At 53.0% G+C, this 115,343-nt stretch carries 80 protein-coding genes (2 of these 80 only partly in view); 51 read left to right on the forward strand and 29 right to left on the reverse strand.

The features are described 5' to 3' along the window. From ACO064_RS18495 to ACO064_RS18540, 10 genes are all read left to right on the forward strand, one after another. Nucleotides 1-238: the 3' portion of a hypothetical protein gene (locus tag ACO064_RS18495; protein WP_421828711.1), read on the forward strand. The gene continues 137 nt to the left of window position 1, outside the view; only the last 238 of its 375 coding nucleotides appear in the window; its start codon lies off the left edge, out of view; it ends in the stop codon at nt 236-238. A 143-nt stretch (nt 239-381) separates the two neighbouring features. Then, a complete protein-coding gene (gene secDF / locus ACO064_RS18500) occupies nt 382-3,381 on the forward strand; it encodes a protein translocase subunit SecDF (protein WP_421828712.1) in 3,000 nt (999 codons plus the stop codon). Nucleotides 3,382-3,518: 137 nt separating this feature from the next. Further along, nucleotides 3,519-4,118: an amino acid permease gene (locus ACO064_RS18505; protein WP_421828713.1), complete on the forward strand. Its 600-nt coding sequence runs from the start codon at nt 3,519-3,521 to the stop codon at nt 4,116-4,118. Continuing rightward, nucleotides 4,118-5,089 carry an APC family permease gene (locus ACO064_RS18510; RefSeq protein ID WP_421828714.1) on the forward strand — a complete coding sequence of 324 codons (972 nt, stop codon included), beginning with the start codon at nt 4,118-4,120 and terminating at the stop codon, nt 5,087-5,089. The genes ACO064_RS18505 and ACO064_RS18510 overlap by 1 nt, the downstream gene beginning before the upstream one ends. A gap of 214 nt (nt 5,090-5,303) precedes the next feature. Next, nucleotides 5,304-6,677 carry an MBL fold metallo-hydrolase gene (locus ACO064_RS18515; protein ID WP_421828715.1) on the forward strand — a complete coding sequence of 458 codons (1,374 nt, stop codon included), beginning with the start codon at nt 5,304-5,306 and terminating at the stop codon, nt 6,675-6,677. 497 nt (nt 6,678-7,174) lie between these two features. After that, on the forward strand, nt 7,175-7,321 hold the full coding sequence (locus ACO064_RS18520) for a WD40 repeat domain-containing protein (RefSeq protein WP_421831038.1): 147 nt from the start codon (nt 7,175-7,177) through the stop codon (nt 7,319-7,321). Then, complete coding sequence (locus ACO064_RS18525; RefSeq protein WP_421828716.1) at nt 7,290-7,862, forward strand: hypothetical protein; 573 nt, start codon at nt 7,290-7,292, stop codon at nt 7,860-7,862. The genes ACO064_RS18520 and ACO064_RS18525 overlap by 32 nt, the downstream gene beginning before the upstream one ends. 23 nt (nt 7,863-7,885) lie before the next feature. After that, nucleotides 7,886-8,494 carry a hypothetical protein gene (locus ACO064_RS18530; RefSeq protein ID WP_421828717.1) on the forward strand — a complete coding sequence of 203 codons (609 nt, stop codon included), beginning with the start codon at nt 7,886-7,888 and terminating at the stop codon, nt 8,492-8,494. Nucleotides 8,495-8,578: 84 nt separating this feature from the next. Continuing rightward, nucleotides 8,579-9,070 carry a hypothetical protein gene (locus ACO064_RS18535; protein WP_421828718.1) on the forward strand — a complete coding sequence of 164 codons (492 nt, stop codon included), beginning with the start codon at nt 8,579-8,581 and terminating at the stop codon, nt 9,068-9,070. A 35-nt stretch (nt 9,071-9,105) separates the two neighbouring features. Then, the gene (locus ACO064_RS18540) at nt 9,106-9,240 is read left to right on the forward strand and encodes a rhodanese-like domain-containing protein (protein ID WP_421828719.1); all 135 of its coding nucleotides are present in this window, start codon (nt 9,106-9,108) and stop codon (nt 9,238-9,240) included. Nucleotides 9,241-9,357: 117 nt separating this feature from the next. Here the strand turns inward: ACO064_RS18540 and ACO064_RS18545 are convergent, their stop codons facing one another. The 6 genes from ACO064_RS18545 to ACO064_RS18570 all read right to left on the reverse strand — a co-directional run bounded on the left by ACO064_RS18545 (nt 9,358) and on the right by ACO064_RS18570 (nt 18,270). Then, complete coding sequence (locus tag ACO064_RS18545; protein WP_421828720.1) at nt 9,358-12,618, reverse strand: M4 family metallopeptidase; 3,261 nt, start codon at nt 12,616-12,618, stop codon at nt 9,358-9,360. 46 nt (nt 12,619-12,664) lie between these two features. Beyond that, nucleotides 12,665-13,102 carry a hypothetical protein gene (locus ACO064_RS18550; RefSeq protein ID WP_421828721.1) on the reverse strand — a complete coding sequence of 146 codons (438 nt, stop codon included), beginning with the start codon at nt 13,100-13,102 and terminating at the stop codon, nt 12,665-12,667. 392 nt (nt 13,103-13,494) lie between these two features. Further along, nucleotides 13,495-13,803 (reverse strand): NADH-quinone oxidoreductase subunit NuoK, encoded by a 309-nt coding sequence (gene nuoK / locus ACO064_RS18555; protein ID WP_114408283.1) that lies wholly within the window; start codon nt 13,801-13,803, stop codon nt 13,495-13,497. Between the two features lie 7 nt (nt 13,804-13,810). After that, on the reverse strand, nt 13,811-14,335 hold the full coding sequence (locus ACO064_RS18560) for an NADH-quinone oxidoreductase subunit J (RefSeq protein WP_421828722.1): 525 nt from the start codon (nt 14,333-14,335) through the stop codon (nt 13,811-13,813). 24 nt (nt 14,336-14,359) lie between these two features. Then, nucleotides 14,360-15,778: a 4Fe-4S binding protein gene (locus tag ACO064_RS18565; protein WP_421828723.1), complete on the reverse strand. Its 1,419-nt coding sequence runs from the start codon at nt 15,776-15,778 to the stop codon at nt 14,360-14,362. Nucleotides 15,779-15,861: 83 nt separating this feature from the next. Beyond that, the gene (locus ACO064_RS18570) at nt 15,862-18,270 is read right to left on the reverse strand and encodes an alpha-ketoacid dehydrogenase subunit alpha/beta (protein WP_421828724.1); all 2,409 of its coding nucleotides are present in this window, start codon (nt 18,268-18,270) and stop codon (nt 15,862-15,864) included. A gap of 305 nt (nt 18,271-18,575) precedes the next feature. On the opposite strand from ACO064_RS18570, the gene ACO064_RS18575 reads away from it, so the two are divergent. Beyond that, nucleotides 18,576-19,034 (forward strand): DUF1573 domain-containing protein, encoded by a 459-nt coding sequence (locus ACO064_RS18575; protein WP_421828725.1) that lies wholly within the window; start codon nt 18,576-18,578, stop codon nt 19,032-19,034. Between the two features lie 85 nt (nt 19,035-19,119). Here ACO064_RS18575 and ACO064_RS18580 read toward each other — a convergent pair whose 3' ends face one another. Beyond that, nucleotides 19,120-22,026, reverse strand: a complete 2,907-nt coding sequence (locus ACO064_RS18580; RefSeq protein WP_421828726.1) for a putative LPS assembly protein LptD — start codon at nt 22,024-22,026, stop codon at nt 19,120-19,122. Nucleotides 22,027-22,277: 251 nt separating this feature from the next. Between ACO064_RS18580 and ACO064_RS18585 the strand changes: the two genes are divergently transcribed. From ACO064_RS18585 to ACO064_RS18600, 4 genes are all read left to right on the forward strand, one after another. Further along, entirely contained in the window at nt 22,278-23,042 is a 765-nt protein-coding gene (locus ACO064_RS18585) for an N-acetylmuramoyl-L-alanine amidase family protein (protein WP_421831039.1), read from the forward strand. A 138-nt stretch (nt 23,043-23,180) separates the two neighbouring features. Further along, nucleotides 23,181-24,170, forward strand: a complete 990-nt coding sequence (locus tag ACO064_RS18590) for an MlaD family protein (protein WP_421828727.1) — start codon at nt 23,181-23,183, stop codon at nt 24,168-24,170. Between the two features lie 142 nt (nt 24,171-24,312). Continuing rightward, on the forward strand, nt 24,313-25,938 hold the full coding sequence (locus ACO064_RS18595; protein WP_421828729.1) for an acyl-CoA carboxylase subunit beta: 1,626 nt from the start codon (nt 24,313-24,315) through the stop codon (nt 25,936-25,938). A gap of 190 nt (nt 25,939-26,128) precedes the next feature. Next, nucleotides 26,129-26,962: a hypothetical protein gene (locus ACO064_RS18600; protein ID WP_421828730.1), complete on the forward strand. Its 834-nt coding sequence runs from the start codon at nt 26,129-26,131 to the stop codon at nt 26,960-26,962. 11 nt (nt 26,963-26,973) lie between these two features. Here the strand turns inward: ACO064_RS18600 and ACO064_RS18605 are convergent, their stop codons facing one another. The 8 genes from ACO064_RS18605 to ACO064_RS18640 all read right to left on the reverse strand — a co-directional run bounded on the left by ACO064_RS18605 (nt 26,974) and on the right by ACO064_RS18640 (nt 37,561). Further along, the gene (locus ACO064_RS18605) at nt 26,974-28,137 is read right to left on the reverse strand and encodes a sensor histidine kinase (protein ID WP_421828731.1); all 1,164 of its coding nucleotides are present in this window, start codon (nt 28,135-28,137) and stop codon (nt 26,974-26,976) included. A gap of 178 nt (nt 28,138-28,315) precedes the next feature. Next, nucleotides 28,316-28,750, reverse strand: coding sequence for an ester cyclase (locus ACO064_RS18610; RefSeq protein ID WP_421828732.1), 435 nt, complete (start codon nt 28,748-28,750; stop codon nt 28,316-28,318). A 90-nt stretch (nt 28,751-28,840) separates the two neighbouring features. Beyond that, complete coding sequence (locus ACO064_RS18615) at nt 28,841-29,407, reverse strand: Crp/Fnr family transcriptional regulator (RefSeq protein WP_421828733.1); 567 nt, start codon at nt 29,405-29,407, stop codon at nt 28,841-28,843. Between the two features lie 21 nt (nt 29,408-29,428). After that, a complete protein-coding gene (locus tag ACO064_RS18620; RefSeq protein WP_421828734.1) occupies nt 29,429-30,892 on the reverse strand; it encodes a sulfatase in 1,464 nt (487 codons plus the stop codon). A gap of 44 nt (nt 30,893-30,936) precedes the next feature. Beyond that, nucleotides 30,937-31,446, reverse strand: coding sequence for a GNAT family N-acetyltransferase (locus ACO064_RS18625; protein ID WP_421828735.1), 510 nt, complete (start codon nt 31,444-31,446; stop codon nt 30,937-30,939). Nucleotides 31,447-31,522: 76 nt separating this feature from the next. Next, on the reverse strand, nt 31,523-32,809 hold the full coding sequence (locus ACO064_RS18630) for an O-antigen ligase family protein (protein ID WP_421828736.1): 1,287 nt from the start codon (nt 32,807-32,809) through the stop codon (nt 31,523-31,525). Nucleotides 32,810-33,143: 334 nt separating this feature from the next. After that, nucleotides 33,144-36,677 (reverse strand): M1 family aminopeptidase, encoded by a 3,534-nt coding sequence (locus ACO064_RS18635; RefSeq protein WP_421828737.1) that lies wholly within the window; start codon nt 36,675-36,677, stop codon nt 33,144-33,146. Beyond that, nucleotides 36,671-37,561, reverse strand: a complete 891-nt coding sequence (locus ACO064_RS18640; RefSeq protein ID WP_421828739.1) for an ABC transporter ATP-binding protein — start codon at nt 37,559-37,561, stop codon at nt 36,671-36,673. Before ACO064_RS18640 ends, ACO064_RS18635 begins: the two co-directional genes overlap by 7 nt. 204 nt (nt 37,562-37,765) lie before the next feature. Between ACO064_RS18640 and ACO064_RS18645 the strand changes: the two genes are divergently transcribed. Both ACO064_RS18645 and ACO064_RS18650 read left to right on the forward strand, forming a co-directional pair. Continuing rightward, nucleotides 37,766-39,265 carry a sensor histidine kinase gene (locus ACO064_RS18645; protein ID WP_421828740.1) on the forward strand — a complete coding sequence of 500 codons (1,500 nt, stop codon included), beginning with the start codon at nt 37,766-37,768 and terminating at the stop codon, nt 39,263-39,265. Continuing rightward, nucleotides 39,262-39,978 carry a LytR/AlgR family response regulator transcription factor gene (locus ACO064_RS18650; RefSeq protein ID WP_421828741.1) on the forward strand — a complete coding sequence of 239 codons (717 nt, stop codon included), beginning with the start codon at nt 39,262-39,264 and terminating at the stop codon, nt 39,976-39,978. The genes ACO064_RS18645 and ACO064_RS18650 overlap by 4 nt, the downstream gene beginning before the upstream one ends. A 194-nt stretch (nt 39,979-40,172) precedes the next feature. Here ACO064_RS18650 and ACO064_RS18655 read toward each other — a convergent pair whose 3' ends face one another. Continuing rightward, complete coding sequence (locus tag ACO064_RS18655) at nt 40,173-41,702, reverse strand: PKD domain-containing protein (RefSeq protein ID WP_421828742.1); 1,530 nt, start codon at nt 41,700-41,702, stop codon at nt 40,173-40,175. A gap of 464 nt (nt 41,703-42,166) precedes the next feature. Here ACO064_RS18655 and ACO064_RS18660 point away from each other — a divergent pair, with 464 nt between their 5' ends. The 7 genes from ACO064_RS18660 (at nt 42,167) to ACO064_RS18690 (ending at nt 52,339) form a co-directional block, all read left to right on the forward strand. Continuing rightward, nucleotides 42,167-43,171 carry an NAD(P)/FAD-dependent oxidoreductase gene (locus ACO064_RS18660; RefSeq protein WP_421828743.1) on the forward strand — a complete coding sequence of 335 codons (1,005 nt, stop codon included), beginning with the start codon at nt 42,167-42,169 and terminating at the stop codon, nt 43,169-43,171. Nucleotides 43,172-43,178: 7 nt separating this feature from the next. Continuing rightward, nucleotides 43,179-43,493 carry a 2Fe-2S iron-sulfur cluster-binding protein gene (locus tag ACO064_RS18665; protein WP_421828744.1) on the forward strand — a complete coding sequence of 105 codons (315 nt, stop codon included), beginning with the start codon at nt 43,179-43,181 and terminating at the stop codon, nt 43,491-43,493. Between the two features lie 113 nt (nt 43,494-43,606). Continuing rightward, nucleotides 43,607-46,768 carry a two-component regulator propeller domain-containing protein gene (locus tag ACO064_RS18670; protein ID WP_421828745.1) on the forward strand — a complete coding sequence of 1,054 codons (3,162 nt, stop codon included), beginning with the start codon at nt 43,607-43,609 and terminating at the stop codon, nt 46,766-46,768. Nucleotides 46,769-46,845: 77 nt separating this feature from the next. Further along, a complete protein-coding gene (locus ACO064_RS18675; protein ID WP_421828746.1) occupies nt 46,846-49,161 on the forward strand; it encodes a family 20 glycosylhydrolase in 2,316 nt (771 codons plus the stop codon). Between the two features lie 122 nt (nt 49,162-49,283). Continuing rightward, on the forward strand, nt 49,284-50,195 hold the full coding sequence (locus ACO064_RS18680) for a DUF1338 domain-containing protein (protein ID WP_421828747.1): 912 nt from the start codon (nt 49,284-49,286) through the stop codon (nt 50,193-50,195). Between the two features lie 94 nt (nt 50,196-50,289). Further along, entirely contained in the window at nt 50,290-51,297 is a 1,008-nt protein-coding gene (locus ACO064_RS18685) for an alkaline phosphatase D family protein (RefSeq protein ID WP_421828748.1), read from the forward strand. Nucleotides 51,298-51,322: 25 nt separating this feature from the next. After that, nucleotides 51,323-52,339, forward strand: a complete 1,017-nt coding sequence (locus ACO064_RS18690) for an alkaline phosphatase D family protein (protein WP_421828749.1) — start codon at nt 51,323-51,325, stop codon at nt 52,337-52,339. 21 nt (nt 52,340-52,360) lie between these two features. Here ACO064_RS18690 and ACO064_RS18695 read toward each other — a convergent pair whose 3' ends face one another. Continuing rightward, nucleotides 52,361-53,617, reverse strand: a complete 1,257-nt coding sequence (locus ACO064_RS18695) for a ComEC/Rec2 family competence protein (RefSeq protein ID WP_421828750.1) — start codon at nt 53,615-53,617, stop codon at nt 52,361-52,363. Between the two features lie 378 nt (nt 53,618-53,995). Between ACO064_RS18695 and ACO064_RS18700 the strand changes: the two genes are divergently transcribed. Genes ACO064_RS18700 through ACO064_RS18715 form a run of 4 tightly spaced genes read left to right on the forward strand, consistent with a single transcriptional unit; the run spans nt 53,996 to nt 56,739 of the window. Then, nucleotides 53,996-54,589 (forward strand): hypothetical protein, encoded by a 594-nt coding sequence (locus ACO064_RS18700; protein ID WP_421828751.1) that lies wholly within the window; start codon nt 53,996-53,998, stop codon nt 54,587-54,589. Continuing rightward, nucleotides 54,586-55,011, forward strand: coding sequence for a DUF2846 domain-containing protein (locus ACO064_RS18705; RefSeq protein WP_421828752.1), 426 nt, complete (start codon nt 54,586-54,588; stop codon nt 55,009-55,011). The genes ACO064_RS18700 and ACO064_RS18705 overlap by 4 nt, the downstream gene beginning before the upstream one ends. A 12-nt stretch (nt 55,012-55,023) precedes the next feature. Further along, on the forward strand, nt 55,024-56,049 hold the full coding sequence (locus ACO064_RS18710) for a sensor histidine kinase (protein WP_421828753.1): 1,026 nt from the start codon (nt 55,024-55,026) through the stop codon (nt 56,047-56,049). A 6-nt stretch (nt 56,050-56,055) separates the two neighbouring features. Further along, a complete protein-coding gene (locus ACO064_RS18715) occupies nt 56,056-56,739 on the forward strand; it encodes a LytR/AlgR family response regulator transcription factor (RefSeq protein ID WP_421828754.1) in 684 nt (227 codons plus the stop codon). A 99-nt stretch (nt 56,740-56,838) separates the two neighbouring features. Here the strand turns inward: ACO064_RS18715 and ACO064_RS18720 are convergent, their stop codons facing one another. Next, entirely contained in the window at nt 56,839-57,657 is an 819-nt protein-coding gene (locus tag ACO064_RS18720; protein ID WP_421828755.1) for a glycoside hydrolase family 16 protein, read from the reverse strand. A gap of 304 nt (nt 57,658-57,961) precedes the next feature. Between ACO064_RS18720 and ACO064_RS18725 the strand changes: the two genes are divergently transcribed. From ACO064_RS18725 to ACO064_RS18735, 3 genes are read left to right on the forward strand one after another with little or no spacing between them, the layout of a single operon-like run. Further along, nucleotides 57,962-60,235 carry an ATP-binding protein gene (locus ACO064_RS18725; RefSeq protein ID WP_421828756.1) on the forward strand — a complete coding sequence of 758 codons (2,274 nt, stop codon included), beginning with the start codon at nt 57,962-57,964 and terminating at the stop codon, nt 60,233-60,235. A gap of 12 nt (nt 60,236-60,247) precedes the next feature. Then, entirely contained in the window at nt 60,248-60,676 is a 429-nt protein-coding gene (locus tag ACO064_RS18730; protein WP_421828757.1) for a response regulator, read from the forward strand. After that, nucleotides 60,673-61,263 carry a biliverdin-producing heme oxygenase gene (locus ACO064_RS18735; protein WP_421828758.1) on the forward strand — a complete coding sequence of 197 codons (591 nt, stop codon included), beginning with the start codon at nt 60,673-60,675 and terminating at the stop codon, nt 61,261-61,263. The genes ACO064_RS18730 and ACO064_RS18735 overlap by 4 nt, the downstream gene beginning before the upstream one ends. On the opposite strand, the gene ACO064_RS18740 is transcribed toward ACO064_RS18735, so the two are convergent. Then, nucleotides 61,260-62,399 (reverse strand): sensor histidine kinase, encoded by a 1,140-nt coding sequence (locus ACO064_RS18740; RefSeq protein WP_421828759.1) that lies wholly within the window; start codon nt 62,397-62,399, stop codon nt 61,260-61,262. The genes ACO064_RS18735 and ACO064_RS18740 overlap by 4 nt on opposite strands. A 260-nt stretch (nt 62,400-62,659) precedes the next feature. Here ACO064_RS18740 and ACO064_RS18745 point away from each other — a divergent pair, with 260 nt between their 5' ends. Beyond that, nucleotides 62,660-62,998, forward strand: a complete 339-nt coding sequence (locus ACO064_RS18745) for a cupin domain-containing protein (protein ID WP_421828760.1) — start codon at nt 62,660-62,662, stop codon at nt 62,996-62,998. A gap of 58 nt (nt 62,999-63,056) precedes the next feature. On the opposite strand, the gene ACO064_RS18750 is transcribed toward ACO064_RS18745, so the two are convergent. Then, on the reverse strand, nt 63,057-64,070 hold the full coding sequence (locus ACO064_RS18750; RefSeq protein WP_421828761.1) for a PDDEXK nuclease domain-containing protein: 1,014 nt from the start codon (nt 64,068-64,070) through the stop codon (nt 63,057-63,059). A gap of 209 nt (nt 64,071-64,279) precedes the next feature. Here ACO064_RS18750 and ACO064_RS18755 point away from each other — a divergent pair, with 209 nt between their 5' ends. Beyond that, nucleotides 64,280-65,521 (forward strand): MFS transporter, encoded by a 1,242-nt coding sequence (locus ACO064_RS18755; protein WP_421828762.1) that lies wholly within the window; start codon nt 64,280-64,282, stop codon nt 65,519-65,521. Between the two features lie 140 nt (nt 65,522-65,661). Here the strand turns inward: ACO064_RS18755 and ACO064_RS18760 are convergent, their stop codons facing one another. The 8 genes from ACO064_RS18760 to ACO064_RS18795 all read right to left on the reverse strand — a co-directional run bounded on the left by ACO064_RS18760 (nt 65,662) and on the right by ACO064_RS18795 (nt 80,730). Continuing rightward, a complete protein-coding gene (locus tag ACO064_RS18760) occupies nt 65,662-70,557 on the reverse strand; it encodes a right-handed parallel beta-helix repeat-containing protein (RefSeq protein WP_421828763.1) in 4,896 nt (1,631 codons plus the stop codon). A gap of 81 nt (nt 70,558-70,638) precedes the next feature. Further along, nucleotides 70,639-71,184, reverse strand: coding sequence for a cupin domain-containing protein (locus ACO064_RS18765; protein ID WP_421828764.1), 546 nt, complete (start codon nt 71,182-71,184; stop codon nt 70,639-70,641). Nucleotides 71,185-71,344: 160 nt separating this feature from the next. Next, nucleotides 71,345-71,500: a helix-turn-helix transcriptional regulator gene (locus ACO064_RS18770; protein WP_421828765.1), complete on the reverse strand. Its 156-nt coding sequence runs from the start codon at nt 71,498-71,500 to the stop codon at nt 71,345-71,347. A 349-nt stretch (nt 71,501-71,849) separates the two neighbouring features. After that, on the reverse strand, nt 71,850-73,865 hold the full coding sequence (locus tag ACO064_RS18775; protein WP_421828766.1) for a tetratricopeptide repeat-containing sensor histidine kinase: 2,016 nt from the start codon (nt 73,863-73,865) through the stop codon (nt 71,850-71,852). Nucleotides 73,866-74,190: 325 nt separating this feature from the next. Next, on the reverse strand, nt 74,191-74,382 hold the full coding sequence (locus ACO064_RS18780; RefSeq protein WP_421828767.1) for a hypothetical protein: 192 nt from the start codon (nt 74,380-74,382) through the stop codon (nt 74,191-74,193). 81 nt (nt 74,383-74,463) lie between these two features. Further along, a complete protein-coding gene (locus tag ACO064_RS18785) occupies nt 74,464-75,009 on the reverse strand; it encodes a cupin domain-containing protein (RefSeq protein WP_421828768.1) in 546 nt (181 codons plus the stop codon). Between the two features lie 291 nt (nt 75,010-75,300). Continuing rightward, nucleotides 75,301-79,458: a two-component regulator propeller domain-containing protein gene (locus ACO064_RS18790; RefSeq protein WP_421828769.1), complete on the reverse strand. Its 4,158-nt coding sequence runs from the start codon at nt 79,456-79,458 to the stop codon at nt 75,301-75,303. 135 nt (nt 79,459-79,593) lie between these two features. After that, a complete protein-coding gene (locus tag ACO064_RS18795) occupies nt 79,594-80,730 on the reverse strand; it encodes a redoxin family protein (RefSeq protein ID WP_421828770.1) in 1,137 nt (378 codons plus the stop codon). 217 nt (nt 80,731-80,947) lie between these two features. Between ACO064_RS18795 and ACO064_RS18800 the strand changes: the two genes are divergently transcribed. The 9 genes from ACO064_RS18800 to ACO064_RS18840 all read left to right on the forward strand — a co-directional run bounded on the left by ACO064_RS18800 (nt 80,948) and on the right by ACO064_RS18840 (nt 91,936). After that, entirely contained in the window at nt 80,948-82,012 is a 1,065-nt protein-coding gene (locus ACO064_RS18800) for a sensor histidine kinase (protein WP_421828771.1), read from the forward strand. A 147-nt stretch (nt 82,013-82,159) separates the two neighbouring features. After that, on the forward strand, nt 82,160-82,831 hold the full coding sequence (locus ACO064_RS18805; protein ID WP_421828772.1) for a hypothetical protein: 672 nt from the start codon (nt 82,160-82,162) through the stop codon (nt 82,829-82,831). Between the two features lie 87 nt (nt 82,832-82,918). Beyond that, nucleotides 82,919-83,449, forward strand: a complete 531-nt coding sequence (locus tag ACO064_RS18810) for a hypothetical protein (RefSeq protein WP_421828773.1) — start codon at nt 82,919-82,921, stop codon at nt 83,447-83,449. A gap of 70 nt (nt 83,450-83,519) precedes the next feature. Further along, on the forward strand, nt 83,520-84,095 hold the full coding sequence (locus ACO064_RS18815) for an RNA polymerase sigma factor (RefSeq protein WP_421828774.1): 576 nt from the start codon (nt 83,520-83,522) through the stop codon (nt 84,093-84,095). After that, nucleotides 84,076-85,407 (forward strand): outer membrane beta-barrel protein, encoded by a 1,332-nt coding sequence (locus ACO064_RS18820; RefSeq protein WP_421828775.1) that lies wholly within the window; start codon nt 84,076-84,078, stop codon nt 85,405-85,407. The genes ACO064_RS18815 and ACO064_RS18820 overlap by 20 nt, the downstream gene beginning before the upstream one ends. A 186-nt stretch (nt 85,408-85,593) precedes the next feature. Then, the gene (locus ACO064_RS18825; protein WP_421828776.1) at nt 85,594-86,775 is read left to right on the forward strand and encodes a DUF4856 domain-containing protein; all 1,182 of its coding nucleotides are present in this window, start codon (nt 85,594-85,596) and stop codon (nt 86,773-86,775) included. Nucleotides 86,776-86,881: 106 nt separating this feature from the next. Next, on the forward strand, nt 86,882-88,042 hold the full coding sequence (locus tag ACO064_RS18830) for an imelysin family protein (protein WP_421828777.1): 1,161 nt from the start codon (nt 86,882-86,884) through the stop codon (nt 88,040-88,042). After that, on the forward strand, nt 88,042-89,391 hold the full coding sequence (locus ACO064_RS18835; protein WP_421828778.1) for an HTTM domain-containing protein: 1,350 nt from the start codon (nt 88,042-88,044) through the stop codon (nt 89,389-89,391). The genes ACO064_RS18830 and ACO064_RS18835 overlap by 1 nt, the downstream gene beginning before the upstream one ends. Continuing rightward, nucleotides 89,372-91,936 (forward strand): TonB-dependent receptor domain-containing protein, encoded by a 2,565-nt coding sequence (locus ACO064_RS18840; protein WP_421828779.1) that lies wholly within the window; start codon nt 89,372-89,374, stop codon nt 91,934-91,936. The genes ACO064_RS18835 and ACO064_RS18840 overlap by 20 nt, the downstream gene beginning before the upstream one ends. Before the next feature lie 103 nt (nt 91,937-92,039). On the opposite strand, the gene ACO064_RS18845 is transcribed toward ACO064_RS18840, so the two are convergent. Further along, complete coding sequence (locus ACO064_RS18845) at nt 92,040-93,470, reverse strand: glycoside hydrolase family 125 protein (RefSeq protein ID WP_421828781.1); 1,431 nt, start codon at nt 93,468-93,470, stop codon at nt 92,040-92,042. Nucleotides 93,471-93,800: 330 nt separating this feature from the next. On the opposite strand from ACO064_RS18845, the gene ACO064_RS18850 reads away from it, so the two are divergent. The 9 genes from ACO064_RS18850 to ACO064_RS18890 form a co-directional block, all read left to right on the forward strand. Beyond that, complete coding sequence (locus ACO064_RS18850) at nt 93,801-94,136, forward strand: PadR family transcriptional regulator (protein WP_138994623.1); 336 nt, start codon at nt 93,801-93,803, stop codon at nt 94,134-94,136. Between the two features lie 118 nt (nt 94,137-94,254). Further along, nucleotides 94,255-96,945 (forward strand): ABC transporter permease, encoded by a 2,691-nt coding sequence (locus ACO064_RS18855; RefSeq protein WP_421828782.1) that lies wholly within the window; start codon nt 94,255-94,257, stop codon nt 96,943-96,945. Between the two features lie 145 nt (nt 96,946-97,090). After that, nucleotides 97,091-99,697 (forward strand): ABC transporter permease, encoded by a 2,607-nt coding sequence (locus ACO064_RS18860; protein ID WP_421828783.1) that lies wholly within the window; start codon nt 97,091-97,093, stop codon nt 99,695-99,697. 145 nt (nt 99,698-99,842) lie between these two features. Then, nucleotides 99,843-102,515: an ABC transporter permease gene (locus tag ACO064_RS18865; protein WP_421828784.1), complete on the forward strand. Its 2,673-nt coding sequence runs from the start codon at nt 99,843-99,845 to the stop codon at nt 102,513-102,515. Between the two features lie 139 nt (nt 102,516-102,654). Continuing rightward, on the forward strand, nt 102,655-105,270 hold the full coding sequence (locus ACO064_RS18870; RefSeq protein WP_421828785.1) for an ABC transporter permease: 2,616 nt from the start codon (nt 102,655-102,657) through the stop codon (nt 105,268-105,270). A gap of 203 nt (nt 105,271-105,473) precedes the next feature. Further along, a complete protein-coding gene (locus ACO064_RS18875; RefSeq protein ID WP_421828786.1) occupies nt 105,474-109,559 on the forward strand; it encodes an ATP-binding protein in 4,086 nt (1,361 codons plus the stop codon). Nucleotides 109,560-109,755: 196 nt separating this feature from the next. Next, entirely contained in the window at nt 109,756-112,203 is a 2,448-nt protein-coding gene (locus ACO064_RS18880; protein ID WP_421828787.1) for an outer membrane beta-barrel protein, read from the forward strand. A 43-nt stretch (nt 112,204-112,246) separates the two neighbouring features. Continuing rightward, a complete protein-coding gene (locus tag ACO064_RS18885; RefSeq protein ID WP_421828788.1) occupies nt 112,247-114,076 on the forward strand; it encodes a DUF885 domain-containing protein in 1,830 nt (609 codons plus the stop codon). A gap of 116 nt (nt 114,077-114,192) precedes the next feature. Further along, nucleotides 114,193-115,343, forward strand: the 5' portion of a protein-coding gene (locus tag ACO064_RS18890; RefSeq protein ID WP_421828789.1) for a CHAT domain-containing protein. The gene runs 109 nt beyond the window's last position; 1,151 of the gene's 1,260 nt are visible here — the first part of the coding sequence; it begins with the start codon at nt 114,193-114,195; its stop codon lies off the right edge, out of view.

A 115,343-nucleotide genomic window follows, 5' to 3' on the forward strand; every position in this document is an offset into this window, starting at 1 on the left:
GAAGGAAAAGAAAGCCGCCGATGCCCAGCAGGTTGTCGTTCAGGCTACCTCGTTTGATGCCGTTGTGACGCCCGCGCTGACGTTTGGCTTCGCGCAGGCGGTTTATCTGCTGCCACCGCCCGTCTTGTTTTTTGTGCTGAAACAAACGGTTACTCCCCGGTATTCGGAGGTTCCTTATTTTTATTTCTCGTTTTTTCGCTACGTTTTCGGGCATCACATCGCCATCAATGCACCCTGATTTTTTTCAGAAGTGAGAAGTTAGACCAGAGAATAAAGACAAAAACCGCCTTTCGCCAGGTTGCCATGTCATTTCTTCCTCTTTCTCACACAGTTATTTTTTTTCTATTGTCTCATATCTTTTCTCTTTATTCTTAATTTCTAATGCAAAACCGAGTCGGAATACTCATTCTGACGGGTGTGATTGCGCTATTGTGCATTTACTATCTGTCGTTTACGTTCGTGTCGAACAGCATCAAAAATGACGCGACCACCTATGCTACCAACGCGAAGGGTGATGTGGATATCACCAAAAAACAGCATTATATCGATTCACTCTGGAAAGAACCGGTTTATCTGGGCAACACTTTAGAAGAAGTAACCACCCGCGAATTGGGTCTGGGTCTTGACTTACAGGGTGGTATGCACGTCGTTCTGGAAGTGTCTCCCTCCGAAATCCTGCGCGGTCTGGCCGGTGGGACACGTGATCCCAAATTCGAACAGGCGCTGAAAAAAGCGACCGAAGCCCAGAAATCAGGCCAGTCGAAATTTGTGGATAATTTCATCAGTGCCTATAAAGAGGTGGCACCCAACACCAAACTGGCGACGATTTTTGCCAACAGCACCAACCGGGGTAAAATCAACTTTCAGTCGTCGGATGCCGAAGTTCGCAAACTGATCAACGACGAAGTCGACGGTTCCATCAGCCGGGCGTTCCAGATCATTCAGGCGCGGGTCGATAAGTTTGGGGTGGCTAACCCGAACATTCAGCGGTTGCCCGGTTCGGGCCGGATTCTGATCGAACTACCGGGTGTCGATAATCCTGAGCGTGTTCGTCGTCTGTTGTCGGGGGCGGCCAAACTGGAATTTGCCGAAGTCTATACCCTGAACGATGTGGCCGGTGGACTGGATCAACTGGGCGCATATCTCGTGCAGATGGAAGCCGAACGGAAGATCGCGGCTACCCAAAAACCGGCTCCAACGACCGCAACGACGGATACGACGAAAAAAGATAACTCGCTGGCGGCTCAGCTAGCGCAGAAAAACCAGGCGGCAAAAGGCGATAGCGCCAAGTCGGATACGTCGGCAACGGCGGCCCAGAACGCGGCTTTGACGAGCCTCTTCGTGCCGATGTCGCAGAACCAACTGGGGGTTTACCTGAAAGATACGGCTCGCGCCAACGACATTTTGGGCCGCGCCAACGTGAAAGCATTGTTCCCGGCGGATGCCGTTCTGATGTGGGACCGGAAAGCCATCGTCACCAACGATAACAAGGAGATTCTTCCTTTGTATTTCATCCGGAAACCGGCGGGCCGAGCACCGCTGGAAGGTGATGTGATCGTTGATGCCACCAACGACTACGACGACCGGGGTCGTCCGGAAGTCACCATGCGGATGAACGCGGAAGGTGCCCGCAAATGGCGTGCGCTGACGGCGGCCAACATCAACCGCCCGGTTGCCATTATTCTGGATAACCTGGTGTATACCGCACCAACGGTGCAGAACGAAATTCCGAACGGTAGCTCCAGCATTTCAGGGAACTTCACCGTGGACGAAACCAAGGATATGTCGAACATCCTGAAAGCCGGTAAGTTACCTGCGCCTACCAACATTGTGGAAGAAGCGGTTGTCGGTGCTACGCTGGGATCAGAAGCGGTTTCGGCGGGGGTTCTTTCGTCGGTAGTGGGGTTGATCATTGTCCTTATTTTCGTAGTCGCCTACTATGGCAGCGCCGGTTTCATTGCTGACCTTGCCCTGTTTGTCAACCTGTTCTTCCTGCTGGGCATTATGGCTTCGCTGGGGGCGGTTTTGACCATGCCCGGTATTGCCGGTATCGTGTTGACGATCGGTATGGCCGTCGATGCCAACGTACTGATTTTCGAGCGGATCAAGGAGGAACTGGCCCTGGGAAAACCGTTCAAACAGGCTCTTTCTGATGGTTTTACGAATGCCTATTCGTCCATCATCGACTCGAACGTAACGACGCTCTTAACCGGTGTGATCCTGTTTATCTTCGGAACGGGTCTGATTCTGGGTTTTGCCACCACGCTTGTCATCGGTATTCTGACGTCGCTGTTTGCGGCCATCTTTATCACCCGGATTATTCTGGAACAATACGTGAAGAACGGTAAAACACTGGCTTTCGGAACGAACTGGTCGAAAAACCTCTTCAAAGATTCGGCGTTCGACTTTGTTTCGCGCCGGAAATTATACTACACGATTTCGTCGGTCATCATCGGTTTGGGGATCATTTCGGTGATTTTCAAAGGTTTTGGTCTGGGTGTCGATTTCAAGGGCGGACGGTCTTATGTCGTTCGTTTCGAAAACAACGTCAGCACCGACGACGTACGGAATGCACTGGAAAATGAATTGCCCGGTTCGCTCGAAGTAAAAACCTACGGCGGAACCGGTGTTGGCGGGGCCAACCAGGTTCGGGTTACGACCAGCTATCTGGCCGATGCCACCACACCGGAAGCCGACAAACAGACGGAATCGAAATTACTCGCCGGTCTGACTAAAATTCAGGGTAATAAAGGAAGCATTGAAAGTTCGCAGAAAGTGGGTCCGGCCATTGCCAATGACTTGATCTATTCGGCCCTCTGGTCCATTTTGATGGCCGTTGCGGTGGTGTTCTGTTACATTCTGATCCGGTTTAAAAAGCTGGCTTTTGGCTATGGTGCCGTGGTGGCCTTGTTCCACGACGTGTTGATCATTCTGGCTATTTTCTCGATTGGGAACGGCTGGTTGCCGTTCTCACTGGATGTCGATCAGGCCTTTATCGGGGCCTTGCTGACGATCATGGGGTATTCGATGAACGATACCGTCGTCGTCTTTGACCGCGTTCGGGAATACCTGAACGATACGAAAGGCCGCAAGGAAAGCATTCCGGTGATTATCAACAACGCCTTGAACAGCACCCTGAGCCGCACCGCCGTAACGGGTCTTTCCACCATGCTGGTGTTGATCGTGCTGTTCTTCTTTGGTGGCGAAACCATCCGCGGTTTCTCGTTCGCGATGCTGATCGGGGTCATCGTCGGAACCTATTCGTCGCTGTTTGTCGCGACGCCGATTGTGGTCGATGCCCTGAGCCGCGACCAGCTCAACGAAGTAGCCGCCACGCCGGAACCGCCGGCAACCGGCAAAGCAGCCCGCGCCAAAGCTTAAGGATGCTAAACGAAAAAGGGATAAGGACAGTGATCGTCTTTATCCCTTTTTTATATTTCGGTTTTCTTGTATTGACTACAACCACAAAAGCCTTATTTTGCAAAACATTTAATCCGTAAAATTTTATTCGGTTCTATATGGAGTCTACCAAAGCATCAACCCAAACTAAAAGTCAACTCTGGGCCAAGAAGTCGATCAGCAAGCTCATGGAAGAGACGACTGCCGAGCCCAACAGTCTGGATCCAATTAGTCAGGAGGGAACTTTAAAACGCACCTTAAGCTCAACGAACCTGATTGCCCTCGGGATTGGGGCCATCATCGGTGCCGGGTTATTTGTCCGAACCGCAGCCGCGGCTGGCGGTCATGCCGGGCCGGGGGTTACCATCTCGTTTGCCATTGCGGCCTTTGCCTGTGCGCTCGCCGGGTTGTGCTATGCGGAGTTTGCGTCGATGATTCCCATTGCTGGTAGTGCCTACACCTATAGTTATACCACGATGGGCGAATTTATTGCCTGGATTATTGGCTGGGATTTGGTGCTGGAATATGCGTTGGGTGCGGCCACGGTTTCGATTGGCTGGTCGCAATACCTCAACGCACTTTTTTACGACTTCTTCAAGTTTCACATACCCTATCAATGGTGTCACTCTCCCTTTCAAATCAGCGACGGGCTGGGCATGTATGCCGGTGAAGCGGGTGTACACGGGATTATCAACCTGCCGCGGTCTTTATTTTGCTGATGTTGAGTCTGTTATTGATCAGGGGGACGCAGGAGTCGGCGACGTTCAACAACATCATCGTGATTGTGAAAGTGAGCATTGTGCTGTTGATCATCGCTCTCGCCTGGAAATTCATCAACCCTGCCAACCATGTGCCGTATCTGATTCCGGCCGATGCGGGAACGGCTACGCTGAGCACCGGCCAGATTCACAACTATGCCGATCCGCTCAACCACGGCTGGCTGGGTGTGCTGCGGGGCGCTGGTATCGTGTTCTTTGCGTTCATCGGTTTCGATGCGGTTTCAACAGCCGCGCAGGAAGCCAAGAATCCGCAGAAAGATATGCCCGTCGGTATTCTGGTGTCGCTGGCGATCTGTACATTCCTGTACATTCTGTTTTCGCACGTTCTGACCGGTTTGGCACCTTATAAAGAATTTATGGGCCACGGGGGAGAAGCGTCGGTTGTTTACGCCATTACGCATTACATGCCCGGTTATGAATGGCTGGCTTCGATGGTAACGGTAGCGATTCTGGCCGGTTTTTCTTCGGTAATTCTGGTGATGCTGTTGGGACAAACCCGCGTTTTCTACACCATGAGCAAGGATGGGCTGGTGCCGGCGATTTTCTCAAAACTGCATCCGAAATACAAAACGCCGTACCGTTCGCAGTGGGTATTTTTTGTTTTCGTTTCCATTTTTGCCGCCTTCATTCCCGATAGCGTCGTGGGTGACATGACCAGCATCGGAACGCTGTTTGCCTTCGTGCTGGTGTGTCTGGGCATCATGATTCTGCGCAAAACCGACCCGAATCTGGTTCGTCCGTTCAAAACGCCTTTTTACCTCATTGTTTGTCCGTTGGGCGCGCTCATCTGTCTGGCCATGATCCTGAGTCTGGGCTGGGAAAACTGGACCCGCCTGATCGTCTGGATGGGCATCGGCTTGTTGATCTACTTCGTCTACGGACGGTATCATAGCAAGCTGAGGGCGAAATAATTATAAATGTAAAATGCTGAACATCAAATGTAAAAGGACAACACAAGACCGCACTTTTACATTTGATATTCAGTATTTTACATTTATAATTCCTTTTCGTGATCTATAAAAACGCCTGAAACTCGACTGAGTTTCAGGCGTTTTTATTAAATGATCCCTGGCTTTGCCAAAGTTTCCCCAATTTTGGGGATGAGTACAATTGAACTGAATCGTGATGATCATCGAACAACTTTATACCGGATGTCTGGCTCAGGGAGCCTATTATATCGAAAGTGAGGGCGAAGCCGCCGTGATCGACCCTTTGCGCGAAACCGCTCCTTACCAGAAAAAAGCCGGACACAATGGTGCCCGGATCAAATACGTGTTTGAGACGCATTTTCACGCTGATTTTGTTTCTGGTCATCTTGATCTGGCCAAAAAGACGGGCGCGACGATTGTATACGGCCCAACCGCACAAACCCGGTTTGAGTCCCACCGTGCGCAGGATGGCGAAGTGTTTAAGCTCGGAAAGCTAACCATCATCGCCTTACATACACCCGGGCACACGCCGGAATCGACTACGTATCTGCTGGTGGATGAAAACGGCAAAAACCACGCGATTTTTACCGGTGATACGCTGTTCATCGGCGATGTGGGCCGTCCGGATCTGGCCATCAAAGGCAATCTGACCGAGCAGGATCTGGCCGGAATGCTCTATGACAGCCTGCATTCGAAGATTATGCCACTGGAAGATGACGTCATCGTTTATCCGGCGCACGGAGCCGGATCGGCCTGCGGGAAGAACATGAGCAAGGAAACGACGGATACGCTCGGCAACCAGAAGCGGTTTAATTACGCACTGCGGGCGCAAACGAAAGAGGAGTTTATCAAGGCCGTGCTCGACGGGCTAACCAAAGCACCGGCGTATTTTGCGGAAAACGCCCGGCTGAACAAGGAAGGCTACGAAGCCATCGACGACGTCATGGAGCGCGGTCATCAGGCTCTGTCACCGGAGGCTTTTGAAGCGGCTGTCAACGAAACCGGTGCGCTGGTGCTCGACGTCCGCGACGCGCCGGACTTTGCGAAAGGCTTTATTCCCAACGCCATCAACATTGGGTTGCACGGCCAGTTTGCTCCCTGGGTGGGCGCGTTGATTCTGGATTTGAAGCAACCCATTGCGCTCGTCACCGCCGTTGGTGAAGAAGAAGAAACCGTTCGGCGACTGGCCCGCGTGGGCTACGATCACAGCATTGGCTACCTGGAAGGCGGGTTTTCGTCGTGGCAAAAAGCCGGAAAAGAAGTGGATGCCATCGACTCGGTTTCAGCCGATGCGTTTGCCCGACAGCATGGCAAAGGAACCGTCGTGGATGTTCGCCGACCCGACGAGTTTGCCGTTGAACACGTTCGGGATGCCAGGAACTGGCCACTGGATACGCTGAATGAGCATTTGTCCGCAGTGGATAAAACCGAGCGGTTATACATCCACTGCGCGGGCGGTTATCGCTCGATGGTGGCGGCTTCGATCCTGAAAGCCAGAGGGTTCGACAACCTGATGAATGTGGAAGGCGGGATCGCTGCGATTAAGAAGACTACGGTACCGACGGATTAACGGGAACGTTTGTCCGTGGTATGAGTTTGGCGTGCTCGCTGAACTTCCGGTTTTCTTCCATTCACCTGTGAAGCCGTTCAGCGAGCACGCCCAGATCTGCCTCCTTCTAAAATCTCTCATTTTTTTCAATGGAGCTGTTACAATTCCTTATTCTACGCGAATAACCAACTGTAACAGGCTTTGGCCAAGCTTTCCGGTCCATCCATGCCATTCAATTTGTGTCTGGCTCTATGCTAATTGGAGCCAGGTTTTTTAAATCATTTAATCTGATTTTCGACTACTTGTATTGCTTACTTTTAATTAGTACTGTACGAAGGATTGTTCTTCGTGCTTCAAGTTTGGGACGTTGGCGTAAAATTTTCTGTGTCGTATCCATTGAAGCGAACGGGAAGAGACTGGGCCGCGTAGCGGACGGATGTTTGTAGCAAGGCGTGTGTCTTCCTGAGCGCCAGCGTGCTGTCAGGCCTTTTGCCTATGCCCAGAAGCCGGAGTTGGTGGTGCCGGTTGGGCATACGAGCGGCATTAACGATGTAGCCATTGCGCCAAATGGGAAATACGCGATATCAGGATCGGAAGATAAAACGGTGCGTTTATGGGAAGTTGAGACGGGCCGTGAAATACAAAGGCGCAGCGCTACGGCGTGACGGAGAGGAGTTTTTAGATGTAGCCACCTGGTTTACGCATGTGGAAAACCAGGTTCCCATTCTGGCTAAAGGCGTTGGTGGTATTCAAAAACCGTTTTATCGAAGGGGCAGCCATTTGGCAGGCTCCGTTCCGGGTCAAGCTACAGAAGGGAGTTTCGACATTGGCAAAGTCACCGAATCAGTGAAAGCCAGGATTCATATTGCTGAACCCAGGCCCGTGTTACTGGTCAAAAATTTTCAGGAAGTTACCGAAATCGACGATGTACTTGATCTGAAAAGCAAGGTCGAAAGTGCTTTAAATGACTTCATAGCCTCACGGGGAAGCGATGCGCCCATGCTGACGATGGAAGCGAAAGATTATCCGGGGGCCTATACCCTGAATGGCCTTTATACGCTACAGGGCAAAGCCTTATCCGTATCGTGTAAAGTAAAAAAGGGTTCAGTGTCGGTAGGAGATTTTGTCGTAACAGGGGCAAAAAGCAAGCTGCCCGAGCTGGTGCAGGCAGTGTTGGCTAAAGCGAAGGAGTTGGTGAAACCGTAAGATCGTCGGCTATCGTATACCCGTTGAAACGGATTGCACAGGCGTGCAATCCGTTTCTATTTTTAATGGAAAAGGGAAGTAAAAGGAAATCAAAAAAAAATCCGGAAAAGGTGTTACATCCTGCCTCATTCCCGGAATATCCTTTTGAAACAACTAATATCTCATCAAGTCCCATGCAAAAACAAGTCATTTTCGCGCTAATGTTCTCCATGCATTCAGTCCGCAATCTGCTGGTGGTTTTCACCACCATCCTGCTGTTTTCATCTTGTAGTAAAGACGAGCCTGACCCACTTGACCAGTATGTGGGTACCTGGACAGAGACCAATGTGCAGGCCGGTAATGGTCTGAAAGTTACCATTAGTAAGTCAGGAAATACCTTAACGCTGGCCGATTTCGCGCCCAATGGCAGTCTCACTGCGACGGTTAGTGGTTCAGGATTTCAGGCTGATAACAAAAATATTGCGACTGGCATACCGCAAACGTTCCCTGATAACAGCCAGGGGCAATTTTATCTGCAGAATCTGGGTGGCAGCCTATCGGGTGGCAATCTGACGCTCACCTATACCCTCTTCAGCCAATCTCCTACGATGTTTTATAAAGAGGACATTACGAAGGTTTTTACAAAAAAATAAACCGTTGGTCTGGGGGTAGAGACAAGTGTTTCTGCCTTCAGAAAACCATTCAAATCAAGTAAAAAGACAAACTCATTATTTCCAATGAAATCAGTTGTATTTACCATCGGTTGCCTGCTTATGGCCCTGGCCAGTCTGGCCCAGACCCGAGAGATTTACACAAATGCCAATTTCGGGAATATTGCCCGGAATCATAAGGTTCTGGCCATTTTGCCCTTCAAAACGAAACTACAACTGCGGCCCAAAGAAGTCGAAAAAAACGGTGGCGCAACCGGGGTGGCTGTGCTGGAAAAACGTGAAGGGCTGGCGGTGCAGAGTGCCATGCACTCGTACTTTCTGAAACGCCAGGAATCAAGAGACCTGTTTATTAATGTGCAGGACCCGAACCGCACCAATTCACTACTTCAACGCAACGGCGTTACTGACGAAACGCAAAGCGGCTTTACCCCCGAAGAATTAGCCAAAATACTGGGCGTCGATGGCATTATTTCCGGCACCTTTGAAAGCACCCAGCCTATGTCAAACGGTGCAGCCCTGGCCCTTGGGATGCCAGGAACTGGCCGCTCGATACGTTGAATGAACACCTGACCGAAGTGGACAAAACCTAGCGGTTGTACATCCACTGCGCGGGCGGTTACCGCTCGATGGTGGCGGCTTCGATCCTGAAAGCCAGAGGGTTCGATAACCTGGTGAATGTGGAAGGGGGAATCACTGCGATTAAGAAGACTACGGTACCGACGGATTAACGGGAACGTTTGTCCGTGGTATGAGTTTTCACCTGGATCGTTTCGGGTAAATACCCATTAAGAACCGTACTGAAACCACCAATTGATGTTTCAGTACGGTTCTTGATGGATATATGATTAGTGCTGCAGGAGCAGCTTGACGGTCTGATTCATCTTATTGTTCGATAGACGGATCAGATACATGCCATCGGCTTGCTGTCTTAAATCGATACTTACCTCCTGTTCGCCATCGGTTCCGACGACCGGTTTTGTATAAACCGTTCTTCCATCGATTGCTGCAATGGAAAGAGTAGCCTTTTTGCCCTTACCCAAATAAAAACGCACTTGTGCCAATCCATCGGTTGGGTTCGGATTAACCCGCAAACGCTCAGTGGATTCTGAGCTTGGAATAGCAGAAAGTCGACCACCACCACACGTAGTTAGGTACGAATACGAATTGGCTTGAACCCCTGATTGGCGCACCTGAAGTGTAAAGGTCGTACCATTTAGTTGCCAGGATGGTACGGTAAACGTAGAATTAGTAGTCCAGACACCCAAGCCCGGAACCTGATATTCAATCGTAGTCCCGTTACCTCCCGTTGTATTAATCGTCAGACTACCCGTGGTACAATTATACGTTGGGGCGATTATCGTTAGGGTGCCACCCGTTGGAGGATTCGTAGGTGGGGTCCCTCCATCACACGTAGTCACATAAGTATACGAATTGGCTTGAACCCCCGATTGGCGCACCTGTAGTGTGAAGCTCGTACCATTCAATTGCCAAGATGGTACGGTAAACGTGGGATTCGTAGTCCAGGTGGCCAAACCTGGAACCTGATATTCAATCGTAGATCCGTTGCCTCCTGTTGTATTAATGGTCAGACTACCTGTTGTACAATTATAGGTAGGGGCTACTATTGTCAAGGTTCCACCGGTTGGCGGGTTCGTTGGCGGGTTCGTGCCAGTTGGACAGCCCGTCGACTCGAAACGAAACAATCGTTGATTTTGGAAGCTCTCACTGGTATTGCCCCATAATTGCAATTGGGGGTCATTACCGTAATTTTTCATATCCCAAGTCGCAGAATTGCTTCCATGAACTCGGTAATCTCCACTGCCATTGTTCTGAATAGTCCAAATTTGCCGATTATCATTTGCCGTTGAACTCAAACGCATTAGCTCGCCATTGTTAAGAGCATTTACACTCATGACAAGACCGCTCCCGTTTTGGCTAACAAAGCGGTATTGATCGGTACCAGCCGATTCGGCTTTCCATTTCTGGCTGTCTGTACTGTTGGCACCTCGTTGTTCAACTAAATTTCCAGAGATTGCTTCCAGAAGTTGGTTAGTCTGAACCGATTTAATTGTATAGCATCCGCTGAGTGTGGCGGCAGGGCTTCCACAGTTTACATTTACAGTAAATGAAGTACTAATAAAATTACAGCCCACTTTTGTTTGTAATAGTTGATATGAATAAGTTCCATTTGTCGATGGTGCCGTGACTGTTACTGTTTGACCACGTACAGTATTATTAATATTAGGTCCGACCCAATCATATGTAATATTATTACAACTGGAACCAGAACCGGAACAATTTGCGGTCAAAGTAAGGGTTGCTCCGCAAACAACGTTGATGGCAACCGGTGTAACCGTAAAATTACATTCTGCATTACAGGGAGGGTATTGAGCCACTAAGTTGGCTGTACGCCAGGCTTCCTGTACCTGCCGATGTTCTAAGGAACAATTCCCATATAAATCACGAGCAGCGGCCATTGTTGCATCCCGGGCATCGGCAAATCCAGATGAACTGTGCAAATAAAAACGCAAAGCACGGTACACAATATTGATCGCATTGTCAAAACTGATGGGGGTTAATTGTTCTCCATTCGGAGCCTGCCCCGTATACAGAGTATGAAACCATTTGTTCATTACCCCACTATTGGTATGAGGTTCGTTGCCAGGATCCCAACGTGGCCCTAAATAAGTATCTGGTTGTCCCGCCATAGGGACAAAGGGAGGGAATGCACGGCTCGGATTAGCCATATCGCGTATTTGATAAGAATCTTCTCCTATATCCCAATTCCAGTTATTAGGAAATAAGTATCGTTCGAAAGCAGTTCCCATAATGTCGGAAAAAGATTCATTGAGCGGCCCGGATTCGCCACCTGTATACGATAAATTCGCTGTAAATTGGGTAACAGCGTGAGTATATTCATGTGCTACAACATCAGCAATAACCAAGGTCCGATTTTGGTCAGGAACTACAGCAGTTTGTGAAATAGGACCGAACCCAAAGCGAATTTGATCCACTAGATTCCAATGGGCATCCACAGTATTCATATCGACTACTACTCTTGGAAACGCACCTGATCCGTTTATTCCATTTCTTTGGTGCTTATCCTGGTAGTACTGTTGGACACGTTGAACGAACCAGTGCGCAGTTGTCGCATTGTTAGCGTTGCTACCCCAGGACGTTGTAGGGTTGGGTACATCGGGATTATTTGCCCATTCAATATTATTATTAGTGACAATCCGAGTATTAAGTGCATTATTATACGCACTTAATCGATATGCAGATTGTCCTTGCGGTGTAGTGAATTGCTCTGTTTCAAAAGTTAGATTACTTTGACCATTAAGATATCGGTTACGGTTGGGAATAAACGTAGAAGCTACCAGCGGTGCTATTTTTACATCAGCCGATGAGTGTTTGCTCAAGGTAGATGGCTGCGCGTGAGAATGATGCGGACTAAAACAGTGGTGAATTAAAGGTACACGTTTTACAATTTCACCTGATACGGCATCAATGTAAATTCGATAGGGTTCATTTGGTTCTTTACCGGTTATATCAAAATGATAGGAAAGTCGATAACTTTCCTTTATAAAGTTATCCTGAATTCTAGCAATCAGCAGCTTTCCTTTTGGAATTTTAGCCGCATCTTTGATATCATTTATGGTTATTTTTTGATCAGTAAGGGCGATCTCGAGCGCTTTTCGTTCATCCATCGGCTTCGAGATATCCATATCAATTCCCTCAACAATGCGGCCGAAAGCCGTCTTAAGCCGACCTTTTTGTGTTGACAATGAATATTCAACTCCCTCAACTTCTAAATTTTTATAGTAGAGTTGAAAACGTTGAACGCGAAGCCCTCTATCATCGCTTTCATCTTTGATTTTTTTAAAATGGTAATTTGGTCCAATGCCTAGTGCATTTCCTTGTTGTTCAAAAAAAGAATCAACCTCTAAGCTAATGGTGTCATCACGAAATTCGAGCCATCCGTTATCCGAAGCGTAATACACCGTTTTAAGAAATGCTTTGTTATTATCTCGTAAATACTTGGGCTTTTGTCGATCTTGAGCCTGAGCCATTGTCGAAATAAAAAAAATAATTGCTACGACAAGCAATTACTGAACAAATAATAATATTTTCATAGAACTGTTTTTTAGGTTATTAATTATTTTCGATTCGATCGATATAAATAGAAAGTATAGGAAGGCCTGTCAAAGAGGTTGAAAGTTTATCTTCGACTATTTTACCCCATACTCGGTAGGAATATGGTGGATTGAGGGCAGTTTCCTTGGTAAATGTTGGCGATAATTGCTTAACCTTCTCAATACAATTATCGCAAATGAGAATGGCAGATACAGTTGGTTTTTGACCTATCTTGACTCCTTCTTTTAGGACCAATCCCCATCCAGAAAATTCTGGGGGGCCGCTTAAATCTGCTGAAGCATTATCAAGATATTTAATGTATTGATATCGACTTTTATCCTGATCACAGCAAGAGCCATCCCAACAGTCGGGTTTGGGTTCTTTTTTGCAACTAGTATTGTTGCTAAGTAGCATGAAAATCACTACTACATACCATGGAATTTTAAGAAGCCTCATATTGTCAATTGATTAAGTGTTAATAGGATGAAATGCAATAATATGAAATTAAAATACAATGTCTGAGAAATACTCAAAAATATTTCTTAGGTAGTAATTAAGGTAGTTGTACTTATTTTCCCAACGTCTGATTTTTGAATACATTTCCCTTAAACGGAGTCCTGTCTCAATGTACCGCACTTACAGAACCGCTAAACGTCAGTGATTAGAATGCCCCTATACAACCGGAATAGCTTCCTAATCAAAATTGGAGGATAGTCGTATAAATGGTTGTGCAAAAAAACAAAACATGCATGATAGTACCAGCATTTTTTCAAATTTTTTCAGACCAAAGCGGATTTGTTGGGTGTCAAAAAAGCGATACGTTGACGTAGGTGCCGAAATACGACCGGTTATTTCTTCAACTCATTCATCTCATCGAGCTGAACCGTGTTGAAATGGCGGTAGACCTGCAGGATAATTGCCAGGGCAATGGCGGCTTCGGCGGCTGCGACAATCATCACAAACAGACTGAACAATTGCCCCTGCAACCGAACCGGGTCGTGCTGACTGAACGCAATCAGGTTCAGGTTTACCGCATTCAGCATCAGTTCGATGCCCATCAGAACCATAATCGCGTGGCGTTTCAGGATCACAATCGCCAGTCCAATGCTGAACAAGGCGGCTCCCACGAGCAGAAACAGGCCGGAATTGATTTCCATCGGTTCGTTATTTAGTTCGGGATGAAGCCGCAATCGTCGTGGCACCAATCAGGGCCACCAGTAGCAGGACGCCCGCTATTTCGAAGGGGATGAGGTATTCGGTCATCAACTGCCGCCCAATCGTATCGACCGTCGATCGGTAGGCAGGTTCGCCCTGATTCAGCAAGACGAAATTCCCCCGCACCAGCGCCCGGTACAACACGCTGAAAATACCACCCGCCACCAGCAAGGCCCACAGCCAGCTCCGGTGTTTGGTCAGAATGAAATTCGGTTCGGTATAATCAGTTTTGGCGGTATCGGTTTTGTGCGTCAGCATGACCCCGAAAATGATCAGCACCAGCACACCGCCCACGTAAATCATGATTTGCGAAACGGCCAGAAAATCGGCCCCGGCCAGGACGAACAGCCCCGCAACGCCCAGTAACGTCAGCAGCAGAAAAAAGGCGGCATACAACACATTTTTGGTCAGCAAAACCGCCAGGGCCGATCCGAGCGTGAAGAGGACGAATAAATAGAAAATGATCTGAACCACTGATTTAGCTGATTTTCTTGATGACTAGGACTCGTCTTTTGGCGGCAGTTTCGGCTTCAGCGTCGGTCGAAAAACCGGTCGGGGCTTCGGCGCTTCGTCCGGTTTTTGTGCGTCCACGGGCGGTTCTGACTCTTCCGGTTGTGGTCGTAGTTCGGCAACAGGTTCTACCGGTTTGGGGTCTTCTAAAGGCGGAGTCGGCGCGGTTTTTGGCCGCATGGTTGGCCGGAACGCCGGTTTGGCGGCAACGGGTTTTTGTTCTTCCGCAACCGGTTGGTCAATCTTCGCGGGTTCCGTTGGTTTGGGTTCTTCAACGGGTTTTGATTCCGCAGCCGCTGGGGCAGGTTTCGGTTTTAAAGTCGGTCGAAAAACCGGCTTGGCGACAACGGGTTTCGTTTCTTCAACGACAGGTTGTTCCGACGAAACCGCTTCCGCCGGTTTGACTTCTTCGCCTGGTGGGGCGGTTTTCGGTTTTAAAGTCGGTCGAAAAACCGGCTTGGCCGCGACGGGTTTGGCTTCTTCTACTGGTTTTTCCAGACCTTCCATCGCAATCTTCTCCGCTTCGTCCGGCGTTACATCCGTGAGCGGGTGTTCAGCCACCGAACCCGCCGAATTTTGTTCCGTCAACGGTTTTTCTTCCTCTTTCGGCGGTTGCGCGGGCGTTTTCAGCGTCGGCCGGAAAACCGGTCGCGGTCTTGGCGTTGGTGGTTCTGCCACCGGCGTGGTTTCAGCCGCTTCACTAGATGGTTCCGGTGCGACGGCTGGCTCAACGGGTGGTTCGGCTGGCTTGGGAGCGGGCTTCATACCGGGCCGGAAGACCGGTTTTTTCGGCGTGTCCAACGTCGGCGAAGGGGCCGGAGCGGCTTTGGCAGCGGCTTGCTGCGCCTTCATGGCTTCTTTCTCCAGGACAAACTGTTCGTACAACCGCCGTTTCTCATCCGCCTGTTCGGGCGTCAGGTTGGCATAATGGTAGGTCATGTTGCCCAGCTCAAACTCGCTGAAGTCGTAGGTCTTCGTCATCGTCAGGCATTCCGTCGGGCAAACCGTCGTGCAAAGGCCGCAGTAGCAACACTTGGCCATGTCGATGTCAAACTTGCCCGCATACAACCGAATCGGCGAGCCATCCGACGCTTTTCCGACTTCCTCCGTGGCCTTGATGGCGTCGATGGTGATGCAATCTACGGGGCACACTTTGACGCACTTGTCGCAGACGATGCAGTCGTCCATTTCGTTGTGGAGCCGGTAGCGGCCATTGTCAGGCACCGGTAGCGTCTCAAACGGATATTGCAGCGTGACGATGCCCGTGTTCTGCCCAAAATAATCCGTTTGCTGGACGTTGATCGGTTTTCGGCTCTGGCGGGCATCCAGCAAATGCCGGAACGTGAGCTTTAGCCCCGTCAGCGTCGTTTGGATGCCTTCCTGTATATCTTTAAAATACTGGCTCATTTCTTGATTTAAATGCCCCCAACCCCCTGAAGGGGGCTTTAAGAAAAATGGATGCAAAAGCCCCCTTCAGGGGATTGGGGGCATCAATATAATTTCGGAAAACGGGCCGGTTCGGCTTCGTTCATCAATTCATACACCACATCAAAAACGTCTTCGGCGCTGGGTTTGGAGAAATAGTCGCCGTCGGAACCGTAGGCCGGGCGGTGTGCTTTGGCCGACAGCGTTCGGGGAGCAGAATCGAGGTAGCGGTAGGCGTTTTGGTTTTCAACCACCTGCTGCATCATGTAGGCCGAACCGCCACCCGGAAAATCTTCGTCGGCAAACAGCACCCGGCTGGTTTTTTTGATAGACTCCACAATGGCATTTGACCGGTCGAACGGCAGCAAGGTCTGCACGTCGATGACCTCGGCCTCAATGTCGAACTGGCGAAGTTGCTCGGCGGCTTCCAGCACAATCCGGCACATCGACCCGTAGGTCACAATGGTAATGTCGGAGCCTTCGCGCAGGATGTCGGGAACGCCGAGCGGCAGGCAAAACTCGTCCAGGTTCTCCGGCAGCCGTTCTTTTAACCGGTAGCCATTCAGGCATTCGACCACCAGGGCCGGATCGTCGCCTTTGATGAGGGTATTGTAAAAACCGGCGGCCTGGGTCATGTTGCGGGGTACCAGAATGTGCAAACCGCGCAAACTGTTGACCATCGCGCTCATGGGCGAGCCCGAGTGCCAGATGCCTTCCAGCCGGTGGCCGCGCGTCCGAATGATCAATGGCGCTTTCTGACCGCCTTTGGTGCGGTAATGCAGCGTGGCCAGGTCGTCGGTGAGCGTGGCGAGGGCGTAAAATATATAATCGAAATACTGAATCTCGACGATGGGTTTCAGGCCCCGCATGGCCATGCCGATGCCCTGCCCGATGATGCTGGTTTCGCGAATCCCGGTGTCGGTGATGCGCAGTTCGCCGTATTTTTCCTGCAAACCGGCAAAGCCCTGGTTCACATCGCCGATCAGCCCGACATCTTCGCCCAGCGCCACCACACGCGGGTCGCGACCGAAGAGGCTGTCGAAATACCGTTGCATCAACTGGTAGCCGTCGATCAGCGGACTTTCATCCGTATAGCGGGCTTCTACCGGGGTCACGTTCAGCGGTGAATCCGGCGACTGGCTGTATAAATGCGAACTATAGCGTTCTTCGTTTTCGGCGGTGGTGCGCTCCAGCCAGGCCAGCAGACCCTGTTTGGCTTCTGAATCGTCGGTTCGCAAATACCGCAATGCCCGTTTTACAGCCGTCGTCGCATCCCGCCGGACCGGCACGTGGGTGGTGCGCAACTGGTCGCGGATCTGGGCAATCGGCTCACCTTGCCGGGCGGTTTCGGCAGCCTGTTGCAGCAGCAGCATAGCCTCGTCAAAATCACCTTTTAAGGAGGCCAAATAAGCACTCCAGGCTTCCTGGCGGGCGGCTTTGGTGACCCGGGCGGCTTCGCGCTCGATGGTATCCAGTTCGTCGTGACTGGCGTATCCGTTTTCAAGAATCCACAGGCGAAACTGCCGGTTGCAATCGTGCTGGCGTTCCCATTCCAGTCGTTCGGCGGATTTGTAGCGTTCGTGCGAACCGGACGTTGAGTGGCCCTGTGGCTGGGTAACTTCCTGAACATGAACCAGTACCGGGACATGTTCTTCCCGGCAAATGCGGGCGGCTTTCTGGTAGGTTTCCACCAGGGCCGGATAGTCCCAGCCTTTCACGGTCAGAATTTCGATGCCTTTCTCGGTATCCGTTCGCTGAAAACCGGCCAGGGCTTTGGAGATGCTGGCTTTGGTGGTCTGGTATTCCACCGGAACGGAAATTCCGTAGCCATCGTCCCAAACCGACATCAGCAGGGGAACCTGCAAAACCCCGGCGGCATTCATCGTTTCGAAGAACATGCCCTGCGAAGTTGACGCATCCCCGATGGTTCCGAAAATAATTTCGTTACCATTTCGGGAAAACGTCGTCAAAAGATGTAGATGGGAATTCTGACGATACAGCCGCGATGCGTAGGCCAGCCCAATTGATCTTGGAATCTGGCCTGCCGTCGGGGCAATATCACCAACGGAATTATAAAGTTCGGTTTGATTGCGCCAGAGACCTTTTTCGTCGAGCCAGCGGGTGGCATAATGGCCGTTCATCTGGCGGCCCGCCGAGTTAGGGTCGGCTTCGATGTCGGTGTGGGCGTAAAGCTGGGCGAAGAATTCAGTCCACCGGAGTTCGCCGAGTGCCGTCACAAAAGTTTGATCCCGGTAGTAACCGGATCGGAAGTCACCGGCTTTGAAGGCATGAGCGGCTGCAAGCTGGGCAATTTCCTTGCCGTCGCCGAAGATGCCGAATTTGGCTCGTCCACCCATCACCTCGCGTCGGCCCAGCAGGCTGGCGTGGCGGCTTTCACAAGCCAGTCGATAATCTTGCAGGATTTTTTCCTGCGTCAGCGTATCGGTCGTATTCAATTGTTCGTTTGCAATCACAGAACGGCCACAGTTTTAGAGGTTCCAGTTAGCTCGATTAATTGCCTGTTCAAGAGTTTGTTGGTGGTTTTCAGGGGAATACCTAAAACGAACGATCATTGAACAAACAAAGTAACTCCGGCGATCGGAGTAAAAATAATATAAAGTTTGGCAGCTTTCAAAAAAACGATTTTTTGACTTTCTTTGTTAAGCGATCATATGCCGTAATTTGCCTGGCAAACCTTTATCTGGCAAACCTTTTGTAGTATATACCTAGGATTGTAACGTAGTTTACCCGTTTGTTTGTAACTAAATTTTAAAAAGAAATGAAAAAGGCTTTTTCACTAATCGTGGTATTTTTTGCCATTACGACCATTGCTTTCGCTCAGAAAGGCGTTATTAAATTCACCAAAGAGTCGCATGACTTCGGCAAGGTTCCCCAGGGTACGCCCGTTACCTACACGTTTGAGTTTACCAATACCGGTACGGACCCCGTGGTGATCTCGAACGCCCAACCTTCCTGTGGTTGTACAACGCCTGACTGGACCAAGAGCGCCGTTTTGCCCGGTCAGAAAGGATTTGTGAAAGCCACCTACAATGCGGCTTCGATGGGTTCATTCAACAAGAACGTGACCGTGGTGAGCAACGCAGAACGGGCATCGATTCCCCTGAATCTGACGGGTGAAGTAACCGCCAAAGAAGGTGCTTCGACCGCTGCCGCGACACCGGCTGCCGCTCCTGCCGCCGAAAAAAGCAAGAAGAAAAGCGCGAAGACTTCGCGCTAATACGTAACGAAGGCCATTCGGTACTGCCAAAAAAGGCATCCTGCAAACGCAGGATGCCTTTTTTGGCTTTCATAAAACCGGTTTCCTAGTAGTTGATCGAGGTACCCCGGCGACGGCTTAGTTTCAGATCCTGCAGAATCGCCGACTTTACGCGGAGATCGAACGAGTAGAAATTGGACCGATACCGGTTGCCGGAAAACGGCGTGTAGCTAAAGTTCATGTCCCAGCAATGCAGGTCGCGGTGCAGTGTGATCGTGGTCAGCGAAGGGGCTTTGGCCGCAAAGTCGAAACCGGTCTGGAGAGAAAACTTCCATTTGGGCGTCAGGCTCAAATCGCCCGTTACCTGCAGCGTTTGCAGAATCTGGCTTTCGATGGGCGTAAACTTCGTGAGGCTGAACGTATAGCTGAGGTTGATGGTCCAGGGAATGTTAAAATCGACGTAGTCTTCCGGATTGCGGTTCATGTGCCGCAGTTCAGCCGCTTCGGTAGGCGTCTTGGCGTTGGGCGCCACCTTCGGTTTCCTGGAGTCCTTAGGGGCAAATTGCGTGCTGAGATAGAAGTTCAGGTTCTGCAAATGCGCCAGCCCCTGCCCCTGGGTGATCGCCAGCTTGTCGATTTTGTTGATCCGGAACGTATTGACATAAGGGCCCGTCTGGTAGAACTCCGATTGGTTCGGTACATAATAAACACCGGTTGGGGTTTTAACATCAGCCGAGTACGCGTACGGGTCGAAAACCGCCGAGAAGTTGAAACTGACTTTCTTCAGAATCTGCGTATTGGCGCTGAAATTTACCTGCGAAAACTTGAACTGAGGGGCGTAGGGGTTGTAGGAACCCGATAAACTGATGTTGTCGAAGAGCGACACTTTCTCAAATTCCTCCTTGGCAGAATCGCTCCGCGCCCGGACTTTCATCTCCAACTGGTTGACAATGTTGTAGCTGATGGCGGCCGCCCGGCCCGTAAAGCTGGCGGCCCCCGCCGTACCGCCCAACCCCCGGTAGCGCGAAATCTTGAGTACTTTTGTGGTGTCGTACGGGTCGCGGAACTGCGACAGGGTGGTCGTGAAGGCACTGGACAAATCCGGCGTGTAGCTGACCGAAATCGAGGGGGCAATGGTGTGCCTGATGGCTTCCAGCCGCCCCGCCCGCACGAAGAACGTGCCGTAGGCTCTGGTGTTCATTGAGGCACTGAAAGACAGGAAATACGTTGCAGAAATCCGGTTGTTGGTATCAACCTTTACAGCCTTGCGATCCGGCAAGTAGGTGTATGTCAGGTCTCTGGTGTACACATCACCGCTCAGCGACACCCCCGGTGTGAAGTTGAGGTAGCGGGCCAGTTTGAAGTTGGGTAACGAAATCGGTATCGAATACCGGCTCTGCACCTGAGCGTTCTTCAGGATAGTCGGCAGGTTTTCGACGGTCATCGGAATCAGGTTGGAATTGGTATAAATCTCCTGATTCGCCACGGCCGCCAGGCTATCCCGCAGCCGCTGCAAGGTATCTCCCCGAATCGTCAGTGAGGTCACCACCGGGAAGCCCAGGTTGGTAATATCCACGGTTCGGAGGGTGTTGTTGACGGTTGCCTGGGCGTTGAAATCCAGCCCCAGCCGGAAACTTTCGAACCATCGCCCGGTGCCGCCTTTCAGGGCAAAGGGCGCAATCTGGGCCACGCCGAGGTTAAAACCTGACGAAATGTTCGTTTGACCGCTCTCGCGCAGGTTGGTAACCGGATTGTATTTCCCGAAGTTCTGGCTGACGTTGATGTTGGCCGAACTGGTCACATACTGCCCAAACTTGTGGCTGTAGTTGACGCCGGAGTTGGCCGCATTGGAAACGTACCGGCCCGACGTCAGCGAGGTGTTCAACTGGTTGTAGCTGTTGCTGCTGACGTTGACATTGGCCGAAAACTGCGAGTTGCCGCGGGGCCGGGGCGAATGCGACCAGACGATGCTGAAGTCGTTGCGCGGTTTTGTGGCTGTATCGACGAGCGAGGTGGTCCGGTTTCGGGCGTAGGAAAGGGCGAAGTTGCCGCCAAAGCGGTACCGTTTCAGATATTCCGACGAAAGACCGAGCCCCCAGCTACCGTTGGAGTAAATCTGCCCCCGAAGGCTCATGCTGATGTACTGGCTGATGGCGAAGTAATAACCGCCGTCGCGGAGGTAAAAACCGCGTCCGTTGGGTTCCTCACCATATTGGGGAAAAATCAGGCCCGAAGTGCCGATTTCGTTTTTCTTGGGAATCGGGAAAAAGCCGAAAGGGAGCGCTAAAGGGGTCGGAATGTCGTTAATAACTAAGTTGAAAGGCCCGGAGATGAGCTGTTTATTATGAACAACCTTGATCTTGCTGGCGTTGATGTGAAAGTGGGGTGTGGTCAGGTTACAGGTCGTGTAAATGGCATTTCGGATGTATAAATTGTCTTCAGCGTCTTTTTTGACGGTTTTTCCCCGAACATTGCCTTCACCCTGGGCCGTAATGACGCCCTTGATAAAGCCTTTTTTGGTCTTGAAATTAAAGCGGATTTCCTGCGTATCATACCGGCCGCTCGCATCCTGAAAAATAGGCAGACCGACCATTTTTTTGGCGGTTGAATCGTAGCGGCCTTTGGCAAAAACCTCGTTGGTAGTCCAGTTCAGTTTGATGTAGGCCGCCGTTAAGTGGATATCGCCGTAATCGACCTTGGCATCGCCGAAAAGTTCGACAATCTGGCCCGTTGCATCAAAGAGCGTGGAATCTTTGGCTGAATAGTTGACGGTTGTTTGTAAATTACTGCCGTTATCGACCGAATCCGGGCGGCTCACCGTTCTGCGCGTCGTATCGACCGTTACCGAATTGCCGGTGACGGTAGCGGAGGAGGGAGTTGCCGAGCGCGGGTTAAAAGCCGGAACGGTACGACGCGCCGGTTGTTGCTGCCCGTAAACCAGCAGTGGAAGGAGGGCGATCAGGCAGCAAACCAGATTCCGGATAATAAAGTATGGATTTTTCAGTTTTATCAAAAAAATTATATTTGCTCACAATCCAGCGCTGGCTTCCGCTGTCAGCCCGTCCGGTCGAATGGCCAAGAGGGTTCCGGCCTACTCCGGTTTACAAAGTTAGTCGCTAACTTCATTCCAATACTGCCTTGAAACGGTTAAACCTGTTAAAAATTATTAAACTATTCCGGACGGCCCCGAAATCGACTGCCCGGACCCTGTTGCCTGCTGCTTCTTTGGTGATCCTCGTTCTGTGTCTGCTGGCCTTGCCGGGTATGACTCCGGTTTTACCGCAGGATAATCCAAAACAGGAACAGGCGGAAGCCCGGCCCGGTCGGCTACGAACGGTCGTTCTCGATCCCGGTCACGGCGGCAAAGACCCCGGCACCATGACGAAGCGCAACCGCGAGTCGCGGATTGTGTTGAAAATTGCGCTGGAACTGGGTCGGCTGATCAAGGAAGAACTGCCGGGCGTCAAAGTGATTTATACCCGATCGACGGATGTGTTCATTGAACTGAACGAACGCTCGGCCATTGCCAACCGCAACAAAGCCGACCTCTTTATCTCGATCCACGTCAATGCCAGTCCATCGTCCAGCCGCGTTAACGGAACGGAGACCTACACGATGGGGCTGCACAAAACCACTGGAAATCTGGATGTTGCCAAACGCGAGAACGCGGTTATTTTGAAAGAGAGCAATTACAAGGAAAACTACCAAGGTTTCGATCCGGATTCACCACTGGCTCACATCATGCTCGCCAATTACCAGCACGCGTTCATGAACAGCAGTGTCGATTTTGCCCAGAAGGTGGAGTGGAGTTTTAAGAAAAATGCCGAACGGCCCAGTCGGGGCGTCAAGCAGGCGGGTTTTATCGTGCTGTGGCGAACCACCATGCCTAGTGTGCTCGTTGAAACCGGCTACATCACCAATCCCGACGAAGAACGGTATTTAGCTTCCGCAGAAGGGCAGGATGCCATGGCAAATGCCATTTTCCGGGCTTTTAAGGCGTATAAAGACGAAGTTGATGCAGTAGAGTAAGCAAGTTGTTGTTAACTTCGCAACGGTTTTTTATTGAATGAAGGAATGGTTGTATGGCTGAAAATGGTTAAATGGCTAATTACTACCGAATCTTTTTTAACCATTTAACCATTTCTAGTCATTCAACCATTCACACGCATGAAAATTTCAAAAGAAGCAAAGGTGGGCATCCTGGCAGTGGTCGCATTGGCGATGCTTTATTTCGGATTCAATTACCTTAAAGGTGCCGATATCTTTTCCCGATCAAATAAATATGTAGTCGTTTATGATAATGTCGATGGGCTGACGCCTTCGAACCCGGTGCAGCTCAACGGCCTGAATGTCGGGCGGGTGGATCGCATCGATATTCTCCAGCAGCAGGGCAACCGCTTGCTGGTTACGCTGGACATCGACAAACGGATTCAGGTGGGCAAAGGCTCCAAAGCCATTCTGGCCGATGCCGGGGTACTGGGCGGCAAGGTCATTATCCTGCAAATCAACCAGGCAGGGGATGAACTGGCCAAAGGCGATACGCTGGTCAGCGGGAAGGAAGCTGGACTAACGGCCTTGATCAAGGAGAAAACGCTACCGGTTTTGAATACCGTCGATTCCCTGACCATCAACCTGAACCGGATCGTCAAGCAGTTCGACCGCACCGGCCTGGTGCTGACCCGGACGCTCGAAGGCGTGGAAGCAACCACCGGAACCCTGCAACTCACCATCGGCGAAAACCGCGAAGGCATCAAGCGGCTGATGACCAACCTCGGTACCCTGTCGGCGTCGCTGGCCGAGACCGAGAAAGAAATCAAACCGCTGCTGTCGAAAGCCAGCACCTTTGCTGATTCGCTCAACGCCCTGAAACTGAGCCAGACACTGGCCAGTGCCAACCAATCCATCGCAACCCTGCAACAGATGCTGGCCGACATCAACAGCGGCAAAGGCACCCTGGGCAAGCTGAAAGGCGACGAGGCCCTCTATAAAAACGTTAACAACGCCACCGCCAGTCTGGACAAACTGCTGACCGATTTCCGCGAACATCCGAAGCGGTACGTGCATTTTTCGCTGTTCGGTAAAAAGGAAAAGGCGGCTACCACACCGGCCCAGAGCGCCACCATTGTGGTACCACTTTCGGATTCGACCAAAAACTAGTTTACGGTTTACAGTTTTCCGTATACGGTAGCTGACGCGTGCTTCTGTGAATGTGTCAGCTACCCTAGCGACGGCCCGGCGTAAACCGTAAACCGTAAACCGTAAACTGAAAACCGTAAACCATCTAACCTGCCTGACGACGATGACTCCACTTCTGGACGAACTTCACCGCAAAACGGAACAGACGAAACTCGGTGGTGGCCCGAAGAAAATCGAGGATCAGCACCGGAAAGGTAAACTGACCGCCCGGGAACGCATTGACTATCTGATCGATACGGATTCTTCCTTTATTGAAATCGGGTTGTTTGTCGGGGATGGGATGTACGCCGATCACGGCGGTTGTCCGTCGGGGGGCGTGGTGGTTGGTCTGGGTTATGTGTCGGGAAGGCAGTGCGTCATCGTGGCAAATGATGCGACGGTGAAAGCCGGGGCCTGGTTTCCGATTACGGCCAAAAAGAACCTTCGGGCGCAGGAAATTGCGATGGAAAACCGCCTGCCCATCATTTACCTGGTCGATAGTGCGGGCGTTTATCTGCCGCTTCAGGACGAAGTTTTTGCCGATAAAGAACATTTTGGCCGGATTTTTCGCAACAACGCCCAGATGTCGGCGATGGGAATTGTCCAAATTGCGGCCATTATGGGCAGTTGTGTGGCTGGCGGAGCATATCTGCCGATCATGTCGGACGAAGCCCTGATTGTGGAAGGCACCGGATCGATTTTTCTGGCCGGTCCGTATCTGGTCAAGGCGTCGGTGGGCGAGGATGTCGATGCCGAGACCCTCGGCGGAGCCAGCACCCACAGCGAGATTTCGGGTGTGACGGATAACAAATACCCCGACGAGAAAAGCTGCCTGGACGCCATCCGGCGCAGTTTTGATAAACTAGGAGAGCCCGAAAAGGCCGGTTTTAGCTACACGGAACCGGTTTTGCCCGCCAAAAATCCGCAGGAACTGTATGACCTGATTCCGGTCGATCGCGTCAAACCGTACGACATGCGTGAGGTGATTGCCCGCCTGGTGGATCAGTCCGAATTTGATGAATACAAGGAACTGTATGGCCAGACGATCTTATGCGGCTACGCGCGAATCAACGGCTGGGCGGTCGGCATTGTGGCCAACCAGCGGAAAGTGGTGAAGGCAAAAGGCCGAACGGGGGCGGGTGGCGCTTCCGGGCCGGGCGAAATGCAGATGGGCGGGGTTATTTATTCCGACTCGGCCGACAAAGCCGCGCGGTTTATCATGAACTGCAACCAGAAAAAGATACCGCTGGTGTTTTTGCAGGACGTCACCGGTTTTATGGTCGGGAGCCGCTCGGAGCAGGGCGGTATTATCAAAGACGGTGCCAAGATGGTCAACGCGATGGCGAACTCAGTGGTGCCGAAGTTTACGGTCATTGTGGGCAATTCCTACGGCGCGGGCAACTACGCCATGTGCGGCAAAGCCTACGACCCGCGGCTGATTGTGGCCTGGCCCACGGCGCAGATGGCCGTGATGAGCGGAGCGTCGGCGGCTAAAACGCTGTTGCAAATTCAGGTGGCGTCGCTTAAGGCCAAAGGCGAAACCATCACGCCGGAGAAGGAACAGGAATTGCTGCAAAAAATCACGAACCAATACAACGAGCAGCTCTCGCCGTATTTTGCGGCTTCGCGGCTCTGGGTCGATGCCGTGATTGATCCGCTCGACACCCGCACCTGGCTTTCGATGGGCATCGAAGCCGCCAACCACGCGCCGATCACGAAGGCGTTTAATGTGGGCGTTATTCAGACGTAGGCCTACTAACCACGGGATTTCGTTGTTCTATTCAGTTCCTTTTTCTGCGGCTTCAATGCCCCTAATCATCCGTTGATGACAAAACCGTCTGGAGAAACGCGCTCCTGCGGCTAGTTTTGCAGCGGTTTATTAGCCACTCCGCCGGTCAGCAGGTGGAGCGCGCTGTCATCGTAACGCTCCACCACCAGCCATGATCACCTCCGCCTTGCAGAAAAACCGCCCGTGGTTTTTGCTATTGGGTTCCCTCATTTTGATGAACCTGAGCGCCTGTTCGCCCGAGTCCACGCTTTCGCAGGAACCAGAACCGACCGCCCTTCGACTGCAAAAAATCACGGCGGGCGAACAGAACTTTCAGCAATACCACTACAGTTCTGCCGGTCTTCTGGTCAAATTTCAATCGAACTGGGCGTATGCCGACAGCACAGTAGCGATCCTGAATGCCGAGCTGGAATACGACGCTGAAAACCGCCTGAGTCGCATCATCAGCAATGGAAGCCTGTCGGTGAAGTTTTATTACGAAGGGAAATTGCTCGACAAAACCGAAGAATACGATCATCGGAACCGGCTGGTGGTTTCGCATTTTTACCTCTTTGGCGCAGAAGGTCGGCTCGTCGAACTGCTCGATCAGATTCACGATACCGACAACGATACCTTTGAAACCGCTACGTTTATCAAATACCGGTATGAATACGACAGCCGGGGAAACGTGACGCAGACCCAATCGTTCATTCGAAAACCGGGCAGTGCGTCATTCAAAGCCTGGGAAACGGTTGCGTATGAAGGCTACGATGACAGGAAAAATCCGCATCAGCCGCTCGTTCAGTATCCCTATCTGCCTCAGGAGCGGACGATGGTCAACAATCCGGGAAAAATTACCGTTAAACGGTCGGAAGACCAATCGGTTATCTCGGTGCTGACCCTGACGTATCAGTATAACCAACAAGGCTATCCGACGCACAAAACCCAGCAGATGACAACGACGAAGCCGTTTCCGGCCAGTACGGTTTATTACCACTACGAGTAGGAGACAATTCGTCAGTTCAGCGACTGCAGGGAATCGGTCTGGACAAAATGATGAAGCATTTTGATCACTTTCGGAATGGTAAAATAAAACGTCGATCCCTGGCCCACGGTGCTATCGATCCAGATTTGCCCTCCGTAAATGTCGATCACTTTCTTGCAGGTAGCGAGCCCGATGCCAGTGCCGGAATACTGATTGCGTCCGTGAAGCCGCTGGAAAATCTGAAATACCCGCTCGAAATACTGCCGGTCGATGCCGATGCCGTTGTCACGGATGGCAAAGCGATACTGGTGGCCCTCATCCGTCACCTGGATGCTGACCCGGGGAGCTATGTCGGGTCGGCGGTATTTAAGGGCGTTGGAAATCAGGTTTTGAAACAACTGTTTCAGGTCGGTGCGATGGCCCATAATCGTGGGCAGGGCGTCCAGATCCACCACGGCCCCCGTGGCCTGAATTTCGGCTTGCTGTTCCTCCAGAATTTCATCGACCAATTCCTGCAGATCGACCTCCTTTAGCGCAACATCACTGCCAACCCGCGAGAAATCAAGGAGGTCGTTGATCAGGTTGCGCATGCGCTCAGCCGCAGCCGTCGACACCCCAATGAGCCGCCGGGCATCCGGATCGAGGTCAGCGCCGTATTTGTTTTCGAGCAGCGACAGGTAGTTGGCGATCGTTTTCAGGGGCGATTGCAGATCATGCGATGCGATGTAGGCAAACTGCTGCAATTCCTGATTGGAGCGCGTCAGTTCCTGCATGGCCAGTTGGCGATAGGACAGTTCGCGGTCATATTCTTTCGAGGTGCGCAACCCGACGGCTTCCTTAAAATACCGAACCAGAGCAACGACCGTTGCTACTGACACCACCGCCGTCAGAAAACGAATCAGGGCGTTGATGCGGTAGGCCGGAATCCAGAACATGGCGGCATCAATCAGGTGGGTGAGGCCACAAAACAGAATGAAGGCACCAAAAAGCCAGAAAACACCGGCCAGGGGTACCCCTTTTTTGATGAAGATGAAGCGAATCAGAATGAGCGGAATCGCCATGTAGGCCAGCCAGATGGTCAGGTCGGAAAGAATATACAGCCAGCCATGAAAGTCGGTCCAGGTACCGCAATTCCAGCGGGGCGGCCAGTCGCTGGTATCGGCGAGCCGTCGGAAAAAATCAACTACTTGCTCCATTGGGCAAAACGGGTCAACAGCGCGGGCGCGGAGTCTGCCAGTGGCCTGGTAGAGCGTACTGAATCAAACACGCTGCCCGGCTTTAGAACCACTACTGAAAATCGGGGATTTTGTTGTTAAACTTACTGGAAAGTGCGCTTAATTTATTACAGAAGGCTATTTTTTTTCGCTCCAGCATTCACACCTGGATTTTGCAGCCGTGGGTGCTGTTTCTGAGTTGATTTTCCAGTGAATTTCCGTCGAGTAAGGCCCAATGTTCCCGGATTTTTCCATCGCTTACTTTAAAACACCGATAGCCTACCACGGAGGCTTCTGCCCCGGCAGGTTCGATGCCACGCCAGACGCCGATCTGCCGCACCTGCATGGTGAATTTGATCATGACGGTATCGCCTTCGGTTACCTGCTCTTTAATGCCGGTTTGGTGCTCGAATGCCGCGCTGGTGGCCAGAATCCATTGTTTCAACCCCTGCTGGTTGGCCGGGAACGACGCCGGCAGCGAGTGATCGATAAATTCCGGATGAAGATAATCATCAAGCACATCAAAGCGGTTTTTATTCCAGATGTTTTCGATAAAATGAGCAACCATCGTGCGCGTATTGGTTGGAGTGTCCATGTGGTGTTGATCGTTAAAGCGTGAAACGGTAGCAAAATTCGCCCTATTTTCTTCGATCGACCTGTGACGAAAATCACAAAATGAAAACCCTTACCGGTTTTTGCGGATTCGGCTGACTGTTTCCCGGGCCATGCCCAAATAGGAGGAAAGCTGCGACAGCGAAACCCGCTGCAGCAACTGCGGGAAATGGCGAACCACGTAGGCATACCGTTCGGTGGGGGAGTGGATCCGGAAAAGATTGGCGTGGTCTTCCTGAACGACCAGCATTTGTTCCAGCAAATTCCGCCCGAATGATTCGATCTCCGCCGACTGGCGGTATAAATCCAGCAGGGTTTCTTTCGCAAACTCCCAAACGACGGCGGCTTCACCCGCCTGAATCCAGCAGGCCGAAGGAGCCCCCGAACGCAGGCTTTTCAAATCCGTCACAAATTCGTTTTCGAACGAAAACCGGGTGTTGATTTCTTTGCCGTCTTTGTTGTAAAACGTTCGCAAATACCCTTTTTCAACGTACCAGATCGTTTTGCAAGCCTGGCCTTCCGGCAGCAAAACCTGACCTTTTGCCAGCGGTTTTTGCCGGGTGGAGTGGAGCAACAGATCGGACGCGCCCCGCGAGAGTTCCGCAATCGATTGAATACCCGCTTCAAGGCTACTGGTCATGGATTTCTGGTTTAAGCAGGATCACTCAAACTCCCATTTACTCACCCACAAATCCTTCGTCTGCTGTTGAAACCGTTTGAGCTTTTCCTGCATTCGTTTCAAAGTCGCCCGGTGTTTGGGGTCATTGGCCAGGTTGCGGACTTCGTCGGGATCGGTTTGGAGGTCATACAACTCGAACCGCGGGCGATTCAGATACGCGGCTACGGTCCGTTTACCGTATAGAGTACGACCGGTTTTGCGCACATCCTGCCACGTAAAAGAATGATACAGATCGAGCGCCATCGGAAAGGGTAGCGCATGGGCGAGGTTGAAAATCAGCTTGTAGCGTCGTTCGCGCAAGACGCGCATCGGGTAGTACATCGTCACCTCGTGCAGTGAATGCGACGCGTAAACTTCATCCCAGCCCGTTACCTTTTCCTGTTCCACCATCGCTTTAAAACTCCGGCCCTGGCTATAAATTGTGTCTGACAACGCGCCCGCAAAATCCAGCAGGGTGGGTGTTAGATCGACCCACGAAACCATCGCATCCTGCACGAATCCCGGTTTTTGCGGTTTGGGCAGTTTGACGATAAGCGGCAATTTCATCCCCGGTTCGTATAACGTCGTTTTTGATCCGGGAAACGGCGCACCATTGTCCGATAAATACACGATCAGCGTGTTGTCATACTGCCCGGTTTCTTTCAGCAAAGCCACCAGCCGTTCCACACCCTGATCCAGCCGACTGATCGACTCGTAGTATTGCGCCAACTCCATCCGGGCCGCCCGCGTATCCGGCAGGTAAGGCGGCACCTGAACCTGAAAAGGCTGGTAAAAAACGTCGTGAACCTGCGGATAACCGCCCGGCCGGTTGCCAAACCGATTGGCTTGATCGCTTTTAAAAACCGGTGCACCACCCGCCGACACAGCATTGCTCCGGTGCGGATCGTCGGTGGCAAAGTAGAGAAAAAACGGTTTTTCGGCGGGTTCGGAGAAGAGCGAATAACACAGATCGGCCATCGAAACCGGGCTGCGGCCAATCGACACCGGATCGTTGACACCACCGCCCCGCAGCACCTGTTGAAAATGATAGGTTCGTTCGGGAGCCACATGGAATTTGCCGATCCGGGCCGTTCGATAGCCAGCTTTTTCGAGCAACACCGGCAGGGTTCGAACCGTGTCGAAGGAACTGAAATGGTGTTCCCGGTGCTCCAGGCCATACATGCCGTTGGCGTGGTTGTGAAGCCCCGTCAGCAACACCGACCGGCTCGGGCTGCAACTGGCCGTGGTGCAGAAGGCGTTCGTAAATCGGGTGCCTTCGGCAGCTAACCGGTCGATATGGGGCGTTTTGATGACCGGATTGCCGTAACAACCGACGGCTTCGCGTCCGTGATCGTCGGCGACAATCACAACGATGTTGGGTCGGGCATCTTTCCGGTGGGTCGTGGACCGAAAAGCGGTCAGAATGGCCAGAAAGAGCAGTGTCAGGGCGAACAGAAGTCGTACCATCTTTCACTTTTTACCGTAAAAATAGGGGATTTAAGGGGCAAATTTCAGGAAAGATTCAATCGCTTTTCATAACAGAAAAACCGCAAACCGGGGCGGAATCCCAGCCCGATTTCACCGGCAAATTCGTAACCGACCTTCGGAAAAAGCCGCTGCGTGGCTTCGTTTTGGGTGTTCGTATCGATTCGGAGCACGTTGATGCCGCGTTGGCGGGCTACTTCGTCGGCCTGCGTCAGCAACTGCGCGGCAATGCCCCGACCCCGAACGGCCGGATCGACCGCCAGGCGATGCACGACAATGGCCGTTTCGCTCAAATCCCAGCCTACCTGCGCATATTCCGGTTCCTGATCCGTGGTGATGGCGGCTACACCGACCGGTTTTTCGTCCAGTTCAGCGACCCAAAGCTGGTTCTGCGCAATGTCTTTTTCGAAAACCGCAGCGTTCGGATACTGGTCGTCCCACTGAAAATTACCGGTAGCCTGCATCAGCGGAACTACGCGCCGGATCAACTGGAGTAAAGCCGGAATGTCATTGAAAGTCGCCGGGCGGACGGTCATGGATAGGATTCTGATCGTTTGATAACCGAGGCAAAATACGGAAGTTTTCGGCTATTCACATCCGACACCGCGGTTTTTATCCAATTTCGTGCAGGACTTTTACCGGCCGGGTTCTCGTTCTGATGACTTCCGGCTCTGCCAGATTTGGGGGCAGTTTCATTCCCGTCAGGAAAAACAAAGCGGTGAAGAAGGAGTAAAACACCACCCCATGCTGCTGCGACCAGACATTCTCGGTGAAGAAGGTAATGCTGACAATCATCAGCAAAATAGCATAGAGGTGATCGCGCCGTCGAAACGCATTGACAAACTGAATTCCCAGAATGGCCAGCAGTAAACCAATACCAATCAGGCCAAACGAGAGCCATTGGTTGATGTATTCGTTGTGGGTGTCATACGCCACCAGCGGAATGTTGAACCGCTTCGAATATACTTCATATTGAGCCCGCAAAGCCTGATCGACATAACCGGGGCCTAACCCCGCCACCCAATGTTCTTTCAGCATGTCCAGATCGACCGACCAGATCACCTGGCGCATCTGCACCGAATTGGCATTGGGGTTATCGGTCGGTTTGGCGTTGATCAAAGCCGAAAACTCCCCGATCCGCTGGCCGCTGAACGGAATGGAAATACAGGCTACCGATACCGAAAGAAGCAGTACGGCCAGAATGGGAACAAGCCGGTATGTGTGTTTCCGGTTAATCCAGCCATAGTACAGCAGGATGACGAACAGCGCAATGACGGGGGCTTTGGGCATGAGGGCCATCAGAAACAGGAACAACGGAAAAAGTACTGCACCCAGTTTCCAGCCTTTTAATTGCTGCCGGTGCGTGGGTGAAAGCAGCAGAATGGCGGAGGCAAAACACAGGTTGATGCCCATGTAGGTCGGGTGAAAACCCGTGATTTTAGCAAAATAAAGCCGGTATTGAATGTGGGCCTCCGGACCGCTGATTTGCCAGCCGTATTCGAGCAGGTAGAACAGGTTGCCCGCCAAACAGGAAATAAAACAGGCATATACGAAGTAAATCAGCTCACCGGAAAGGATTTTGCGCGTTTGGGGCTGTAAAAGAAGAAGGGCAAACGGCACCACAAACAGGCTGGCTTTCTGTTCAAGATCAAAAAGGACGCCGGAACGGTTGGCGGGATCGGTAAAGGGAACGTGTAAGGCGTAAAGTAAGTAAACACTGCCCAGTAAAAAAACTCCGCCGTAGGGTCGGAAAGCGCGGTTTTTATTGAAAAAAATGTCCCTGATGACCCAGAATAGAAAAATTCCCATCAGAACAAAAATCTGCACCCGGTTGGGCAGCAAAAGCGCAAACATCACAATCCGGGCCAAATGCTTATCGTACGCAGTCAAGCTATTCATTCACGTTGTTTTTATTGGGGACTGCGTCATGCGGACAGGCTGGGGCAACAATAACGTCACACGACCAGGCTGCTAATCAGTTGTTTAGAGGGAGATTTGTCTTTGAAAAACCGGTTCTCCACCCCCACATGCGATCCCACTGTTTGCTATAAGACCCTATAGACGGGGAAGTAGTTGTAATTGTTTCGCTATTCTTATCGTATAGCCCCGACAGTTCTAACGAAAACCGGCTTAAAAGCTTGTGCATTAGGCCTTTTCTCCCGGTAAATTTTTTAGGACTTTTTGCAGGGTGGTAGCGAGAACGGCTACCTGTTGGTCCGGGTAAGGATTTTCATTACCCGTTCATATCCGCCACATTGTTCTGCGAATTTTCGTCCAGTGCGTAACCATACGGATCGATCGCGACGGCTTTTGGCTTTTTGCCAACAGTCAGTTGAACGATCGTACGCGGTTTTGTGAAGCGGTATTTTCGGCTGTAAATCGGTCGGATTGTTGTGGTCCAAAACTCCGAAGGCTGATCAAAAACCGCGATTTCCCACGCGTCGTCGGGCGGCAGGCTTACCGGTTTTCCATCGTTTCGATGCTCAGTTTTCGCTATATTGACTTCCAGCGTGAGCGCAAACCGACCCTGCGTGACGGGTTTGCAGGAAAGCACCCGAATGGACAAGGCGTTGGTGACGACCTTCCGTAAACCCTCGTCGATCAGCCGATGCTGTTCTTCCGTTGCTTCCCGTTTCAGGACTTGCACCAGATCCTCCGGTTTTGGCTTTTTCCGGGGATAGGAATGGTTGGTGAGGAGTTGGCGCAACGCCCGGTTGAAACGCGCTTCACCCATCTGTTCCTGAATCCGGCACAGCACCAGACCCCCTTTCTGATACCCGGCAAACGGCTGATTCTCCGTGACAACCAACGGCAATTCCGCTTCCGACTGATTACGACTGGCAAAATAAAAATTCTTATCACCCTGAAAGTAAGGCCGTAAAATCATTTTGCCGTACCGTTTCCGGAGAACCGTCGCTTCCGTGTATTTCGCCAGCGACTCCGTCAGCAGTTGATCGCCCGGCCCGGAAACCGGCCGAAGCTGGTGCGCCCACCACTGATGGGCGACTTCGTGTACGACGGTAGCGTAGGCATAATTCACCTTTTGACGCTCCCGAAAGTCTGTCAGGAAATTGAGTTTTTCCCGGCTGAAAACCGTTCCCGGATAGGCCGTTGCCGAACCGCCATACTGCGGAATTTCCGCCAGCGTCAGGTGCCGGAACGGATACGGACCAAAATGACGGGTGCCGTAAGCCAGCGCATCTTTCAAGCCCTGCATCATGGCGGGAATATTAGCGGTTTGCCCCGGTTGATACAGAATGCGCAAGGTCACCCCTTCATAGACTTCGGTTTTTTCGGCATACCGGGCCGAACTCAGCGCAAACATGAACGGCACCGGGTGGCCTGATTGATAGGTGAAATACCGCCGGTCGCCCTGAAGCCACGATTTTTGCAGTATCCCCACCGTGGCAATCTGCTGGTCGGCAGCCGTTGAAATCGTGGTTTCCAGATCGATCAGGTGGTAGTGGTCCGAAGGGTTCTCAACGGTTTGCCGACCCAATCCCGCTGCCCGGCGAACGGCTTCATCGTCGGATTCCAGCCGGGCGTTGTAGCCCAAAAACGGCACGTATTTCTCCAACTCGATGTAGGAACCGTTTTCGACCACCGCGTTTTCACTGTTGAACGGCATAAAACCGGACCGCAAAACCTCCATCGAGAAGTGCAGCGAAGTGGTTTCGCCCGGTAGCAACGGTTTTGCCAGTTCGAACTGGTATTGGTGAAAAACCGGGTCGTAGGTTTTCTGCCGACCGCCGGAGAGTGTCAGTCGAACGGCCGAAACCTCCGGGTCGACACCCAGCCAGATCCGCTTCAAGGGCGTTTTGGATTGATTTTGAAGCTGATAACGTCCCTTTACGCGGTATTGGCGACGTTCCGGGTACAGATCCACCTGCGTTTTCAGGGCGGTAATCACCGGCTGGGGGAGGTTTGCAAACCGTTTGTAGGTCTGTTCGTAGCGAATCTGCCAGTTCTGCCGGGTGGTTTTGCTTTGGTACTTCCCAATCACGTTAGTCTGGTAATAAATCAACCCGCCCACCAGCAATCCGAGCAGAAATACTCCGCCAAAAAGGATTCTTCCGGTTTTTCCGACCTGTTTTTCGACGGTTTTCAGGCGGTGTCGCGCCCGGACGTGCAACGTAGTGGGCCAGAAGCCGACGGCCAAAACCGTGAGCAAAACCGCGCAGCAGCCCCAATAAACCATATACCAATCGAAAGCGGGAGCATAATGACCAAAACCGTTCATCGATGAATAATTCAGTTCGGGAACGACGGCGTACCGGAGCAGGTAATGTTCGATGCCCAGTCGGCGGCTGAAAACCAGCAGGGCCGCCACCACCAGGCTGAGGAGTAAGCCGAAGTATTTGTTCGGACTGAGGGTCTGGATAAAAACGACCAGAACCGCAAACCACAGCAGGGGCAAACCGCTGTAATAGTAAAGCGATCCGTAAAGCAGGACGCCCGGTTCGAAATAGCCCGCCATTGCCTGAATCGACAGCCCGATTCCGATGTTGCTGCTGACAATCAGGCCAATGAGCAGGGCTAAAGCAGCTAGTTTGGCTCCGACGAAAACCAGTGGATGCGCGGGTGTGCTGGCGATTAATGCCTGCCGCTGGCCCAATCGCTCCCGCCCGACCAGTTCGGCTCCCCAGAAAATGATCAGCAACAGGGCGGGCCGGATCGAGCAGAGGTATTCGACGATCACCCCCGTATCCGGATACGTCACGATGCCGAACCAGCCGTTGCGCAGGTGGTCTTTCAGGTCGATTCCGGTCAGGAAAACCCAGAGAATCAGCATCACCCAAACCGGGAAATTTCCAAAAACCGCCCTGGCTTCTGCTTTTAGTTGCGCTCCGAACGCCTTTGCCGTATGCCGCAACGTGCCGGGCGTCTGGTGGTACCGGCGATACGGCGTTCGTGGGCCAACGGGCGACTCCGGTTTTGTTTTTCGGGAACGAACCCGTTTGGTTTCGCCGAACGAAAACCCGCGATAGCTGACCGCCAGCACCAGCAGCGCCAGTCCGGTCCACACCAGCCGGTTGATCCCGAACAACCCGCTGACGGGAAAAAGCTGATGATTTCGCTGGTCGACGGTCCAGAAACGGGTTTCCTGAAAAAAGGGAGCCAGTCCGAACGGGTCCATCAAAAAGGGTAGCAAACCCGCCGAATCTGCGCGGAGTGCCGAACCCGCCATCAGGGGCGAATTGCCCAGAACCGAACCCAGCAGATACAGCACGTAAATCAACACGCCGGTGGTGTAAACCGCCCGTGAGCTCCGGCTCAGCAGGGCCGTGCTAAAAATGAGGCTGACCGAAAAGAAGAGATTCGGCACCCCGAACACCAGCAACGGCCAGGCGTAAAAAGCCAGGTGAACCGGCCCCCGCCGGGCTGGATCGCTCAGAAAAGAACCGACGAAGAGGCCCAGAACCGCCAGCACCAGCAGGCCGAAAACCGCCAGGAATAAACCCGAAAACCGGGCAGCAACGTAGGAAAACCGCCGGACAGAACTTGTCGCCACCAGCGCGTCCATCCGGTAGGTGGTATCGCGCAACACCACATTGGCGCACAGCAACGTGCTGACCAGGATCGAAAACAGCGAAAGCAGCGCCACCAGGGTAGTGACGACGTAGGGGGCGTTGGTATATACCGCGTCGCCCCCAAAACCGCCCCGCACGGCGATGAGTCCAAACAGGAAGAATAACCCGGCTGCGGCCCGGAACGAGAGCTGGCGGCTGTGATACCAACCTTCGAAGCGAAGTAACTTGTTTAGCATACGGTTTCCTGTTTGGTCTCCGGGAGAACCGAAAAATATACTTCTTCCAGACTGGGCAAAACCGGTTCGAAACCAGCCTCAGGGCATTCGTCGGCCAGCACCAGCACCTGGCGTTTTCCCGAAAACCGACGGGTCGACAAAACCGTGTAGGCCGCCTGATACTGCGGCAGCGTGTCATTCGGGATGGTTTTGCCCCAGACCCGGCCTTGCAGCGTGCTGGTGAGGTGGGCCGGACTGCCCTGCGCAATGATTTTTCCTGACGCTAGAATCGCCAGTTGCGGACACAGTTCGTAGACGTCTTCCACGATGTGCGTCGACAGAATCACCACCACCTCTTCGCCGATTTCGCTCAGCAGATCGTGAAAATGGTTCCGCTCTTTGGGATCGAGACCCGCCGTTGGTTCGTCCACGATGATGAGTTGCGGGTTTCCCAGCAGTGCCTGTGCAATCCCGAACCGTTGCAGCATCCCGCCCGAAAACGTGCTGACGGCCTGTTTCCGAACGGTATAGAGATTGGTTTGCTGCAAGAGCGCATCGACCTGGTCACGCCGGTCGCGCTGGTTCAGCAATCCTTTCAAAATGGCCAGGTGATGCAGGAGTTCGCTCGCCGACACGTTCGGATACACGCCAAAATCCTGCGGGAGGTAGCCCAACTGACTCCGCAAGCGCTGCGGATGCTGGTGAATATCGACGCCATCGAAGAAAACCGTACCGCTATCGGGTTGCTGGAGCGTTGCGAGCGTTCGCATGAGGGACGATTTTCCCGCGCCGTTCGGACCCAGCAGGCCGAACAAACCGTTGGGAATGGTGAGCGAAACCGCGTCCAGTGCTTTCACGCCGTTGGCGTATTGCTTGCTGAGTTGGTTGATTTGTAAGCGACTCATACCAAGGGGGTTCGTGACGAAAGAGAGTCGAAAAGTAGGGGATATTGCCATCAATGAACGGTTTATATGAGCAACGCAGCCGGTTTCGTGACGAACGATGCGTAGGGCCTGATTTTAGCCTTCCGGCGACGTTCGTCACCGGCTTCGATCCGTTCGTCATTTTGATTTGGGGATTCCATCGTAACCCGCTTTCTTGATCTTCCCATGACCACGAATACCGTAGTTTACCAACCCGAACGACTGCTTCGATACCTGGAGACCGGGCTTTTTCTGGGACTGGCCAGCGCATTGAGCATCGCCAATACGCTGACCAATCGACCGACCACCTGGCTGGCCTATTGCCAATCCGTGCTGACTGTCAGTCTATTACTCCTGCCGGTTCTGGTATTCTCGGGGAAGAAACCACACTGGAAACGGCAACTGTCCCGCCGTCGGTATCTGCAACGCTGGCTGGCCTGTTTCGTATTTTACCTTCCCGTCAGCACGGCGGTTTTTGTCTATTTCGCCCCGTTTGGCTTACCCGATTCGTTGTTCATTCTGGCCGCTTTCTACGCGCTGCTGCTGGAACTGCTGCTGGAAAGTGCGGCCTACCTGCAAAAGCAACTCCGGCGGGTTCAGTGGCTGCAAAAATTCGGTCTGGAAGAAGCCCTCATCATCAGCATCACGCTGATTTCCGTCACGCTGGCGGCCATGGCCGTTTCGAGCCTGGGCAACCCGTTGTATGACATGAAGGAGCAATTGCTGATTGCGTTTACGCTGGATTTGGGTAAGCTATTCCACCATTTCGGTACCTTTCTGAGCTATGCGCTGCAATTTTTGCTGATGTACCTGAGCGGTTATCTGTTTTTTTACCTCAACAGCCACTTTCTGGTTTCCCACGTTCTGAAACAGAAGGGGCTGGTGTTTTACGCCCTGAGTGTGCTGGCCACCATCGCGTTGCTGTATCCGCTGATCGCCCAGGCGTTGCTGCTGTTGCCCATCAACGAGCGGCTGGGTGGTTTTTTTTCGAGTAATCCGTTTCAGTTAGAAAATGCGTTTGCCGCTCTGGCGGTGATGCTGGTGAGCCTGCCCGTGGTGCTGGCGTTGCAGTGGTTCAACCAGAACAGCCGGATCGTGTCGCTGGAGAAGGAAAAAACCGAAGCCGAACTCGATTTGCTGAAACAACAGCTCAACCCGCACTTTTTCTTCAATACACTCAACAACCTCTACGCCCTGAGTCTTCAGAAATCGGAGCGGGCGCCGGAAAGCATCCTGAAACTGGCCGAGCTAATGCGGTATGTCATTTACAAAGGCCAGGAACGGCAGGTAACCATCCGGCAGGAAATCGACTATCTTGAAGATTATTTGTATTTGCAGCAACTCCGGCTTCAACGGCAGGCCGACATCCGGTTTGAACAGGAAATTGCCGACGATCGGTTGCCCGTAGCCCCGCTGTTGCTCATTGTGCTGGTTGAAAATGCTTTTAAACACGGGATCGAACCGGCGCAGGACGCGGCCTTTTTGCACCTGCTGGTTCGATCCGATGCCCGGCAGCTTTTTATGCGCTGTGAAAACTCGTTTGAGCAGCCGGAAAAAAGCCAGACCGGGATTGGGTTGCAAAACCTTCAAAGGCGGTTGGCGTTGCTGTATCCGGGAAAGCATACGCTGATCATTACTGCTACGGACCAGCGGTTTACGGCCGAATTAACGCTGCTATTCTCATGAAGATGCGATGTCTGATTATTGACGATGAACCCCTGGCGCACGAGGTCATTCGGACGTATGCGGAGGATGTGCCTTTTCTGGCGATTTGCGGGCAGTGTTACCGGGTTACGGAGGCACTCGACTTTCTGAGCCGGCATCCGGTCGATCTGATTTTTCTGGACATCCGGATGCCCCGGCTTACGGGACTGGATCTGTTAAAGACTTTGACCCGAAAACCGCTGGTGATCATTACGTCGGCCTACGAAGAATACGCCCTGGAAAGCTTCGATCTCGATGTTTCTGATTACCTGCTGAAACCCTTCCGGTTCGACCGGTTTTTGAAAGCCGTCAACCGGGCGCTGGCTGATTTCTCCCGACGGGAACCGGTGCCTATTCCACCTCCCTTGATTTCTTCCGCTCCCGCACAGCTCTACATCAAGTCCGACAAAAAACAGATTTTAGTCAATCTGGACGAGATTTACTACCTGGAAAGTCTGGGCAATTACGTGAAAGTATGGCGGGAAACCGGTTTTCTGCTGACGCCCCGAACCCTGAGCAGTTTTGAAAGTCAACTCCCGGCGGATTCGTTTATTCGCATTCATAAATCCTACCTGCTCAACAAACCGTATGTGCATTTTATCGAAGGCAACACGATTGTGCTCCGGAACGGGAAGCGGTTGCCGGTTGGGAAAAATTACAGACAGGTGGTGCAGGATATGATTGCGCCGGGTTAAGGAAAAGTGAATGTAAAATGAGGAATGATAAACGCTAAATGTAAAAGTGAATAGCGCCCGGCAACTTTTACATTTAGCGTTTATCATTCCTCATTCCTCATTTTACATTCACTTGTAACAAAAAAACAGCCCGGCACAAGCAGTACCGGGCTGTCTGAATTATCCCTAAACCCTTAATCTCAAATTCTTACAATTTATTTTTCAAGCAGAACATTGTCCTGCGCATTGGCCTTAAAGGTGTTGACAGTCGAGGCATCTGCGTTGAGTTTTGAACCGTAGTTCACGAAGATTCCGTAGCCGCCACCGTTGGCAATCGTAGTGTTTTTGATCGACAGATTCCCGCCGTATAGAGCCAGATTCGCCTTCTTGCCAGAAACGATGACCAGACTACCCCCGTTGCTGATCTCCGCATTTTCGATCACATTCCGGGAGTTGTTCGAGTAAACCATCAGACCTTTCCAGGACGCGGAGGTGCGGTCGGCACCCGTGAAGGTTACTTTTTCGGTGGCCGTTCCTTTGGCAATCAGATAACCCTTGCTATTGATCATCATGACCACATCGCGGGCTGCTTCGATCGTTACTCCGGGGCTCAGCGTCAAGCCGGATTCGACCGCAAAATCACCGGCCAGGCGGTATGGCGTTTTGTCTTTGAAACCACCCCAGGTAATATCGCTGCCTTCCCGCAGGTAATAGCCCTTGATTTCAACCACATTCCGGCCGTTTTCACCCGTGAAAACCGAAGCGGCATCCAGTTTATCGACGTTGGCGGGGTCCAGAACAATCCCGGCTTCGGTATTTTTCGTAAAGCTGTTGGTGGCAAATTCTCGCAAAATACCGCCTTCCTGCACCAGCAGGCCATAGCCATCGTTTTGCGAGAAAAGGCTGTTTTTCAGGGCAATTTGCGCTTTCCCACCGCCGAAGAGGGCCATTCCGGCTTTGGTTCCGCTGATGAGGGCGCGGCTTCCGGCGTGCATCACTTCAATGTTTTCAAATACGTTGGCGTTGCTGCCCGAGTAGATCATGATACCCACCCAGTAGCCTTTGGTTTTCTCAGCACCGATGAAACGGATTTTCTTCTCTGGCGTTCCTTTCGCGATGATCAGCCCACCGCCGTCGTTGATGTCCATGCGCGTATCCCGTTCAAAGGCGATCACGACACCGGGGTTGATGGTCAGTTCGTTCGAGACCGTGATGCTTTTGGTGACGATATAATCCGGGTAATCGGGGTTGGCGATGCGATCGGTCAGCACGGTTTTCACGGTGATGCTCTTGTCGATGGCAACGGGCTGGGCGACAGAAGCGGCCAGTTTTACTTTATCCTTGCTGGTTCCGTTGGCGTTCGAAACCGTTAGTTCGAGTTCATAATCACCCACTTCATCGGCGACGAAGGTGGGTTTGGCCGTGGTGGCCGCCGAAATGGCTGCCGTACTTTTGGCGGGTTTGGAAGCAATCGTCCACTGAAAAGTCAACGGGGCACCTTTGGTATCGACGGAGGCACTGCCGTCGAGTTTTACGGTTTCGCCCACCTGCACTTCCTGATCGGCACCGGCATTGGCTGTCACGGTGTTGGAGGGAGCGGGGGTTGGATCGACGTCGTCTTTTTTACAACCGGTTACGAGGAACGTGGCTGAAAGGAGGATGGCAAAGGCGCGCTGGGTGAATACGGTGTTGACCCATGCGGAGTTTTTCGCGAATGGAATCGCGGAAGGCATTTGTTTTTTCATGATTTGATGTTGTTTACTGTTTTGTGCGTAGCGTTCAACTACGGCTACAAAGGTGCGGCATTCATCGAATTGCGGCTGTCGCATTTTCCGACAAAAAAGAGACTTTATACGCCACCCCGTGACCACTCGCTCAATCGACTGAAAAAGAGCTTCGGTTATTCCCTGTACTTATGGCATATTCTGTTTTATCATACCTTTTGTTATGACCTTTCGCGGTTTTAGCGACTACCTTTGCCCTGCGGAAGCTGGTCGAGATTTGCAATCTCGACCCACTCTGTCGCGGATTTGCAATCCGCAGTCTGTTAAATCTGACGGTTAGGAATTGGCTAAACTTCTTATGACCGTGTTTCTAGGACTGCGGATTGCAAATCCGCGACAGAGTACGTCAGGATTGCAAATCCTGACGAGCATCAGAGCATTAGCACCATTTCAAATCCTGACGAGCAAACACACAAACAAATACCATGATCACGACAGACATTTGCATCATTGGCGCGGGTCCCGTAGGGCTGTTCGCCGTTTTTGAAGCCGGTTTACTGAAAATGCGATGCCACCTCATCGACGCCCTGCCGCAGGTAGGCGGGCAGTTATCCGAAATCTACCCCCAGAAACCGATCTATGACATTCCCGGCTTTCCCGACGTCAAAGCGCAGGAACTGGTGGATAACCTGATGGAACAGATCAATCCGTTTCACCCGACGTTCACGCTGGGCGAACGGGTGGAAAATCTGGAACGCCAGGCCGACGGATCGTTTTTCATTACCACCAACGAGCAAACCGTGGTGCATTGCCAGGTGGTGGTGATTGCGGGCGGTTTAGGCTGTTTCGAACCCCGCAAACCCGAAATCGTAGGGCTGGAAGCGTTTGAAGGGAAAGGCGTTTCATACATGGTCAAGAACCCGGAACTGTTGCGCGACCGGCGGGTGGTGCTGGCGGGCGGGGGCGATTCGGCCCTCGACTGGACGGTTTTTCTGGCCAACATCGCTAGAGAAGTGACCCTGATTCACCGCAGCGACAGCTTTCGGGGCGCCCCCGATTCGGCCGAAAAAGTGTTCGAGCTTGCCAGCGAAGGGCGGATTAACCTGATCCTGCAATCCAACATCACCCGTATTTCCGGCAACGGTCATTTGCAGGAGATCACCATCACGGGCAAAGACAAAACCGTAACGACACGCGCCACCGACCACCTGATTCCGCTCTTTGGCCTGACACCCAAACTCGGCCCCATCGCCGACTGGGGACTCCAGATCGACAAATCAGCCATTCAGGTCGACACCACGGATTATGCCACCAACGTGGAACGGATTTACGCCATCGGCGACATCAATACCTACCCCGGCAAGCTGAAACTGATTCTGTGCGGTTTTCACGAAGCCGCCCTGATGTGTCAGAGCGCGTTCAAATACGTGTACCCCAGTCAAAAATTAAGTTTCAAATACACCACCGTCAACGGATTACCAACTTTTTAGTATTACCATGATCCACATCACCATTGAAGACCAGAACGGCGCACAGCAGCCGATCGAAATACCGGAAGGCATCAGCCTGAGCCTGATGGAAGTGCTGAAAGCCTCCGAATATCCTATTTTGGCCACCTGCGGGGGCATGGCTCTGTGCGCCACCTGCCACGTCGCCGTCCTGGAAGGTACCGACAACTTGCCGCCGGTCAACGATGCGGAAGGCGACCTGCTGGATACGCTGCCCGACGCGGATTCCGACAGTCGGCTGGCGTGCCAGTTGCGCGTCGACGAGACGATAGACGGGGCGGTTTTCCGGCTGCTGGCTGCGTAGCTTTCCGATGGGGGAAATAGGCTCAAATGATGCATTTTAGTATTATTTTTGCGTCATTTGAAAACCGGTACAACAAACCAGCGTTTTCGCCCACCGACCCCTTTCTTTTTTCAATGATTACCCTACGACGCCCGGCGTTTCTAGTAACCTTCTGGTTGTTGTTTACGCAGGTTCTGGCCCAGTCACCCACGCTGTCGTTTCAACGCTTATCGCTGCGCCAGGGGTTGGCCACGAATTATGTCAGTGCCATTACACAGGATGATCTCGGATTTATCTGGATCGGAACAGTCAGGGGCCTGACGCGGTTCGACGGGTTGCGCTGCACCAGTTATGGCCCTCAATTCGGTAATCCGCAGTCACTTCCACACCGTACTGTCCGTTGTGTGTTTAAGGCCCGGGACGGTATTCTCTGGGTAGGAACCCAGAAAGGATTGGCCCGGCTTGACCCCCAGACGCAGTCGTTCAGGCGGTATTCGTTCAAATCATTGGGCGAGGGCTGCAACCTGATTCGGACCGCCGTTCAAACGGCCAACGGCCTGTTGTGGTTTGGCACCAGCGGTGGGGTGGTGACCTTTGACCCGGCAACCGGAAAATCCCGGTTGCTGACCATGCCGTCCGACTCTACCGAACGACCAACGGCAAACTTTATCCGCCAGTTAATACTCGATGGCCCAACGGTCTGGATCGCCACGCAAGCCGGTCTTTATGCCTACAGCCCGGCTACGCAACAATTCCGCCGGTTTCGTCATGACGCATCCGTGGCCACCTCCCTGCCCGATGATCATATTGCTTCGATGACCCGGCACCCCCGTTCGGGCGCCTTGTATGTCGGAACCCGAAAGGGGCAGATTGCCATCCTGAATCCGGCTACGGGCCAGTTCCGATCCCTGCCAATCGGGGTCAACCAGAGTATCGCATCGCTATTGATTACCCAGGAAGGCAATCTGTGGGCTGCGGTCGCCGGTGAAGGGTTATACCGGTACGATGTCTCCAAAAACCGGTTTCTGGGATATAAGAATGACGAAAATAACCCCCGAAGCCTGGTTTCCAATTCCCTGCGCGCGTTGTTCGAAGACCGATCCGGGATTATCTGGGTTGGTTCCGATGATGCCGGGCTGAGTTGGTTCAACCCCAAAATTGATAAGTTCCGCTCGCTCTACGACGATGTGGGGTACAGTCCGGCCTCATCCCTGGGCCTGGACGCTACGTCGCTATCGTTCGACCGGAGCGACCGGCTTTGGGTTGCCTCGCGCGATGGGCTGGTCATGATCGATCCGCAGAAACTGTCCTACCGGATTTACAAGCATGACCCGAAAAATTCGACCAGCATCGGAAATGACCTGACTTACAATGTGTTGGCCGACCGGGATGGCAAAATCTGGGTGGGTCACTTTACGGGTTTGAGTCGGCTGGATACGGCCACGCACCAGTTCGAGCAAATTCGTTGTTTGCCCACGGCCGACAACCTGGCCAATTATCCGCCTTTCGATCCGAACCGACGCGATTTTGTGGCCGGTAGTCAGGTGTTTTACAGCACACAGGCTCCGGATGGCCGGATTTTTATCGGCACAAACGAAAAATTGACCATTTACGACCCCCGAACCCGCTCGTTCCTCAACCGGTTCAACGACGAACGCATCCGGAAATTACCCGGCAAAAACTACAATACGCTTTATATCGACCGCTTTAACAACCTCTGGGTAGGAGGGTTTGGGCCGGTTTATAAGATCAGCCCGGATCTAAAACTGCTGGATGAATATGTGCATGATCAAAACGATCCGCACAGCCTACCCGATGATGGTGTAACGGATTTTGCCGAGGATGAAACCGGAAAGCTCTGGATCAGTACGGACAATGGTCTGGCCCGGCTCAACGAACAAACCAAACGCTTCGAGGTCTTTACTACCCGGCACGGCCTGCCCAACAGCGACATTGCCGCCCTGCGACTGACCGGCGATACGCTCTGGATCAGCACTTCCAACGGGGTTGCCGTCACCGATATTCGCCAGCTTCGTTTTATTCCTTTCGATGAAGCTGACGGCCTGCCGATGACCGAATTTGAGTCGGGGTCGAGCGAGCGTGATTTGAAAGGGCGGCTCTATTTCGGGGCCATGCGGGGGCTCGTCTACATTCAGCCCGGCCGGGTTCGGATCAATCGGTTTGTTCCGCCGGTGTATCTGACCTCCTTCAAAGTCAACGGGCGGGAGTATTTGCGGAACGTTTCGGCCAATCCGCCGGACATCGTTCTCGATTACGACCAGAATCAGTTCAGTTTTGACATTGCGGCCCTGAACTTCGACAATCCTGGTGCCAACCGGTATGCCTACCGGCTCGAAGACTTCGAGGAACGCTGGAACCAGACCGGAAACCGCCCGTTTGCCAGCTACACCAATGTGCCGTCCGGCGACTACGTGCTGCACGTCATTGCGGCCAACAACGATGGCATCTGGAACCGGGAAGGCTACCGGCTGCGGGTGACGATCCGGACGCCCTTCTGGGAAGCCTGGTGGTTTCGGCTTTCGGCCCTTGGTGCGCTCATTGCCCTCGTGGTTTTCATTGCCCAGTGGCGCAACCGCCGGGTGGCGAGGGAGCAACAGGAGAAAAGCGAACTGCGGGAACGGATTGCCACCTCGGAAATGAAGGCCCTGCGGTCGCAGATGAATCCCCACTTCCTGTATAATTCGCTGAATGCCGTCCGGCTTTTTGTGCTCCAGAACGACAGTGACAATGCGGATAAGTATCTGGTCAAATTCGCCCGGCTGATGCGGCTGATTCTCGGCAATTCGCGGCAGGAATGGGTGACTTTGGCCAGCGAAACCGAACAGCTTCAACTGTATCTGGAACTGGAACAACTGCGGTTTGGCCATCAGTTCGACTTTTCAATTGAAACCGACCCGTCGCTGGACCAGGAGCGGGTTTCGATTCCGCCGATGATTATCCAGCCCTACATCGAAAACGCGATTCTGCACGGCATGGCCCACAAAAAAAGCCGGGGTTTCATCCGGGTTTGCATCAAACCCGTCGGCGAACACCTGGAGTGCATGGTGGACGACGATGGCGTGGGCCGCCAAAAAGCCGCATCCCTCAAAAGCCACGCGGCCTCGTCGCACCAGAGCGTCGGTCTGAAAGTGACGGAGGAACGGCTGCAACTGATTCAGCAACGCAGCGGAAAAGAAGCGGGAGCGAAAATCATCGACAAACGGAATGGCGACGGCGAACCCGCCGGAACGCAGGTCGTGATTCGACTGCCGCTGACGCTTCAGGAACCCGTTTGAGCCGTTCGCTATGAATCTGGAAGGTGGAAATCCCTTTTTGCCTACCTTTGATTTTTGCCAACCACCGTCCGTCTTTCATGAAACACCTTGTTGCCTTCCTGGTCTGTTTTACGCTATCGTTTTCCCTGATTGCCCAATCCGACAACGCTTACAACCTGCTTCCCTTTCCGGCCCAGTTTGCGGGTAGCGACGGCCACTTTACGGTTTCGGCCGCTACGCGCATCGTCATTGCCGCCAAAGACGCCGGGCAGCGGGCAGCCGCCCAAACGCTGGCTGGTCAACTGAAAACCGCCAGCGGTTTTCCGGTTGCGGTGGCGTCGGCAACACCCGCGCTGGCGAAAGGAAAGCACATTGTTTTTCAGGCGCATAAAGCCGGTCGCTGTGGCCCGGAAGGCTATGTTCTGAACGTAAAACCGGAACGGATTGTGGTGGAAGCCGAAACGCCCAAAGGCTATTTCTACGCCGTTCAAACCTTGCTTCAGCTTCTGCCAACGGCGGTTTTCAGCCCTGCGAAAGTCGACAACGTGGCCTGGACCATTCCGGCCTGCCAGCTACTCGACCGGCCCCGCTACGGCTACCGGGGGCTGATGCTCGATGTCAGTCGCCATTTCATGCCGGTGTCGTTTGTCAAACGGTTTATCGACCTGATGGCGATGCACAAACTCAACACCTTCCACTGGCATTTGACCGACGACCAGGGCTGGCGGATTGAGATTAAAAAATACCCCAAACTGACGCAGGTGGGTTCCAAACGCCGGGAGACCGTCGTGGGCCATAATGCTCAGAACTACCCGTTTCAGTATGACGGAAAAGAATACGGCGGTTTTTATACGCAGGAACAAATTAAGGAGGTGGTTCGGTATGCGACCGCCCGGCACGTGACGATTGTTCCCGAAATTGAAATGCCGGGTCACGCGCTGGCGGCTCTGGCTTCGTATCCCGAATTTTCGTGCGATGCGGCCAAAAAATATGAGGTGGCCACGCGCTGGGGCATTTTCAAGGACGTTTACTGCCCCAACGAGCCCACGTTCACCTTCTTGCAGAATGTGTTGACGGAAGTCATGGCGCTGTTTCCCGGTAAATATATTCACATCGGCGGGGACGAATGCCCGAAAGATGCCTGGAAAGCCAGTGCATTCTGTCAGGATCTGATCAAAAAACTGAAACTCAAAGACGAACACGAGCTGCAGAGTTACTTTATTCAGCGCATCGAGAAGTTTGTGAACTCGAAAGGCCGGGCCATCATTGGCTGGGACGAAATTCTGGAAGGTGGTCTGGCTCCCAACGCAACGGTGATGAGCTGGCGCGGGACGGAAGGCGGGATTGAGGCCGCCAAACAGAAGCATAACGTGGTGATGACGCCCGGCGAATTCTGCTATCTGGATCAATACCAGGGCAATCCGGCGCAGGAACCGCTGGCGGGGGGCGGGTATTTGCCGATCGAAAAAGTGTACAGCTACGAGCCGACGCCCAACGAACTGACGCCCGACCAGCAAAAATACATTCTGGGGGTGCAGGGCAACGTCTGGACCGAATACATTCCAACGACGCAGCACGTAGAATACATGGTTTTTCCGCGGGCGTCGGCGCTGGCCGAAATCAGCTGGATGCCGAAGGGGCCGCGCAATTTCGAGGATTTTGCGATGCGCCTGAAAGAACACCTGAAACGGTTGTCGTATCTGAATGTCAACTATTCCAAACGACTGCTCGATGTGCGGGCCGTGACGCAGTTTACCGACGCCGACCAGTTGCAGGTTCGGTTGGAAAAACTTGATTCCGACAGCAAGGTGTATTACACGACCAACGGCAAACAGCCGTCCGCGACCTCGACCGAATACACGATGCCGATTGCGCTGAAAAAAACGACGACGATCAAAGCCATGACAACCGCCGGAGCGCGGTTTGAGGAAACGTTTTACATCCACCGGGCGAAAGGGAAACCGTATACCTATGCCAATACCGCGGCCGAAAAAGCCGACCCGACGAAGAAAAAGCTGACCGATGGGCAGGTGGCCCAAAGCCCCCGCAACAAGTCGGAATGGGTGAGCGTAACCGGCGAGGATCTGGAGGTGACGATCGATCTCGGCGAGGTGCGGCCCGTCACCAAAGTGTCGGCCAACTTTTTGAAGCGCATTTCGTACAACGATTTTCCACCTTCTGCTGTCGAAATCGGTTTATCGCAGGACGGCACGACCTACAAGGATGCGATCAGCCAGCCGGTCAAATATCCGCTTGAAGGATCGTGGGGTATGTTGCCGGTGGTGGCCGATTTCAAAACCGCCCGGGCGCGGTATGTGCGCATCAAAGCCAAAAATGCGGGGGCGGCTCCGGCGGGTTTGCCGAGGGAAGGTTTGCCGACGGCGGTGTCCGTGGATGAAGTGGTGGTGGAGTAACAAAATTGGTATCTTTGATAAAGCTTAACCCCTCAATCCCCTAAAGGGGACTTGGACGACCCTACTACGGATGCGAAAGTCCTCTTTAGGGGATTGAGGGGTAATTAAAAACCAATGACAACATGACCACTCCATCCCATAAACTCAAAACCCTCGACGCCGTCCTCGACGGGCTGATGAGCCGGTATCGGGAACGCGTTCCCGACGTGTTGAAAATCGTCGATGCGCTGATTGACGAAAACGTGATTCAGACCGTCGATGCTATTGAAAATGACCACATTGCGTTCCGGACGATGGGGGTGCCGAGCCTCGGAATCCAGTCGTTCGAAAAGATCTTTCTGCACTACGGCTACGAAAAACGCGAACCGTATGACTTTAAGGAAAAGAAACTGAACGCCTGGTGGTACAGCCCGCCAAAACCGCATTATCCGCGCATTTTTGTGAGTGAACTGCGGGTGCGGGATTTGTCGGACGAAGCCCAGCATGTCATTTACAAGTATACGGATACCGTCGTTTTCGATCCGGTCGATGCGCTGGATCTGGACGATGCCAGGGCCGTCGATCAGTTTCTGCACCAGCCCCTCTGGCAGATTCCCACCCTCGACGACTACCGGACGTTGCTGAACGAAAGCGAATATGCCGCCTGGGTGATTTATAACCGCTATTACCTCAACCACTTCACGATCAGTGTGCACAACCTGAAACCGGGTTACAACACCATTCAGGACTTTGTCGCTTTTCTGGAACGGCGCGGGATTAAGCTCAACACGGCGGGTGGTACAATCAAAACTAGCCCGGATGAAGGGCTGTTGCAGGCGTCGACCGTTGCCCAGATGATCGACGCGGAATTTGCCGACGGCAAGACCCACCGCATTGCCGGTTCCTACGTCGAATTTGCCGAACGCCGGGTGTTGCCCGAATTCCGGCACCTGCCCGCCGACCAGATCCGGCGCGAACACCGGCGCGACGGTTTTGAAGCCGGTAATGCCGACAAGATTTTTGAGAGTACGTTTACCTCGCAGACTGGCAAGTAGCCAGCCATCTTCTTTCATTAACAAACTGTAAAGTTGATTCGGAAACGAATCAACTTTTTTACATTTACAGGAATTATCGACCCAAACCTTCTGTATGAAAAAAATAGTTTTACTTGGCCTGCTGTTCTGGACGGGATGCCGCACCCCGAAAACCGAAACGGCGGCTTCCGCCACTCAAAAGCCTGTCACCACGATTGCCTTCGGTTCGTGCAGCGACCAGAAACGGCCCCAACCGCTCTGGGATGACATTGTGGCTCAAAAACCGGACGTCTGGATCTGGCTGGGCGACAACATCTATGGCGATTCGGAAAGCATGGATACGCTGAAAGCCAAATACGACCGGCAGAAATCCAACCCGGTTTACGGACAGTTGCGGCAATCCACCAAAATCATTGGCGTTTGGGACGACCACGATTACGGTGTGAACGACGGCGGCAAGGAGTATCCGCGCCGGAAGGAGAGCCAGCAGTTGATGCTGGATTTTCTGGACGTTCCCGCCAGCAACCCTTTGCGCAAGCAGGAAGGGGCTTATTCCTCGCACGTCTACGGGCCGAAAGGACAACGGGTGAAGGTGATTCTGCTCGATGGCCGGTATTTCCGCGATCCGTTGAAGAAAGTCAACAAAGTCAACACGCCCGACCCGTCCGGGGATATTCTGGGCGAGACGCAATGGCAGTGGCTGGAGCGGCAACTGACGAAATCCGACGCCGATGTCCACATCATTGGGTGTGGGATTCAGTTTCTGGCCAACGACCATACGTCCGAAAAATGGGGCAATTTCCCCACCGCCCGGCAACGGTTTTTTGATCTGTTGAGCAAAACGAAACCGAAAGGGGCGATGCTGATCAGTGGCGACCGACACATTGCCGAAATATCCAAAATCAGCCTGCCGGGACTCGGCTACGATCTGTATGACATCACCAGCAGCGGTTTGACGCACACGTCCAAACCCTACGAACAACCGAATGCGTATCGGGTCGGCAAAATGGCGTTCGACCTGAATTACGGCTTGTTTTCCATCGACTGGGCCAGAAAAACAGCGACGGTTCGGGTGAACGGCGACAACCAGGCGACGTATCTGACGCAGGAAATTCCCTTTTGATACAGCTTCCTGATTTCTCAACGGTATGAAAACTATTTTTTTCCTGGGACTGATTGGCTGCACGCTCTGGACGGGATGCCGCACTCCGAAAACCGAAACGGCAGCTTCGATCAGTCAGCAACCCGTCACCACGATTGCCTTTGGTTCGTGCAGCGACCAGAAGCGGCCAACGCCCCTGTGGGATGACATTGTAGCTCAAAAACCGGACGTCTGGATCTGGCTGGGCGACAACATCTACGGGGATTCGGAAAATCTGGATACGCTGAAGGCCAAATACGACCGGCAGAAATCCAACCCGGTTTACGGACAGTTGCGGCAATCCACCAAAATCATTGGCGTTTGGGACGACCACGATTACGGCGTCAACGACGGCGGCAAGGAGTATCCGCGCCGGAAAGAAAGCCAGCAGTTGATGCTGGATTTTCTGGACGTTCCCGCCAGCAGCCCTTTGCGCAAGCAGGAAGGGGCTTATTCCTCGCACATCTACGGGCCGAAAGGACAACGGGTGAAGGTGATTCTGCTCGATGGCCGGTATTTCCGCGATCCGTTGAAGAAAGTCAACAAAGTCAACACGCCCGACCCGTCCGGGGATATTCTGGGCGAGACGCAATGGCAGTGGCTGGAGCGGCAACTGACGAAATCCGACGCCGATGTCCACATCATTGGATGCGGGATTCAGTTTCTGGCCAATGAACACATTTACGAAAAATGGGGGAACTACCCCACCGCCCGGCAGCGGTTTTTCGATCTGTTGAGCAAAACGAAGCCGAAAGGGGCGATGCTGATCAGTGGTGACCGGCACATCGCAGAAGTGTCGAAAATCACGGTTCCGGGCCTGGGCTATGATCTCTACGACATCACCAGCAGTGGCCTGACGCACACCTCCAAACCCCGTGAAGAGCCGAATGCGCTGCGGGTTGGGAAAGTGGTTTTCGACCTGAACTACGGTTTATTTTCCATCGACTGGGCCAGAAAAACGGCGATGGTTCGGGTGAACGGCGACAACCAGGCGACGTATCTGACGCAGGAAATTCCTTTCTGACGGTTCTTTCCGACGTAAAAATTACCGCGACTGATACGGGCCGTGAATGGCTCTCACCCGGAACGATTCGTCGGTATCTTCCAGAATGATGACGCGGTAGGTGTCTCCGCCCGGATCGACCCTCACCAGCACATGCCCGGAATCGCTTTTCAGACGGTTCAGCATCTCGCCGATCACCAGCTTGTTGGCTTCCAGCATGTCGGTGGCAAATACGTCGCGGTCGCCAGCGTAGACCTGCTGCGAGTAAATCCGCGCCAGCACGTCGTGTCCCGGATGGTCGGACGACCAGACCGGAATCACCAGCACGCGGGGGCGCAGGCTACCCAGCAGAAAACCGTTCTGCGAATCACGATTGCCGTGGTGATCGAGCAGTTGCACTTCCACCGGCCCAACCGACCGCGCCACCGGCGTTTCGACATCGTGCCACATCGGCGCGCCGAATTGCAGGACGCCGGGAATGTCGCCCCCCGAAAAATAATCGAATTTGCCGTAGCTCAGCCGCAGCGCCATGCTGCACATGTTCTCGTTCGGATACTGATTGGGGGGCAACGATTTCAGTTCCGGGAAATGCTGTCGCGTGACCGACCCAACGCCCGTCCAGATCTCACCGTTGACGGCCAGATTCCGGATTTCAAACCGGTCCTTGTATTTCGCGGGTTGTTTCAACAACTGAATCTGGTCGTTGCGTCCGGCCTGCAACCGCTCCACTTTCAGCGCCTTGTTCTGCATTTGCCAGCTCAGAAACTGGCGGTAATTATTCACCAGCGGGTCCTGCTCGAAGGAGCGGGGATAGTTGTAATCCGGCCAGCCCCGGTCGATGAGGGTCCGAATGGGAATGTGTTCTCCGACTTCGGTAACCCCCGTAAGCAAATAACCGCCCGCCGATTTTTTGGAAGCCGACGACGGCGCGCCCATGTGGTCGTCGTGAAAATGGGTCATGATGGCGTAGTCGATGGCCGGATCGGGGCGAAAACTTTGGGCTTTGCGGGCGTAGCGGGCAATCCACTCCCCGGCATGGCGGTCGGCGTTGGGCCGGGCGGGGGTGTTGCGCGGACTCGTCGTTCGGGGGTCGGTCAGGTTCAGTTCCCCGGCGTCGATCAGGGCCGTGGTGCCATCGGGAAGAATCAAAAACGCCGAATTGCCGCGACCGGTATTGATCTGGTGAATGTCCAGATAGCCTTCCTGCCAGACCGGCAGCGGCTGGCCCACCGTCTGACCATAGCTGATCCAGGCATTTCCGAAAACGAACAGGCAGGCAAGTACATAAAACCGTTTCATAGGGGTAGAGGAATGGTCGAATCGTAAGCGGGCAAACTTAATCATTTCAATTTTACCGACGAATCGTTCGAAATGAAGATACTGTTAAGGTAGGAGTTCTCTGATCATAAACACATAGTTGAGCGGTTTGACCACAAACTTTGCATCATTACCCACACCCGTTTGGAAACGGAATTTTCTACCGGTTTTTTTGAAGTACACTATTTCAGGCAACCACCTATGAAACTCACTTTTTTAATCGCACTTCTGGCCGCTTCTCCGGTTTGGGGACAATCCGACGATTCCACGGCCGCCCCTGTCATTCCCGCCAAAAGCAATTTCAGATCCAGCTTGATCATGGAACCCGGGTTTGCGTATGCGGTAACTCATCTGCCCGCTATGCAGAGGTATTTTCGTGACAATCAGGTTAAAGTAGACAAGTCGTTGGACCGGATGGCACTGGCGGCTTTTGCCTATCGGCGACAACGTTTTAAAGTGACACTGCAAGCGTTTTTTGGGATTGACAAAAGCTTACTGCCGCCCGATAAAAAAGGCACATCCCTGTTTGCCCGGAGCCAGAGTGTCAGCGGTTTGACATTCCTACTGGGATACGATGTGGCCAATACGCGCAACAAACGGGTCTTCATCAATGCCGGTTTGGGCAGTATTAACTACGAATACAGCTTGTTTCGACCCAGCAGTCAGGTGGTTTCGTTTCAGAATATACTCCAATATACGCCACCCGCAAGTGTACCTTCTTTAAAACAGACCACCGGTTTCTGGGATGTGAATGTGGAGGTTGCGCAACGTGAAAAGCGGCCTAATACGTTTCAATGGGTTAGTCGGGTCGGTTACCGGCGCAGTTTTCAACGTACTCCCTGGCATTCTGAGGCTTATCAACTTGTGGATGCCCCGCAGGAACGCCTGGGTCAGTTCTATTTTCAGGTTGGGCTCTACATTTCCCGCAACTACATGGCGCGCCGTAAGCCATGAAAACGCTTCTTTTCAGTCTGCTGATGTCGGTTTTTGTGGCAAATGACAACCGGCAACCGATCCAAACCGAACCGGCGCAGTTGATTTTGTACCGCGAGAAAGAGTTCATTTCGGGATTGGGCAAAGCCTATGCCTTCAAAATAAACGATCAAAAAGTCGGCGAACTGTCGCCCAATCGGTATGTTCAACTGCCAGTAACGCCGGGCCGGATTAAAATTGAGTTCATCAGTGATTATTTTACCGATAGCCGACCGCTTTGGGTACGGGTGCAGGCGGGTCAGACCTATTACATCAAGGCGGTTGTGGAGGTCGATTTCCTAAGTTCCATGATGCTGATGGCGCCGGTCGATCCGCAACAGGCCCGGCAGGAATTGCGTCGAATGAAACCCGAAACCGCCCGGCCAGTCCGGCAGCCCGATTAAGGACACCCGTTTATGAACCGACGATTTGTATTTTTCCGGTCATCCCTGCTGCTGGCGGTTTCCCTGCTGGCCCTGCTCGTCTACTGGGGATGGCGGCTCTATCAGATCGTCTGGCCCCAGCGGGATCAGGAACTGCCCGATCTGGGCAGCCTGATTCGGTATCTGCTGGGCCTGCTTTTTTTGCTGCTCTGTATTGGGTTGCTGGCTTTTCTGAATTACCGGCTGGCTTTCCGGCGGTGGATGCATCAGGAAAAAAAACGGTCGTATTACTGGAGCTGGTTGTGCCTTTTTGCCTGGCTGCTCTTCGAAGCCCTACAGATTCGTACGGATCAGGAACCTGCCTTTGTGGACGAAAATATTCTGGTCACTGTATTGCTGGTGGGCTTCATGATCTTCTACGGTTTTATTGCCGATGTGCTGCAAACCCGGCGGCAACAGCAGCAGTTGATCCAGCAAAAAACGGAAGCCGAGCTAACGGCGTTAAAGGCCCAGATCAATCCCCATTTTTTGTTTAATGCGCTGAATACCATTTACAACGAAGCCCAGCAATCGGATAATGAATCGGTGGCGAACCTGATTGAACAGTTGTCCGGCATCCTGCGGTTTACCTTGCAGGACTCGACGTGCCCCACGATTTCCATCGAACAGGAATTTCAGTTTCTGGAAAAATACCTGGCCCTGCAACGCGCCCGGTTGCCGCACCTGGACACGTTGCATCTGCACACCCGGCTGGATTGGGACGGCCAACCGGCCCAACTGCCCCCCCTGTTGCTGATTCCGTTTGTCGAAAACATGTTTCAGTATGGTGTCAGTCTCATTCACCCAACGAAGCTGGAACTGGACGTGACGGTCGAAAACCGACAGCTCCAGTTGCGCGTTGTCAATACAATCGGAGCCACAGCCGGCACGAAAACCGGCTCCGGAACCGGCATTGCCAACGCCCGCAAGCGCCTGGCAATGCTCTATCCCAACCGGCATGAGTTGCAGATTTCGCAAACCGATCAGGCATTTGTCGTTACCTTACGCATTGATTTATAATCGCCTATGCTCCGAGCCATTGCCATCGATGACGAACCCGCAGCCCTGGAGGTCCTGAGCCGGTATGCCGAAAAAGTGCCGTTTCTGGAGCTGGTTCAACCTTTTCTGAATACGACCGATGCGCTGAACTTCCTGCACACCCAACGGGTTGATTTGATTTTTCTGGATATTCGAATGCCGGACCTGAGCGGGACGGATTTTGCCCAACTGATCGCTCCGCTCAACAAATCGATTGTTTTCACGACCGCCTACGCCGACTATGCCCTGGAGGGGTTTGCCCTGAATGCCCTCGATTATTTGCTGAAACCCATCGCCTTTAGCCGGTTTTTGCAGAGCTGCAACCGCGCCTACACGCAATATCTGCTGCAACGCGGGGAGCCTTCGAGCATTTTTGTGAAAGATGGCTACGACTGGGTGCGGGTGAATCTGAACGAAGTGCTCTACATCCATTCGGACACCAACTTGCTCTTCATTCACGAAGAAAACCGGCAGGTATCAACCCGCATGACGTTGTCGGAAATGATCGTAATGCTGCCCGGTGACCAGTTTATTCGGGTCCATAAATCGTATGTCGTGGCGTTGAAAGCCATCTGCAAACTGGAACGCCATCAGGTAACGGTGGGACAGGTTACCATTCCGCTGGCAGCTAGCTACCGGCAGGTGCTGGAGCAGCGTCTTTTGCGGAAGTGATGTATTGTTACACAGGGTTGATCAGAGAAAATCAGAGGTACACAGAGTTTTTCTCTGGTTAACCCTGGTGTCCTCTGATAAACCCCGCGATACAACCCCTCACTGTTGATAAACCCGCACATAATCCACTTCAAACCGTGCCGGGAATTTCGTTGCCGAAGGATCACCGCCGTTCTGACCGCCGATGGCGAGATTCAGGAGCATGTAGTGCGGCTGGTGAAACGGGTTTTTACCACTGCCGTCGCCGTTGATCGTGGTCGATAGTGCTACCGAGTTGAGCAACTGATCGTCGACGTACAGTTTGATAAAATCTTTATCCCAATCCATGCGCCAGGTGTGGAATTTTTCCGTCCACTTTGGGTCGGTGAAGTCGGTAATGGGTTTCTTCGTTGTGCGCCATTCCGCTTTCCACTTTTCATTCGTTCCCCAGGCAACATTCGCGAGCAGCATGTTCCGGTAATATTCCATGATGTCGATTTCGCCGTTGGCCGGCCACTCGCCCGACACGCCCAGCGTCCAGAACGCGGGCCAGAGCCCCGGCTGGGTGTCGATGCGTCCCCGCATTTCAAACCGGCCGTATTGCCACTGGTGCAACCCTCTGGTCAGCAGGCTGGAGGCCGTATACCGGATCGAATCGCGGCTGGTTTTCCAGTCGGTGCTGCCGGGCTGATAGCGTGGATTGGGGCGACTTTCCCGACGGCCTTCGATGATGAGCAAACCGTTTTCGCAGCGGGCATTGTCGGGCTGGTACCACTGGAGTTCGTTGTTGCGGACAAAACCGGTTTCGAACGCCCATTTCTTCGGATCGGGCGGGCCGGGGGTATTGAATTCATCGGCCCAGACCAGCTTCCATTCGGCGGCTGGTGGAGCGGGTGGCCTGGCAAATAGCCAGAGGAGCAGGCAAAAAGTCGGGGTCATAAACAATCCGGGTTGGAATAGAATGGTAAATGTAAAAGTTCGCGGCAGATTTGGAAAATAGGACTCAGAAATCATCGAAAACTGGCAGAATGGCTGGAATTCGGAACGACTATGCCTTGAATGCGCTGGCGTTGACGCAGTTGCCATCAATGCTTTTCTTTATTTTTAATCCGGTTTTTTAAACCCAAACTAAGTTTTTTGGGTTTTACTTGCTCGGATGCTCCCTCCTTTTTTACCTTTTACGTTTGCTTACAACCTCAGCTAAGACAGAATAAGGACCACACGGGTCTGTTAACCCTATAAAATGATTGTACCAACCGCCAACATAGCCCATTCAGAAATCAATTTGACCAACTGTGAAACAGAGCCTATTCACATTCCCGGTTATATCCAGGGCCACGGTTTTTTAGTGGCCATTTCGGCAAACGATTTTATCATTCGTTACTGTAGTGAGAATAGCAGCACATTTGTAAACCGGTCGGCAACCGATCTGCTGGGAAAACCGCTCGACGCCTTACTGACCGAAACCGACCTGCCGGTTGCAGCGCTGGTGGGAATTTTGAACGTGGGAAAACGGGAAAACGCCTGGTCGCGGATGAACCCGCACCGGTTTCGCATCAACGGGAAAGAATGGAACCTGATTGCCCACCAACACGATACCCTGATCATTCTGGAATGGGAATCGGCGGTGGCGGCCCACGCCAATTTTGAGCAACAATTGATTGCCGATGCGTTGACTGAAGTGCAATCCAACCGGACGTTGATTGAACTGATCCAGAATACTGCCCGGCGGGTGAAGCAGATCATCGGTTATGACCGTGTGATGGTTTACCGGTTTGCTGCCGACTGGCATGGTGAGGTGATTGCCGAAGAGAAGGAGTCGCACCTGGAATCGTATCTGGGCCTGCATTATCCGGCTTCGGACATTCCGCGGCAGGCTCGCGAATTGTACAAAACCAATCTGGTACGGATCATTGCCGACGTGAAAAGTACCCCTTCCCCCATTTTTTCGCTCCGTGACAGTGAGCAGGGAGAAGGACAGCCGCTGGACCTGACCCATTCGGTGTTGCGGGCGGTGTCGCCGATTCACATCGAGTATCTGAAAAATATGGGCGTGCAAGCCTCCATGAGCATTTCGCTGCTGTATCGCGGTGAACTGTGGGGGCTGATTTCCTGCCACCATTCGACGCCCCGGTTTGTCGATTTTCCGGCCCGGCAGGCGGCTAAATTTGTCAGTCAGTTGCTGTCGTCAGCTCTCGAATTCCGGAAGGATGAAGAAGATCAGTCACTTCTGTTTCAGATTCAGCAGAACGGGCAAATACTGAATAGCCAGATTCTGAAAGACTGGGATGTTGTGGTGGGGTTGACCCAACATCCGTTGACTGCCTTACACATTACCAGCGCTACGGGGGCAGTACTGGCGTTCGATAATTCGTTTTATTCTATGGGTAAAGTCCCTGGCGAATCGGCGGTAGCGGGGATCACAAACTGGTTAAAAACGCAGGAATTCGACACGGTTTTTGAAACCGACCGTCTGCCGGAGCTGTATTCACCGGCCGAAGCCTTTCGGGAAGTGGCTTCGGGGATGCTGGCCATTGCTCTATCGAAGGAACTGGATGAATATTTGCTCTGGTTCAAACCGGAGCAGATTCGGCAGGTGACCTGGGCGGGTAATCCGGATAAACCCGTAACGGTTTCGGAAAACGGCCGGCAGCATTTGCACCCGCGCAAGAGTTTCGAAGCGTGGTCGCAAACCGTTCGCAATACGTCCGAGCCCTGGCGGGATGCCGAACGATCGGTCGCCATCAAGTTGCGGGAAGATGTGCTGCAGGTGGTGGCCCGCAAAGCCAACGAAGTCCGGCAATTGAATGAACGGCTGCGGGTGGCCTACGAAGAACTGGATGCGTTCAGCTACACGGTTTCGCACGATTTGCGGACGCCCCTGTCGTCGATTCGCTGTTATTCCGAGATCATTCTGGAGGAACAGGGTGCCACGATGGACGACGATACGCGGGTGATGTTCCAGAAAATTCTGGACTCGACGGAACGGATGCGGTCTCTAATCCGGCATATTTTGTATTATTCCCGGATGGGACGCACCGAGTTGAATTTTAAACAACTCGACATGTCAAAAATGCTGGACGTGATTCGGGACGAAATTCTGATCACCGAAAAGAATAAAAACCGGAATGTTCGCATTGAATTTGGTGCGATGCCGTCGATTTACGGTGATCCAACGATGGTAAATCAGGTGTTTACGAATCTGATTTCCAATGCCGCCAAATACACCCAGCGCGCCCCGGAAGCGGTGGTTCGGGTGGAAGGCCGGGAAACCGGCGACGAAGTAACGTATACCGTGAAAGACAATGGGATTGGTTTTGATATGAAGCATGCCGCTAAAATGTTTGACCTTTTCAAGCGTTTGGAAAATGCGGCCAGCTTTGAAGGAACCGGGGTCGGTCTGGCCATTGTCAAACGGATCATCAACCGGCACCGCGGAAAAATATGGTTTCACAGCGAACCGAATCGCGAAACCGTTTTTTCCGTCTCTTTTCCCAGGGAGCAGCAGACTCCGTAAACTTGTACGACGATGTTAGATCTATTGTATGTTGAAGATAATCCGGACGATGCCGACGTTTTTGGTCGGGTGATCCGGAAAATGGAGAAAACGATCTCCTACAAAGTGATCAATGTGGGTTCCGAAGCCCTCGATTACCTGAGTGCTGAAGGAAAATACGAAGCCGAAACGGCCCCCCTGCCCAAGTTGCTGCTGCTCGACCTGGATTTGTCGGAATACAGCGGTTTTGACATCATTCAGAGAGCGCGGTCACTGGCCCGGACGCGGCTGTTACCGATTGTGGTTTTCAGCACTTCCGACAACCCGCAGGACATCAGCCAGTCTTTTCAACTGGGCGCCAATGCCTATGTCGTCAAACCCGGCACGTACCAATCGATTGGGCAGTTGTTGCGTCGGTTGTGCGACTTCTGGCTGATCGATAACAATGTGGTAAACGCATGATGACGTTAGCGGAGCGACTGCGGCACGAAACCCGTGCTTTTCATGAACAAACGGAAGCCTTGCTCTACACTGAACCCTTGCGAACCGGTGCGCTGAATCCGGAACAGTATCGGCATTTGCTGCGGGCGCATTGGACGTTTCACCAGGCACTGGAAGCCGCCATCGATCAACATGCTGCTTTTTTTCAGTCTTATGATCAGGACGATCGCCGGAAAACGCCCTGGCTGGAAGCGGATCTGGCCGAGTTGAACGTTTCATTGCCAGACACCAGAACGGATTTGTTTCGCCACTGGTCGCCCGTTGACTTGCTGGGTGCGGCTTATGTGGGTGAAGGCTCGATGTTGGGGGGGAAAGCGGTGATGCATTATTTACAAAAAAGCCCGGAATTGCAGCCTCTGCTCACAAATGCCCGGTTTTATCGGGGCTACGGTGTTGCAGCCCTGAACAAATGGAAGGCGTTTGGGGAAATTTTAGCCGCTCAGAAGGAGGAAGACTACGATCGAATTATTGAAGCGGCTCAGCGGGCGTTTTTAGCGTACCACGACATTTTCAGACACACACAACCGCAGCATCAGACCGTAGCTTAATCATTTTTGCCATATACCGGCAGAAACACTTTGAAGGTGGCACCCTTGCCAATCTGGCTGGTGACGTCGATGGCTCCGCCGTGAATTTCGGCAACCTTTTTACAGACCGCCAACCCGATGCCCGTACCGCTGTAGGCTGAGCGGCTTTCCAGACGCTGGAAAGGTTGGAAAATCCGGGACTTGTATTTCTCGTCAAAACCGATTCCGTTATCCGCCACTTCGACCAGCAGAAAGAGCCGCTGCGACTGGCTCCGCAGTTCTTCCGGCAGGTCTTCGGGTTCGGGATAGCGGGCATTGATCTGGATCTCCGGTTTCTGATCGGCTCTCTGAAATTTGATGGCATTGGCCACCAGATTCTGGAACAACTGCCGCAGGCGTAGCGGATTGCCCAGCAAATTAGGCAACGAAGCCACCTTGACGGTTGCTTTTTTCTCCAAAATCGACACTTCCAGATCACCCAGCACTTCCTTGATCAGCCGCGCCAGCGAGATGTTTTCAAACGGTTCGGTTTGGGTCGACAGGCGCGAATACGTCAGCAGATCGCGCACCAGCACCTGCATCCGTTTGGCCGAATTCTGAATCCGGCGGACAAGGTCCACTTCGCCATCGGCCAGACTATCCGCAAACTGACTTTGCAGCACATCGCCAAAGGCCTGTAGTTTACGCAGCGGTTCCTGCAAATCGTGGGATGCGATGTAGGCAAACTGCTCCAGATTTTCGTTGGAATTCCGGATCTGGTGGATGGTGGCTTCCAGTTGGTGTTGGATGCGCTTGTTTTCGGTGATATCCAGAAACGTAACCCGAAGGTCATTGCCAAACCGGTCGGCCACCACCGTCAGCCAGCGGTCCATGCCGTCGCTGTTGTAGTGGTGTTCGAGTTTAAGGGGTTCATCCTGGGTGAGCGCCCGGCAATAATGGTCGAAAATACCGTTGGTTTTGTAGGTCGGAAACCACCGGCTGTGGAGTTCGCCGAGGAGGGCGGAGGGCTCCTGATCGACGAAGGTCGCCAGTTTTTTATTGACAATGATAAACCGGAAGTCCGTTACTTCGCCCTGATCGTTTCGAACCGGTTGCAGCAGGAATAAGGCCGACTGGGCGCTGTCCATCAACGCGCGCAATCGGGAAATTTCGGTCACTAAGGGGTCTTGAGTTGAATCCTGGGGCGGTTTATCCATTTCCAATCAGCCCAATCAGGGGCTGGTATATCCGGTTTAATCAACTAAGATAAACGGTTAATTGTTGATTTTTTCGCCTGAAAAGCGAAAATCTATCGTTAGGTCTTTCCCGAAAACCGGGCAACTGGCCCCGTATTTAGGTTATTCTTCCATTCAGGGCGGTTGGTATGGCGTATTCTGGTACTTTTGCCGGGAAAGTTTCACCTAAAAACCAGCCCCGGATGTCAACGCTCGATCCTCTTTTTATCAACGATGAAAACCGGCCCTGGGAAGACGTCGGGCCGGGTGTTCGGCGCAAAATCATGGCGTATGATGCCAACCTGATGCTGGTGAAAGTAGCCTTTGAAGCGGGCGGAGTTGGCGCCATTCACCACCATTACCACACCCAGATGAGCTACGTCGAAAGCGGGCGGTTTGCCATCACGATTGCCGGCGAAACCCGCGAACTGAAAACCGGGGACGTTTACCACCTGCCACCGGATGTCCCCCACGGTGCCGTGGCGCTGGAAGCCGGTATCCTCGTCGATGTGTTTACGCCGATGCGGGAGGATTTTGTGTAATTCACGCAACTACTCTTCCCTGATTTTCTTCGAAAACTACGTTTTTTGGCAAATTCAGTCAGGCCTGATCGGTACTGGATTGATTAGAAAGATAGAATTCGACTAGCTTGGCTTCGAGAAGGTGCTTGTCGGGCAATTGTCGGGTATAGTCAGCGACCAGTGTAGGGGAGAGGGTTCGGCTGAGGGCATATTCAACGACCGCCTGGTCGCTGCTGGCGCAAAGCAATACACCGATGCTGGGATTTTCGTGGGGTTTGCGTACATCGCGGTCCAGGGCTTCCAGATAGAAATTGAGTTTCCCCAGATATTCCGGCTCAAACGGCCCGGCTTTCAGTTCAAAAGCGACCAAGCACTGCAAATCGCGGTGGTAAAACAGCAGATCGAGCCGGAAATCGCGCATACCCACCTGCACGGGATATTCTTCGCCCATAAACGTAAAATCATGGCCCAATTCGAGCAAAAAGCGTTTCATGTTATGGATCAAAGCCCGTTGCAGGTCGCGTTCAGTGTGACGCTCGGGCAAATCAAGAAATTCAAATACGTATTGATCCCGGAAAACTCCCTCGCCCAACGAGTCGCGAGCCTGTTCCTGTAATTGGGTCTTCACTGCGGACACATTGGGTGAAAGCATGACCCGTTCATAGACACCTGCCGCAATCTGGCGTTCGAGTTCGCGCTTGCTGTATCGTTCCTGTACGGCAAGGCGTAAGTAAAATTCTCGCTCCTGCGAGGTTTTGCACTGGGCAAGAATGATGAGATTATTTGTCCAACTTAATTGTCTCACCACTGGTGAGACAATTTCAGAAGCATCGTGATATGCTTCGTAAAACTGCCGCATTCGGTATAATCCCTGGCGACTAAATCCCTTTAAATCCGGGTGTTTTTCTTGCAAGTAAGTGGCTAATTGCTTAACGGTAGCATCGCCCCATTCGCTGGTTTCTACTTTTCGACTGATATAGGCTCCGACATTCCAATACAGGTCGATCAGTTCCCGGTTCACATGGGCTATCGCTCGCTGCCGGGCCTGTTGAATCAGCGTAAGTATTTCAGCAAAGTGGGGAATTGGATTCATTGTTAAAATTTGGAGAGTTCAGCGGGGTGGAAAGACCAATTGGAGGTCCAAAAAGACTGCCAAAGTTATGAGTTTACGATCCGAAAATTCCTAATCAACGGGTTATTAATCGTTTCCGATTTCACGAGTTTTCGAACAACCTTTATATTCACTACAATCCTGTCTAGTAATTCACTATTTTGAGACCGGATTTCACCACGGCCCTCCTCATGAATTACCGTTCCCGGGTACTCTCGTTTTTATTTGCGCTTTCCACCATTACCTACATCGACCGAACCTGCATCTCACTGGTTGCGTCGGACATCAAGAGTGACTTAAAGATCGGAAACGATCAGTGGGGCTGGATTCTGAGTGCCTTCGCGCTTTCCTACGCCCTTTTTGAACTGCCAACCGGTGCCCTCGGCGACCGGCTGGGACCCCGGCGGGTGTTGACGCGGGTGGTGGGCTGGTGGTCGGTTTTCACGGCACTCACCGGCACCGCCACAAGCTGGCTCTACCTGGTCATTGTGCGGTTTTTGTTCGGTGCGGGCGAAGCCGGGGCCTATCCCAATGCCTCCATCGTGGTTTCCCGCTGGTTTCCGCGGCAGGAAACCGGTCGGGCGCAGGCCTATATCTGGGCCGCTGGTCGCGTGGGCGGAATGTTGGCGCCCTGGATCGTGGTGCCGGTGGCCACGCACTTCGGCTGGCGCGCTTCGTTCTACGCGATGGGCTTGCTGGGTCTGGTCTGGGCGGTTTGCTGGTACATCTGGTTTCGCGATTTTCCGAACGAAAAGAGGGAAATCACCGCCGACGAACTCACCCACATCGAAGAAAACCGGCGGTTTCGGGTTTCCAGCCACCACATTCCCTGGCGGGCGGTTTTGCGGAGTCAGAACATGTGGGCCATCATGCTGATGTTCCATTTTTACATGTATGGCGCGTATTTCTTCACCGGCTGGCTGCCCACCTACCTCAAGGAAGGGCGGCATTTCGATAAAGAACACATGCAGCTTTTTTCGACCCTGCCCTTTTTTCTGGGGGCCATCGGCTGCTTCACGGGCGGTTATTTGAGCGACTGGCTCTCCAAACGCTACGGGTTAAAAGTCGGTCGGCGGGTGGTGGGCATCGTGGGGTTAGGGCTTTCGGCGGTGATGATCCTGCTCTCGGCACTGACGAAAGACAACCAAACGGCCGCCATTTTCCTGTCGATGGGCATGGGTTTCAAGGACTTGACCCTTCCGGTTTCGTTTGCGGTTTGCAACGATGTAGGACGCAGTCAGTCGGGCATGGTGTCGGGCGCGATGAATACGGTCGGGCAGTTGGGGGCGGTTTTTCTGGGCGTGTTGTTCGGCTACATCGTCAACCTCACCGGCGATTTCAACCTTCCGCTGTTTCTGATTGCGTTCCTGTTGTTGTGCAGTTGCCTGCTCTGGCTCCGCATCGACCCGACGGAGGAAGTGGTTTTAACGTAACCCTGACAGCGGCCAAAGGCCCTGTCAGCGGTTGAGATCGGAGCGGTTTTAAAACCACACCCGCAGTTAAAAACCGCCCCGATCAAAAACTCACCGCTGAAAGTGATACAAAAAATGGACTTATTGGCGGCTCCCTTCCATTACTTTCCTTTCAGAATCCTGACGGTTTTCTGCTGCGTCGGCGTGCTGACCCGCAACACCAGCATGCCCGGAGCCTGATGGAAAACCGGGAGCCGGTGACGTTCAACCGCATCCGCCTGCGGCACCTGCTGCTCACTGATCCGATGGCCATTGATGTCCGTCAACTGCACGTGCAGCGGGTTTCCTTCAGCGCCCCGGATTTCGACCTCAACCTGACTGGAAACCGGGTTGCCCAACACCGTCACCTGGAGGTCGGAACTGGTTTCGGCCGACAACCGGGAACCGGGCGCACACTGGTATTCCTTTGGTGACCCTTTTAAGATAAACGTAGAACCCAGCACCCGCGCCAGTACTTTTGTACCGTTGGTGACGCTGCCCGGTGGCGTGAAATTATACGCATGAACGCCATTGCCTTTGCCCGCATCTTTCAGGTCGACCCGGTAAATATTGGCGATTATACTGCCCAAGGGCGTGATGGTTCCCGGACTCGGTTCGAGGTAAAACTCGACGGTGATCGGGGTGTTGGGTTTGTTGCGGTCCCAGACCCAGCCGCGAATCCCTCCGCAATCGAGTTTGTCCAGATATCCTTCAAAACTGCCCGTGACAACGGTTTCGGCCGGATTGACGGTCAGGTTGAAACTCACGCTGTTGGTCGCTCCCCGGTCATCGGTCGCCGAGTAGGTCAGCGCAAAGCTGCCTGCGATCTCGGTTTTTCCGCTGATCTGCCGGGTACCGCTGGTGAAGGTCAGGCCACTGGGCAGGCCCGCCAGCGCGTAGCTCAGGGTACTGTTTTCCGGATCGGTGAAAACGGGTAAGGTCGTGGTAAAAGCCACCCCTTGCTGGATGGTCAACGGCGTCATGGAGGGAGCGACGGGCGGTTTGTTCGGTGGGGGTGGCGGGGTGCCGTTCTGACAGCGGATGGTTTTGGGTCCGTCTTTGAGGGTAAAACCGCTCTCAAACACCGTGGCCGAGAGGGTATGAACTTCGCCATCTTTCAGCTCATCCGGGATGTTCCACCGAAAGGCATGAATCCCATTGCCCTTGCCGCCATCTTTCAAATCCTGCCGAAACTCGTTGGCCAGAATGGTCCCCTTGCTTTCGGAATCCACCAGAATCTCGACCGTGACGACAGTATTGGGTTTGTTGCGATCCCAGGCCCAACCCCGGAAACTGGTGCAATCCCCTCCGTAAATGAACCCATCGAAGGAACCGGTGACGGTCGGCGCATTGACCACTACGGTAGCACTGGCGGGGTCGCTGATACAACCATTGACGGTACAAGTGGCCTGGTAGACGAAAATGCCGGGGTTTGTGGTCAGCACGGCAATGGCTCCGGTTCCCGACGAACCGCCCGGACCGTTCCAGGTGAGGGTTCCGGCACAATTGCTGGCGGTCAGGTTAACCGTTGGCGCTCCCTGGGTGACGGTCGTGCTGGTCAGGTTGGGGGGTGCAGGAGCGGCATTGCCGGTTACGGTGACACTGCTGGTGGCGGTGCAGCCCGAGCTGAGGTTGGTGACCGTCACCGTAAAGGCTTTGGGGCCACTGGTGAGCAGGGTGGCACTCACGGGGTTGGTCGAAGTGCTGCTCAGGGTGGCTCCGGCCGGGGCGGCCCAGCTATAACTCAGATTACTGCCGCCCGCTACCGTTGCCGACAGACTAACCGATTGCCCGACACAAACGCTGGCGGAAGAAGTCAGGGTTGACACGGTGATGCGAGCTGCTGGTTCGTCCTGAAACTCGTAAGCCCCGATATCGACCCGATTTCCGTAGATGCGGGGGTTGCCAGCGAAATCTGTCTGGGGCAGGGCGGTGACACTGTAAGGCCCGGAAACCGCCGTGGCACTTGCGGGATCACCGGCATTGACGGCCGCGGAACAGTTGGTGAGTTGGAGGTTATCCGAACTGACAAAGGGCGAAGTGGTGGCGGTCAGGTTGTTGGAGCCGGTGTAATCCGTTGCCTCAGGTTCGAACAGGCAATAACTGGCCGTTATTTTAGGACCAAAGATAGCACGTAGCGAACTTCCGCCATTGTTCCAGAAGAGGCAATTGACAAGACTTAAATTACTGGAACTTCTACTCAGAATACCTCCTCCCAAATTGGTGGCGGTATTTAACGAAAAGCTACAATTGGTTAGCAGTGTATTACCCTCCCCGGAAGTATACATTCCCCCTCCCTCATTGGCAGTATTTGACGTAAAACGACAATTGACCAGGACAGAACTGATATTAAGATTATACACTCCCCCCCCATTAGCAACGGCAGAATTCGACGTGAAGCTACAATGGGTCAAACTGGGACTGCTACCGTTAATATTATACATTCCCCCTCCCCGATCGGCAGAATTTGACGTAAAGCTACAGTTGGTCAGGTTGGCATTCGATGAACGATTAAACATTCCCCCTCCCTCATTGGCAGAATTTGACGTAAAGCTACAGTTGGTCAGAATGGGACTAGAAGAACTATTAAACATCCCCCCCCCACTGCTATTAGCGGAATTTGACGTAAAGCTACAGTTGGTCAGAATGGGACTGGAACCGGCATTTAACATTCCCCCACCGAAACCCCTGGAAGGGAGCGTATTATCATCGTTGGCATTCCCGCCGGTTATGACAAATCCGTCCAGGATAGCCGTACTGGTGATGTCAGTGTTGGATATGACGTGGTAACTGTTGTCGGCCGGGTCGCCCTCATTACCAATGTCGCCACTCAGGGTGGTGCTGGACGGGGTGGTCAGGTTGAGGGCAGGCCGCTCGCTGCGGTTTGCTTCCGTTCCCACAAAACCGCCGTAAATGGCCACGTTGTTCTTCATGCTGAAGTAAATAGTGCGGTCGGTTCCGGTGGTGGGTTTGTAGGTTCCCGCGGCCACCCACACCTCACCGCCCGCCGTGAGTGAGTTGATGGCCCCCTGCAAATCAGCCGTGGCGGTGGCCCAACTGGTGGCCGTCGCCGGATTGGAATTGGTGCCGGTTGTCGACACAAACCGGGTGGTCGAGGGAGCGGCATTGCCGGTTACGGTGACACTGCTGGTGGCGGTGCAGCCCGAGCCGAGATTGGTGACCGTCACCGTAAAGGCTTTGGGGCCACTGGTGAGCAGGGTGGCACTCACGGGGTTGGTCGACGTGCTGCTCAGGGTGGCTCCAGCCGGGGCGGCCCAGCCATAACTCAGGTTACTGCCGCCCGTGACCGTTGCCGACAGACTGACCGCTTGTCCGACAGTGACGCTGCCGGAAGAAGCCAGGGTTGAGACGGTGATGCGAGCCGCCGGTTCGTCCTGAAACTCGTAAGCGCCTATATCGACCCGGCTTCCGAAGATGCGGGGATTGCCCGCCAGATCCGTCTGGGGCAACGCCGTAACACTGTAAGGCCCGGAAACCGCCGTGGCACTGGCCGGATCACCGGCATTGACGGCCACGGAACAGTTGGTGAGTTGGAGGTTATCCGAACTGACAAAGGGCGAGGTAGTGGTGGTCAGGTTGTTGTTGGAGTCGGTATAGCCCGTTACCGAAGGCTCAAACAGGCAATAACTAGCTGTTGTCGTCGCACCATCAATATTAAATAGCGTATTACTTCCGCCATTGTTCCAGAAAATGCAATTGATGAGACTGGAATTGCTGGAATTAGTATTATACATTCCCCCTCCCTGATTGGTGGCTGTATTTGATGCAAAAGTACAGTTGGTCAGGCTGGGACTGGAATTAGAATTATACAATCCTCCTCCCTGACTGGCGGTATTTGACGCAAAAGTACAGTTGGTCAGGCTGGGATTGGATTGACTATTAACCATCCCTCCTCCAAGAGTAGCTGTATTTGAAATAAAACGACAATTGGTCAGGCTGGGACTGGAAGTAGAATTACTCATCCCCCCCCCATTGTCTACAGCGGTATTTGACGTAAAGCTACAGTTGGTCAGGCTGGGATTGCTGGAAGTAGCATTACTCATCCCCCCTCCACCATAATTGGCGATATTTGACGTAAAGCTACAGTTGATCAGGCTGGGATCAGATAAATAATTAGCTATCCCCCCGCCAAAAGTTCCTGCGGTATTTGACGTAAAACTACAGTTGGTCAGGGTGGGACTGGCGACGGAATTATTAGCCATCCCCCCCCCATTGATAATAGCGGTGTTTGACGTAAAACTACAGCTGGTCAGGCCGGGACTGGAATTAGTATTATACATCCCCCCGCCATTGTTATCAGCGGTATTTGACGTAAAACGACAGTTGATCAGGCTGGGATTGGAATTAAACGCATTATACATCCCCCCCCCACTGAGCTTAGAGGAATTTGACGTAAAGCTACAGTTGGTCAGAATGGGACTGGAATTGATATTTAACATTCCCCCACCATTATTCCTGTTATCGCTTGTATCATCATAGTTGGCCCTTCCCCCCGTAATCACAAATCCGTCCAGAATGGCCGTACTGGTGAGGTCAGTGTTGGATATGACATGGTAGCTGTTGTCGCCCGGGTCGCCCTCCGTCCCAATGTCACCACTCAGGGTGGTGCTGGACGGGGTGGTCATGTTGAGGGCGGGCCGCTCGCTGCGATTGGCTTCGGTTCCCACAAAACCGCCGTAAATGGCCACGTTGTTCTTCATGCTGAAGTAAATAGTGCGGTCGGTTCCGGTGGTGGGTTTGTAGGTTCCCCCGGCTACCCACACCTCTCCGCCCGAAAATTGGATCGAATTTATCGCGCCCTGCAAATCAGACGTGGCGGTGGCCCAACTGGTGGCCGTGTACGGATCGGAGTTGGTGCCGGTTGTCGACACAAACCGGGTGGTCGTCTGGGCGGAGGCAACCAGGGATAAACCCAGTAGACATCCCAGCCAAAAAAACCGGGTACGCAATGCCCCGACCCATGCGGTCGGGAATAGGAAGGTAAAACGTTTCTTCATTTTACATGGATCGATTAAGGACAAAAAAAGAAAACCGCCGGGGCATCGGTACGCGGATGGTCGGGCGGTTTTTGCGGGGTGTTAATCCGGCAACTTGTAGCCAAGCGTACTGCCCACAAACGCCAGAAACCGCATGAGTCCGTGGGGTGGGTTGGTCGATTTGATTTCTTTTTCGTGGGCCACAAAGAGCATCGAAATCCGGATCAACGAGCCGAAGTTCTTGGGGGGCAGCGTCATTTTTCCGCTGGCAATCAGCGTGTGCATCCGCCGGAAAAACCGCTCGAAACCCAGCGCGGGCTTGTGGATATTGATGATCCGAACCTCCTGGGCGTGTGAATTTTTGAGCGTATGCGGTACGCCCGCCGGAACGGTTGCGGTTTCGCCCGGTTTGACCAGCCGCCACTGTCCATCGATCCAGACATCCAGCGTGCCTTCCAGCACCTGGTAGCTTTCCTCGGCATGGGGGTGAATGTGCTGCGGAGGTCCCTCCAGACCGGGTGCCAGCACATTGATGGCTTCAAAAAAAGCACCGTTGGTGTCTTTGGTGTCTTTGGTAATTTGCCACCACATTCCGGCGGCTGCAAAATCGAGAATCCGATTCGAATCGGTCTTGTCTACTTGTTTCATTGTCGCAGTTTTTTTAAGAGTAAGGCGTATCAGAGGCTCATTCCGGGGCCGAAATGAAGTTCTGGAGCGACCCGGTTTTTAGGCCCTGGTTAGCGACACAAGGATACGGAAGCGAGGTGTTTGGGGAGGTGGACTATTGTTCGAAAAGGTGGACTATTGTTTAAATCGGGTCAGAATGGCGGTATTGGCCGGGCGAAACGCCGAATTCTTCGGCGAATACGCGGCTGAAATACCTGGCGTCGTCAAAACCGACGGCGTAGCCAACTTCGGCAATGTTGAGGTCGGAGGAGGTCAGGAGTTCTTTGGCTTTAATCACCTTATCCCCATCAGTAGCACGTATAGCGAAAACTTTTTCAACCAACTAAAAGGATTTTAGGACGAGACAAAAACGGGGCTTAATCATCAATCCATAGCTTTTTGAACCTCTCATTTCTCTATGCAAACCTGGAGCTCATTTCAGATCAGGGTTCAGGTCATACCGACCCGATTCTCCAAGTTTGACTGGCCAGGATTTGAGAAAAGATCACCGTACCAAACTGGGGATTAAAAATGAATTTTGATGGTTCACCAGCGGCTAAGGAGCCGATTAGACCTCCCACCGAAAAGATGCGTTTCCTAAATTAAGGGTGGATTTGTTGTGATGAACGGCGGGCAAAAACCGCTGGTTACGCCGGCAACCTGACCACCATTTCGGTGCCATCCCCGATCTGCGTTTCCACTTCCAGGCTTCCACCATGTCCTTTGGTGATAATGTCATAACTCATCGATAGACCAAGACCGGTTCCCTGCCCCGTCGGTTTCGTCGTAAAGAAGGGTTGAAAGATTTTGGCTTTCACCGATTCCGGAATGCCGGTACCATTATCTTTTACCCGGATTTCGACCTTCCCATGGCTGCGATGGGTACTCACCTTCACTTTAGGTCGATACCCTTCCGGTGCCGTTTTCTGCCGCTCCGCAACGGCGTAAAAGGCATTATTGTACAGGTTTAGCAACACCCGGCCCATGTCCTGGGGTACCAGTTCGACGGGCGATAGATTTGCATCAAAATTGGTCACCAGTTCGGCATTGAAGTCTTTGTCTTTGGCCCGCAGCCCGTGATAGGCCAGTTTCAGGTATTCATTCGTCAACGCGTTCAGGTCGGTGACTTGCCGTTCCCCGGTGCTACTGCGGGAATGCTCCAGCATGCCTTTGACAATCGAATCTGCCCGTTTCCCATGGTGGTTGATTTTTTGCAGGTTCATGGTTAAATCGTTGGCGATCGCCAGCACCTCCTCCAGTCGACCCGCAGAAGCTTCTTCTTTTAGTTCCTGCACCAACTCCCCGCTTATCTCCGAGAAGTTATTGACAAAGTTCAGGGGGTTCTGAATTTCGTGAGCGATTCCGGCCGTGAGTTCCCCCAGGGAAGCCATCTTTTCCTTTTGGATTAGTTGCGCCTGCGTCGTCTGGAGTTCCCCCAACGCCTGCTCCGCTTTGCTCCGCTGCTGATCGAGTTCGGTTTTTTGACGCGTCAGCACCTGATTGCTCCGTCGTTGACGTTGGTTGGTTCGCCAAAGTAACCCGGCCACCAGCACCACCCCGGCGACCAGCCCGACCAGCCCATACATACGGATGCGGTTTTGATAGGATGCCTCCAGAGCGGCCTGTTCCTGTTGACGCTGCTGTTCCTCAAAGCCAAGCGTGAGGAGTTGTTTTATTTTTTCCTGACTGAAGAGGCTGTCCTTAGCCGCTACGGCTACTTTGTAATAGCGCAGTGCCTGCGTATTGTTGCGCCCTTCGTAGAGCTTCGTCAGCAGTTCGCTGGCGGATAGAATGCCATCGAGGTAATTCGTTTGCTGTCCGGTTGCGAGTGCCCGGCTGGCGTTGACGATGCTGGAATCAATGGCGCCGGTTGCCTGGTATAAGGAGGCAATGCTCAAATAAATATCCGCCAAAGTAACCGTCGAATTATTTTGCCCGGCGGCCACCAGAGCCCGGCGGTAATACGAAAGGGCCGTAGTGGTGTCGTGACGCTTTAGTTGTAAATCGCCCAATAGGTAGAGGTTATGGTGCAGAACGATTCGGCCTTTTTCCTGTTCAGTCAACGGTGTGGCCTTTTTCAAGTAATAGTCGGCCGAATCTAACTGATTGAGCAGCAGGTAAGTTTCTCCCAGATTGCAATACAGGATAGCATAAGTCCGGACGTCGCTTTGTGTATCTTTCCGGTGCACCTGGTCAAAGACTTGTTGCGCTTCCTGAGACAGACTGAGCACGCGCTTGTAGTCCTTCTGCGCCTGATAGGGAGAAGCCATGTTGTTGAGTACGGCGGAAATGGCAGGCAGATCGTGAATGGATCGGCTAATCTGAAGCGATTGCTGAAAAAAGCGAATGGCTTTCGGATAATCTCCAAGGTTGGAAAGACTGCTGCCCATCAAATTAAGTCCCCGGGCCTGACCGGGTTTATCGTCCAATTGCTGCGCAAGCCGATACGCCTGTTGCGCGAGTCGATAGGTGGTGTCGGGTTTGATGTCGAGATAAAGATGCCCCAGCTGGTTCAGCCGACGCACCCGATTGGTATCCGCGCGTTGCTGGATCAATTGTCGTTTCAAACTGTCGATCTCGGGTGATTGGGCGCAGGCCATCCAATTATTTCCCCAGAACAGGGAAACCAAAGCGAGTAGGGCGGGGCGTAGCGAACGTTTCATACGTAGTTTAATGGACAGGGATCTCGCCCGGTTAGGGAGCAGGTTGGTTACCAGCTTGATCAGAGTTCAACGAACCTAAGCTTTTCGTTCATAATCACCGTGTACCATTAGATGGGTGCTCTTGCAAGTGTGCCAACAGATTTGTTGAGATCGGTTTGCATCGGTCGCCTGGCGGTTTCGGTAATGGAATGACCTATGTCTTAGTTCCTTGAATAACTGCTGAAAAAAAGTAACAGGTATTTTGCTGCTGCGATTAAACCGTCGATCTAGGAAATCATGAGCAAACGACAAGGTACAGGCAAATACGTTGAGCCGGTCTGAGTTTTCAGATTTTCACGTTGTTCTTCATGTTAAACCAAATAGTGCGGTCGCTTCCGGTGGTGGGTTTGTAGGTTCCCGTGGTCGTCTGGGCGGAGGCTGCCACCGAAAAAACAACCAGACATCCCAGCCAAAAAAACCGGGTACGCAATGCCCCGACCACTGCGGTCGGGAATAGGAAGGTAAAACGTTTCTTCATTTTACATGGATCGATTAAGGGAAAAAAAAGAAAACCGCCGGGGCATCGGTACGTTGCGTGGTGAGCGGTTTTTGCAGGGTGTCAGTCCGGCAACTTGTAGCCAAGCGTACTGCCCACAAACGCCAGAAACCGCATGAGTCCGTGGGGTGGGTTGGTCGATTTGATTTCTTTTTCGTGGGCCACAAAGAGCATCGAAATCCGGATCAACGAGCCGAAGTTCTTGGGGGGCAGCGTCATTTTTCCGCTGGCAATCAGCGTGTGCATCCGCCGGAAAAACCGCTCGAAACCCAGCGCGGGCTTGTGGATATTGATGATCCGAACCTCCTGGGCGTGTGAATTTTTGAGCGTATGCGGTACGCCCGCCGGAACGGTTGCGGTTTCGCCCGGTTTGACCAGCCGCCACTGTCCATCGATCCAGACGTCCAGCGTGCCTTCCAGCACCTGGTAGCTTTCCTCGGCATGGGGATGAATGTGCTGCGGAGGTCCCTCCAGACCGGGTGCCAGCACATTGATGGCTTCAAAAAAAGCACCGTTGGTGTCTTTGGTGTCTTTGGTAATTTGCCACCACATTCCGGCGGCTGCAAAATCGAGAATCCGATTCGAATCGGTCTTGTTTACTTGTTTCATCGTCGCTGTTTTTTTACTTGTAAAGCGCGCCAGGAATCCGTAATCGCCCGAAAACGGAAGTTCTGGAGCGACCCGCAGGGCTGTTCAGTGCTACCGCCTTTCACCCCCAACCCCCTAAAGGGGGCTTTAACATCTGGATTTAAAAGCCCCCTTTAGGGGGTTGGGGGTGAAAGGCGGTAGCACTGAACAGTCCTGGGGCGACCCGGTTTTTAGGCCCTGGTTAGCGACACAAGGATACGGAAGCGAGGTGTTTGGGGAGGTGGACTATTGTTCGAAAAGGTGGACTATTGTTTAAATCGGGTCGGAATGGCGGTATTGGCCGGGCGAAACGCCGAATTCTTCGGAGAATACGCGGCTGAAATACTTGGCGTCGTCAAAACCGACGGCGTAGCCGACTTCGGCAATGTTGAGCTCGGAGGAGGTCAGGAGTTCTTTGGCTTTGTTCAATCGAAGCGCCCGAATATACCGGGTTGTGGACAGGCCGGTGAGGGCCACCAGTTTGAGGTGCAGGGTGGAGCGGCTCATGCGCATACGCTGGCAGATTTCTTCAATAGACAGGTCGGTTCGGTCCAGTTGTTCCTCCACCGCCGAACGTAATTTTTGCAGAAATACATCTTCGAGAGAAGCGGTTTCTTCCGTTGCCGACGGCCCGGTTTTCAGCGCGAGCTGGCTGTAGTGGCGCTGCAGGACGCGCCGGGACTGGAGCAGATTCTGGAGCACGATCAGCAGTTCGTCCCGCTGAAACGGTTTGGTGAGGTAGGCATCGGCCCCACGCCGGAGGCCACTGAGCCGGTCGCTGACGGCAGCCCGGGCGGTGAGCAAAACAATCGGAATGTGGCTGGTGCGGGCGTCGTTTTTTAGTTCATCACAAACCTGAAAACCGTCTTTCTGCGGCCCGGCCTGGACGGGCATCATGACATCGCTCAGAATCAGGTCCGGGATCTTCTCGAGGGCCTGATCGATGCCCGCCTGACCGTTTTCGGCCCGGAGGATGTAGTAGGATTCGCCCAGACAGGATCGGATGTAAGCCGCCACATCCTCGTTGTCTTCCACCAGCAGCAGCACCGGTTTTTCCCCGGCCGGTTCGGACGTTATTTCCAATGGATCGTGGTTGATGATCGCCGGTTGGGCCGACGGCAATGCCGCCAGCGGAGCCTGGTGAGTCCGGCGGAACTGAACGATAAATTCGGTTCCCTGGCCGGGCCTGCTGCGAACCGCCAGGCCGCCATTCATCAGCACGACCAACTCCTGCACCAGCGACAGGCCGATACCGGTTCCGCCCGTTTCAGAAACCGGCATTGGGTTTTCCACCTGAAAAAACCGGTTGAAAATCCGGGGCAACTGAGCGGCTTCTATTCCGGGCCCCGAATCGCGGACGCTGAGGAAAATCCAGGAATCATCCGGGTGAAGCGTCGGCGAAACCGCTTCATAATAAGTCAGCCTGTTCGAATATTCCCGGTTTTTCTGCGTCGTCAGCCGGAACTCAATGCGACCACCCGCCGGGGTGAATTTTAGCGCATTCGATAACAGATTGGAAAGAATATCCTGCAGTTTATCCGGATCAAAATCCGTTTCCAGCGTCTCAACATCCGACTGAACGTGCAATTGACTATTCTTCTGAGCGGCCAGGGAATGAAACGGCTCGGCGACGTAGTGACAGAACCGGACCAGGTCGGCCCGGATGGGTTGCAGCCGCATTTCACCGGCTTCCAGTTTCGACAGGTTCAGAATCTGATTGATCAGGCGCAGCAAATTGGTGCCGTTTCGTTCAATCAGATCCATTTCCCGCCGACCGGTTTCTTCCGATTGCTTTCGTTTCAGTTCCGAGGTCATGCCCAGAATAACCGTCAGCGGAGTCCGGAATTCGTGCGAAATATTGGCAAAAAAACGGGATTTGGTTTCGTTCAGCCGTTGCAGCATCCCGGCCTGTTGCTCAATCACGCCCTTGTCCTGTTCGATCTGGGCGGTCGCCAGCCGGATTTCGTTCTGGAGCCGTTTCTGTTCCTGCTCGTGATTCCAGATGCGCCACCGCAGCCAGCCCCAGATCCCGGCAATCAGCAGCAAAACCGTCAGGATCATGAACCAGATTTGCAGGTAAAAAGGCCGGAGAACTTCGATCGGAATCGTCAGTGTATTGGCCGACCACTGTCCGTTGGATGCCTGCCCTTTGATCAACAACTGATACGTGCCATAGGGTAGGTTTCCGAGCCGCAGCGACGGCTCCGCCTGGTGCGTCCAGGCATTGTCCAGACCCTTAAACTGATAGGCATAGACGTTTTTTTCGGCATCGGCATAATTCAGCAGCGCAAAATCGAGTACGGCAGTCTGGTCGCCGGGTCGGATGGTGATTTGGTGAGTTTGGTTCAAATCAGCGGTTTTGTCAACGATCTGGTTGCTGTTTTGGTCGAACTGACGAAACCCAACCATTCGCAGCGGTAACGGAACGGGCGGTTTTTCGGCTTCAAAATCACGGGGATCGAAAGCGGTAATACCGTTGAGGCCGCCGAAATAAATCAGTCCGGTTTTATCCTGGAAATGCGAAATCCGGTTGAATTCGTTGTGCGTAATGCCATCCTGCACAAAATACGTCCGGGTGGTCAGCCGCACCGGATCGAACCGCATAATTCCGTAGTCGCTGCTCATCCACAGATTGCCCCGCCGGTCGGGGTAAATTGCATAAATATTGTCGTTTGATAAGCCTTCCGAACGTCGGAACTGCTGAAAGCGGTTATTTCGGCGATCCCAGCGGATCAGGCCGGCATTGGCCGTCGCGAGCCAGTAAATGCCTTTCGCATCCTGGTAGAAATGCTGAAAACTGTCGGCGGGCAGGTAAAAGCGACCTTTGCCACCACTCCAGTAGCGGGCCGTGATGCCTTTGGCGGGGTCAACGACATACAAACCCGTGTTGGAACCCAGCCAGATGGTACCCTGTCGGTCGGCAGCGATGTGGAGCACGTGAGCCTGAACCAGTTCCGGAAACCGGTTGTATTGGGTGAAGGCGGTGAGCTGCCCGGTTGTTTTCTGAACGTACCAGAGGCCCTTGCGCCCACCCGCAATCAGTTGGTCGTTCCGATAGGGAGCCAATGTCCAGACCGATGCGTTGGTCGGTAAGTCAGGCGTTTTGCCGGTGTTAGACCCCTGCTTCCAAATTTCGTTAAACGGTAATGCTGATAGGTTGTAGGTACCGGTTCGGAGGTCATAGAAAAGCAACTGTCCTTTGATTCCGGCAATGAGTTTCCCCGATCCGTTATCGACTAAGCCCGCCATCGCGGCAAAAGTGGGTTCCGAGTACAAACTTTTAGGCGACTCGCCCGACAGCTTCACGGAATGGAGGCCAAATTTTTCCAGATTCGCGTAAACCTGATCCCCCATTGTGGTGATACCGCGGATGGCGGCTACTTTGTCGCCTGAATTACTTTCGTCGTAGAATAACCGACGAAAGTAATTTCGGGTCACCTTCACCTGGTAAACGCCAAAACTGGTGCCCAACCACAGCCAGCCATTCCGGTCGCAAAAGAAACTCCGGTTGGTAACGGCTTCGCGCGACAGCTGGCCGGTAACATCCAGGACAGTGCCGGTGGCTGGATCTAACAAGCGGGCTCCATCCCAGATCAGACCGGTCCGGTCAAACGGGTAATAAACCGGAAAAAGGAACTTCGATTGGGGCTGCTGCAAGGAAGCGGGTAACTGACGCCGGTTTCCCCGTTCGTCGACACTATAATGAATGCCGTGCGGATTGGTAGCTGATGCGGGAACATAATAAAAAAAGTCAATACGGGCATTGGGCTGTCCGTAACTGGGGATCACGGCACCCTCCGGGTGGTGGATCTGATGCAGCACCCGGCCATCCGGGGTCAGTTCAACCAATTGGTTGGCATTGGCTACCGCCCAAATTGTCTGACGGTCCGTCACCCTAAAAATAGCCAGACTTTCAAACTGCGGCAGGCGAACAGAACGCAATCCTGAATCCGGGTGATAGGAACCCAGCATGGCGGGCTTGCAGTTGGAAAAGAAAACCGTGCCATTGGCGCTGCTCAACACCCGCTGGGGTACCACTAAACAACCAGGAGCTAGTTGCCTGTTGAATTTTTTTTCGAACGAAACCGCCTTTCCGGTCAACGGATTGAATAGGGTAATCCGGGTTTGTTCATGAGGGCCCATCAGCCACAGCAAACCGTCGGCGTCCTGCGCAATCGACTGAATATCATCAAAATCAAGGCCGTTGCGGTCTTTGGTAAACGTGGTGAAGGTTTTGCCATCGAAGCGGTTGAGACCGAACTTGGTGCCGAACCACATCATCCCCTGCTTGTCCTGAAAAATGGCATTTACCTCCCGGTGCGACAGGCCATTTTCCGGGCCGTAATGTTTCACCGAGGCCGCGAATTGCTGGGCATTTGCCAGTATGGAGCAACAGAAAAACAGGCCCGTTAGAAGGCTTACGGTTTTCACAGTGGGTGCAGTCAAAGACGGAGAAAAAGAAGCCGATTTCCGAATTAGCAATCGATCGGTACTCTGCTGAGATCGCCAAATATACTTTTTAATTGAATGAAGAGCGTTTTGGAGGAATAATAAATGTAAACCGTTTCAATAATACCGCCCGATCAGCCGGTTTTCCACAATCTTCCGTTTCATTTCCAGCGGATCAATCGGCCCCTGTTTGCTGTAGACGATTTTGCCGCCGGGTTCTACCAGAATCGTGTAGGGGAGGGCACCCTGCCAGTTGGGGTCGATGGCTTCGATCAGCGCGTATTTGTCGTCCGAACTGAAGAGGTAATTCTGGTTGGAGGCTTCCTTCTTTTTCAGGAATTCGAGGGCTTTGGCTTTCTTGTCGGGCTTGTCGGCCGAAACCGTTACCAACTCGAAATCCCGCTCGCGGTACATCCGGTCGATGGTGATGAACTCGGGAAATTCCTGCACACACGGCCCGCACCAAGTCGCCCAGACGTTGATCAGCCGCAGTTTGTCGGAATCGTTTTTGATCAGTTTTTTCAGCCCGGCCACGTCCACATCGGCCAGGGAAACCGGTCGCTTGGCCCACTCGGCCTGCTGTTTCTGGATGTAATCGCTCTTTTCAATCCATTTGACCGAGCAGCCGAAGGTTTTGGTGGTGGCCATCGGCACTTTCTGACCCGCCAAAACCGCATCCAGTGCCGCCCGCGTATCTTCGGCGTTGGCCGAGCCCGGTTTTTCTTTGGCATCGAACCGCCCGGCATATTGCAGTTTACGGTCCTGGTCGAAAATGAAAACGTGGGGTGTCGCCACCGGGCCGTATTTCTCCGAGGTAGTTTGCGTGTCGCCGTCGTAGAGATACGGAAAATTATAGCCTTTTTCCCTGGCCCGGATTTTCATTTCGGCAAAACTGTCGCTCAGATCGGTGTAGCCCAGTTCGGCCAGGCTCACGGTGGCCGGGCTATTGGGCGAGATAACGACGAAATTTACCTTTTTGGGTTTATAATCCTTCACCAACTGAATCGGCCGGTCTTCGTAGGCCTGCGCGGTGGGGCAGTGGTTGCAACTAAATACGATGACCAGCGCGGGTGAGCCCGCAAAGCTTTTCAGGCTATACTGTTTTCCGTCGACGCCGGGCAGCGAGAAATCCGGGGCCGAAGCGCCGATTTCCAGGGTTTTGTGATCCGCTTTCGGCCCAAAAGCCAGCGCGCCGATTAGCACGATCAGTCCGGCCAGTCGGTACAGTTTTTTGATGAAGGGATTGGTAATCATAGGAATAGTTCGTGTTGTGTAGGAATACTCTACTTTAACCTGAAAATAATGAAATAAAATCGTACGGGAAAAATTCATACCCGAATCTGACGGTTTGGGGGCTAAAAATGCGGATTCAACCGACTATCTTTTGAAACAGCTTTTCGGTAAACTACTTTTAGCGAACGGTTTAACGCCTTCGCATCCGGCCCATACGAAACGAGAACCACCCGATTCTGTGAACAAAGTGACCATGACCCAACCCATCAACCGGGTCGAGCCCATCAACGACAAATGGCTGCAGATCATCGGCACACCGGTGGCGGTTTTGCCGTTCGTGTTCTTTTACATGAATGAGTACGGCTACGATTGGCGTCTGTTTGCCCAGGCTTTTCTCTGGGGGCTGGTTTCAACCGCCTGCGCCTGGCAATTGCTGCGGTGGTGGGTGATGAAGGTGCGGGTGCGCTATGCCGACCGGACGCAGTTCCGGCAGCGCATTCTGACGACGTTTCTGGGGTATTCGCTGCTGATCATTCCTGTGCAACCCATCGAGACCTGGGTCGTGAGCCACCTGGATTTGACGGGGATGGTTACACCGGCCGAATTTCCGCGTGTTTACCTCATTCACATCGGCATGGCACTTTTGTTTGCCCTGCTGGTGGGGGCGATTTACGAGAGTATGTACTACCTCCAGAAAAACCGGGAAGCGATCACGGAAGCCGAAGCACTCAAAAAAGCGACCTTGCAGAGCCAGTATGACACGCTGAAAAACCAGGTCAACCCGCATTTTCTGTTCAATTCGCTCAATTCACTGTCGTCACTGATTACTGAAGACAAAAAACAGGCCGGGGCGTTTCTGGACGAACTGGCGAGCGTCTACCGGTATTTGTTGCAGGAAGGCGACCGCGAACTGACTTCGCTCCGCAGCGAGGTGGCGTTTATCCGGTCGTATCTGTTTCTGATTGAGACGCGGTTTGGCCCGGCCATTTCGTACGACATTCGGGTGGAAGACCGGTTTCTGGACGATATGCTGCCCCCGCTGACGCTCCAGACGCTGGTCGAAAACGCCATTCGGTATAACGTCATTTTGCCCGAAAAACCGTTGCGGCTGACGATTGAGACGCTGGAAGACGGTCAGTTGCTGGTCACCAATCCGATTCAGCGCAAACCGCTCCGCGTAACGGCCATTCCCATCGGACTGGGGACGCTCACCGACCGTTTCCACCGATTGGGCCTGCCCGCGCTGGAAATCAAAGACGACGGCGAGGAGTTTCGGGTGAGGGTTCCGCTGTTGCGGAGGTAGTAAATTCGGTTTACGGTTTTCAGTTTACGGTAGCTGACGCATACTTCCTGGCGGGTTTTGCAGCGCTTTAGTCCCGGCGAGGAACCGCACCGTAAACTGAAAACCGTAAACCGAATACAATTTTTAATAACCAAGTAAACAACAACCATGAACACCTTAAAAATCAGTTTCTTCGCGGCTCTGTTGAGCAGCACCGTTGGGATGGCCCAATATCTTCCGCTGGGCGCCATCACGTCGTGGACCGACGGCTATGTCGTAACGACCGAAAACGATACGATTCGTGGGAAAGTCCGGGTGGGCGCGATGGTGAATGACGCCCCGGCCAGCGTGGTGGTTCGCACCGCCGACGACAAAAAAGTAACCTTCAAAGGCGAGAAACTCCGCCTGGTGGCCCAGAACATTCCAAAATTTGCCTATGCCACCGGGGCCATTCCCCGCGAACGGGAGCAGGTGGTTTTTGAGCGGGTGCCCAATCCGCGCAAAGACGGAAAAACCGCCCTCCTTGAACGATTGAGCCATCCCGGCAAAATTACGCTGTATTTCGACGCCAGCGGCTGGAAGAAAAATGCGGAATACACCTTCGGCAATTTCACGATCGGCACCAATCCGAGAGACCTCAGCTTTGTGGTGGTAAAAGACCAGACCAACGCCCGAATCGTAAAAAAAGGAACCATCGACGACGAACACGAGGCTTTGTTTGGCGATTGTCCGGCCTTTGTGCGCCAGTTTCCGGCGGCCACGCGCCGGGACTGGAACCGGTTTGGCGAGATCGTGGAAGCGTATAACCGGACGTGCGTGATCGGAACGGCGTTGAACTGACGGTTTCTGAAAAAAATGCGATGGGTTGTAGCGTTCGTTCCGCGCGCTACGTCATGGGTTTAGTAACCACTAAACAGTTTTATATCCATGAAAATCCATTCCATTTTAGCCAGCTTCCCGATGGTTCGAAAAATGTCCGCTCTGTTGAGCCTGGCCGTTTTGTTAACGCTTGGTGCCTGTAACCAGGATTCGGCCAACGAACCCGCCCCGTCGGACAAAGACCTGACGAGTTTGCAAAAAAGCCCCGAAGAATTCGACCGGGCCATGAACGCCCGTACCAAAGCCGAAGGAACGCTGTTTACCATCGAGAATGTCACCCGTGACGGCAACATCCTGACGGTGAAAGTGAAAGGCGGTTGTTCCCCCGAATCCTTCAAGGCCGTCTGGAACGGGGTCGAGATCATGATTTATCCGCCGACGATCCACCTGGCGCTGATTCATGAAACCGGCGAAGTTTCCGGCTGCCCGACCGACCTCGTCCACACGCTCAAAATTGACGTCACCAAAGTAATTGGCGAAGGCGATCATTCTAATACAACCTTTGTCGTCTACAACGGGTCGAAGGTGCAGGACACCACGCTGAACCCGGACGGCACCGTTTCCAATTCCAACCGGTAAAATACCACTCATACCCGGAACGGTGGGCCGTTGGGCTCACCGTTCTTTGTTATCGCCCGCAGCCGGTGATATGGCACCAGATTGTACGCCCTTTGAACGACAACTCATCGAAGGATGCCGGAAAGGCAGCCCGCAGCACCAGGAAATGTTCTACAAGCATTTTTACGGGTTTACAATGGCCATTGCGTTGCGGTATCACCCGGCCCGGCAGGAAGCGGGCAGCGTGGTCAACGATAGTTTTATGAAAGTCTTCGACCGGATCGACCGGTATTCGTTTGACGAAACGTTCAAAGGCTGGCTGCGCCGGATCGTAGTCAACACTGCCCTCGATCACTACCGGAAACTGGCCAGACACGCGCACCCCGTTGCCCCGGAACAGGCCGACAGCCAGGCCGTCATCCTCGAAGATTCGGTCATTAGCCAGCTCACGGCGGACGACATTCTGAATCTGCTCCAACACCTTCCCGACCACTACCGCATGGTGTTTAACTTATACGAAATCGAAGGGTATTCGCACGACGAAATCGCCCGGCAACTCAATCTGTCGGTCAGCTCGTCGCGGGTTTACCTGGTTCGGGCGAAAGAAAAACTCGCCCGGTTGGTGAAAAATTATTTCCCGAATCACAATGAAAGATTCTATCCATAAACGGCTGACCGATCAGATCCGCAAGACGATGGGGCGGTATGAACCGGCCTACGAGCCCGGTTCGTGGGAAGAATTTCAGCGGCTCCGGCGCAAACGGCAGCAGCGGCAACCGCTGGTCTGGTTCCGGTATGCGATGGCGGCCTGTTTGTTGCTCGGGGTTCTGGGCGTGCCGGTTTGGCTGTATGTCGGTCGTCCGGATTCGGAACCGTTGGCCGTCAATCAACCCAAAACCGGTTTTTCGGGAAAGAAAACCGCTCCGTCGTTGGTGGAGAAGCGCCGGGTAGAAGGAGCGGAGTTAACCCGGAAAAAGGATACCATTGAGGTTGATGAAAAACCGTTGCTTTCGCTTTCTACCCGTAGAGTCGTGCGTGGTCCCGGTTTTGCGTCTAAAGTTGTTCTTGACCCGGGTTTTGCCCCTAAATCCCCTAAAGGGGACTTTCTGAATCCGGATGTTGCCGCGTCCAAGTCCCCTTTAGGGGATTTAGGGGCAAAACCCGGGTCAAGAACAACTTTAGGGACAAATGACCAGCCAACAAAAACCGGCTCGTTTGAATTCATCACGCTACGATCCATACAGATCGCCCAACGCCCGCTTCGACCTTTGGGACTTCCTTTGAATCTATGGACTGACCAACCGGCGGTGGTAAAAATTGATCCCGCCAGGGCAGGACAGAAACCCATTTGGGGCGTCAGTCTGGCACCGCAGTCGGTGTATGCCGCCGGAAGTTCGGCGTCGCCAGCGGTGGGTGGGGGGCTTTTTTCCGAAATCCCGATCAGCCGCAGGTTCAGCCTGTCGACCGGGTTGGCGATGGCGCAGCAAAAACTCGGAACCGCCGAGCCGGAAGTGTTCGTTGTTTCGACGGTTCCCCGCTTGGTTTCGACCCGCATTCGGCTCACGGCGGTCGATCTGCCGGTGAATATCCGGTTTCGGTCCAAAAAATCGGCTGATTTGGGCTTCTACGCTGAAGCGGGGCTGTCGTCCGTGGCTTTTCTGAACGAACATTATGCGTATACCTACCAGCAGCAAAAAGAGGTGACGGTGGTGGTGATGGGAACCAATGGGCAGGAACAAATGACGACACAATTCGTAACGGCGCAGGAAACGATAAACCAGGCGGCCCCGGCTTTCCGGAAAATTTACTGGGGGCGAATCCTCAATCTGTCCATTGGCGTGGAACGTCGGCTCGGTGCCCGGTTCCGCTTATCCGCCGAGCCGTATCTGAAATACCCGATCGGGCCGTTTACGCGGGAAAATCTCCTGCTCGGTTCAGGGGGCGTCAGTCTGCGGCTGGGCTTCCAGTCGGTTCGGTGATTCTAATCGAGTGCGATCCTGGTTCTGGCGACATTATTGGCCGGAATCGGGATCGCTGTTTTTTTGTCAAATATTTGACTATCAGATAATTGTAATCTTATTTAAAAACATTCTTACTAATATTCTTATAACCAGTCTAAATAGTATTTACATTTACGGTAGAATTACCTTTTTATCGAATCCATCATGTTCAACGTAAATCTATTATCCCGATACATTCCTATTGTATTGGTAAGCGCCAGTCTGGTCGCCTGTAACAAAGACGACGATGACAATGGCATCACACCACCCGATAACCTGCGGTCCGCTATCGACTATTCCAAATTGACGGACACCACGGCCTACGCCAACTTCTTTGCGGACAACAGCGGTGCCAAAACCGTCGATCTGACACCGGGCAGTACCCAGCTTTTGATGTTCCGCGCCATCAATACCTACAACGGTACGGCAGTAGGAACCGGTGCTACGCTGGATTCGACCGTACTGAAAAACATGTTTTCCAACACCGGTAACCCCTTTACCGATGCGGCTTTGAATACGTCGGGCGTCAATCTGCGGTCGATCTTTGCTTCGTCACTGCCAGCGGCTGATGCCGAAAAAGAACGTAAAACCCTGGAAGCGGCTTTCGGACCGATTGCCACCGCCAGCAAATCCGTAACGGCCACCGCATCGGAAGGCAAAGCGGGTAAGCTCGTAACGGGAACCAGTTCCTATCTGGTGGATGCAAAAGGCATCGAATGGGCTCAGATCATCCAGAAATCAATGATTGGCGGTTTGCAGGTCGATTACATCAGCAACGTGCTGTTGAGCGACAAGAACCTGGCACTGGACAATTCCAAAGTGGTAACCGGTAAAAAATACACCGAACTGGAGCACAACTGGGATCAGATTTTCGGCTTGCTGACGGCCAACCCGGTCTACGGCAGCAAGGCTACGGCTACGTCGTCCGGCGAAAGTTTCATCGGTTCGTACCTCTGGGAGTACAACAAAGAAGACTTCCCCAAAATCCATACGGCCTTGCTGAAAGGGCGGGCGGCCATTGTCAACAACGACCCGACGACCCTGAAAGCGCAGGTCGCTATTCTGCGCCCGGCCCTGGAAAAAGCCCTGGCTGGTGCGGCTTTGGGCTATCTGGGAAAATGGAAAACAAACGCAACGAATGATGCAGCCCGCGCCCACGCCATCGGCGAAGGGCTGGGATTTATTTACTCACTGCGTTACGCCAAAATAAACGGAGCCGATGCAGCTTTCTCGGATACCATCCTGGCGGGCCTGATCGGTGCTCCGAACGGTTTCTGGGGGCTGACCAACACCAAAATCGATGCAGCCGCTGCGGCCATCCGGACGAAGTTCAAGATCACGAATTAATTTAGCGTTTACGGTTTACGGTTTTCAGTTTACGGTAGCTGACGCACGCTTCATACGCGTCAGCTACCGTAAACTGAAAACCGTAAACCGTAAACCATTTTTAAGTATGGCACATTTCAGTTGGAAAACCGTCGGTTTTTTGTTTGCTTTTCTGGGGTTGGTCTGGGCTTGTTCAACCAGCAAGGATACGCCCGATCCGGACCCCGATCCAAATCCTACGAATCCCGTGGGCACCGACCGCAAGGCGATGCTGACGCACCTGGCGGACAACATCATTCTGCCCAGCTATGCCAATTTCAAGACCAAATTCGACCTGATGCGGACGAAGTCGGAAGCCTTTGCGGCCAAACCCGACCCAACCACGCTGACAGAATTCCGGCAGGCCTGGGTCGATGCCTATACCGAGTGGCAAAAAGTCGAACTGTTCGATGTCGGCCCGGCGGAATCGCAGACACTCCGGTATTTTTTTAACATCTACCCGGCCAACGTGACCGGTATTGAGGAGAATATCGTCTCGGGTTCGGCGGTGATGGACTTGCCAGCCGCGTATCCCAAACAGGGTTTTCCGGCTTTGGATTACCTCATCAATGGCCTTGCCGCTACCGACGATGCCATCCTGCTGCGGTATAAGACGGCTGCGGATGCCGCCAAACGAATTGCTTACCTGAAACGAATCACGACCCAGATGAACGCGGTTTTTACCGCCGTTCTGACCGAGTGGACGACCGGTGGCTACCGGGACAAGTTTGTGAACTGCACCGGCATCGACGCGGGTTGCTCGACCTCGAAACTGGTCAACGGCTATGTGCTTCATTATGAGCGGTATCTTCGTTCGGGAAAATTCGGGATTCCGACGGGCGTGATGGCCAACGGCGTGGCGGCTCCCGAAAAAGTGGAAGCGTTCTACAAAAAAGACCTGTCGCTGGTTCTGGCCAAAACCGCCCACCAGGCCGCCATTGATTTTTTCAACGGGAAAGACGTGAAAACGGGGCAGGAGGGACCCGGTTTTAAAAGTTACCTCAACGCCCTCGGCGCCAAAGACAGCCAGACCGGCAAGTCGCTGGTGGAGGTGATCAACGCACAGTTTGAATCGACTAACGCGAAACTGAATGCGCTGAAACCAAACCTGCACGACGAAATCAAGACCAACAACGCTGCGGTGGTGGCGGTTTACACCGAAATGCAGAAAGCGGTGCGGATGCTGAAAGTGGATATGACGTCGGCCATGAGCATCACGATTACCTACGTGGACACGGACGGCGACTGATGGGCCGGTATGTTCGGACATACACTTCAGCGGCTCCTTTGGCCGTTTTTCGAATCGCCTTTGGTGTGATGATCCTGGGCAGTGTCGTTCGTTTCTGGTCGAAAGGCTGGATCGAAGAACTTTACATCAAACCGGCTTTTTTCTTTCCGTATTACGGTTTTGAGTTTGTCAAACCGCTCGGCGAATACACCTACCTGCTGTTTGCCGTATGCGGTCTCAGTGCGCTGCTGGTGGCCGTCGGCTGGTTCTACCGAATGGCTTCCGTCCTGCTTTTCCTGAGCTTTACGTACATCGAACTGATGGACAAAAGCACCTACCTGAACCACTATTATTTCGTGAGTCTGGTGGCGTTTCTGCTCATTTTCCTGCCCGCCAATGCCTATTTTTCGGTGGATGCCTACCGAAACCCCCGCCGGTTTTATGACCTGGTTCCCCGCTGGACGATCGACAGTTTGCGGCTGCTGATGGGCATTGTCTATCTCTACGCCGGACTGGCCAAACTAAATTCCGACTGGCTGGTGGAAGCATTGCCGCTCCGGATCTGGTTGCCCGGTCGCAACGATTTACCGATCATCGGTTTTTTGTTCAACTACCGCGAAACGGCGTATGCGTTCAGTTGGCTGGGCGCGCTCTACGACCTGAGCATTCCGTTTTTGCTGCTCAACCGCGTTACGCGTCCGTTTGCGTATGTTGCCGTGGTGGTTTTTCACGTGCTGACCGTCATTCTTTTTCCGATCGGCATGTTTCCGTACATCATGATTGTGGCGGCTCTGATCTTTTTCTCCGCCGGTTTTCACCAGAAAATCATTGCGGTTTTATGTCGATTGCTGCGCTTGCCTGATTTATTTCTGAAACACGGTAAAACCCTGGCGTATTCACAGCAACAGTCCAGACTGCTATTATCTTTTTTACTCATTTTTTTTATCCTACAAATCCTGGTTCCGTTTCGGTATACGCTCTATCCCAATGAGTTATTCTGGTCGGAAGAAGGTTACCGGTTTTCGTGGCGGGTGATGCTGATGGAGAAAATGGGGCATGTGCAATTTAAAGTCGTGGATGAAACAGGGCGGCAGGCCGTCGTCAACAACCACGAATACCTGACGCCTTTGCAGGAAAAAATGATGGCGACGCAGCCGGATATGCTGGTTCAGTTTGCGCAGTATTTGCGGGACCAGTACGCCAGGCAGGGTTTTCAAAACCCGAAAGTTTTTGCCGACACCTACGTCAGTCTGAATGGTCGGCTGGGCCAACCGTACATCGACCCGACGGTCAACCTGGCGCAGGAAACCGACTCGTTCCGGCCCAAAAAGTGGATTTTACCCTTTGGAGATGAAATTAAAGGTTTATAGATCGATTGCCCCTAAAGTCGTGCGCGACCCCAGCTTTGCCCCTAAATCCCCTAAAGGGGACTTTCTGAATCCGGATGTTGCCGCGTCCAAGTCCCCTTTAGGGGATTTAGGGGCAAAATCGGGGTCGCGCACGACTTTAGGGTTATTTTTCCTATTCTTTCTAATTGCAATTCCCAGTTTTGCCCAGCACACCTTGCGGGGGCTGGTTCGGGAGACAACGACCCGCGTGTCGGTCGATGGGGCCAGCGTGTATCTGAAAGGCTCCCGGAACATTTTTAGCACTGACAGTCTGGGGGAGTTCACCATTCCCAACTTGAAAACCGGCACCTACCAGCTTCAGTTTTTCTCGCTGAATCACAAACCGTTTAAAACTGAACTGACGGTTCGTGCGGACACGACGCTTGACGTTTCGCTGGAAAGTTCCGAAAAAATGCTCCGGGAAGTGACCGTTACGGCCCAGCAGGGCAGTTTCGGCATGACCCGGCTGCGTGAAGTGGAAGGCACGGCCATTTTTGCCGCCAAAAAATCGGAAGTGATTTTGCCCGAAAATCTGGTCGCCAATCTGGCCACCAACAACGCCCGGCAGGTGTATGCGCGCGTCGCTGGTCTCAATATCTGGGAAAACGACGGGGGCGGTTTGCAACTGAGCATCGGCGGCCGGGGCCTTGACCCCAACCGGACGTCGAACTTCAACGTCCGGCAAAACGGCTACGACATCAGCGCCGACGCCCTGGGCTATCCCGAAAGCTATTACACCCCCCCAACGGAGGCTCTGAAACGCATCAAAATCGTGCGCGGGGCGGCATCGTTGCAATACGGAACGCAGTTTGGCGGCTTGCTCAATTTCGAGATGCGCCAGCCCGTCACCGACCGAACCATTGAAGTGACGTCGCGGCAAACCGTGGGGTCGTTCGGTTTTTTCAATTCGTTCAACAGCGTGAGCGGCACGGCTAAAAAGCTGAGTTATTACGCCTTTTTCCAGTATAAACGGGCGGACGGCTGGCGGCCCAATTCGCATTTCGACAGCAAAACCCTCTATGCCGATCTGCATTACCAGTTGACCGAAGAAGCCAAAATCGGCCTGGAAGTGACGCACATGGACTACCTGGCCCAACAGCCGGGCGGGTTGAGCGACGATATGTTCAAGGCTAATCCCCGGCAATCGAACCGGGAACGAAACTGGTTTAAGGTGGACTGGAACCTGTTCAATGTGCATTACGACTGGAAAGTAAACCGCCGGTCGGACATCAACCTGATTGCGTTTGGCGTGGTAGCTTCCCGGTATTCGCTGGGTTTTCGACCCAACCGCGTGGCAACCGTCGACAACGAGAGCTTTGAACGGGATCTGATCGCGGGGGATTTCCGCAACTGGGGTTTTGAAGGACGGTTTCTGAACCGGTATAAACTGGGCCGGAAAGACGGCGTTTTTCTGGTCGGAACCCGGTTTTACCACGGTTTCAACCACAGCCGCCAGGGCGTTGGCCCAACGGGCAAAAACGCAGATTTTACATTCATCGAACCCGATCAACTCACGTCGTCCGACTACCGTTTCCCAAACCGCAACGTCTCGCTTTTTGCCGAAAATGTACTTTTCCTCAATTCAAAAGTATCCATAACGCCCGGTCTGCGCTACGAACACATCCGCACCACAGCGGACGGTTTCTACGGCAACGTCGTCCGCGACCTGGCTGGTAACATCATCGACATTACTAAAACGCAGGAGAAACGGATCAATCCGCGTGGTTTTCTGATTGCCGGTATTGGCCTGAGTTACAAGCCGTCGGCTCAGCTTGAAGCATACGGGAATATCTCCCAGAATTACCGTTCGATTACGTTCAGTGACATGCGAATCGCGAACCCGTCGGCGGTGATCGACCCCAATTTGCAGGACGAACGCGGTTTTTCGGCGGACGTGGGTGTGCGGGGTGAGGAGAACGAAGTGCTGAATTACGACCTGAGTCTGTTTGCGCTCAACTACGGAAACCGCATTGGCGAAGTGCAGTTTTACGACGAAAACGACCGTGTGCTGCGTAAACGCACCAACATCGGCCGGGCGTTGATTGTGGGGCTGGAGTCGTACGGCGAAGTGGAACTGCTGCGGCTGTTAAAAACCAAACCGGATCGCTGGAGCTGGTCGGTTTTCGGCAATCTGGCCCTGATTCGTTCGCGGTATGTGAACAGCCAGATTCCGGGGGTGGAGGGCAATGAGGTCGAATTTGTTCCCGCCGTCAACCTCAAATCGGGCATGCGGTGGGGTTATCGCAACCTCAAAGCGTCGTTCCAGTTTACGTACCTGACCGACCAGTTTTCCGACGCGACGAACGCCGTCGATGGCGGCTTTTCGGGGGTGGTCGGACGCATACCGGCCTATCACATCATAGATTTTTCGCTGTCGTGGAATTACCGGTGGCTCAAACTGGAAGGCAGCGTCAACAACCTGACGAATGAATATTATTACACCCGACGGGCAACGGGTTACCCCGGCCCCGGCATTCTGCCCTCCGACGGGCGGGCGTTCTTCCTGACTGTTGGCGTAAAATGGTAAACCCTGACAGCGGTCGAAGACCCTGTCAGCGGTTAAGTAAATTTTTTTGACACGCGAGTGAAAAAGAGAAGGCCGCTGTCAGGGTCTTCGACCGCTGACAGGGCTACAGCGGTTTGCTCAACAGTTGCGGCCGCTCGTTCACCACTTTCAAAATCAACTCCCCGAACAGCGTATTCGACCAGGCAAACCATTTGCGGGTGAATTTCGCCGGATCGTCTTTGTCGAAGGATTCGTGCATGAAACCGGTGTTGGCGTGGGTCTTTTTCAACTGGCGGAGTTGAGCCAGAATTTCCTGATCGTTGGTAGAGGTAAGTGCCCGCATCGTGAGGCTCATGGGCCAGATATTGTTCACCAGCGTGTGCGGACTGCCGATGCCTTCGGCGGCTTTTCCCCGGAAATAATACGGATTGTCAGCACTGAGCGAAAACCGGCGGGTGTTTTTATAGATGGGATCGCTGGCCGAAACCGCTCCCAGATAGGGCAATGAGATCAGATTCGGCACATTGGCGTCGTCCTGCAACAAATGATTGCCAAATCCATCGACTTCCAGGGCGTACAGTTTGCCGTATTTCGGATGCGTATACACCGCGTACTGCTTCAGTGCTTTTTCCACTTCGTCGGCCAGCGCCCGGCATTCGTTCGCAAAAGCTGCATCGGGTTTGATTTTATCAATCATCGTGGCCACCTGCCGGAGCGATACGACCGCAAACCAGTTGGACGGCACCAGAAACGGGAAAACCGTGGCGTCGTCGGAAGGGCGGAAAATGCTGTGGATTAGCCCAACGGGGCGCGTCGGATTGCCGTAGCCGTTGCCCGGAACGGTGTCCGTCGACCACGACGTTTCGCGACCAAATTTATAGGGACCCGGCCCGGTTTTGCGCTGCTGTTCGCGGCAGGTTTTCACAACCAGCCGCATGGCGTCGGCCCAGTCGGCATCGAAGGGGCTGGTATCGTTGGTGGTTTGCCAGTAGTGATACGCCAGCCGGATCGCGTAGCAAAGCGAATCGAGTTCCCACTTCCGCTCGTGCAAACCCGGTTTCATGGCCGTAATGTCCTTCTTCCATTCGCCTTCTTTTTTCGGGTCGGAATAAAACGCGTTGGCGTAGGGATCGAGTTTGATACACTGCGTTTGCCGCCGGATGACGCCCGCAACCAGCTTCCGCAGCGGTTCATCTTCTTTCGTTAACGGCAAATAGGGCCATACCTGGGCGGTGCTGTCGCGCAGCCACATGGCGTCGATGTCGCCCGTGATGACGAACGTATCGGGTTTGCCGCCAGCCTCACTGAACTGAACGGTGGTATCGAGCGTGTTGGGAAAGCAATTTTCAAAAAGCCAGGCCAGTTCGGGATCTTTGACGGTTTTCTTCACGCGTTCAATGGCCCGTTCGACGGCGGCACTGGTGAAGTTTCGTTGGTCGGCGGCCACCCGAACCACCGGGAAAGCGGGTTCGCTGGTTGCAAAAACCTGCTGAACGCCCAGCAGGATACCGGCGCTGGCTCCGGCGGATTGTTGGATAAAATGACGACGATTCATACTCAGTTGGCTTGTGATGGGAACGCGGATTAAACGGGTTGAAACGGATTGAAACGGATTTAATCTGTTTTGATCCGTTTAATCTGTCAAATCCGCGTTCCCATCACCAAAAGTAGGAAATAAATTGCTTCTCAGGTTCCTTTTTCCAGCCACCCTCAAACTGTCCAGATGCGTACAGACATTGTCCAAAAACGGACAGAACGATTTGTTTCCGGTTTTAAAAACATACGTCTATTTGCGGGAAATGCGCCTTTTTCGATTTGGCAAAAGATTTGATATACGGAAATAGAAGAAATCGATCAGACTCTTAACCCAACTGGTTTTTGGCTCATGCGACGCAGTGATTTAGGCGAATTTGAAGAGGTGGTTTTACTGGCGGTGGCCGTGCTGGTACCGAAAGCGTATTCGGTGATGATCGCGGAGGAACTCGAACGGGAAACCGGCCAGACCGTCAGCACCGGGGCGGTTCATGCGGCTCTGCAACGGCTGGAGCAGAAAGGCTACGTGACCTCGGTGCTGGGCGAAGCAACGGCGGAGCGCGGGGGACGCCGGAAGCGGTTGTTCACCGTCTCAGCGCTGGGCGGCCGGGTGCTAACGGAAGTGCGTTCGGTCCGAAACCGGCTCTGGGATCGGATTGTGCCGCCAACGCTGCTGGAGTGGAGCTAGGATAATGAGCAATGAATATCGAACATCGAATAATGAATATTGAATAACGAAAAGTTAGCACCGGATCACTTCGCTATTCGGTGTTCGCTATTCATTATTCGCTATTAAAAACTTTAAAATGAAAACCCCAAAACCGCCCCGCCCGACCGCGCCTTCCTGGCCGGATCGGCTCCTCAGCTGGCTCATCGCTCCGCATCTGCGTGAGGAGGTGCTGGGCGACCTGCACGAGCGGTTTCACCGGCGCGCGGAGCGGCTGGGCGAGACGCAGGCCCGACGGCGGTATTGGCGGGAGGTGCTGGCGTATCTGCGACTTTCGATGATCAAACGACAACCTTCTGACTATTCAACTCCTTTTTTCCTGAACCCTGGTATGCTGCGCAACTATTTAAAAATCGCCCTTCGGAATTTGGTCAAGAGTACGGTTTTTTCCGCTATTAACGTGATCGGCCTGGCGCTGGGCATGATCTGCTGCCTGTTTATTTTTCTTTGGGTGCAGGATGAAGAGAGCGTCGATAATTTTCATGCGAACGGCAAAAACCTGTATACGGCCTATCAGACCTTTTCAAGCCCTGGGAAGGTGGATGGAAAATACGGAACGCCCATGCGGGTGGTGAACCAGCGCGCGGTTTTTTTACTGGAAGATGTGAAATCCGCGGTTCCTGAAGTGCAAAACACCGTCTTTTATGCCACGGGCTATGAACTGCCGTGGGGGCATCCCGAAACGTTTCAGACGGGTGAAAAGAAATTCAAGCTGGAGGGCTCCCGCGCGAGCCAGGATTTTTTTAAAATCTTTAGCTATCCGCTGCTGGCGGGTCATGCCGAAACGGCCCTGAAGGACATTGGCGGGATTGCCATTTCCCGGAAAATGGCCGAGCTGTTCTTTGGCAGTCCCCAAAATGCGCTGGGTAAAAGTCTGCGGTATGAGAACAAACTGGATTTCAGGGTAACGGCGGTTTTTGAAAATCTGCCGGTGCAAAGCTCGCTGAAATTCGATTTTCTGCTTACCTGGGAAGCCCAAAAAAGGAAGCTGGAATGGGCTTCCAACGACTTTCGGACGTATGTGCAACTGGCCGAAACGGCGGACCCCAAAACCGTCGAGACGAAAATGAACCGGTTTTTGCAACCCCGGCTGGCCAGGAATACCGGCGTTAAAACCCAAATTGGGCTTCAGCCGTTTGGTGAACACTACCTGCACGGCAATTTTGTGAATGGAAAACCCGATGGCGGACGCATCGAATACGTGCGGATTTTTAGTGGTGTCGCCCTGTTTATCTTACTCATTGCCTGTATCAATTTCATGAATCTGGCCACGGCCCGCTCCGTCAAACGGGCCAAAGAAGTGGGCGTTCGGAAAGTGTTAGGCTCAACACGCGGCCACCTGATCGGACAATTTTTTGGCGAAGCATTGCTGCTCGCGTTTCTGGCCATGCTGGTTACTTTGTTGCTGGTAACGCTTTTCATGCCCATCTTTAATGCGTTCACGGGCAAACAGATTGCCTCGCCCCTCACCCAAGGTTCTTTCTGGGTTTCGCTGACTGGCCTGACGGTTTTCACCGGTTTGATCGCGGGGAGTTATCCGGCGCTCTTTCTGTCTTCGCTACAACCGGTTCGCATTCTGAAAGGGGTTCTGCGGTTTACGCAAAGCGCCATCTGGTTTCGGCAGGGACTGACGGTTTTTCAGTTCGGACTGGCCATTATTCTCCTGGTGGCCACCATCGTTGTTTCCCGGCAGACCCGCTACGTACAGAAGACGCACCTGGGGTATGATCGCGAAAACCTGCTGTACGTCCGGATTGAAGGTGAACTGATGACGCAGCGCAACTATTTATTATTCAAAGAACAGGTCTCCAGAATGCCGGGGATTGCGCTGGTCGACCGCAGCAGCGAAGCTCCGCACGTCATGGGATTTGTGGTGGATGCCAACGATGGCGCGGCCAACACCAGCCAGGATGCGATCAATTGGGAAGGCAAGGAAAAGAATGTTTCCGTGGGCTTCAAACCCACGTCCGTGGGCTTCGATTTTGTGAAGCTTATGAATCTGAAAGTGGCCCAAGGTCGCGATTTCTCCCGAGCCAACGCGACTGATTCGACCGATGCCTTCCTGGTGAACGAAGAAGCGGTGAAGCAGATGGGTCTGAAAGATCCGATTGGAAAGTGGATCTCCGCCTGGCAAAAAAAAGGGCATATCATTGGTATTCTCAAAGACTATCACACGCACTCGCTGCACGAGCCCATCAAACCGCTGGTGATGGATGTGAAGGAATACGAGTATTTCGGGGTGATCCTGGTGCGTACCGAAGCCGGCAAGACCAAAGAAGCACTGGCCAGTTTGGGAAAAATGTATAAAGAACTGAATCCGAACTACCCCTTTGCGTACCAATTCATCGATCAGGAATACGAAAAACTGTACCGCAGCGAAGAGGTGATGGCGAAGCTTTCCAATGTATTCGCGGTTTTGGCGATTGTGATTTCCTGTCTCGGTTTGCTGGGTCTGGTCATGTTTTCTACCGAACAGCGAACCAAAGAAATCGGGATTCGGAAAGTGTTGGGTGCTTCGGTAAGCCAGATCATTCTGCTCTTCTCCCGGGATTTTCTTCGACTGGTCTGGATTGCCATTTTGATTGCCTCGCCCGTTGCCTGGTATGCCATGAATCAATGGCTACAAAGTTTTGCCTACAAGCTTGATCTCGCGTGGTGGATTTTTGCCGCATCGGGTTTGGGCGCGCTGGCCATTACGCTGCTAACCGTCAGTTTTCAAAGCATCAAAGCCGCCTTGGTGAATCCGGTGAAAAGTTTGCGAAGTGAGTGAAAACAAAAAAGCTAATATCGAATAATGAACGCTGAATAACGAATAACGAAGTGGGGCCAGCAGCCTTCAGCGTTCGTCACGGTCTTTACTTCAGTATTCAGTATTCAATATTCGTTATTCAGTATTCGATATTAAAAACATCAAAATGAAACCCACCCCAAAACCGCCCTCTTGGCCCGACAGGCTTCTGACCTGGCTCATTGCTCCGCACCTGCGCGAGGAGGTGCTGGGCGACCTGCACGAGCGGTTTCACCGGCGCGCGGAGCGGCTGGGCGAGACGCAGGCCCGACGGCGGTATTGGCGGGAGGTGCTGGCGTATGTGCGACCGGCTTTTATCAAACGAAAACGATCTCAATATCCTCAACCAACCCATACGGATATGCTTCAAAACTATTTCAAAGTCGCATTCAGAAATTTGGTGAAAAACCGGGTGTATTCTTTCATCAACATTTTCGGACTGGCGTCGGGTATGGCCGTGGCGATGCTCATTGGGCTCTGGGTGTATGATGAGCTGTCGTATGACAAACACCACAAAAACTATGACCGCATTGCCATGCTCTGGCAGTTTGTTTCGTTTGGACCCGAAAAAGCTCCGTACGATGTCCTGCCGATTCCGCTGGCGGGCGAACTACGCAGTAAATACCCCGATTTTGAGTCGGTCAGCCTATCGGTTTTCCGGAAGGTTATTCTGGCATCGGGCGATCAGAAGTTTGCCAAAACCGGCAGTTATGTCGAGCCGGATTTTACCGGAATTTTCTCGCTGAACCTGCTGGCTGGCAGCCGGTTCGGTGCTGACGATGTCAATGCGATTCTGCTTTCCCAATCTGTCGCCGAAACTATTTTTGGATCCGCCAATCCGATTAATAAACTGGTTAAGCTGGATAATAAGCAGTCGGCCAAAGTAGTCGGCGTTTACGACGATTTTCCGAGTAACAGTGCGTTCAAAGACGTCCTTTTTCTGGCACCCTGGAAGTTGTTTGTCGCCCTCGACGAGGGAGCCAAACGGGACCTGAACGAGTGGGATTCCAATTCGTATCAGATTTATGCCCAGCTCAAACCGGGAGCGGATTTCGATGCGGTTTCGGCCAAAATCAAGGACATTCGCGTGAAAAGGGATAATCCGCCGGGCTATAAACCCGAATTTTTCCTGCATCCGATGAGCAAATGGCATTTGTACCGGGATTTTAAAAATGGCGTCAATACGGGGGGCATCATTGTGTATGTCTGGTTGTTCGGCGCAATCGGCATCATTGTGTTGTTGCTGGCCTGCATCAATTTCATGAACCTTTCCACGGCCCGAAGCGAAAAACGCGCCAAAGAAGTCGGCATTCGGAAGGCGATTGGGTCGGTTCGGAGCCAATTGATTTATCAGTTTTTCAGCGAATCCCTCCTGATGGCGCTGCTGGCGTTTGGGCTGGCGTTTGTGTTCGTTCAACTGGCCTTACCGTTTTTCAATCAGGTATCTGAGAAAAAGATGACCATTTTGTGGGCAAATCCCTGGTTCTGGCTCGCCGGACTCGGCTTTAGCGTGTTCACCGGGTTGATTGCCGGCAGTTATCCTGCCCTCTATTTATCGTCTTTTCAGCCCGTTAAAGTGTTGAAGGGCGCGTTCCGGGCCGACCGGTTTGCCACGATTCCCCGCAAAGTGCTGGTGGCGTTTCAGTTTACGGTTTCCGTCACGCTGATGATTGGCACGATCATCGTGTTTCGCCAGATCGAACACGCCAAAAACCGTTCGGTGGGCTACAACCGCAACGGGCTGATTGAGGTCAGCATGAACACACCCGACTTATACGGCCATTACAGAACGCTGCGCGACGATTTGCAAAAGACGGGAGCCGTCGAGGAAATGTCCGAGTCGTTTGGGTCCGTCACGGTTCAATACGGCGGAACAACGGATTTTTCCTGGAAAGGGAAAGCCGCAGGGACTACACCACTGGTCATGTCGAATTTTGTCACGCACGACTACGGAAAAACCGTCGGCTGGAAAGTGAAGGCGGGCCGGGATTTTTCGCGGGATTTTTCGACCGATTCATCGGCTATGATTCTGAACGAAGCGGCTGTTAAACTGATGAATTTAAAGCAACCTCTTGGTGAAATCGTCCGGCGCAGTGGCCGCGAATTCAAGGTGATCGGCGTCATTCGGGATATGGTCAAGGAAGATCCGTTCAAACCGGTCAATCCATCGTTTTTCGTATTGAACTACAAAGATGTGAATGTGATCAACATCAAACTGGCTCCACAACTCCCGACCAGCGAAGCGCTTGCCAAAGTGGAAGAAGTGTTCCGCACCTACAACCCGGCGGCTCCGTTCGACTACAAATTTGTGGATGAAGCGTACGCCCTGAAGTTTGGTTACGAAGAACGGATTGGCAAACTGGCGGGCGTCTTTGCGGTTTTGGCGGTTTTGATCAGTTGCCTGGGCCTGTTCGGGCTGGCTTCGTTCATGGCTGAGCAGCGCACGAAAGAAATTGGCATCCGGAAAGTGCTGGGCGCATCGGTCCTGACCATCTGGGGGCTGCTCTCGAAAGAGTTTGTGGTGTTGCTGGTTATTGCTTTCTGTTTGGGCGCTCCGGTGGCGTATTACGTGCTGTCGGACTGGCTCCAGAATTATGAATACCGCACCGAATTATCCTGGTGGATTTTTGCGGCCTCGGGCGTCGGTGCGTTGGTTGTCACGCTGTTGACCGTCAGTTTTCAAAGCATCAAAGCCGCCTTGGTGAATCCGGTGAAGTCACTTCGTTCGGAATAAAAAAGAAGGGAATGATGAGAAATAAGCGAATATCGAATAACGAACACTGAATATCGAAGTGGTACTGCCAGTCCTCAGCGTTCGTCACGGTCTTCATTTCGTTATTCGTTATTCGAAATTCAATATTCGAGATTAAAACATCAAAATGAAACCCACCTCAAAACCGAACCGTCGGACCGGAATGCCTGGCCACGCGCCCCGCTGGCTTGATCGGCTTCTGACCTGGCTCATTGCTCCGCACCTGCGCGAGGAGGTGCTGGGCGACCTGCACGAGCGGTTTCACCGGCGCGCGGAGCGGCTGGGCGAGATGCAGGCCCGACGGCGGTATTGGCGGGAGGTGCTGGCGTATGTGCGGCTGTCAAACCTGAAACGAAAACCATCGGCGTATTCTTCACCATTCTTTCTGAGTCCTGTCATGCTACGAAATTATTTCAAAATTGCGCAACGAAACCTGCTGAAACACAAGGGCTATTCGCTCATCAACATTGGCGGGTTGGCCACGGGTATGGCGGTGGCGATGCTCATTGGCTTGTGGATTTACGATGAGTTGTCTTTCAACCAATACCACCAAAAGTATGACCGCATTGCCAAGGTGATGCAAAGTGCGGTTGTGAACGGGGAGTTTGGGGCCGGAGAATACATGCCCGTTCCGTTGGGAAATGAACTTCGTACCGCATATGCCGACGATTTTACAGCCGTGGTGCTGTCGTCCTGGACCCGGGAGCATATTCTGGCCTACGGCGACACGAAATTGACGAAAACGGGGAATTTCATGAGCCCGGAGGCACCGGATCTGCTGACCCTCAAGATGCTCAAAGGAACGCGGGAAGGGCTGAAAGATCCATCCTCCATTCTGTTGTCTCAATCCGCTTCCGAAGTGCTTTTTGGCGATGCCGACCCGTTGGGCCAAATCGTGAAGATCGATAACAAACTGAACGTCAAAGTAACCGGTATTTACGAGGATTTACCGCACAATACCGAATTTCGGGACATGCTGTTTATGGCACCCTGGGATTTGTACGTTTCATCGGAGTCGTGGGTGAAACAGGCGCAGGACAACGCCGACTGGGGCAACAACTCCTGGCAAATTCTGGCTCAGCTTGCGCCGAAAGCTGATTTTGAGACTGTTTCGGCAAAAATTAAAAACATCCGGCTACAGCATGTTCCCGAAACGGCGTATATGAAGCCGGCAGTTTTTCTGCACCCGATGAGCCGCTGGCATTTGTATACCGGCTGGGATAAATCGGGGAGCGTAGAGGGCCGGATTCAGTACGTCTGGTTGTTCGGTATCATCGGGGTATTTGTCCTCTTGCTGGCCTGCATCAACTTTACGAATCTGTCGACGGCCCGGTCGGAAAAGCGGGCGAAAGAGGTGGGAATCCGCAAAGCCATTGGCTCCCTCCGAAGCCAACTGATCAGCCAGTTCTTCAGCGAATCCCTGCTGGTGGTGGCCATTGCGTTTGTGATCTCGTTGCTGCTGGTGCAACTCATGCTGCCGTTCTTCAACGAAGTGGCCGATAAAACCATTGCGATCCTGTGGACCAATCCCATTTTCTGGCTTTCCGGAATTGGTTTCAGCTTTTTGACCGGCATCCTGGCGGGCAGTTATCCGGCATTTTACCTGTCGTCTTTCCTGCCCATTAAAGTGCTGAAGGGTACCGGTTCGTCGTCACGATTTCGGGGCAGCCGGTTTGCTTCCATTCCCCGGAAGGTGCTGGTCGTCGTTCAGTTCACGGTTTCCGTCACGCTGATCATCGGTACGATCATCGTTTTTCGCCAGATCCAGTACGCGAAAAACCGCCCGATTGGGTACGACCGCAGGGGTTTGATTACGATTACCATGAATACACCGGAATTGTACGGACGGTATAACGCCTTGCGGAGCGAACTCCTGCAAACGGGCGCGGTCCTGGAGATGTCGACCGCTTCGACCCCGGTAACGAATTTGAATTCACGGCAGATCGGGTTTGACTGGGAAGGCAAAGATCCCAGTTTGAAGGCGCAATTTGGGACGGTTGCCGTGACCCATGATTTTGGGAAAACCGTCGGGTGGCAATTCATCGAAGGGCGCGACTTTTCCCGGGCCTTTTCAACCGATTCGTCGGGCATGGTGCTAAACGAAACCGCCGTCCGCTACATGGGCCTGAACGATCCGGTGGGGAAAACGGTCAAATGGAATGGAAAACCGCATCAGGTGATCGGCGTGGTCAAAGACCTGGTGATGGGCTCTCCTTTCGAACCCGTTTATCAGACGGTTTTCCTGTTGAATTATGAATGGGCCGGTGTGATCAATATTCGGTTAAACCCCGGCCAGAGCGCCAGTGAATCGCTGGCTAAGATCGAAACCGTCTTTCGCCGGTTCAACCCCGGCAGTCCGTTCGACTACAAGTTCTCGGATCAGCAGTATGCCCTGAAATTTGCCACCGAAGAACGGATCGGCCGATTGGCTTCGGTATTCGCTGTTCTCGCCATTTTCATCAGTTGCCTGGGCCTGTTTGGGCTGGCGTCGTTCGTCGCCGAGCAGCGCACCAAAGAGATCGGCGTCCGCAAAGTGCTGGGCGCTTCGGTCTTCGACCTCTGGGGATTACTGTCCAAAGACTTTGTCATTCTGGTCGTTATCGCCTTCGGCGTTGCTACTCCCATCGCCTGGTATTTCCTGCACAACTGGCTGCAAAAATACGATTACCGTACAGAAATCTCCTGGTGGGTTTTCGCCGTTTCCGGCGCTGGGGCGTTGGTCATTACGTTGCTGACGGTGAGCTTCCAAAGCATCAAAGCGGCTTTGATGAATCCGGTGAAGTCACTTCGTTCGGAATGAAAAGAAGGGAATAATGAAAAGTAAGATAATATCGAATACTGAACGCCGAATAATGAAGAGGCTCCGCCAGCTCTCAATGGTCGTCACGGTCTTCACTTCGTTATTCTAATATTCAGTGTTCGATATTGAAACCATTACAATGGAAACCCCAACCCCGCCCCGCTGGCCCGACCGCCTACTCTCCTGGCTCGTTGCTCCGCACCTGCGCGAGGAGGTGCTAGGCGACATGCACGAACGGTATTTCCGGCGCGCGGAGCGGCTGGGCGATACGAAAGCCCGGCGACAGTATTGGTGGGACGTGCTGGCGTATGTCAGGCTATCATTCATCAAACGTAAACCATCCGAGTATCCGAATCCAACCCCTATTGCCATGCTATCCAACCACTTCAAAATTGCTTTCCGCAACCTGATGGGCGGAAAAAGCTTCTCCATCATCAACATCGGCGGACTGGCGGTGGGCATGGCCGGAGCCGCGCTGATTGCCTTATGGCTCCGGAACGAGATTAGCTTCGACAAATTCCATGAACACAAGGATCGGCTGTATCAGGTCTATGGCCTGACGAATAGCGCAGGTGGAGAACCGGTTGCGATACCGGTCACCTCCCAGCCGCTGGCCCCGACCTTGCAACAGCATTACCCGGAAATAGAAGCCGTTACGCGGGTAAAAGACGTCGACCAGTTTCTGATCCGGGTCGATGACAAACGCTTCACCGGCATACCGGGAGCTTTTGCGGACCCTTCTTTCCTGCAACTGTTCAGTTTTCCATTGGTGGAAGGGGCTAAAAACGGGCAGCTCAACGCAATGTCGTCCATGGTCATCACCGAAAAACTCGCCCGGAAGCTGTTCGGAACCACCGACGAGGCCCTGCACAAAACCATCCGCCTGGATTCCGGCGATCATTTCGTGGTCACCGGTGTTTTAAAGGATTTGCCGCCGAATACGCGCTTTACGTTTGAGTATTTGTTGCCCTGGGATTATCTGAAAAAACTGGGAAACGGCTGGAGCAACGAGAACTGGCTCAGCAACAATACGCCAACGTATGTCTTGCTGAAACCGAATACGAACCCGGTCGCCTTCACGGTGAAAATCAAAGACCTGACGCAGCGGTATGCGGGTCGCCGGGATGTCTGGACGCATTTTCTGTTTCCGCTGAGCCAGTGGCATTTGTACGCTAAATTTGATAACGGAAAACCGGTGGGGGGGCGCATCGAAACCGTGCGCGTGTTTGGGCTGATTGCTGCTTTTATTTTGCTGATTGCCTGCATCAACTTCATGAACCTGAGCACGGCCCGAAGCGAAAAACGGGCGAAAGAAATTGGCGTTCGGAAAGTGGCCGGGGCCGGGCGCGGGTCGTTGATCGGGCAGTTTATTACCGAAGCGTTTCTGACTGCCTGTCTGGCTGGAGCCTTTGCCCTGTTGCTGGTTGGGCTGGCCTTGCCGTCGTTCGATATGCTCATCGGCACGCAGCTTTCGATTCCTTATCAGCAGTATTCGTTCTGGCTCTGGACTTTTGGCTTTGTGGTTCTCACCAGTTTGCTGGCAGGCAGTTACCCGGCTTTTTATCTTTCCTCCTTCCAGCCGGTTGGCATTTTTACGAAGCAATTCAAAAAAAGCCAGTTGGGCCTGTCGCCCCGGAAAGTGCTGGTGGTACTTCAGTTTACTTTTGCCATTGTGCTTGTTATTGCCACGATGATTGTCCGCGACCAAATCATTTACGGCCAGGAACGGGACAAAGGCTACGCCAACAATGATTTGATTCACGTCAATTTTGTCGGTGACATTGAGAAAAATTACGCGCCGATCAAACAGGAACTCCTTCGTTCGGGAGCTGCGGTTTCGGTTACGAAAACCATGACGGACCTGACAAACGACGGCTGGCGGACCTGGGGGCTGCGGTGGCCGGGCGAAAATCCGAAAGATACCAACACCGCCATCACGCTCTTCAGTTCGGATGCCGATCTGGTCAGAACGGCGGGCATGACCCTGGTCGAGGGGCGGGATATCGATAGTTACCGGTACCCGGCGGATAGCTTCTCCGTGGTGATGAACGAAACCGCCGTCAAGCTGATGGGCTTTAAAAATCCGGTTGGGCAGACACTCTCCAATCGGGACGAAAAGCGAAGCTGGCGGGTTGTGGGCGTGGTCAGGGATTATATTGTGGGGTCGCCGTATAACCCCATCCCGCCGGTAGTTATTCAGGGGCCGGGGGCCTGGTTCAATACCATGCACATCAAATTCAACCCCGCAAATTCGACGGCGGAAAATCTGGCAAAAGCCGAAGAGGCTTTCAAAAAATACAACCCGGCCTATCCCTTCGATTATCAATTTGTCGATCAGGAATACGCGCAGAAATTCGGGAATGAACAGCGGACCAAGACCTTAGCGGGCCTTTTTGCGGCCCTGGCCATTTTCATTTCCTGCCTCGGATTGTTCGGATTAACCTCCTTCACGGTCGAGCAGTCCCGGAAAGAAATCGGCATCCGGAAAGTACTGGGAGCCACGGTGAGCCAGATCGTCACCTTTTTGTCCAAAGACTTTTTGAAACTGGTTTTGATGGCCTTTTTGATTGCCATCCCGATTACGTGGTATGCCATGAGCCAGTGGCTTCAGGATTATTCCTACCGCATCCAAATTTCGGGATGGATTTTTGCCGTAGCCGGTCTACTGGCGTTGGTGATTGCGTTGCTGACCGTCAGTTTTCATACGGTGAAAGCGGCTTTGTCCAATCCGGTGAAAAGCCTGCGCTCGGAGTAGGTCTGAACTGGGATTAGCTGCCGCAATACGATCCTGTTAATGCGCGTAATCCCAGCCATTTTTATTTCAAAGTCTTTTACTTTCCCTGGCATTTTGCTTATTTTGAAAACCCATTTTGATTTTTTATAAAGAACATCCACCCACTAGAGGCTAAGACAAAAGTCTGACTATTAATCTAAACCCGTAGTGTTGCCCAAGTGTGTATGTGTGATCATGCGTTTTGCCGCATTAGTTTTTTTTTGCTGAGTTTCTGGCTTTCATTACAGACAGCAGTAGCCCAGCTTTCCCATCAACCCAATTCCCAACTAACGACTGCGAGTGGCCTGCCCAATAATGGCGTTACAGGCATGGAGCAAGATCGGGCCGGCTTTATCTGGATTGCTACCTACGACGGCCTGGCCCGCTACGATGGGCGAACGGTTAAGGTCTTTCGCAACCGGCCCGGAGACAGCCTCTCGCTGGCCGATAATCATATCACGGAGCTGTTACCAGTTCCCGACGGCACCTTCATCCTGAATATGGACTCCGGAACGGTTCAGCAGTTTGACCCCGCCACCGAACGGTTTACCACCCTGATTCACCGGCGGTTTATGGATCGAAACAAGGTTTTCTTCAATCGAATACAACTCAGTGCGGATGGAAAACAGCTATGGGGGCTTTTACCGGGTGTTCGGCTTGTCAACTATGATATTCGGCGGAAAACGATGAAGGTTTTTGACGTACCTGCTTTAGTGGGCAGTGTCAACGAACTGCAACATTTTATCCTGGCTCCATCCGGTCATATCTACGGCGAGACGCTGGCCGGGTTGTTTCAGTTCGATCCCCGCACGGGCCACAAACGGACTATTCCATTTCCCTTTAAGACCCTGGATCGGGAGCGGGCCATGAACTTCCTGTCGCTCAATAACCACCAGATTGCTTTGGGTCCAAACGGACAGATTGCGATATTCGGTTACAATGTAATTTCCCTTTACGACCCGATACGTGACCGATTTCGCACCGTTCCGATTCCTCATGCTACAAAATCCGAGACCAGCCGTGCCCGCAAGATGGCTAAAACTGTTGCCTATGCGCTGAAAACCACGACTGATAACCGCTTGTATGTCGGCTACATGAATCGGTTGTATCGCTTCGATGAACCCAACCAGCTTACGCTAATCCGTCAGACGGAACTCGCCACCAGCCGATTGGCCCCGTGGATCATTGACCGGTCTGGCATACTCTGGGTAAGTGATGAAGCGACTGGCCTGATGAAGCTGGAACTCCATCCGCTACCCTTCGGCTTTCTCCCAAAACGCAAGTCATTCAATGAAGATTTTCTCGAAATGCATCTGGGTGTTACCCTGCCCGAAACCTACGAGGTCTGGGACAGCGACAACTGGCCCCGCTACACGATGGATCATACCGGTACCGGTTATCTGATCGATCCCTCCCGCGTCTATCGCTATACAGTTGCCACCCGTGCCCTGACCGAAGTAGCCAAATTCTCTGCCCTTGATGGTAAGATTTGTTGCAAATTATGCCTGAAAACGAGCGACCAACGTTTCAGTAGCAACCGGTTTAGCGGGACGGGGCTGATCTGGGTGTATAACAATCGCCGGGGATTGATTGCAGTTAGTCCTGATGAGACAAAGGGAGATGTCTATCCCAATAGTCAGTTGCCTCTCAGAAACCTGAACCCTGGCTTTGACGCGGGTGATATTCAACCCATGGGCCAGTCTGTATGGATTGGCGGACAGCACGAAATGGGTTTGTTTAGGTATGATTTGCGTCATAAAAGGTTGGAGAGACCTTTCTTAAATACCCATAACACGGTAAACTCACTGGCCGGCACTACGATCAACTGCCTGAGTACTGATCCTACCGATAGTACGACTCTATGGATTGGCACGGCGGATGGCGGCTTATGCCGACTGGATACGCGTACAATGCGCTTTCAGCGACTGGGTGAAGCCGAAGGTTTTCCGAATAGCACCATCCAAAGTATGGAGACCGATAAGCAGGGTATGCTCTGGTGCGCGACCAATCAGGGTTTGGTCCGGGTCAATCCCCGAACCCTGACCTGGCGGCATTTCACGACCGCCGATGGCCTGGCCGAGAGCGCCTTCCTCCAAACTTCTTCGGCCCGTCTTCCGGATGGTCGGCTGGTGTTTGGTACGCCAAATGGTCGGGTTATTGTCGATCCGGCGGCCATTGAAGAGGATCACTTTGAGCCGCCGATTGTGCTGACTTCGCTGCTGATCAACAACAAACCCGTAGATTCTAATTCGCCCGAGGACCGAAACACGCTCTTGGCACCACTCAATACTCTGTCGGAACTGATCCTGAACCATACGCAGAACTTTGTGACGCTTGGCTTTGCCGGCCTGCATTTTGGCAAATCCGACAAATTAAACTACCGCTACAAACTCGCAGGTGTCGATGCTGACTGGGTGATGGCAGGCAACCAGAACACGGCCAATTATACCCAGCTCGCGCCCGGCCGGTACCTGTTCAGCGTCAACAGCACCCGATCTGATGGGCAGTGGAGTCGGCAGGTTAAACAACTGGTGATCGTCATCAAACCCCCGTTCTGGGCAACCTGGTGGGCCTATATGGTTTACGCACTGCTTTTCGGAGGGTTGGTATTCGGCTTTATTCGGTTCCGGCTCCGCCAAGCCCGGCAGCAGCAGGAAATAATCCTCAAACGCCGGGAGGCCGAACAGCTTCGGGCCGTCGATGAAGTCAAAACACGGTTTTTTTCAAACATTACCCACGAGTTCCGCACGCCACTGACGCTGATTTTGTCACCGGCCGAAAAATTGCTGAAAGTCACTAACCAGGATGCCGCGATCCGCCAGTCGCTGACGTCCATTCACCACAATGCCGGAAAATTGCTTCGACTCATCAACCAGCTTCTCGATCTGTCAAAACTGGAAGGCGGGAGCATGCAGGTGGCGTTGGTACGGGGAGATGGTGTAGCCCTGATTCAGCGGTTGGTCGAATCCTTTTACCCATTGGCTGCCAGCCGCGGGATCGCTCTTTGCTTCGAAACCAATAGTTTAACGAAAAGTGCCATCCAAAAACCGTGGTTGTTCGACGCCGACAAGTGGGAAAAAATTCTGGTCAACCTCCTTTCGAACGCCCTCAAATTTACCCCACCGGGAGGGCAGGTGTCGCTGACGCTTGACTGGCCGGCTGCCGACCAACTCGTCGTGCAGTTGGCCGATACGGGTGTGGGGATTCCCGCGCAACACCTCCCGCACATTTTCGACCGGTTTTATCAGGTCGATACGTCCCGGACCCGGGCGTATGAAGGGACCGGCATTGGGCTGGCTCTGGTTAAGGAACTGACCGATCTGCTCGGCGGTACCATTGAAGTTGACAGCCGCACGGATGCTCCCAGTGGCACGACCTTTACGGTAACGCTCCCGTTGCAACCAGCTACTCAGGAGGGCGATGCGCCCGAACTCGAATTGCCTCATGCCGACCTGACGGCCTTCCGGACCACACCCACCAACCAGATACGAGTGGATCAGCGACCCCGGTTATCCGATGACACGCCCCTGGTTCTGATCGTTGATGATAACGAGGAATTGCGTTCGTTCATCGCCAATGAGCTAACAAACCGGTACCGGGTGCTGACGGCTATTGACGGCGCCGAAGGCTGGGGCATCTGTCAGAACGAGTTACCTGATGTGGTGATAACCGATGTGATGATGCCTCATCTGGACGGCTATCAACTAACGCAGCGCATTAAATCGACGCTGGCCACCAGCCACATTGCCGTCGTCGTGCTAACAGCCAGAGCTGCCCAGGAAAGCCGGATTGCCGGTTTAGAGCAGGGTGCCGACGATTACCTGACCAAACCCTTTCACACGGAAGAACTGGTGCTGCGGCTGGACAACATGCTGACCCGGCAGGCGAACCTGCGGGCGTACCTCCACCGGCAGTTGGCAACGCCATCGACGTCTGATGAGCCACTGGCCGATGGGTTTGTCCGGCAACTACACCAGGTCATCGAAGAGCGGCTGGATGATCCTACCTTCGGAATCGACGGACTGGCGCAGGCGGTTGCCATGAGCCGTCGGACACTCAACCGCAAACTGAACGCTACCGCGAACCTGTCCGCCAGTGATTTCATTCGCCATTACCGGCTTCAACGCGCTACGCAGTTGTTGCAGGCCGGACGTTCGATCTCGGAAACCGCCTACGAGGTTGGCTTCGAGAGTCCGGGTTATTTCGCCACGGTCTTCAAACAGATGTATCATCAGACTCCCTCCGAATTTATGAGTCATCAGCGGGCGTAGCGGTTTTTTTGCTTTCATCTCATCCTGTTCTGCTTATCAATGGCTCACTGACCGGTGCAGAGGTCAACGGAGATTCCAAGGCCGTCAAAAAGTGAATTGGCAAACTGGTTGGCCCAGAATCAAAAGGAATTGGCCCAAAAGTGGACGTCTGGAACTGCCAGAAAGTGGATTTTTGGGTACCACTACACTTAGGTTAATGAAAGCACTTTACCTCTCTTTTACGCTGCTCATTTTTTATCTGCCAACCGCTACCATTGCCCAAACCACGCTTTCCGGTTCGGTCCGTACTTCCGATAACAAGCCGCTGCCCTATGCCAGCGTAGCGTTGCTCAATGCCCGCGATTCGAGTCTGGTAAAAGGGGCAATTAGCCGGGAAACAGGCGCTTACACGTTTGATAACGTCCGACCGGGGCAATACCGGCTGGCGGCTTCGGCGGTTGGTTATGCCCCAACCCGGTCGGCCATCGTACAGGTCGGAACGGAGTTGGTTTCGCTGCCGGATTTGGCCCTGCGTGAATCTTCGCAAACACTTGGTGAGGTGAAGGTGGTGGCCCAAAAACCGATGTTTGAACAGCAGGTAGATCGTTTGGTGGTGAACGTGCAGAACAGCATTACGGCGGCTGGTGGCACGGCGCTCGAAGTCTTGGAGCGCTCGCCGGGAATTACCGTCAACCGGCAGAACAACAGCCTGACCATGAGTGGAAAAGGCGGAGTGCTGGTGATGATGAATGGTAAACTGACGCGGTTGCCCATCGCGACCGTGGTGCAAATGCTGGAAGGCATGACGGCCAATGACATCGAAAAAATTGAGCTCATTACCACACCTCCGGCCCGCTACGATGCCGAAGGGGATGCGGGCATTATCAACATCATCACCAAGAAGAATACCAACTTCGGAATGAACGGCAACTTTTCGGCCACGCTGGGCTATGGCTGGTATGCGCGCCCGTCGGGGAGCCTCAACCTCAACTACCGCCATCAGAAACTCAACCTCTACGGGAACGTATCGTTTTTTCGCAGCCATTCCTGGCAACTTCACCAATTCAACCGGATTGTAGAGACGCCGGGCGACGCGTCGCCCGGCCAGATTCTGGCGACCAACACCGAGTCGAACCGGTTTCCAACCACAACGAATTATACCGGTAAGATTGGGTTCGACTACTCGCTGAGTTCGCAAACGACGCTGAACGGTTTAGTGTCGGGGTTTGATAATCTTTTCAAGATGGACAATGCCGATAATCAGGGTGTTACGTATACCAATGGCGTGCGGACGCAACAAAGCAACCTGCTCAACACCGAAACCAACCACTGGAAACACCTGCTGCTGAACCTGAACCTGCGGCATGTTTTTAAAAACAAACAGGAATGGAGCATCGACCTCGACCGGTTATATTACCATAACAACAATCCCAATGCCTACGTCAGTACGAAGCAGGATTTTACGACCGGAAGCCGGGAGAACGAGCAAATTCGGATCAGCAAGAAAACGCCCGTCCGGACCTGGGTGCTGAAAACCGATTTGATCAAACCGCTCACGACCAAAGGCCGACTGGAAACGGGCCTGAAAGCCACCACCACCCGCCTGGACAATACCGTGATCCTGAACCGGATGATGGCCGAGGGCTGGAAAATCGATTCATTTTATACCCAGCAGTACCAGTTGGCCGAAGACATTCTGGCGGGATATGTCAGCCTGAGCCAACCGCTCGACAGCAAAACCACGCTTCAGGCCGGGCTGCGCTACGAACACACCCATACCGACATCCACCGGCCCGACGGTCGGTCGTTAGTCAACCGGAAATACGGCAATTTATTTCCCAGCGTTTTTCTATCGCGGAAACTGTCGAAAAACCATACCGCCAACCTGTCGTACAGTCGGCGCATTACCCGGCCTTCCTACGACGACATTGCCCCTTTTGTGAGTTTCGTTGACCTGAATACCTTTTCGTCCGGCAATCCGGTGTTGCGCCCCACCATTTCCGATGCCGTTCAGGGAAGTTATACGTATAAGGATGCCTACGTTTTTTCGATCAAATACAGCTTCGATCAGAACGTAATTGCCGGTTTTCAGCCGCACGTCGATGTGGCCACGAACCGTATTCAGTACTATGCCGAAAACATCGACCATCAGCAAACCGTCACCCTAACCGCCAGTCTGCCGTGGCAGCTAGCTTCCTGGTGGAAAAGCCAGACCAACCTGACGGGGCTGTGGCAGGGCCTGACGACGGTGTATCAGGATAGTCCCGTGAGCCGGTCGTACTGGAACGCCCAGGCGTACTCGTCGCAAACGTTTACGCTGCCCCATAAATTCACCGCCGAACTGACGGGTTTCTATTACAGCCCGACGATGTTTGGCCTGTATCGCGGGCGGAGTTTTGGGCAGATATCACTGGGGCTGCAAAAAACCTTGCCAAAGGAGAAAGGCACGCTTCGGCTGACGATGAGCGATCTGTTCTGGACCAACACGGCCCGCTACAACAGCACGATTCCAGCCCTGAATATCAATACCACGGTGCGGTTTTTGTTTGAGCCGCGCGTGGTCCGGCTTACTTATAACCGTTCGTTTGGCAGCAAAACCGTGAAAGCGGCCCGAAACCGGGCCACCGGCTCAGAAGAAGAACGCACCCGATTGAAGAGCAATTAAACCAAACTCCGTCTCCCTGACCAACAACCTCTACCGAATCATCATGGCCAAAAAAAAACGAACCTGGAAATTCTGGCTATCCCGCACACTCCTGCTAACTCTGCTGGTGGCTGTCTTCTGGCTGGTTAACCTGATCTGGTTTCGCCCCTTCAGCATCCGGCATTTTTACGAGCGAGTGTTTATTAGCATGATGTTGCGTAGCCCTGAGACCATTACTTACCTCGGCCTGCCGGTTTTGTATGACCGGACCAAAGACCAGTGGGATGATTTGTCGGATGCCGGGCAATGGGAAAATTTTGAGAAACTTAAAACCAATTACGGTACTCTTCAGAGCTACGATTTTGAGAGCCAGTCGGAAGGCAACCAGCTAAATACCAAGATTCTGGGCCAGTATCTAAAAAATGAAACGGACCGGGAACCATTCTTTTATTACAATTACCCGCTTAACCAACTGGAAGGTATTCAGGGCAAAGTCCCGCAGTTACTGGTTGATAAGCACCAGTTGCGAAACAAAAGCGACATTGAAGCCTACATCACCCGGTTACGGGGTATTCCTGTCAAGTTTGACCAGTTGCTGGAAGGTCTCCAGATCCGGGAGCGGAAGGGAATTATCCCACCGAAGTTTGTCATTGGCAAGGTCCTGGACGAAATGAAAGGCTTTATGGCGCAAGGGGTCCAAAAGAACGTTCTGTATACCAACTACATCCAGAAAACCGCTTCCATCAAGGATTTAACGGCTGACGAAAAAACCGCCTTCACAAAACAGGTGGCCGAGGCAATTCAGACGTCGGTGTTTGGGGCTTACCGGAAAATGATTGCCTACGAAGAGGAGCTTTACCGCAAAGCGACGACTGACGCCGGAGTCTGGAAACTGCCCAACGGCGACGCGTTTTACCGCTACCAACTCCGGGTACAAACCACCACAGATCTCAGTCCGGAGCAGATACATCAGATCGGGCTGCGTGAAGTGAGCCGGATTCAAAAAGAAATGCGAACCATTCTCTGGAGTCAGGGCTACACCGACACGACCCAGTCGCTGGGGTCGGTTATCCAGGCGCTGAGTCATGAACCGCGTTTTTTGTTTCCTGAAACACCCGACGGAAAAGCAATGATTTTGAATGAATACAAGCGCATTCTGAGTGAAGTTGATAAAGAGGTTGGTGCGGCTTTTGATCTGCGCCCGAAAGTTGCCTTGACGGTTGAGCCAACCCCGGCTTTCAAAGAAGCGGGCGATGCGGTGGGACGGTACCAAATGCCGAGTTTGGATGGCTCGAAGGGTGGCGTATTTGTGGCCAATCTGCGTCGGGCGTCCGAACATCCCAGGTTCGCCATGAAAACACTGGCCTATCACGAGGGTATTCCGGGGCATCATTTTCAGATAGGTATTCAGACCGAACTAAAAGGACTACCGATTTTCCGTACGGTTATTCCGTTTACGGCCTACGAGGAAGGCTGGGCATTGTATAGCGAACAACTGGCCTACGAACTTGGGTTCTACCGGAATGACCCGTTTGGTAATCTGGGTCGCTTGCAGGCCGAACTGTTCCGGGCCACCCGACTCGTCGTAGATACGGGACTTCATCACAAGCGGTGGACGCGGGAAGCCGCTATTGCGTATATGGTGGCCAATACGGGACTTCCCGAAAGCCAGGTAACAACGGAAGTAGAACGCTATGCGGTTTTGCCTGGTCAGGCCTGTGCCTACAAAATTGGCATGATGAAGATACTGGAACTGCGCGAAAAAACCCGGCAGGCCCTCGGCCCCCGCTTCGATCTGAAGCAGTTTCACCGGGTCGTGCTGTCAAATGGGGCCGTGCCGCTGACCGTTCTGGAGGAACTCGTGAATCGCTATATTCAGCAGCAGAAACCCTAAACCCTGATTTACGCTCCGAAATTGCCTTAGGGTGGATGGGGACAGCAACGGACGAAAGAAGTGAAGAAAGTTGCCTAAATTCCTGGTTACTTTCTTCACTTCTTAACTGACTATTTATGAACACCTTGCTTTTCTGCTTCGCTAATAATCGGGAACGCCCTTTACCTGAACTTCGACAGGAGGATGACACCATCGACCGATTGCTCGATCCGCTCAGCAGTCAGCAGCATTTTCAGAAAATCCGGGATTCCTACGCCACAACCGATTCGGTAGCCAGTAAGATTCTAACCTATCAGGACTCTCTGTGCCTGTTTCATTTTAGCGGTCACGCCGGTTCTTCGGGGCTTGAGCTGGAAGATGGTTCGGCCCGGGCGGCAGGTATTGCCCAACTCCTCGCCCGCTGTAAACAACTTCGGCTGGTATTCCTGAATGGTTGCTCAACAATCAGGCAGATTCAGCGGCTTCAGGAGCAGGGTGTGAAAGCCGCCATCATCGCGACCAGTACGCCGATCGAAGACACGATCGCTGCCCGTCTGTCTATTGCTTTTTACCGGGCGTTGGCCAATGGCGAAACACTGGAAGAAGCCCTGAACCGGGCGCGTCTGGCGCTACAGGTGAGTCAGACCACCCAGCTACACACCATCCGCGGAGCCGTTGAAATCGATTTGGAAGAAGTCAGCCGCAACCAGTGGTACTTTTTTTGTCCTGATGAAAAAAACGCTCACTGGAAGCTGCCAGCGGGAGAAGAAAAATCGATCGCTAAACGTAGGCTCCGGCATCAACGCTATCTCCAACGGGCCCTTATTGTGAGTAGTATCGTGGTAGTTGGCGGCAGTTATGGCTATTTTCGGACCCACCAGAGTTTTGATTACGTTGTTTATTTGCGGGATCAACAGGGACAATCACTGAGTAAAACCAAGCTTCGGCTGCGGCTGGGCAATGCTCCTCGTGAAGAAATAACGGACGCTTATGGACGGGCCGTCATCACCGGCATTGCGGCCCGTTTTCAGGAAACACCGGTACCGGTCGAGCTCATCGACAGCCCCAACCAGTCGTTTCAGAATGGCAGTACTACCGACACACTCGTATTGACGGGGACGGAAGCGACACTTTCGGTTATTCCCCATCGTGATCTCTGTTGCATCCGTGGAACCATCTTCAATTCGAAAGGACAGCCTGTTGCCAATGCCGCCGTTTGGGCCGAGCAGTTCCCCGCTCAGCAAACCGACAGTCTGGGCCGCTTTGTGATTACGCTACCGCCGGAGCA

This window comes from Larkinella sp. (assembly GCF_965227735.1).
In the GTDB taxonomy this organism is placed as follows: Bacteria; Bacteroidota; Bacteroidia; order Cytophagales; family Spirosomataceae; genus Larkinella.

Excerpts from the sequence above, each read along its gene's own strand:
- secDF (WP_421828712.1), top strand. The coding sequence starts at position 382 with ATGCAAAACCGAGTCGGAATACTCATTCTGACGGGTGTGATTGCGCTA.
- ACO064_RS18505 (WP_421828713.1), top strand. The coding sequence starts at position 3,519 with ATGGAGTCTACCAAAGCATCAACCCAAACTAAAAGTCAACTCTGGGCC.
- ACO064_RS18510 (WP_421828714.1), top strand. The coding sequence starts at position 4,118 with ATGTTGAGTCTGTTATTGATCAGGGGGACGCAGGAGTCGGCGACGTTC.
- ACO064_RS18515 (WP_421828715.1), top strand. The coding sequence starts at position 5,304 with ATGATCATCGAACAACTTTATACCGGATGTCTGGCTCAGGGAGCCTAT.
- ACO064_RS18535 (WP_421828718.1), top strand. The coding sequence starts at position 8,579 with ATGAAATCAGTTGTATTTACCATCGGTTGCCTGCTTATGGCCCTGGCC.
- ACO064_RS18550 (WP_421828721.1), bottom strand. The coding sequence starts at position 13,102 with ATGAGGCTTCTTAAAATTCCATGGTATGTAGTAGTGATTTTCATGCTA.
- nuoK (WP_114408283.1), bottom strand. The coding sequence starts at position 13,803 with ATGGAAATCAATTCCGGCCTGTTTCTGCTCGTGGGAGCCGCCTTGTTC.
- ACO064_RS18565 (WP_421828723.1), bottom strand. The coding sequence starts at position 15,778 with ATGAGCCAGTATTTTAAAGATATACAGGAAGGCATCCAAACGACGCTG.
- ACO064_RS18575 (WP_421828725.1), top strand. The coding sequence starts at position 18,576 with ATGAAAAAGGCTTTTTCACTAATCGTGGTATTTTTTGCCATTACGACC.
- ACO064_RS18585 (WP_421831039.1), top strand. The coding sequence starts at position 22,278 with ATGACTCCGGTTTTACCGCAGGATAATCCAAAACAGGAACAGGCGGAA.
- ACO064_RS18590 (WP_421828727.1), top strand. The coding sequence starts at position 23,181 with ATGAAAATTTCAAAAGAAGCAAAGGTGGGCATCCTGGCAGTGGTCGCA.
- ACO064_RS18595 (WP_421828729.1), top strand. The coding sequence starts at position 24,313 with ATGACTCCACTTCTGGACGAACTTCACCGCAAAACGGAACAGACGAAA.
- ACO064_RS18600 (WP_421828730.1), top strand. The coding sequence starts at position 26,129 with ATGATCACCTCCGCCTTGCAGAAAAACCGCCCGTGGTTTTTGCTATTG.
- ACO064_RS18605 (WP_421828731.1), bottom strand. The coding sequence starts at position 28,137 with ATGGAGCAAGTAGTTGATTTTTTCCGACGGCTCGCCGATACCAGCGAC.
- ACO064_RS18610 (WP_421828732.1), bottom strand. The coding sequence starts at position 28,750 with ATGGACACTCCAACCAATACGCGCACGATGGTTGCTCATTTTATCGAA.
- ACO064_RS18615 (WP_421828733.1), bottom strand. The coding sequence starts at position 29,407 with ATGACCAGTAGCCTTGAAGCGGGTATTCAATCGATTGCGGAACTCTCG.
- ACO064_RS18620 (WP_421828734.1), bottom strand. The coding sequence starts at position 30,892 with ATGGTACGACTTCTGTTCGCCCTGACACTGCTCTTTCTGGCCATTCTG.
- ACO064_RS18625 (WP_421828735.1), bottom strand. The coding sequence starts at position 31,446 with ATGACCGTCCGCCCGGCGACTTTCAATGACATTCCGGCTTTACTCCAG.
- ACO064_RS18630 (WP_421828736.1), bottom strand. The coding sequence starts at position 32,809 with ATGAATAGCTTGACTGCGTACGATAAGCATTTGGCCCGGATTGTGATG.
- ACO064_RS18635 (WP_421828737.1), bottom strand. The coding sequence starts at position 36,677 with ATGCTAAACAAGTTACTTCGCTTCGAAGGTTGGTATCACAGCCGCCAG.
- ACO064_RS18640 (WP_421828739.1), bottom strand. The coding sequence starts at position 37,561 with ATGAGTCGCTTACAAATCAACCAACTCAGCAAGCAATACGCCAACGGC.
- ACO064_RS18645 (WP_421828740.1), top strand. The coding sequence starts at position 37,766 with ATGACCACGAATACCGTAGTTTACCAACCCGAACGACTGCTTCGATAC.
- ACO064_RS18650 (WP_421828741.1), top strand. The coding sequence starts at position 39,262 with ATGAAGATGCGATGTCTGATTATTGACGATGAACCCCTGGCGCACGAG.
- ACO064_RS18655 (WP_421828742.1), bottom strand. The coding sequence starts at position 41,702 with ATGAAAAAACAAATGCCTTCCGCGATTCCATTCGCGAAAAACTCCGCA.
- ACO064_RS18660 (WP_421828743.1), top strand. The coding sequence starts at position 42,167 with ATGATCACGACAGACATTTGCATCATTGGCGCGGGTCCCGTAGGGCTG.
- ACO064_RS18665 (WP_421828744.1), top strand. The coding sequence starts at position 43,179 with ATGATCCACATCACCATTGAAGACCAGAACGGCGCACAGCAGCCGATC.
- ACO064_RS18670 (WP_421828745.1), top strand. The coding sequence starts at position 43,607 with ATGATTACCCTACGACGCCCGGCGTTTCTAGTAACCTTCTGGTTGTTG.
- ACO064_RS18675 (WP_421828746.1), top strand. The coding sequence starts at position 46,846 with ATGAAACACCTTGTTGCCTTCCTGGTCTGTTTTACGCTATCGTTTTCC.
- ACO064_RS18680 (WP_421828747.1), top strand. The coding sequence starts at position 49,284 with ATGACCACTCCATCCCATAAACTCAAAACCCTCGACGCCGTCCTCGAC.
- ACO064_RS18685 (WP_421828748.1), top strand. The coding sequence starts at position 50,290 with ATGAAAAAAATAGTTTTACTTGGCCTGCTGTTCTGGACGGGATGCCGC.
- ACO064_RS18690 (WP_421828749.1), top strand. The coding sequence starts at position 51,323 with ATGAAAACTATTTTTTTCCTGGGACTGATTGGCTGCACGCTCTGGACG.
- ACO064_RS18695 (WP_421828750.1), bottom strand. The coding sequence starts at position 53,617 with ATGAAACGGTTTTATGTACTTGCCTGCCTGTTCGTTTTCGGAAATGCC.
- ACO064_RS18700 (WP_421828751.1), top strand. The coding sequence starts at position 53,996 with ATGCAGAGGTATTTTCGTGACAATCAGGTTAAAGTAGACAAGTCGTTG.
- ACO064_RS18705 (WP_421828752.1), top strand. The coding sequence starts at position 54,586 with ATGAAAACGCTTCTTTTCAGTCTGCTGATGTCGGTTTTTGTGGCAAAT.
- ACO064_RS18710 (WP_421828753.1), top strand. The coding sequence starts at position 55,024 with ATGAACCGACGATTTGTATTTTTCCGGTCATCCCTGCTGCTGGCGGTT.
- ACO064_RS18715 (WP_421828754.1), top strand. The coding sequence starts at position 56,056 with ATGCTCCGAGCCATTGCCATCGATGACGAACCCGCAGCCCTGGAGGTC.
- ACO064_RS18720 (WP_421828755.1), bottom strand. The coding sequence starts at position 57,657 with ATGACCCCGACTTTTTGCCTGCTCCTCTGGCTATTTGCCAGGCCACCC.
- ACO064_RS18725 (WP_421828756.1), top strand. The coding sequence starts at position 57,962 with ATGATTGTACCAACCGCCAACATAGCCCATTCAGAAATCAATTTGACC.
- ACO064_RS18730 (WP_421828757.1), top strand. The coding sequence starts at position 60,248 with ATGTTAGATCTATTGTATGTTGAAGATAATCCGGACGATGCCGACGTT.
- ACO064_RS18735 (WP_421828758.1), top strand. The coding sequence starts at position 60,673 with ATGATGACGTTAGCGGAGCGACTGCGGCACGAAACCCGTGCTTTTCAT.
- ACO064_RS18745 (WP_421828760.1), top strand. The coding sequence starts at position 62,660 with ATGTCAACGCTCGATCCTCTTTTTATCAACGATGAAAACCGGCCCTGG.
- ACO064_RS18750 (WP_421828761.1), bottom strand. The coding sequence starts at position 64,070 with ATGAATCCAATTCCCCACTTTGCTGAAATACTTACGCTGATTCAACAG.
- ACO064_RS18755 (WP_421828762.1), top strand. The coding sequence starts at position 64,280 with ATGAATTACCGTTCCCGGGTACTCTCGTTTTTATTTGCGCTTTCCACC.
- ACO064_RS18760 (WP_421828763.1), bottom strand. The coding sequence starts at position 70,557 with ATGAAGAAACGTTTTACCTTCCTATTCCCGACCGCATGGGTCGGGGCA.
- ACO064_RS18765 (WP_421828764.1), bottom strand. The coding sequence starts at position 71,184 with ATGAAACAAGTAGACAAGACCGATTCGAATCGGATTCTCGATTTTGCA.
- ACO064_RS18775 (WP_421828766.1), bottom strand. The coding sequence starts at position 73,865 with ATGAAACGTTCGCTACGCCCCGCCCTACTCGCTTTGGTTTCCCTGTTC.
- ACO064_RS18780 (WP_421828767.1), bottom strand. The coding sequence starts at position 74,382 with ATGAAGAAACGTTTTACCTTCCTATTCCCGACCGCAGTGGTCGGGGCA.
- ACO064_RS18785 (WP_421828768.1), bottom strand. The coding sequence starts at position 75,009 with ATGAAACAAGTAAACAAGACCGATTCGAATCGGATTCTCGATTTTGCA.
- ACO064_RS18795 (WP_421828770.1), bottom strand. The coding sequence starts at position 80,730 with ATGATTACCAATCCCTTCATCAAAAAACTGTACCGACTGGCCGGACTG.
- ACO064_RS18805 (WP_421828772.1), top strand. The coding sequence starts at position 82,160 with ATGAACACCTTAAAAATCAGTTTCTTCGCGGCTCTGTTGAGCAGCACC.
- ACO064_RS18810 (WP_421828773.1), top strand. The coding sequence starts at position 82,919 with ATGAAAATCCATTCCATTTTAGCCAGCTTCCCGATGGTTCGAAAAATG.
- ACO064_RS18815 (WP_421828774.1), top strand. The coding sequence starts at position 83,520 with ATGGCACCAGATTGTACGCCCTTTGAACGACAACTCATCGAAGGATGC.
- ACO064_RS18820 (WP_421828775.1), top strand. The coding sequence starts at position 84,076 with ATGAAAGATTCTATCCATAAACGGCTGACCGATCAGATCCGCAAGACG.
- ACO064_RS18825 (WP_421828776.1), top strand. The coding sequence starts at position 85,594 with ATGTTCAACGTAAATCTATTATCCCGATACATTCCTATTGTATTGGTA.
- ACO064_RS18830 (WP_421828777.1), top strand. The coding sequence starts at position 86,882 with ATGGCACATTTCAGTTGGAAAACCGTCGGTTTTTTGTTTGCTTTTCTG.
- ACO064_RS18835 (WP_421828778.1), top strand. The coding sequence starts at position 88,042 with ATGGGCCGGTATGTTCGGACATACACTTCAGCGGCTCCTTTGGCCGTT.
- ACO064_RS18840 (WP_421828779.1), top strand. The coding sequence starts at position 89,372 with ATGAAATTAAAGGTTTATAGATCGATTGCCCCTAAAGTCGTGCGCGAC.
- ACO064_RS18845 (WP_421828781.1), bottom strand. The coding sequence starts at position 93,470 with ATGAATCGTCGTCATTTTATCCAACAATCCGCCGGAGCCAGCGCCGGT.
- ACO064_RS18850 (WP_138994623.1), top strand. The coding sequence starts at position 93,801 with ATGCGACGCAGTGATTTAGGCGAATTTGAAGAGGTGGTTTTACTGGCG.
- ACO064_RS18855 (WP_421828782.1), top strand. The coding sequence starts at position 94,255 with ATGAAAACCCCAAAACCGCCCCGCCCGACCGCGCCTTCCTGGCCGGAT.
- ACO064_RS18860 (WP_421828783.1), top strand. The coding sequence starts at position 97,091 with ATGAAACCCACCCCAAAACCGCCCTCTTGGCCCGACAGGCTTCTGACC.
- ACO064_RS18865 (WP_421828784.1), top strand. The coding sequence starts at position 99,843 with ATGAAACCCACCTCAAAACCGAACCGTCGGACCGGAATGCCTGGCCAC.
- ACO064_RS18870 (WP_421828785.1), top strand. The coding sequence starts at position 102,655 with ATGGAAACCCCAACCCCGCCCCGCTGGCCCGACCGCCTACTCTCCTGG.
- ACO064_RS18875 (WP_421828786.1), top strand. The coding sequence starts at position 105,474 with ATGTGTGATCATGCGTTTTGCCGCATTAGTTTTTTTTTGCTGAGTTTC.
- ACO064_RS18880 (WP_421828787.1), top strand. The coding sequence starts at position 109,756 with ATGAAAGCACTTTACCTCTCTTTTACGCTGCTCATTTTTTATCTGCCA.
- ACO064_RS18885 (WP_421828788.1), top strand. The coding sequence starts at position 112,247 with ATGGCCAAAAAAAAACGAACCTGGAAATTCTGGCTATCCCGCACACTC.